At 58.5% G+C, this 114,235-nt stretch carries 97 protein-coding genes, 2 tRNA genes, 1 other RNA gene, 2 pseudogenes and 1 riboswitch (1 of these 103 running past the window's edge); of the genes and pseudogenes, 52 read left to right on the plus strand and 50 right to left on the minus strand.

The features are described from left to right. Together JN12_RS06570 and ssrA are read left to right on the plus strand one after the other, a co-directional pair. Window positions 1–252, plus strand: partial view of a CoA-binding protein gene (locus tag JN12_RS06570; RefSeq protein WP_145020001.1) — the 3' portion only. 153 nt of this gene lie to the left of the window's left edge; 252 of the gene's 405 nt are visible here — the last part of the coding sequence; its start codon lies beyond the left edge, outside the window; its stop codon occupies window positions 250–252. A 103-nt stretch (window positions 253–355) separates the two neighbouring features. Further along, window positions 356–711: a transfer-messenger RNA gene (ssrA, locus tag JN12_RS06575) on the plus strand. Window positions 712–919: 208 nt separating this feature from the next. Here the strand turns inward: ssrA and JN12_RS06580 are convergent. Then, window positions 920–2,803 carry a hybrid sensor histidine kinase/response regulator gene (locus tag JN12_RS06580; RefSeq protein ID WP_170241864.1) on the minus strand — a complete coding sequence of 628 codons (1,884 nt, stop codon included), beginning with the start codon at window positions 2,801–2,803 and terminating at the stop codon, window positions 920–922. Window positions 2,804–3,020: 217 nt separating this feature from the next. Between JN12_RS06580 and glpK the strand changes: the two genes are divergently transcribed. The 14 genes from glpK to JN12_RS06650 all read left to right on the plus strand — a co-directional run bounded on the left by glpK (window position 3,021) and on the right by JN12_RS06650 (window position 16,056). Further along, complete coding sequence (gene glpK, locus JN12_RS06585) at window positions 3,021–4,511, plus strand: glycerol kinase GlpK (protein ID WP_145020007.1); 1,491 nt, start codon at window positions 3,021–3,023, stop codon at window positions 4,509–4,511. After that, window positions 4,508–6,169, plus strand: coding sequence for a glycerol-3-phosphate dehydrogenase/oxidase (locus tag JN12_RS06590; protein WP_145020010.1), 1,662 nt, complete (start codon window positions 4,508–4,510; stop codon window positions 6,167–6,169). The genes glpK and JN12_RS06590 overlap by 4 nt, the downstream gene beginning before the upstream one ends. Before the next feature lie 25 nt (window positions 6,170–6,194). Further along, window positions 6,195–6,269 (plus strand) — tRNA-Val (locus JN12_RS06595). 435 nt (window positions 6,270–6,704) lie between these two features. Continuing rightward, window positions 6,705–7,184 carry a MucR family transcriptional regulator gene (locus JN12_RS06600; RefSeq protein ID WP_145020014.1) on the plus strand — a complete coding sequence of 160 codons (480 nt, stop codon included), beginning with the start codon at window positions 6,705–6,707 and terminating at the stop codon, window positions 7,182–7,184. Between the two features lie 326 nt (window positions 7,185–7,510). Further along, on the plus strand, window positions 7,511–7,924 hold the full coding sequence (locus tag JN12_RS06605; RefSeq protein WP_145020017.1) for a hypothetical protein: 414 nt from the start codon (window positions 7,511–7,513) through the stop codon (window positions 7,922–7,924). Further along, window positions 7,921–8,151, plus strand: a complete 231-nt coding sequence (locus JN12_RS06610; RefSeq protein ID WP_145020020.1) for a TRAM domain-containing protein — start codon at window positions 7,921–7,923, stop codon at window positions 8,149–8,151. The genes JN12_RS06605 and JN12_RS06610 overlap by 4 nt, the downstream gene beginning before the upstream one ends. After that, window positions 8,129–9,226: a 23S rRNA (uracil(1939)-C(5))-methyltransferase RlmD gene (gene rlmD, locus JN12_RS06615; RefSeq protein ID WP_145020023.1), complete on the plus strand. Its 1,098-nt coding sequence runs from the start codon at window positions 8,129–8,131 to the stop codon at window positions 9,224–9,226. Before JN12_RS06610 ends, rlmD begins: the two co-directional genes overlap by 23 nt. A 27-nt stretch (window positions 9,227–9,253) precedes the next feature. Then, on the plus strand, window positions 9,254–10,276 hold the full coding sequence (locus tag JN12_RS06620) for a tetratricopeptide repeat protein (RefSeq protein ID WP_145020026.1): 1,023 nt from the start codon (window positions 9,254–9,256) through the stop codon (window positions 10,274–10,276). A gap of 45 nt (window positions 10,277–10,321) precedes the next feature. Next, window positions 10,322–10,597: an HU family DNA-binding protein gene (locus tag JN12_RS06625; protein ID WP_145020029.1), complete on the plus strand. Its 276-nt coding sequence runs from the start codon at window positions 10,322–10,324 to the stop codon at window positions 10,595–10,597. A 49-nt stretch (window positions 10,598–10,646) separates the two neighbouring features. Beyond that, on the plus strand, window positions 10,647–12,218 hold the full coding sequence (locus JN12_RS06630; protein WP_145020032.1) for an OmpA family protein: 1,572 nt from the start codon (window positions 10,647–10,649) through the stop codon (window positions 12,216–12,218). Next, on the plus strand, window positions 12,215–12,931 hold the full coding sequence (locus JN12_RS06635; protein ID WP_145020035.1) for a hypothetical protein: 717 nt from the start codon (window positions 12,215–12,217) through the stop codon (window positions 12,929–12,931). Before JN12_RS06630 ends, JN12_RS06635 begins: the two co-directional genes overlap by 4 nt. A 40-nt stretch (window positions 12,932–12,971) precedes the next feature. After that, window positions 12,972–13,613, plus strand: coding sequence for a hypothetical protein (locus tag JN12_RS06640; protein ID WP_145020038.1), 642 nt, complete (start codon window positions 12,972–12,974; stop codon window positions 13,611–13,613). A gap of 18 nt (window positions 13,614–13,631) precedes the next feature. Then, on the plus strand, window positions 13,632–15,311 hold the full coding sequence (locus tag JN12_RS06645) for a Na/Pi cotransporter family protein (protein ID WP_145020041.1): 1,680 nt from the start codon (window positions 13,632–13,634) through the stop codon (window positions 15,309–15,311). A 25-nt stretch (window positions 15,312–15,336) separates the two neighbouring features. Further along, window positions 15,337–16,056, plus strand: coding sequence for a creatininase family protein (locus JN12_RS06650; protein ID WP_145020044.1), 720 nt, complete (start codon window positions 15,337–15,339; stop codon window positions 16,054–16,056). Window positions 16,057–16,160: 104 nt separating this feature from the next. Here JN12_RS06650 and JN12_RS06655 read toward each other — a convergent pair whose 3' ends face one another. From JN12_RS06655 to JN12_RS06705, 11 genes are all read right to left on the minus strand, one after another. Further along, window positions 16,161–16,907 carry a GltB/FmdC/FwdC-like GXGXG domain-containing protein gene (locus JN12_RS06655; protein WP_145020047.1) on the minus strand — a complete coding sequence of 249 codons (747 nt, stop codon included), beginning with the start codon at window positions 16,905–16,907 and terminating at the stop codon, window positions 16,161–16,163. Window positions 16,908–16,978: 71 nt separating this feature from the next. Next, window positions 16,979–18,100 carry a class II glutamine amidotransferase gene (locus JN12_RS06660; RefSeq protein WP_145020050.1) on the minus strand — a complete coding sequence of 374 codons (1,122 nt, stop codon included), beginning with the start codon at window positions 18,098–18,100 and terminating at the stop codon, window positions 16,979–16,981. Between the two features lie 45 nt (window positions 18,101–18,145). Then, window positions 18,146–19,456, minus strand: a complete 1,311-nt coding sequence (locus JN12_RS06665) for an NAD(P)/FAD-dependent oxidoreductase (protein WP_145020053.1) — start codon at window positions 19,454–19,456, stop codon at window positions 18,146–18,148. Beyond that, window positions 19,453–19,902, minus strand: a complete 450-nt coding sequence (locus tag JN12_RS06670) for a 4Fe-4S dicluster domain-containing protein (protein WP_145020056.1) — start codon at window positions 19,900–19,902, stop codon at window positions 19,453–19,455. The genes JN12_RS06665 and JN12_RS06670 overlap by 4 nt, the downstream gene beginning before the upstream one ends. Window positions 19,903–19,906: 4 nt before the next feature. Next, window positions 19,907–21,436, minus strand: a complete 1,530-nt coding sequence (locus JN12_RS06675; protein ID WP_145020059.1) for a glutamate synthase-related protein — start codon at window positions 21,434–21,436, stop codon at window positions 19,907–19,909. A gap of 205 nt (window positions 21,437–21,641) precedes the next feature. Further along, window positions 21,642–22,658: a PilZ-like domain-containing protein gene (locus tag JN12_RS06680; RefSeq protein ID WP_145020062.1), complete on the minus strand. Its 1,017-nt coding sequence runs from the start codon at window positions 22,656–22,658 to the stop codon at window positions 21,642–21,644. Window positions 22,659–22,701: 43 nt separating this feature from the next. Beyond that, the gene (locus tag JN12_RS06685; protein ID WP_145020065.1) at window positions 22,702–22,896 is read right to left on the minus strand and encodes a DUF1858 domain-containing protein; all 195 of its coding nucleotides are present in this window, start codon (window positions 22,894–22,896) and stop codon (window positions 22,702–22,704) included. Window positions 22,897–22,957: 61 nt separating this feature from the next. Beyond that, on the minus strand, window positions 22,958–24,262 hold the full coding sequence (locus JN12_RS06690) for an aminotransferase class I/II-fold pyridoxal phosphate-dependent enzyme (RefSeq protein WP_145020068.1): 1,305 nt from the start codon (window positions 24,260–24,262) through the stop codon (window positions 22,958–22,960). Between the two features lie 23 nt (window positions 24,263–24,285). Further along, a complete protein-coding gene (gene coaD, locus JN12_RS06695) occupies window positions 24,286–24,771 on the minus strand; it encodes a pantetheine-phosphate adenylyltransferase (RefSeq protein WP_145020071.1) in 486 nt (161 codons plus the stop codon). A 2-nt stretch (window positions 24,772–24,773) separates the two neighbouring features. Then, window positions 24,774–25,346 (minus strand): 16S rRNA (guanine(966)-N(2))-methyltransferase RsmD, encoded by a 573-nt coding sequence (gene rsmD / locus JN12_RS06700; RefSeq protein ID WP_145020074.1) that lies wholly within the window; start codon window positions 25,344–25,346, stop codon window positions 24,774–24,776. Then, window positions 25,337–26,431, minus strand: coding sequence for a class II fructose-bisphosphate aldolase (locus tag JN12_RS06705; RefSeq protein ID WP_145020077.1), 1,095 nt, complete (start codon window positions 26,429–26,431; stop codon window positions 25,337–25,339). The genes rsmD and JN12_RS06705 overlap by 10 nt, the downstream gene beginning before the upstream one ends. A gap of 139 nt (window positions 26,432–26,570) precedes the next feature. Between JN12_RS06705 and JN12_RS06710 the strand changes: the two genes are divergently transcribed. Together JN12_RS06710 and JN12_RS06715 are read left to right on the plus strand one after the other, a co-directional pair. Then, window positions 26,571–27,719 carry a deoxyguanosinetriphosphate triphosphohydrolase gene (locus JN12_RS06710; RefSeq protein WP_145020080.1) on the plus strand — a complete coding sequence of 383 codons (1,149 nt, stop codon included), beginning with the start codon at window positions 26,571–26,573 and terminating at the stop codon, window positions 27,717–27,719. Window positions 27,720–27,807: 88 nt separating this feature from the next. Beyond that, window positions 27,808–27,883, plus strand: a riboswitch (cyclic di-GMP riboswitch). A gap of 63 nt (window positions 27,884–27,946) precedes the next feature. Next, on the plus strand, window positions 27,947–28,507 hold the full coding sequence (locus JN12_RS06715; RefSeq protein ID WP_145020083.1) for a hypothetical protein: 561 nt from the start codon (window positions 27,947–27,949) through the stop codon (window positions 28,505–28,507). 78 nt (window positions 28,508–28,585) lie between these two features. On the opposite strand, the gene JN12_RS06720 is transcribed toward JN12_RS06715, so the two are convergent. Further along, the gene (locus tag JN12_RS06720; RefSeq protein ID WP_145020086.1) at window positions 28,586–30,952 is read right to left on the minus strand and encodes an Ig-like domain-containing protein; all 2,367 of its coding nucleotides are present in this window, start codon (window positions 30,950–30,952) and stop codon (window positions 28,586–28,588) included. Between the two features lie 30 nt (window positions 30,953–30,982). Next, window positions 30,983–32,329, minus strand: coding sequence for an OmpP1/FadL family transporter (locus JN12_RS06725; RefSeq protein ID WP_145020089.1), 1,347 nt, complete (start codon window positions 32,327–32,329; stop codon window positions 30,983–30,985). Between the two features lie 420 nt (window positions 32,330–32,749). Here JN12_RS06725 and JN12_RS06730 point away from each other — a divergent pair, with 420 nt between their 5' ends. The 14 genes from JN12_RS06730 (at window position 32,750) to JN12_RS06795 (ending at window position 54,086) form a co-directional block, all read left to right on the plus strand. Next, window positions 32,750–34,564, plus strand: coding sequence for an AMP-dependent synthetase/ligase (locus JN12_RS06730; protein WP_145020092.1), 1,815 nt, complete (start codon window positions 32,750–32,752; stop codon window positions 34,562–34,564). 56 nt (window positions 34,565–34,620) lie between these two features. Continuing rightward, window positions 34,621–37,008, plus strand: a complete 2,388-nt coding sequence (locus tag JN12_RS06735; protein WP_145020095.1) for a 3-hydroxyacyl-CoA dehydrogenase/enoyl-CoA hydratase family protein — start codon at window positions 34,621–34,623, stop codon at window positions 37,006–37,008. Window positions 37,009–37,113: 105 nt separating this feature from the next. Then, complete coding sequence (locus JN12_RS06740; protein WP_145020098.1) at window positions 37,114–38,286, plus strand: thiolase family protein; 1,173 nt, start codon at window positions 37,114–37,116, stop codon at window positions 38,284–38,286. A gap of 93 nt (window positions 38,287–38,379) precedes the next feature. Next, window positions 38,380–40,158, plus strand: a complete 1,779-nt coding sequence (locus JN12_RS06745; protein WP_145020101.1) for an acyl-CoA dehydrogenase family protein — start codon at window positions 38,380–38,382, stop codon at window positions 40,156–40,158. Window positions 40,159–40,160: 2 nt separating this feature from the next. After that, complete coding sequence (locus JN12_RS06750; RefSeq protein WP_145020311.1) at window positions 40,161–41,099, plus strand: MBL fold metallo-hydrolase; 939 nt, start codon at window positions 40,161–40,163, stop codon at window positions 41,097–41,099. 53 nt (window positions 41,100–41,152) lie between these two features. After that, entirely contained in the window at window positions 41,153–43,156 is a 2,004-nt protein-coding gene (locus tag JN12_RS06755; protein ID WP_145020105.1) for an oxidoreductase, read from the plus strand. A gap of 24 nt (window positions 43,157–43,180) precedes the next feature. Continuing rightward, window positions 43,181–43,732, plus strand: a complete 552-nt coding sequence (locus tag JN12_RS06760; RefSeq protein ID WP_145020108.1) for a chalcone isomerase family protein — start codon at window positions 43,181–43,183, stop codon at window positions 43,730–43,732. A 2-nt stretch (window positions 43,733–43,734) separates the two neighbouring features. After that, window positions 43,735–44,124, plus strand: coding sequence for an acyl-CoA thioesterase (locus JN12_RS06765; RefSeq protein WP_145020111.1), 390 nt, complete (start codon window positions 43,735–43,737; stop codon window positions 44,122–44,124). 15 nt (window positions 44,125–44,139) lie between these two features. After that, window positions 44,140–44,913 (plus strand): enoyl-CoA hydratase, encoded by a 774-nt coding sequence (locus tag JN12_RS06770; RefSeq protein WP_145020114.1) that lies wholly within the window; start codon window positions 44,140–44,142, stop codon window positions 44,911–44,913. A gap of 527 nt (window positions 44,914–45,440) precedes the next feature. Further along, window positions 45,441–47,216 carry a sigma-54 interaction domain-containing protein gene (locus tag JN12_RS06775; RefSeq protein WP_145020117.1) on the plus strand — a complete coding sequence of 592 codons (1,776 nt, stop codon included), beginning with the start codon at window positions 45,441–45,443 and terminating at the stop codon, window positions 47,214–47,216. Between the two features lie 372 nt (window positions 47,217–47,588). Beyond that, entirely contained in the window at window positions 47,589–49,634 is a 2,046-nt protein-coding gene (locus tag JN12_RS06780; protein WP_145020120.1) for a hydantoinase/oxoprolinase family protein, read from the plus strand. A gap of 13 nt (window positions 49,635–49,647) precedes the next feature. Beyond that, window positions 49,648–51,657 carry a hydantoinase B/oxoprolinase family protein gene (locus tag JN12_RS06785; protein ID WP_145020123.1) on the plus strand — a complete coding sequence of 670 codons (2,010 nt, stop codon included), beginning with the start codon at window positions 49,648–49,650 and terminating at the stop codon, window positions 51,655–51,657. A gap of 197 nt (window positions 51,658–51,854) precedes the next feature. Next, window positions 51,855–53,198, plus strand: a complete 1,344-nt coding sequence (locus JN12_RS06790) for a purine-cytosine permease family protein (protein ID WP_145020126.1) — start codon at window positions 51,855–51,857, stop codon at window positions 53,196–53,198. Window positions 53,199–53,300: 102 nt separating this feature from the next. Then, window positions 53,301–54,086 carry a hypothetical protein gene (locus JN12_RS06795; protein ID WP_145020129.1) on the plus strand — a complete coding sequence of 262 codons (786 nt, stop codon included), beginning with the start codon at window positions 53,301–53,303 and terminating at the stop codon, window positions 54,084–54,086. A 159-nt stretch (window positions 54,087–54,245) separates the two neighbouring features. Here JN12_RS06795 and JN12_RS06800 read toward each other — a convergent pair whose 3' ends face one another. After that, on the minus strand, window positions 54,246–54,644 hold the full coding sequence (locus tag JN12_RS06800) for a MerR family transcriptional regulator (protein ID WP_145020131.1): 399 nt from the start codon (window positions 54,642–54,644) through the stop codon (window positions 54,246–54,248). Window positions 54,645–54,932: 288 nt separating this feature from the next. Here JN12_RS06800 and JN12_RS06805 point away from each other — a divergent pair, with 288 nt between their 5' ends. The 4 genes from JN12_RS06805 (at window position 54,933) to JN12_RS06820 (ending at window position 57,909) form a co-directional block, all read left to right on the plus strand. Further along, complete coding sequence (locus tag JN12_RS06805) at window positions 54,933–55,709, plus strand: electron transfer flavoprotein subunit beta/FixA family protein (RefSeq protein ID WP_145020134.1); 777 nt, start codon at window positions 54,933–54,935, stop codon at window positions 55,707–55,709. A gap of 10 nt (window positions 55,710–55,719) precedes the next feature. After that, on the plus strand, window positions 55,720–56,631 hold the full coding sequence (locus tag JN12_RS06810) for an electron transfer flavoprotein subunit alpha/FixB family protein (RefSeq protein ID WP_145020137.1): 912 nt from the start codon (window positions 55,720–55,722) through the stop codon (window positions 56,629–56,631). Between the two features lie 385 nt (window positions 56,632–57,016). Further along, the gene (locus JN12_RS06815) at window positions 57,017–57,490 is read left to right on the plus strand and encodes a hypothetical protein (protein ID WP_145020140.1); all 474 of its coding nucleotides are present in this window, start codon (window positions 57,017–57,019) and stop codon (window positions 57,488–57,490) included. 101 nt (window positions 57,491–57,591) lie between these two features. Beyond that, on the plus strand, window positions 57,592–57,909 hold the full coding sequence (locus JN12_RS06820; protein ID WP_145020143.1) for a hypothetical protein: 318 nt from the start codon (window positions 57,592–57,594) through the stop codon (window positions 57,907–57,909). Window positions 57,910–57,983: 74 nt separating this feature from the next. On the opposite strand, the gene gptM is transcribed toward JN12_RS06820, so the two are convergent. Together gptM and gptA are read right to left on the minus strand one after the other, a co-directional pair. After that, window positions 57,984–59,279, minus strand: a complete 1,296-nt coding sequence (gptM, locus tag JN12_RS06825; RefSeq protein WP_145020146.1) for a geopeptide radical SAM maturase — start codon at window positions 59,277–59,279, stop codon at window positions 57,984–57,986. A 58-nt stretch (window positions 59,280–59,337) separates the two neighbouring features. Continuing rightward, window positions 59,338–59,436, minus strand: a complete 99-nt coding sequence (gene gptA, locus JN12_RS06830) for a geopeptide (RefSeq protein ID WP_145020149.1) — start codon at window positions 59,434–59,436, stop codon at window positions 59,338–59,340. 233 nt (window positions 59,437–59,669) lie between these two features. Between gptA and JN12_RS06835 the strand changes: the two genes are divergently transcribed. From JN12_RS06835 to JN12_RS06850, 4 genes are all read left to right on the plus strand, one after another. Next, on the plus strand, window positions 59,670–61,139 hold the full coding sequence (locus JN12_RS06835) for an MOP flippase family protein (RefSeq protein WP_145020152.1): 1,470 nt from the start codon (window positions 59,670–59,672) through the stop codon (window positions 61,137–61,139). A 336-nt stretch (window positions 61,140–61,475) separates the two neighbouring features. Beyond that, complete coding sequence (locus JN12_RS06840) at window positions 61,476–63,305, plus strand: TonB-dependent receptor plug domain-containing protein (RefSeq protein ID WP_246125779.1); 1,830 nt, start codon at window positions 61,476–61,478, stop codon at window positions 63,303–63,305. Then, window positions 63,305–64,183 carry an ABC transporter substrate-binding protein gene (locus tag JN12_RS06845; RefSeq protein WP_145020155.1) on the plus strand — a complete coding sequence of 293 codons (879 nt, stop codon included), beginning with the start codon at window positions 63,305–63,307 and terminating at the stop codon, window positions 64,181–64,183. Before JN12_RS06840 ends, JN12_RS06845 begins: the two co-directional genes overlap by 1 nt. 3 nt (window positions 64,184–64,186) lie before the next feature. After that, window positions 64,187–65,779 carry a sensor histidine kinase gene (locus JN12_RS06850; protein WP_145020157.1) on the plus strand — a complete coding sequence of 531 codons (1,593 nt, stop codon included), beginning with the start codon at window positions 64,187–64,189 and terminating at the stop codon, window positions 65,777–65,779. Here the strand turns inward: JN12_RS06850 and JN12_RS06855 are convergent. The 13 genes from JN12_RS06855 to JN12_RS06915 form a co-directional block, all read right to left on the minus strand. Then, window positions 65,766–67,187, minus strand: a complete 1,422-nt coding sequence (locus tag JN12_RS06855; protein WP_145020160.1) for a sigma-54-dependent transcriptional regulator — start codon at window positions 67,185–67,187, stop codon at window positions 65,766–65,768. The two genes, JN12_RS06850 and JN12_RS06855, sit on opposite strands and share 14 nt — an antisense overlap. Window positions 67,188–67,345: 158 nt before the next feature. Then, a complete protein-coding gene (locus JN12_RS06860; RefSeq protein ID WP_145020164.1) occupies window positions 67,346–68,647 on the minus strand; it encodes a phenylacetate--CoA ligase family protein in 1,302 nt (433 codons plus the stop codon). Window positions 68,648–68,656: 9 nt separating this feature from the next. Further along, window positions 68,657–69,400, minus strand: a complete 744-nt coding sequence (locus tag JN12_RS06865) for an ABC transporter ATP-binding protein (RefSeq protein WP_145020167.1) — start codon at window positions 69,398–69,400, stop codon at window positions 68,657–68,659. 33 nt (window positions 69,401–69,433) lie between these two features. Continuing rightward, window positions 69,434–70,186 (minus strand): ABC transporter ATP-binding protein, encoded by a 753-nt coding sequence (locus JN12_RS06870; protein WP_145020170.1) that lies wholly within the window; start codon window positions 70,184–70,186, stop codon window positions 69,434–69,436. A gap of 8 nt (window positions 70,187–70,194) precedes the next feature. Next, window positions 70,195–71,148, minus strand: a complete 954-nt coding sequence (locus tag JN12_RS06875; protein ID WP_211360511.1) for a branched-chain amino acid ABC transporter permease — start codon at window positions 71,146–71,148, stop codon at window positions 70,195–70,197. 3 nt (window positions 71,149–71,151) lie between these two features. Next, a complete protein-coding gene (locus JN12_RS06880) occupies window positions 71,152–72,036 on the minus strand; it encodes a branched-chain amino acid ABC transporter permease (RefSeq protein WP_145020173.1) in 885 nt (294 codons plus the stop codon). 258 nt (window positions 72,037–72,294) lie between these two features. Next, window positions 72,295–73,419: an ABC transporter substrate-binding protein gene (locus JN12_RS06885; RefSeq protein WP_246125782.1), complete on the minus strand. Its 1,125-nt coding sequence runs from the start codon at window positions 73,417–73,419 to the stop codon at window positions 72,295–72,297. 47 nt (window positions 73,420–73,466) lie between these two features. Next, window positions 73,467–74,606 (minus strand): ABC transporter substrate-binding protein, encoded by a 1,140-nt coding sequence (locus tag JN12_RS06890; protein ID WP_145020178.1) that lies wholly within the window; start codon window positions 74,604–74,606, stop codon window positions 73,467–73,469. Between the two features lie 39 nt (window positions 74,607–74,645). Further along, on the minus strand, window positions 74,646–75,077 hold the full coding sequence (locus JN12_RS06895) for an ACT domain-containing protein (protein WP_145020181.1): 432 nt from the start codon (window positions 75,075–75,077) through the stop codon (window positions 74,646–74,648). Between the two features lie 45 nt (window positions 75,078–75,122). Next, window positions 75,123–76,424, minus strand: coding sequence for a phenylacetate--CoA ligase family protein (locus tag JN12_RS06900; RefSeq protein WP_145020184.1), 1,302 nt, complete (start codon window positions 76,422–76,424; stop codon window positions 75,123–75,125). A gap of 10 nt (window positions 76,425–76,434) precedes the next feature. Continuing rightward, window positions 76,435–77,013, minus strand: coding sequence for an indolepyruvate oxidoreductase subunit beta (locus tag JN12_RS06905; protein ID WP_145020187.1), 579 nt, complete (start codon window positions 77,011–77,013; stop codon window positions 76,435–76,437). 6 nt (window positions 77,014–77,019) lie between these two features. Beyond that, on the minus strand, window positions 77,020–78,798 hold the full coding sequence (iorA, locus tag JN12_RS06910) for an indolepyruvate ferredoxin oxidoreductase subunit alpha (protein ID WP_145020190.1): 1,779 nt from the start codon (window positions 78,796–78,798) through the stop codon (window positions 77,020–77,022). Window positions 78,799–78,927: 129 nt separating this feature from the next. Beyond that, window positions 78,928–79,863: a Ppx/GppA phosphatase family protein gene (locus tag JN12_RS06915; protein ID WP_145020193.1), complete on the minus strand. Its 936-nt coding sequence runs from the start codon at window positions 79,861–79,863 to the stop codon at window positions 78,928–78,930. Between the two features lie 468 nt (window positions 79,864–80,331). Here JN12_RS06915 and JN12_RS21095 point away from each other — a divergent pair. Then, a pseudogene (locus JN12_RS21095) lies at window positions 80,332–80,751 on the plus strand (selenoprotein B); the annotation flags it as partial. A 61-nt stretch (window positions 80,752–80,812) separates the two neighbouring features. Here JN12_RS21095 and hisS read toward each other — a convergent pair. The 12 genes from hisS to JN12_RS06980 all read right to left on the minus strand — a co-directional run bounded on the left by hisS (window position 80,813) and on the right by JN12_RS06980 (window position 96,748). Then, window positions 80,813–82,054 (minus strand): histidine--tRNA ligase, encoded by a 1,242-nt coding sequence (hisS, locus tag JN12_RS06925; protein WP_145020320.1) that lies wholly within the window; start codon window positions 82,052–82,054, stop codon window positions 80,813–80,815. Then, window positions 82,054–83,469, minus strand: coding sequence for a GGDEF domain-containing response regulator (locus JN12_RS06930; RefSeq protein WP_145020199.1), 1,416 nt, complete (start codon window positions 83,467–83,469; stop codon window positions 82,054–82,056). Before JN12_RS06930 ends, hisS begins: the two co-directional genes overlap by 1 nt. A gap of 79 nt (window positions 83,470–83,548) precedes the next feature. After that, the gene (locus JN12_RS06935; protein ID WP_170241865.1) at window positions 83,549–85,948 is read right to left on the minus strand and encodes a DNA internalization-related competence protein ComEC/Rec2; all 2,400 of its coding nucleotides are present in this window, start codon (window positions 85,946–85,948) and stop codon (window positions 83,549–83,551) included. 19 nt (window positions 85,949–85,967) lie between these two features. Next, complete coding sequence (locus JN12_RS06940; RefSeq protein ID WP_145020206.1) at window positions 85,968–87,131, minus strand: hypothetical protein; 1,164 nt, start codon at window positions 87,129–87,131, stop codon at window positions 85,968–85,970. A 129-nt stretch (window positions 87,132–87,260) separates the two neighbouring features. Beyond that, entirely contained in the window at window positions 87,261–88,289 is a 1,029-nt protein-coding gene (gene cydB / locus JN12_RS06945; RefSeq protein WP_145020209.1) for a cytochrome d ubiquinol oxidase subunit II, read from the minus strand. 1 nt (window position 88,290) lies between these two features. Next, window positions 88,291–89,640: a cytochrome ubiquinol oxidase subunit I gene (locus tag JN12_RS06950; protein WP_145020212.1), complete on the minus strand. Its 1,350-nt coding sequence runs from the start codon at window positions 89,638–89,640 to the stop codon at window positions 88,291–88,293. A 90-nt stretch (window positions 89,641–89,730) separates the two neighbouring features. Next, a complete protein-coding gene (locus JN12_RS06955; RefSeq protein ID WP_145020215.1) occupies window positions 89,731–90,135 on the minus strand; it encodes an RrF2 family transcriptional regulator in 405 nt (134 codons plus the stop codon). 91 nt (window positions 90,136–90,226) lie between these two features. Further along, window positions 90,227–91,159 carry a D-2-hydroxyacid dehydrogenase gene (locus JN12_RS06960; protein WP_145020217.1) on the minus strand — a complete coding sequence of 311 codons (933 nt, stop codon included), beginning with the start codon at window positions 91,157–91,159 and terminating at the stop codon, window positions 90,227–90,229. A 43-nt stretch (window positions 91,160–91,202) separates the two neighbouring features. Beyond that, on the minus strand, window positions 91,203–91,922 hold the full coding sequence (locus JN12_RS06965; RefSeq protein ID WP_145020221.1) for a FadR/GntR family transcriptional regulator: 720 nt from the start codon (window positions 91,920–91,922) through the stop codon (window positions 91,203–91,205). 67 nt (window positions 91,923–91,989) lie between these two features. After that, on the minus strand, window positions 91,990–93,237 hold the full coding sequence (locus JN12_RS06970) for a (Fe-S)-binding protein (protein ID WP_145020224.1): 1,248 nt from the start codon (window positions 93,235–93,237) through the stop codon (window positions 91,990–91,992). A gap of 81 nt (window positions 93,238–93,318) precedes the next feature. After that, window positions 93,319–94,692, minus strand: a complete 1,374-nt coding sequence (locus JN12_RS06975) for an FAD-linked oxidase C-terminal domain-containing protein (RefSeq protein ID WP_145020227.1) — start codon at window positions 94,690–94,692, stop codon at window positions 93,319–93,321. Between the two features lie 49 nt (window positions 94,693–94,741). After that, the gene (locus JN12_RS06980; protein WP_145020230.1) at window positions 94,742–96,748 is read right to left on the minus strand and encodes an L-lactate permease; all 2,007 of its coding nucleotides are present in this window, start codon (window positions 96,746–96,748) and stop codon (window positions 94,742–94,744) included. A gap of 431 nt (window positions 96,749–97,179) precedes the next feature. Here JN12_RS06980 and JN12_RS06985 point away from each other — a divergent pair, with 431 nt between their 5' ends. Beyond that, entirely contained in the window at window positions 97,180–97,734 is a 555-nt protein-coding gene (locus JN12_RS06985) for a LutC/YkgG family protein (protein WP_145020233.1), read from the plus strand. Continuing rightward, window positions 97,731–99,866, plus strand: coding sequence for an L-lactate dehydrogenase (quinone) large subunit LdhH (gene ldhH / locus JN12_RS06990; protein ID WP_145020236.1), 2,136 nt, complete (start codon window positions 97,731–97,733; stop codon window positions 99,864–99,866). The genes JN12_RS06985 and ldhH overlap by 4 nt, the downstream gene beginning before the upstream one ends. A gap of 17 nt (window positions 99,867–99,883) precedes the next feature. Here the strand turns inward: ldhH and JN12_RS06995 are convergent, their stop codons facing one another. The 6 genes from JN12_RS06995 to rimI form a co-directional block, all read right to left on the minus strand. Further along, window positions 99,884–100,288: a type II toxin-antitoxin system VapC family toxin gene (locus JN12_RS06995; RefSeq protein ID WP_145020239.1), complete on the minus strand. Its 405-nt coding sequence runs from the start codon at window positions 100,286–100,288 to the stop codon at window positions 99,884–99,886. Next, window positions 100,285–100,515 carry an AbrB/MazE/SpoVT family DNA-binding domain-containing protein gene (locus JN12_RS07000; protein ID WP_145020242.1) on the minus strand — a complete coding sequence of 77 codons (231 nt, stop codon included), beginning with the start codon at window positions 100,513–100,515 and terminating at the stop codon, window positions 100,285–100,287. The genes JN12_RS06995 and JN12_RS07000 overlap by 4 nt, the downstream gene beginning before the upstream one ends. A gap of 166 nt (window positions 100,516–100,681) precedes the next feature. After that, entirely contained in the window at window positions 100,682–100,975 is a 294-nt protein-coding gene (locus JN12_RS07005; RefSeq protein ID WP_145020245.1) for a hypothetical protein, read from the minus strand. Window positions 100,976–101,057: 82 nt separating this feature from the next. Next, window positions 101,058–101,978, minus strand: coding sequence for a dihydroorotate dehydrogenase (locus JN12_RS07010; protein WP_145020248.1), 921 nt, complete (start codon window positions 101,976–101,978; stop codon window positions 101,058–101,060). Further along, window positions 101,978–102,799 carry a dihydroorotate dehydrogenase electron transfer subunit gene (locus tag JN12_RS07015; RefSeq protein ID WP_145020251.1) on the minus strand — a complete coding sequence of 274 codons (822 nt, stop codon included), beginning with the start codon at window positions 102,797–102,799 and terminating at the stop codon, window positions 101,978–101,980. Before JN12_RS07015 ends, JN12_RS07010 begins: the two co-directional genes overlap by 1 nt. Continuing rightward, window positions 102,789–103,271, minus strand: coding sequence for a ribosomal protein S18-alanine N-acetyltransferase (rimI, locus tag JN12_RS07020; protein ID WP_145020254.1), 483 nt, complete (start codon window positions 103,269–103,271; stop codon window positions 102,789–102,791). Before rimI ends, JN12_RS07015 begins: the two co-directional genes overlap by 11 nt. A 135-nt stretch (window positions 103,272–103,406) precedes the next feature. Between rimI and purM the strand changes: the two genes are divergently transcribed. The 4 genes from purM (at window position 103,407) to JN12_RS07040 (ending at window position 107,722) form a co-directional block, all read left to right on the plus strand. Continuing rightward, on the plus strand, window positions 103,407–104,453 hold the full coding sequence (gene purM, locus JN12_RS07025) for a phosphoribosylformylglycinamidine cyclo-ligase (RefSeq protein ID WP_170241866.1): 1,047 nt from the start codon (window positions 103,407–103,409) through the stop codon (window positions 104,451–104,453). Between the two features lie 110 nt (window positions 104,454–104,563). Continuing rightward, window positions 104,564–105,247, plus strand: coding sequence for a phosphoribosylglycinamide formyltransferase (gene purN / locus JN12_RS07030; protein ID WP_145020258.1), 684 nt, complete (start codon window positions 104,564–104,566; stop codon window positions 105,245–105,247). A 25-nt stretch (window positions 105,248–105,272) separates the two neighbouring features. Beyond that, window positions 105,273–106,658 (plus strand): threonine synthase, encoded by a 1,386-nt coding sequence (gene thrC / locus JN12_RS07035; protein WP_145020261.1) that lies wholly within the window; start codon window positions 105,273–105,275, stop codon window positions 106,656–106,658. 203 nt (window positions 106,659–106,861) lie between these two features. Next, window positions 106,862–107,722, plus strand: coding sequence for a cytochrome C (locus JN12_RS07040; protein ID WP_145020263.1), 861 nt, complete (start codon window positions 106,862–106,864; stop codon window positions 107,720–107,722). Between the two features lie 359 nt (window positions 107,723–108,081). On the opposite strand, the gene JN12_RS07045 is transcribed toward JN12_RS07040, so the two are convergent. Further along, the gene (locus JN12_RS07045) at window positions 108,082–109,704 is read right to left on the minus strand and encodes a peptide-binding protein (protein ID WP_145020266.1); all 1,623 of its coding nucleotides are present in this window, start codon (window positions 109,702–109,704) and stop codon (window positions 108,082–108,084) included. Continuing rightward, window positions 109,701–111,419 carry a tetratricopeptide repeat protein gene (locus tag JN12_RS07050; protein WP_145020270.1) on the minus strand — a complete coding sequence of 573 codons (1,719 nt, stop codon included), beginning with the start codon at window positions 111,417–111,419 and terminating at the stop codon, window positions 109,701–109,703. Before JN12_RS07050 ends, JN12_RS07045 begins: the two co-directional genes overlap by 4 nt. 213 nt (window positions 111,420–111,632) lie before the next feature. Between JN12_RS07050 and JN12_RS07055 the strand changes: the two genes are divergently transcribed. The 5 genes and pseudogenes from JN12_RS07055 to JN12_RS07075 all read left to right on the plus strand — a co-directional run. Further along, window positions 111,633–111,719 (plus strand) — tRNA-Leu (locus tag JN12_RS07055). A gap of 80 nt (window positions 111,720–111,799) precedes the next feature. Then, complete coding sequence (locus tag JN12_RS07060) at window positions 111,800–112,756, plus strand: phage integrase (RefSeq protein ID WP_145020273.1); 957 nt, start codon at window positions 111,800–111,802, stop codon at window positions 112,754–112,756. Window positions 112,757–112,966: 210 nt separating this feature from the next. Then, window positions 112,967–113,305 carry a type II toxin-antitoxin system RelE/ParE family toxin gene (locus JN12_RS07065; RefSeq protein ID WP_211360512.1) on the plus strand — a complete coding sequence of 113 codons (339 nt, stop codon included), beginning with the start codon at window positions 112,967–112,969 and terminating at the stop codon, window positions 113,303–113,305. A gap of 2 nt (window positions 113,306–113,307) precedes the next feature. After that, on the plus strand, window positions 113,308–113,583 hold the full coding sequence (locus JN12_RS07070; RefSeq protein ID WP_145020276.1) for a helix-turn-helix domain-containing protein: 276 nt from the start codon (window positions 113,308–113,310) through the stop codon (window positions 113,581–113,583). Between the two features lie 412 nt (window positions 113,584–113,995). Beyond that, window positions 113,996–114,235 (plus strand): annotated as a pseudogene (locus JN12_RS07075) (IS110 family transposase); the annotation flags it as partial.

The raw sequence follows: 114,235 nt of genomic DNA on the forward strand, positions 1-114,235 counted from the left end.
GAGATCGAAGGGATTCCCTGCGTGGCGACCGTGGCCGGCCTGCCCGACGACGTGACGAGCATCTCGGTCATCACCCCGCCGGCGGTGACCGAGCAGGTGGTGGAGGCGGCGATTCAGAAGGGGATCAAGCACATCTGGATGCAGCCGGGGGCCGAGAGCCAGAAGGCGGTGGACCGTTGCCTGGAGGCGGGGATCAACGTCATTGCCGACGGCAGTTGCATTCTGGTGGTCCTCGGCTACCACGATCATTGACCGGGGATCGGCCTTGCCGGTGCGGTTTCAGTTGTGAGATAGCTTTTGCATAAATCGGTCGAAGATGTTAACTTGAATGCAGGGAAGCGATAACGACAAGTATGGGGGTGTAAAGGTTTCGACGGGGGTAGGAAGCAAAGGTTGCATGCCGGGGTGTGGGCAGGCCCCGTAAAACAGCCCACACGGCTATAAATGCCGACAATTACAGCTACGCCGTAGCAGCTTAATACCCTGCTACCGTCTCTCCTAGTTCTTCTCATGGGCCGGGAAGAGGCGTCATTTTCGTGAGATAGTTTTCCCGAAGGCCCACGGCGGGGAAGCGAAACCTAGTGGGATCGCGGTCTGAAGATTCTGTTCGGTGAAGACGATGACTGCTAAACCTTAAACACCGAAACAAGCATGTAGACGCCTTCTGTGTATGACTTTCGGACGCGGGTTCGATTCCCGCCACCTCCACCATTTGAGAATCCAACGAAGTGCAACGTAGTACAGAAAGCCCTGATAAATCGGGGCTTTTTCTTTGTCTATGGTCAACTTGGTGTCCATTTATGTCTAACAAGTGCATTGTGGGTAGCCGTCAATAGTGGAGCAATTGACTCATGCGGCCTCTTGTTGTTGATAGAATTGGCGTCCGAAGGCGGTCGGTGCCCACTATTGACGACCGATCTCACTGCCTTGTTTCATCGACCATCTCCACACAAAAGCTACTGCCGCCGCCAGGGGGCACTTCCACCCAGGCCCGCCCACCGTAAAGGTGGGCGATCTTTTGCACCGTGGCGAGACCTACTCCTGTCCCCTCCACCTCCTTTCCTGTAGAGCCCCGGTAGAAGAGATCGAAGATACGGCTCCGTTCTTCTTCGGGAACACCGGGGCCATGATCGCGAACAGAGAACCTCACCCGCGTCCCCAGGCGTTCTCCCTCCACCTCAATGGACCCTCCCGGCCCGGCATAACGGATGGCGTTGCCGATCAGGTTGTCGAAAACCTGGAGCAGAACTGTTCTCGGTACCCTGATGCAGGGCAACAAACCTGTCTCGACCGTCATACAGGCATCGGCAAGCCGGCTCGCCAGACCCACAAGCGTTTCCTGCACCACCTGGTTGCTGTCCACCGGTTCGGCAGGGGGGGGGAGGTACCCCGTCCTGGCAAGGGAAAGCAGGTCCTCCAGGAGACCGAGCATCCTTTGCCCCTGCCTGCCAATCTCTGCAAGGTACTCCTTGGCTTGCTCGTCTAGTCTGTCTCGGTATATCACCTGCAAAAGTTCTGCATAGCCGATGATGGGGGTGAGAGGGGTACGGAGGTCGTGGGAAACCATCTGGACGAAGTCATCCAGTTCCCGGTTCGCCTTGCGGATCTCCTCTTCCATCTGGACCCGCTCGGTGATGTCCTGCACCAATCCGATGCAGTAGAGGGGCTCCGTGTCTGCATCTAATACGCATGCCACCGAGGCGTGCCCCCAGACTGACTGACCGTCCTTGCGCAGATACCTTTTTTCGTAATGAAGCACCTCGCGTTGTCCGGCAAATATTTCGTCGTAATGAAGTGACGTCTTGTCCCGGTCTGCCGGGTGTGTGACCTCCTCGACAGTCAAGTTGGCCAATTCGTCCTCGGGATAGCCGAGGAAACGGCACATTGCCGGATTTGCCTGCATTATACTTCCGTCATGCGATATGATAACCAACCCCGCAGCCGCGGTGGTGAATACGGAACGCCACCGCGCCTCGCTCTTCCTCAGGGCCTCCTCGGCCTGCTTGCGCTCGGTGACATCCTGCATCTGCCCCACAAAATAAACGAGTTTCTGCTGTGCATCATAGACACCTGCAACGGTGACATAGCCCCAGATAACGGCGCCGTCCTTGCGTAGATAGCGCTTCTCGTATTCCATGGAGCGCCTGCGGCCTGACCGCAGTTCTTCGTAGACCTCTCGGCCCTTGGGACGGTCCTCGGGATGCGTGATGTCGCGCACGTTCAGACGCAACATCTCTTTTTCGGTGTAGCCGAGCAGCAGGGAATTTGCCGGATTGCTCTGGAGAAACCTCCCGTCCGGCGAAATGATCACCATCCCGATGGCTGAATAGTGGAAGAACGAGCGAAACCTCTCCTCGCTCTCCCGAAGGGTTTCTTCCGCCCGTCGGCGCTCGGCGATATGCCGCCACTCCCGCAGCGCCCTTTCCACGATGTGCGCCATGTCGGCCAGTGATGCCTCTGATTTCACAAGGTAATCAATGGCGCCGGCTTTCATCGCGTCCACCGCCTCCTTTTCGTCACCCTGGCCGGTGAGCATTACGATAGGGAACGTCGTCTTTTCCCTGACCGGCGGCAATAACTCAATACCTCTGCCATCGGGGAGAAGGATATCAACAATTGCCAAGTTGGGTCGAAACTCTTGCAACCTGGCCCGGCCTTCGGCAAGGGTGCGCGCCACGGTCAGCGTGATCCGCGGGTCTTGAACCGTCAGGACAGTGCGGATATGTTCGATATGGAGGGGAGAATCTTCGACAAGCAGGATACTGATAGCCCCTTCGTGGGACATCGTTACGGAGCAGGACATGGCGAACCTTTTCATATATACTGTGCAGGATGCCCAACGGGTGCAGCACGCTGGCCCCTATGACCGATAGGTTTAACTACCGGAGCATAACATAGATTGTACCAGCAAATAAATCAAGTTTGCGGGGCAGGCACTACGGAAATATTTACGTCGATCCTTGCGTAACCGGGATCTTCAGGGGAAATAGCCAAAGAATGCGGTTGATTCCGGAGACCCCATGAGTCATATCCTTGCCCTCGATCAGGGGACTACCAGTTCCCGTGCCATTGTCTTTGACGGTTCCGCAACGATCTGCGCCATTGCCCAGCGGGAATTCCGTCAGATCTTCCCCCAGCCCGGCTGGGTCGAACACGACGGCCTGGAGATCTGGGCTACCCAGGTCGGTGTGGCGGCCGAAGCCCTTACCCGGGCCGGCATCTCCCCCCGTGAGGTAATGGCTATCGGCATCACCAATCAACGGGAAACGACACTGCTCTGGGACCGGCACAGTGGCGAGCCGCTTTACAACGCCATTGTCTGGCAGGACCGTCGGACTGCGGCACTCTGCGACCGACTCAAGACGGAAGGGCTGGAGCCGCTGTTCCGGCAGAAGACCGGCCTGGTACTGGACGCCTACTTTTCCGGCACCAAGCTGGCCTGGCTGCTGGACAACATACCCGGTGCCCGTGATCGGGCCGAGGCCGGAGAACTGGCCTTCGGCACGGTCGATACCTGGCTGGCGTGGAATCTCTCGGGCGGCCGGCTGCATATCAGTGACGCCAGCAACGCTTCCCGGACCCTGCTGTTCAACATCACCACCCTTGACTGGGACGACGAACTGCTGGCGATTCTCGGCATCCCGCGGGTGGTCCTGCCACAACTGGTCGATTCCAGCGCTGTCTATGGCGAGACCGCCGGCGACCTCTTCGCCGCGGCTATTCCCATCGCCGGCATGGCCGGGGACCAGCAGGCGGCGCTGTTCGGCCAGGCCTGCGGTACGGCCGGGATGGCCAAGAACACTTACGGCACCGGCTGTTTCCTGTTGATGCACTGCGGGGAGCGGCCAGTGCCGTCGCAGCACAACCTGCTCACCACCGTTGCCTGGCAACTGGCCGGCAGGGCCGACTACGCCCTTGAAGGGAGCGTTTTTGTTGCCGGCGCTGCGGTGCAGTGGCTGCGCGACGGGCTTGGCATCATCCGTTCCTCCAATGAGGTGGAGGCGCTGGCTGCCAGCGTCCCGGACAGCGGCGAAGTCTGTCTGGTCCCGGCCTTCACCGGCCTCGGCGCCCCGCACTGGGACCCTTACGCCCGCGGCACCATCGTCGGCATCACCCGCGGCACCACTGCTGCCCATATCGCCCGGGCCACCCTGGAGAGCATTGCCTTCCAGTCTGCTGATCTCCTCACTGCCATGGAGGCCGATGCCGGCATCACCCTGTCCGAACTGCGGGTCGATGGCGGTGCCACGGCGAATGCGCTTCTGATGCAGTTCCAGGCCGATCTTTTGGGGGTGCCGGTGGTGCGGCCGCGGGTCAGCGAGACAACGGCCCTGGGGGCCGCCTACCTGGCGGGGCTGGCGGTTGGACTGTGGCGCGACCGCCAGGAGATCGCCGGTCACTGGCAGGCAGACCGGGTCTTTAGCCCGACCATGGGCCGGGCGCAGGCAGCGGAGTTGCGGGGCAGGTGGGAACGGGCGGTGGAACGGTCACGGGCGTGGGTTGCGCCATGACCCGGTCGGAACTGTTGCAGCGGCTCGACGGAGAAAGGAACTGGGACCTGCTGGTCATCGGCGGCGGCGCCACCGGCCTCGGCGTGGCGGTGGATGCTGCCAGCCGAGGCTACCGGACCCTACTCCTGGAGCGTGATGACTTCGGCAGCGGCACGTCCGGCCGGAGCACCAAGCTGATTCACGGCGGGGTCCGTTACCTGCAGCAGGGAAACATCTCCCTGGTGCTGGAGGCGCTCCACGAACGGGGGGTGCTGATTCGCAATGCCCCGCACCTGGTGCACAACCTCTCGTTCGTGGTGCCGCTCTACGATTGGTGGGAAGGTCCGTTCTACGGTGTCGGACTGAAGCTCTACGACATGCTGGCGGGCAAGCTGGGGCTGGGGCCGTCGCAGCTCCTCTCCCGGGAGGAGACCCTGCGACACATCCCCACCGTCGAGCCGGCAGGACTGCGCGGCGGGGTGATCTACCACGACGGCCAGTTCGACGACGCAAGGCTGGCCGTGGCCTTGGCCCGCACCTGCGCCGACCTGGGCGGTGTGCCGCTGAACCGTGTGGAGGTGTCCGGGCTGCTCAAAAGCGGCGGGCTGGTCCGTGGGGTGGCGGCCCGCGACCGGGAGAGCGGACGCGAGTACGAGATCGAGGCGAGGGTGGTGGTAAATGCCACCGGCCCCTTCTGCGATGCCGTCCGTCTGCTGGACGAGCCCGGTGCGCAACCGCTCATCGCGCCGAGCCAGGGGGTGCATCTGGTGCTGCCCCGGGAGTTCCTGCCCGGCGACAGCGCCATCATGGTGCCCCACACCGACGATGGCCGGGTACTCTTTGCCGTTCCCTGGCACGACCGGGTGATCGTCGGCACCACCGACACGCCAATGGTTCGGGTCACTGCCGAGCCCCGTCCACTGGCGATGGAAATCGAGTTCCTCCTGGAACATGCGGCCCGCTACCTTGCCCGCGACCCCGGCATGTCCGATATCCTCAGTGTCTTCGCCGGCATTCGTCCCCTGGTGCTGGGTGGTGATGTGACTCATACTGCGACGCTTTCCCGCGACCACACGCTGCTGGTCTCGGCTGCGGGGCTGGTCACCATTACCGGCGGAAAATGGACCACCTACCGCAGGATGGCCGAGGATACGGTGACCTGTGCGGCCAGGCTGGCGGGTCTCGATGAGCGACCATCCCGCACAAACAACCTTCCCATTCACGGCTGGGTTGGGGAGTCGCCCATGAATGGGGAATGGCAGCTCTACGGAGCCGATGCCGCCGCTCTGGACGAGCTGTGCGCCGGGCAGCCGGATCTGCGTCAGTTGCTGCACCCCCGACTTCCGTACCGGCGGGCAGAGGTGGTTTGGGGGGTACGACACGAGTGGGCGCGGAGCGTGGAAGACGTGTTGAGCCGCCGTACCCGGGCACTCATTCTCGATGCACGTGCCGCCATGGAGGCGGCCCCTGCGGTTGCCAGCCTGATAGCCGCCGAACTGGGGCGAGACGCAGCGTGGCAAGCAGCAGAGGTAACGGCCTTCTGTGCCTTGGCCAAGGGGTATCTCCCTCCTGGGATCGTTGCTGAACAGCCTGTCAGGAACAGACCCGCTGGAAGGAATTCTTCACTTGACACCATGTGGCAAATCTGCGATAAAACGTCGCCAAGTGGTTATGATTAAAGTAACCAGAGCTTGTCACATGAAAGGGCGCTTAGCTCAGCGGGAGAGCACTGCCTTCACACGGCAGGGGTCACTGGTTCAATCCCAGTAGCGCCCACCAACAAACACGAATGGCCAGGTCAAGAAACCTGGCCATTTTTATTTTTGACTTCAAATAGTTACAGATCGCCCCACCTGCTCATTCTAAAGTCTATTCCTCCACTATGTCAGTCAAGTCTGTGCCCATTTCGTGCCCATTCTGTGCCCGAATTTTACAGTAACTGTGGTTTTCTTATGGCGACTACTGCTGTCAGGGAGTGTACTCGCTTAACAGGGTGTCTGTCGATGGTGGGCAAGATCACTCAGATCGTTGCAGAGCCGTATGTACGGCATCGACATCCTTTCTAGAGATATTTAATCTCAATTTGGAAGTTGCTGTTGGTGTTTGAGATAAACTTTGGGAAAAAGTTGTCTGGTAATAAATTTTACTCAAGTCTTTGTTGTAATGTGACGACTGATTGTGGCAAAGTGTAAAAAAAATTATTGGGGGTCTATTATGGCAACACTGTTGGAACTGGTCGGAGAAATAGTCAGCGCTCACGCATCCACGACACCATTGACAGGGGAAGAACTTCTCAAAGAAATTCAACAGGTGTATGCACAACTAAAGACCCTTGAAAGTGGAGAAGCGATTGGTGTGGCGGCGGCAGAAGAAACTGCCAAACCGACACTGTCCGTGAAACAAGCTTTTAAAAAGGACGAAGTAATCTGCTTGATCTGTGGTAAGGGTAAAATGAAGACTCTTACCCGTCACCTCAATTCCGAACACAATATGAAACCGGGTGAGTATCGTAAACAGTTTGGAATTTCCCGTACCCAGTCACTGACTGCCAAGAGTTTTTCGGATGCACGTCGTAAGACTGCCGAAGAGCGGGGGCTTGCTGCAAACCTTGCCAAGGCCCGCGCTGTCCGTGCTGAAAATTTGGCAACTAAATCTGTTAAACCAAAACCAAAAACAACAAAGAAAACAAAATAATTTTTTCAGTCGAATATAAAAGGCAAGCCCAATCATCAGGCTTGCCTTTTATATTCCTTTTGTACATGCAGTTTCCCGGCGTCATTGGTAGTGGATATTTAACCTGAATCCGTAACGTGAATTGCTCAATCAGCTGATTTTATCGCTACTCGCTCAAGGGAAATTGGTTGATTTTTCGCTACATTTGTCGTATTTACATTGCGTGTAGTAAGCCATGGCTAGCCCCAGGCTTCCCGTGAGCTGTCACAACAATCAGGAGAGGGTTAGCCGCAAGCTAGCCCTTTTTTAGTGCGCTCATGTGTCGCCATAGATCAATAGAGACATCTTTGTCTGGCAGAAAGTATCCATCTCATATGCAAACATTTCATCTGTTCAAGCTGGGAAATGGGTTAGAGGTACGTCTCTATGATCGGACTCGCAACTACTATGGCGACTTCCATCATGTCCTCCTGGACGTTCGGTGCGAGATTGAGATCGGCCATTTGACGGCTAACGAGGGACTTTCTGCGGATGAGCTCTCTGCTCTTGGTGGTGAAAAACTTTTCTACCGCCGAACCCTCGATAAGATGGGAGTCCCCTCCGGTGAAGTTGATGCAGTTCGTAGCCATCTTGTTGATAATTTTGTTCGTCACTCGCTGCCATATTTTTCCACCCCCTTTTTTGCTGAGCGGTTTGCACGTGCTGAACTGCATAAGCACCACAAACGATCTGCATCTGGCATGATCGCCATGCACGCATGAGCAGAACGCTTCAGATCGAAAAGCTGGCTTTTGGTGGTGAGGGATTCGGTCACCTGGATGGCAAGGCTTGTTTCGTACCGTTCACGGCACCAGGTGATCTGGCCGGTATCAGAGTTGTGCAGGAGAAGTCGTCCTACTGTCGCGGTGAGCTTGAGTCCCTCATTACGCCGTCTGCCGAGCGCGTAATGCCACCCTGCCCGGTGTTTGGCATGTGCGGGGGGTGTTGATTGGCAGTTTCTTCCCTCTGATCGTCAGCTCTGGTGGAAGGGCGAGATCTTTGCCGAACTCCTCTGGCGGAATGCCCGCATTGGGCGTGACGTCATCTTGCCGATTGTCCCTGCTCCCACGGAGTATGGCTATCGGGCACGGATCCAACTTAAGATCAGGTATGTGAAGGGTGCCATTCAGATGGGGTTCTATCGTTCTGGTTCCCATTACGTTGTGAACATCCCTGACCACTGCCCTCTGGCCCACTCGGCCATCAACAAGGCATTGCCGGAGATTCGGCACATGTTGCAGACGTTGCCTGAGCCGGACAAAATACCTCAGGTGGATCTGGTAACCGGGGAGGACGGGCAGACAGTGGCAACCGTCCATTACATCGGGTCCAGGCACGACGAACTGCGACGCGTCTTACGGGATCTATTCCCCTCACTTGTCAACATTCATGGCATTCTTGTCCAAAGTAGGCGTAAGAACACCATGGAGTCCATCTGCGGGAGCCACTCACTGACCTATGGCGTGAGCGCCGAAGGAGAAGAGCTGACTCTGACGTTCTCTGCCGGCGGATTTTCCCAGGTGAATTACGAGGCAAACCGTCTTCTGGTAGCCTTGGCCCTTGAGGAAGCAGCCACTGCAACCAGGCAGAATATCCTCGATCTGTATTGCGGCAACGGTAATTTCTCCATTCCGTTGGCACGGAAATGCGGCTCAGTTCTCGGGGTAGAGGATAACCGCGTGTCAGTGCGGGACGCCTGTCGAAACGCCTCTCAGCACCGCTTGTACGCCACTGACTTTCGTCAGGGTGATGCAGTTGAGGCTGTTCAACAGTTAATAGTGCAGGGCAGGCGCTTTGATCTGGTTATCCTGGACCCACCGCGAGTGGGGGGGGCAGGCTTGGCGAAATTACTTCCGGAGTTGCGCCCGGCTACGATTGTGTATATTTCCTGCGATCCGGCAACCTTGGCACGGGATCTGGCACTACTGCAGAAAAGCGGCTATCTTGTGACCAAAACCCGGCCGGTGGACATGTTCCCCCAGACATATCATATGGAGAGCATCACGGTTCTAAAGCCGGCGTGACATTATAGCGGGTCAGGAGATACTGGTATGTTTTTTAGGAAACTTTTGGGCAAGGATTGTCGTCAGTTAAAGGAGAGGGGCGACAGTTATCTGGCCGATGGCCGCTTTGCTGATGCACGACATGCCTATGGTGAAGCCTTGGAACGGCTCCCCGGTGGTGATGAGGGCGAAGCTCTGCGAGCTATGCTGAATGCGGGCATGACAGTGGCCGGAAACGGACTGGCAGAAATGAACATGGAAGAGGCTAAGCTGTACCTGAATCAGAACAATACAGCAAAGGCACGGGAATATCTCGAGTTGGCCATCCAGTTGGCAGAAGGCGGAGCGGTCAGGGAAAAGGCTGAAAACTTAATGAGGGGGATGGATTCTCCGCCGGTTATCTCCCCGGTCAAAATGGAGCACGGTCATCATGGTTGCAGTAGCTGTCAATCTGTGCAACACCAGGATGTGACTGATAATGCAGAAGAATCGCTGTCTCTGGAAGATCGTTTCCATCTATTGACCCAGGCCTTGCCAGGGGGCCTTGCTGACCGATATGCTAACTTGGGCGAGAAATTTGCATATGGCTACATCGAATTGCACGAAGGGAACCTGGATGCTGCATTTCAAGCGTTTACCGAGCTGACCGCAATCGAACGGGAAAACGACATTCTGCTGTACGAACTGGGTGCCTTGACGTTTCGTAAAGGTGACGTTGCAGAAGCAGAGCGGTTGTTCAGGGCATCTATGGAGATCAACCCGTTTAATCCCTTGACTCGCCTCGGCCTGGCGCAACTGCTCATGTTCACCAAACGCCTGGACGAGGCACTGACCGAGCTGGGACTAATGGTGAAAAACGGACTGCTGGCCAATGAAGCCCAGGTCATGATTGGTGATGTATGGTCTCTCAAAGGTGAGGACGGGACGGCAATAGACCACTTCGCCAAACTTCTTGAGGATACATCTCTCCAGAAAGTTTGCGCCGAGCGGCTCGTTCCGCTGCTGACGAACCAGGGACGGGAGATCGAAGCCCAGTTCCTTGCAAAACAATACCTTAAAGGGTGCTGTTGACCCCACATAAATCAACAAGCCGTTCTTCCGAGGAGGGTACACAACATGAACAAGTCGGAATTAATTGAGGCACTTGCTGCCCAAAAGGGTCTTTCCTACAAAAAGGCCGAAGAGATCATCAACACTATTTTTGATTCGATGACAGAGGCAATGCTTGCCGGTGAACGGATTGAGATCCGCGGATTCGGCAGCTTTGTTGTTAACGAATACAAAGCTTACACCGGCAGGAACCCTAAAACCGGCGAGGCAATCCCGGTTAAGCCCAAAAAACTCCCCTTCTTCAAGGTCGGAAAAGAGTTGAAGGAGCGCGTAGCCGGGTAAATATGGCGTTGCATTAACAACTGTTTTTGGGATACATTGTTAAAACCCCATGAACAAGCCCTTCCTTACGTTAGCTCTGATTATTCTTTTTGCGGGAACTGCCTCGGCGAATCCGACACAATTCGGTGCCACGGGTCTTATGTCTGTCCCGTCTGCCGAAACAATTGACGCTGGCAATGTCTGCATTGGCTTATGGGGGAGTGCCTGTAATGGTCCCAACGGCTCATCTGTTATCATTCCTGCCACCCTGACGCTGGGGTTAGGTCCGTTTTGGGAAGCCTACGGCACCTATCCCAACCTTTTTCTCAACAACCAGGAATCACGCTCCGGCAGAGGCACTGCCGACATCGGTTCGAAGTTGCGTTTTTACGGCAAGCGCAAAGACAACTTCAAGCTCAGTGGTGATGTCTTTCTTCGCAGGGCCATTTCCGAAGATCCGAAGATAAACGGGACAACGGATGTCGGGGGGCGCATTATCGCCTCTTATCGCGTAGATCAGATCGGTGCTCATGCGTACGGTGGCTATCTGGCGCTGGGCGACAATCCGGAGCGAACAAAATCCTACGAGATCCCTTTTGGGTTTGGTTTTGAGTATAATCCCGGTCAACGCTCCAAAGTGACCCTTGAACTTACCGGCAGAGATGCAAAAGAGTATGCCGACTCTCCCGTTGAAGCTTCTGCAGGTTTTCGCTTCTACTTCTCTCCCCATTTAACGTTAAATCTTGCTGCCGGCGCCGGCGTTAACCAGGCTGCTCCTGATTGGCGTATTCTCTTCGGCTTCAGCACCTGTCAGGGCCTCGGAAATTACATCAAGCCCATTCCCCGCATCCAAACCCAGGATGAAGGACCTGATAGGAAAAAGGATGTAATCAAGCGGGTAAAGATTATTCCCATAACTCCGCTTCTCGTCAAGGCTCCCATTGCCCCGGCTCCGGTCAGTAAATTCGAGGTTCCGGTCGATCCCGACAGGGAAGATATCGTCATTAAGCCCTACGGCCAGATACTGGTACAATCGCAACCAGCCCCCACTTCGGCGACCCCTGTTGCCCTTCCTCCCAATATCCTGCTTGAACAGGTCGACGATTCCCCTGACAATCTGGAAGAGGCTGTCAGGCCCTCTGAGAGAAAGCTGGACCGGGAGAGCAGGGCATTGGAATATACCATAAACCGTATTACCGGCACGACTCCCACGTATGGCGTCGGTGTGCAGCACGAGGCTGAACCTGTCAAGTGGACAAAATCCAGCGATACGGTATCCGTGTACAAGAAGTTTCGCCTTCCTGACACCATATTCGAGTTCGGCCAGAGCGAGCTTTCACCAGAGGTGAAAAAGGCCCTGGCAGAGATTGGTGAAATCATCAGAAAAGATTCCCGGTGGTCCTATTTGCGGGTGGACGGACATACTGATAGTATTGGTTCAGTACGGTACAATCTGGATCTCTCTTTGAAGCGGGCTATTGCCGTGGCCAATTACCTCATCACCCGCGAAGGGGTGAACCCGGCACGGATATTCGTCAAGGGGATGGGTAAATCGGTCCCTATTTCCGACAACCGGACCGATGACGGTCGGCGACAAAACAGACGATTCGAGATTCTCTTTCTCGTGGACAAGGCAAAATGAAAAGCCTTTTGGGTTGGCTAGTTACAGTGCTTATCCTGTCAGCCTTTACTGCTCAGGTTCCGGCGGCTCAGACGGTAACAATCGGCGAACACAAGGGACAGGTACAGCTGGTGAACGATTCTGTGAGTCTGGACAGCAAAGCAAAGAAGCAGATTCTTGCTATAGTTGAGGCAATACTCAAACAACGTAGCGATGCACTGCTGATGATTGAAGGAGACATGGCAACGGAAAAGGACCCGGACGTCTATATCAGCAAATCGCTCACGCTGGCCAAGGAAGTGGAACTTTTTCTGCGTGATTCCATCACGGCACCGCTTGACATAATCATTGCCTGCAGAAAATTGAAACCAAGTAACAACAGGGAAAGCAGTGTCAAATTCTCGGTAATGCCATCATCGTTCAAGGCCGACAAGCTGACTGAAAAGCGGCGCGTGGAGTGGGTGCTGGTAGAAAAGGGCGAAAGCTTCGAAATTACCGAATATGCCGACGCCCCCACCAGCCCAGCCGGGCTGACCGCCGAACCGCTCTACATTGATCCACAATTGGAAAGAAAACTGGCCCAGCAGAGGCAGACAGTGCAGCGTGCCGTGGCTGAACAAGCGCGCAAGGCCGACGACCTGGTTGCCAGGTCAAAGGCCAAGGCAGCAGAAAAGGCAAGAAGGCTGGAGCGAGCAAGCAAATATCCGGCGCCGCTGCCAACCGAATTCCGATGATTGTTTATGCGTATAATTCCATAATCTGGAGGCGATACCAATGCTGAGGCAGATTGTAGTTGGCTTCGTGCTGTCAGCCATTTTTCTTGCAGGTTGTGCCATAAAGGTCGTCCCCGAACCGGTTGGGAACGGTATCGTCGATCCTTCAAGCAATTCGTTAACTATTAGTAAAGAGTCGATCCGGATTTCCGCAGCCAATTCCTCCCCGGAAATGGCTGACTACAAACTGGAAGGTGGGGTGGCTTCCTTTGCCCTGGAGATAGAAAATAAGGGTAATGCCGAGATAGCCTTTGATAAGGATTCCTTTATTCTTCTCGATAACGAGGGGCGTCAATACTCTGCCCTGACCCCGGAAAAACTGAAGGAGATCCTGTCCAAGGACCTTTACTACCTTATTCCGTACCCCTATGTCGGCTTCTACTATCTTGAAGATTATGAAAAGGCTGCTTTCCGGAATCAGCAAAGCTCAAACATCCCCTATTATTATGAAGTATACCCGCAGGATATCTATACCAAGGCGCTGCATGCCGGCACGATCATCCCCGGTGCCAAGGTTAACGGGCTGGTTTATTTCCGCATCGACCTTGCAGATGTCAAAGGTGTGAAGTTGTATATTTATAACAAAGGGACATCCAAGTCAGCCCAACCCGACTTTGTCTTTCCATTTCGGATTGTAAAATAACCAAGGAGTAAACGCTCCATGCCGCTCTCTTCGCTGAGTGAGGCGCTGGGGGGACTCGGTCTCTTCATCCTCGGGATGAAGACCATGTCCGAAGGGCTCCAGAGAATTTCAGGGGAGCGGTTTCGTTTCGCTCTCGAAAGGATTACCGGTAACCGTTTTGCCGCTGCGCTTATCGGCAGCGGCCTTGCCGTTCTGCTCCAGTCGAGCACAACCGCGTCGGTTATTGTCATCGGCTTTGTCAACGCCGGCCTCATCTCGCTCTATCAGGCCCTGGGCGTCCTGCTCGGGACCGGACTCGGTGCAACTCTCGCCGTCCAATTCATCGCTTTTCAAAGTACAATCTTTGCCTTTCCGGCCATCCTGGCAGGGGTACTGTTACGATCCTTCAGCAAGAAACGTCGCAACCTTTACATTGGTGACCTTCTCCTTGGGGCAGGCTTGGTATTTTTCGGCATGCGCCTTCTGGAGAATGGACTGATTCCGATCGGTCAGAGCGCCGTGATTCAGGGAGTCAGTACGCATGTTTTCTCCTGGCGCGGCTCGTCTGTGCTCATTGGTGCCATACTCACCCTGCTGATCCAGTCCAACAGCGTGGCCACGGGCGTCATCATTGCCATGACCGGTAGCGGTCTGGTGAACTTCGGCGACGGTATTGCCATGATTGTCGGTGAGTCTCTCGGCATTGCCGCGTTCACACTGTTTGCCACCATCAACGGTACCCCGGCCGCCAAACGGACTGCATACCTCTATGTGACGATCTCGCTCCTCGCTGTTGTTCTTACGCTGCTGGCGTTTCCGCTCTTTGTCAAAGCGGTTGTGCTGGTTTCCCCTGATCGGGATACGATTACTGCCGACCTTGTAAACACCCTCTCATCTGCCCGCCTGATGGCCCCGAACTCGCTTGTGGCCAGGCATCTCGCCAATGCCCACACGCTGTTCAACATTTTCAGCATCGTACTCTTTCTGCCTTTAATCGGTTTTTTTACCCGTTCTTCCCTGTTCACCTTGCCGGGGGCGCGCAAGGGAGATATCGAACCGCGGCCGCAGTTTCTCGACTGGCGCGTCATCAACACGCCGATGCTGGCTCTCATGCAGGCCCGCAACGAGACTCGGCGCATGGGAGAGACGGCACTGGCAATGTTCCATGAAACCATGCAACTCTTCAATCGCTTTGACACCACGAAAGTGTCGTTAGTACGTCAGCAGGAGGAACAACTCGATGTCCTGCACAGGGACATCTCTCAATTTCTGGTCCAGGTATCCCGTCAGCCGCTCGATGCCGAACGATCAATGGAAATACCCTTGCTGATTCAGACGGTTAACAACCTGGAACATATGGGCGACGGCATCATGGCTGTACTCACCTACCTTACCAATAAGAAGGAGAGCCATATCCTCTTTTCCAACGAGGCCATGGATGAGCTAAAGCGTCTCTCTGATGCCACGGTTGCCATAGTTACGCTGGCAATAGCGGAAGATGGAGGGGGAGATGACGGTGATCTGCTGCCAACTGCACGTCAACTTAAGGATGAGGTGTCTCTGTTGGAGGAGCTGATGCACCGCAATCACGTGATGAGAATGCGCGGTGGCTTCTGTTCAGTGGATGCTGGGCTGCTCTATGGCGACATCATTGTTGCCTTTACAAAAATTACCGACCACGCCTATGCCATTATCAAGTCTCGCCGAGAACTGCTCTGACAAGTCGCTGGAAAGGATTTGCTCCATGTTGATAGAAGAGTTGACCATGACGGAATTCAGCGTCGGATTAATGAAGACCCGGACAGTGCTGATTCCGGTCGGCTCGGTGGAAGAACATGGTGACCATCTGCCCCTTGCCACCGACACCATGCAGGCGGTAGAAGTGGCTAAAAAGGCTTCGCAACTTGTGCCACTCTTTGTCGCGCCGCCGATCAATTACGGCAACTGCCGTTCCACCTCCTGTCATCCCGGAACGATATCCATCAGGACCGCGACACTCAAGGCCCTGGTGTACGATATCGTAAACAGCCTTTACGTTCACGGGCTGCGAAATTTTATCATCTTGTCCGGCCACGCAGGTGGAGCCCACTGTCTTGCACTTCAGGAGGTGGGAGAAGAACTTCTGGCAGCGCTTGCCGAGAGCAGGGTCGCGGTCGTCACCGAATACGTACTGGCCAAAGAAGAAGGGCGGACGTTGGTTGAAACCCCCGGTGATTCACATGCCGGCGAGATCGAAACATCAAGAATACTCCATAGCCATCCCCATCTTGTAAAAGGTACCGGACAAGAGGAGTATCCGAACTTTCCGACAGGTATTCTGGTGCGCAATAAACGAAAGTTCTGGCCCGGAGGCATCTGGGGAGACCCTGCAAAGGCTTCTTCAGCGAAGGGAGAGCAGATTGAGGCGCTGGTCGTGGCAAAAGTTGTCGAACTGGTAAGGCAGATTGAGGCCTTTACGGAGTAAGGGTACTGTGCACCGGTCAAGTTACCGCGATGAACAAAAAGCGGCTGCTATACAGGCAGCCGCTTTTTGTTCATCAGTAACAGGTATTGGTAGATTGACGTGAGTCAGCGTGGCATGGGACAGTACATGTTTCCGTACGGCCGTTTGCTCTTCGGTAGGATCTTCACGAACGGCTCGCTCATTACTTCCTTATAGTCAAGCTTGAAGTCTTTGCAGTAATCCCTTAGATATATTTCGAGATCTTTCCGGTCGTCCGCTGTCAGTTCAAAGACCCCGACCTCGCGCGACAGGCGGCTTTCGTCCACACCACCACGGATATAAATCACACCGCCGTGCATGCCGGTGCCAAGAGAGAAGCCGTGCTTTGCCTTGTCCTCTGTATCGCTGAACATGCCGAGCAGCACCAATACCCCGCCAGCCATGTACTCACCGAAGAAGTCGCCTGCCTTGCCGCCGGCAATCAGCACCGGCCGATTTTCCTGATACGACTTCATGTGGATGCCGACCCGGTACCCCACGTCCTTCAGAATGTGGAGCCTGCCGCCACGCATGCCATAGCCGAGAACGTCGCCGGCGTGACCGTGAACTACCACCTTGCCGGCATTCATGGTGTTGCCGATGTTGTCCTGGCCGTTGTCCCTGACAATGATGGTGGCGCCGTTCATGAAGGCAGCCAGGTCATTGCCCGGTACACCGTTGATGGTAATGGTCACCGGACGGTTGATGCCGTCTCCGATGAAGTATTGGCCGTTCACGTTCAACAGCTCGATCTTGTCGGCACCGGCAGCCACCGCCGCCTTGACCTTGTTGTTGAGCTCCCGGTAGTAAAGCCCCTGCGCATCTATTTTCATAATAACCACCTCAAAACGTTGATGTTCGACGTTCAATGTTCATAACCTCGAACATTGAACCTTGAACCGATTTACGCCACACCCGGCTTCAGCATTGCGATTACCGGCTCGCCGCCGCGGGGTGCCCAGACCCGGTCCGGCTTCGGGCAGATTTCGCGGATGGCGGACTCTTCCGAGGCCATGTAGACGAAATCGTCCTTTTCGGCGCAGACCAGGGGGCGCAGTTTGACCCGGTCGTTCAGGCCGATCAGCCCCTCGTTGCTGGCAAAGAGGATGGCGAACGGGCCATTCAGAAGGCCGCTGCCGTAAACCTGGCGGATGGCGGTGAGCAGTTCCCGCTCGTCGTCGGGAAGCTGGTCGATCTTGTCCCAGAAGGGGGACGCAAGGGCCAGGGCGGCCAGTTCCGGTGTCAGGCCGTGTTTCCTGATGAGGATGTCCAGGAGGTAGGCCACGACTTCGGTGTCGGTCAGCATGGTGCAGAGGTAGCCGTACATCTCCAGATAACGCTTGTTAATGCCGTAGGAGGATATCTCGCCGTTGTGGACGATGGACCAGTCCAGCAGGGTGAACGGGTGGGCACCGCCCCACCAGCCCGGGGTGTTGGTGGGAAAACGGTTGTGGGCGGTCCAGATGTGGCCGCTGTACTCTTCAAGGCGGAAGAATTCGGCGATCTCCTCGGGGTAGCCGACCCCCTTGAACGCCCCCATGTTCTTGCCGGAAGAGACGACAAAGGCGCCTTCGATCTCGTGATTGATCCGCATGACATGGCTGACGATCACGTCCTCCACGGTCATCTTCTGGTACTCGATCGCCTCCTGGTACTCCTTGGTCTTCAGCGGCTGGACAAAATAGCGGCGAAAGACCGGCGGGTTGGTGATGGCGGCAATGCGGCGGGTCGGGATGTCTTCGTGCTGTTCGATGGCGAAGTGCTCGCCCAGGTACTCCTCGGTCAACTGGAGGGCCATGGCGTTTTCGTACATCAGGTGAAAGGCAAAGAAATCCTTGTACTCCGGGTAGATGCCGTAGGCGGCAAAGCCGCCGCCAAGACCGTTGCCCCGGTCGTGCATCAGGGAGATGGACTTGATGATGACACTCCCCTCAACCTTCTTCCCGGTGGTGGAGATGAAGCCGGTAAGGCCGCAGTTGGAGATGTCCTTCTGGAAATTATGCGTCGGTTTGCGGATGCTTTTCATGTCTGAAAACCTCTGTCTGGTCATGGAAAGGCGTATGGTCCGGGCCTAGTGGCCGACGGCCCTGGCTACCTGCCCGTGCTCGGTCACTTTTCCCGCCGGAGCGAAGAGAGCACTCCGTACCTCCTTCGGAAGGTTGATGAAGCCAAAGCCGGGGCGGAGGAGATCCTCCTTGTAGGAGGTTATGTCGGCCCGGTCGCGTATGAGACCGGCGAAGATGCCTGCCCGGTCAACTTCGCCGACCAGGACCGCGCCGACGAGGATGTTATCCTTGATGACGATCTTGCGGTAGGTATACGCCTCCTGGTCCAGGTAGGTGATGATCTCGAACTCATCCCCTGCAGGCGGGTTGGTGATCCCCATGGAGATGGTCGACACCTTGAAGAACTCGATGGAGTTCATGGCGAGGCCACCAGGGTAGTCCTTGTTGCCGCCGGTCATGGCACTGCCGGCGATATCCCCCTGGATGTAGGCGTCGGGCCAGATCGGCATCGGGTTCTTGGCCCCGGAGAAGAAGTCTTGTGCCTCGGCCACGTCGCCGGCGGCATAAACTCCCTTCACATTGGTCTGCATCCGTTCGTCAACGACTATGCCGCGATTGACCTCGATGCCGCTCCCCTTGAGGAAGCTTGCTGCCGGCCGGACACCGATGGCAACCACCACCGTGTCGCAGGGGATGAAGTCGCCGGACTTGAGCGTCACGCCGGTGATGAGCGACCCTTCGCCCTCAATGCTGACCACGGTATCCTCGTTGATGACCTCGATGCCGTTGGCCTTCATCTTCTTGGCAACAATGCGACCGGCAGGGCGGTCAAAGGCCGCGGACAGTATCCGGTCAGCCAGTTCGACAATGGTGACCTTCTTCCCGAGAAGGTGAAGCCCCTCGGCCGCCTTCAGCCCGATGAGGCCGCCGCCGATCACCACGGCCCGCTCAATGTCCTCGGCAATCCCCTTCAGTTTCGCGGCATCGTCCCAGGTGGTGAAGGTGAAGATGTTGTCCCGGTCTTCGAGCCCCATGATGGGGGGGACGAACGGGTCGCCGCCGGTGGCGATGAGCAGGCGATCATAGGCGATGGCGTCGCCGTCGGCCAGCTTCACCTTCCCGGCCTTGGTGTCGACCCCCACAACCTCGTTCCCCAGGAGAAGATTGATCCGGTTCTTTTCGTAGAAATCGTCGGGAAGGTACGGCATCCGCTTTTCGGTAATCAGCCCGCCCAGCAGGTAGGAGATGAGCGGTCGTCCATAGGCGGTGTGCTTTTCCCGGGAGACGACAATGATGTTTCCGGTCGGGTCGCTGGCGCGGATGGCCCGCATGGCCCCCACGGCGGCGACCGAGTTGCCGATGATCACATAGTTCATTTCTGTGAGCCCTCCTTGTACACCAGAGCCCTGTTGGGGCAGGCTTCCACGCAGGCCGGGGTCAGCCGGTCCGGGCACAGGTCGCACTTGTTGGCTTTCTTTTTGGCGAGGTTGCGCTGGATGGCACCATACGGGCAGGCCATGACGCAGGACCAGCAGCCGACGCACTGTTCGGTGTCGATCCGGACCACGCCGCTATCGTTTTTCTGAATGGCGCCGGAGATGCAGGCCCGCAGGCAGTCCGGCTCGTCGCAGTGACGGCAGGTGGTTGAAAGGGAGACCACGCCGCCGTCCCACTCCTCGACGGTGCAGCGGGAGATGGGGCGTTCGGGTTCGTGCAGGAATGCCTTCACCGGATCTTTGGAACGGGAGTGCTCGGTTATGCAGGCGACCTCGCAGAGGTGGCAGCCGATGCAGACGTCTTCCAGTGTGTAGATTCGCTTCATTGTGCTATTCTCCGGCGGGCATTACGCCCAGGATGTTCATCTCGTTCTCGGAAAGACCTATGGCACGCAGCTTGTAACGGTTGCCGCGCAGCGATTCCAGGGCGTTGAGGCCCATGCCGCCGAGGATTTCCTTCATCTCGTGACCCCAGGCGTGGACCAGGTTCACCAGGCGTTCCGCACCCAACTCCGGGTTGAGTCGCTTGGCCAGGTACGGATTGTTGGTGGTGATCCCCCACGGGCACTTGCCGGTGTAGCAGCGCTGGCAGAGGGTGCACCCCAGGGCCAGGAGGGTGGAGGTACCCAGGTTGATGGCATCGGCCCCCAAAGCGATGGCCTTGATGGCGTCGCCGGAATTGCGCACCCCGCCGCCGACCACGATGGAAACCTGGTTCCTGATCCCCTCGTCCCGCAGGCGGGCATCGACCGCGGCCAGGGCGAGTTCCATGGGGAGTCCCACGTTGTCCCTGATCACCTGCGGGGCCGCACCGGTCCCCCCCCGGAAGCCGTCAATGGTGATGATGTCGGCGCCGGCCCGGGCAATACCCGAAGCAATGGCTGCCACGTGGTGGACTGCGGCGATTTTTACCGAAACCGGCTTCTCGTAATTGGTCGCTTCCTTGAGGGCGAAGATCAGCTGGCGCAGGTCCTCGATGGAGTAGATGTCGTGGTGTGGTGCCGGCGATATGGCGTCCGAGCCCATGGGGATCATCCGGGTCTCGGAGATCTGATCATTGACCTTTTCACCGGGGAGGTGTCCGCCGATGCCCGGCTTGGCTCCCTGGCCCACCTTGATCTCGATCCCCACGCCGGCGTTCAGGTACTGCTCGCTGACACCGAACCGGCCCGACGCCACCTGGACGATGACGTTCTTGCCGTACTGGTACAGATCCTTGTGCAGTCCCCCTTCGCCGGTGTTGTAGAGGGTCCCCAACTCCTGGGCCGCAGCGGCCATCGCCTTGTGGGCGTTCAGGTTCAGGGCACCGTAGCTCATGGCGGAGAAGATGAACGGGTACTCCAGTTTCAACTGTGGTGCAAGTTTGGTGGCCAGTTTCGGCTTTCCGCTCTTCTCATCGCGGACCACTTCGATGGAATGGGGTTTCTTTCCCAGATAGGTCCTGAGCTCCATCGGCTCCCGGAGCGGGTCGATGGATGGGTTGGTAACCTGGGAGGCGTCAAGGAGCAGGTGGTCCCAGAAGATCGGGTACTTGGCCGGATTCCCCATGGCTGCCAGCAGAATGCCGCCGGTATCGGCCTGGGCATAGAGGTTGCGGATGTGGGCGCCCGACCAGGATTCGTTCTTCTTGAAGTTTTCCTCGTTGACCCGGATGGTAATGGCGCCGGTTGGACAGTACGCGGAACAGCGACGACAGCCTATGCACGAGGTACTGTCCTCGGCCAGGTAGTTGTCCTCTTCCACGAACGAATGGACGTCATACGCGCATTGGCGAACGCAGACCTTGCAGCGGATGCACTTGCGTTCGTTGCGATCGACGATGAACTCGTTGAATGACTCGGTAACAGACTTGTAAAGCACCGTGTGGCCTCCTGGGTGGCATGGGATGCTGGAGTAGATCGATTGTTGCTATAGCCAATAGTGTGCCAACTTGCTGTTTGGCTTTACATTACTAGCGAAAACAGTAAGTTACGGGTAGGTGAGTGTGTCGGATGGTTAAAGCGCTCTCGGGTTGAGTGCGCTGTGAGTTTGTATATTACATTAATTAGTGGTGAAAATGTACACTTTATGGCGCAGGGTGTTGGCGAAGCTGTTCGAGATATTTTTTTATGCCACCTTCAAAGATGGTGGCGATTTCGCTTTTCTCGTGTCCCTGGTTGTAATGGTAGAAGTAGCGCGTCAGAACAACGAGCAGGATGATGATGATAAGGCCTGCTGCACAACGTTTGGCAACGGTCCTGAAGGTGGAGCGTTTCGGAGTGGCCGGTGGTACCGTCGGTTCGGTGCGTTGCATGGCACGCAGGCGACGGATCTGTTCAGTGGTGATGTAATTGATTATGGCGTCGCGATCGCGTTCGTCAACGAAGACAAACGTGATGGCAGTCTGGTAGATGGGCGCGGCATCGTCAGGCATGAGCAGTTTTTCCGACTGGATCACCTTGCCGACTGTCTCCACAACGTGCGGTGGCACTAAGGGAAGAAACAGCTCAATAAAAAGGTAGGTGTCTTTTGGCAGGGGATCGGGGATGTTTACTTTGATGCCGCCACCGCTGATGTTCGCGGCAATGGGGTGGGGCTGAGCCCAGGGTTGTATGGTGCCGCCGGAGTCTCTTGATGGGAAGGTGTCGCTGAAAAATATTGCCGACTGGTCCTTGCTGGCGGCAATGCGGTCGCGGCGGTTGATCCATTGCTCTTGGAGAGCTTCCGTGTCAGTTGTGTCCGGAATGACATACCGAACCGGAAGGTAGGCGTCGATTCTGAAATATTCGCGCAGATCGCTGATGATGACATCGCCGACCAGTCGGACGCTGAGCAGTTCCCGATCAAGTTCACCGACCACGAGCACCCGGCAGGCATATACCGTTCCGTCACGAACGATTTTGAGTTCGACCGTGACACCCAGCCCTAGCGAAATACCGGTCGGCAGTCTGTCCCGGGACAGCCGCAGTTCCAGCAGATCGTCCAGCAGGGTAAACACCACCGCCCATTCGATGAATGGTGTGCCTTCCGGGGTGGGGAGCAGCAGCTGGACCCGCTGTCCTTTCGGAAAGAATCGTGCGTAGGGAGGAATCGAGTCGGTCATTGTGCGTTGTGTTGTTGAGAGTGGCGCGCAAACCACTCCCAGGTCACTTCACGGCAGTTTCGTTGAGGTCTTTGAGGAGCTGGTCGATGTCGACCTTATGGACACCGGCGCCATGGGCCAGTTCCTCAAAGTCGGCAATCTGGCATTCGTTGCATTCCAGGCCGTAACGGGCAAAGATGGCAGTTGTGTGCGGATAGAGCCGGATGATTTCGCCGATGGTCATTTCCTTGGTAATCATTCGTCCTCCTGTAAACAAGGCGAGGGACCCACCCCTCGCCCTGTTCCGTATGGCAGGATGATCAGGCCAGATCCTGTACCCCTTGGTAGATGAGATCGAACAGCTCGGGGACATCCTTCTCCTCGATGCAGGAAAAGGCGATCCTAAGATCGGTCTTGCCGATGGAGATACCGCCGACGCCGTACTTGTCGAGGAGGTGGACCCGCAGCTTCTCGGCATCGACGGTCTTCAGCTTGAGGCACATGAAGTAGCCGGAGTTGAACGGGTAGTAGGTCCAGGCGGAATCGTACTTACCGCTGTCGAGGACTTCCTTGACCTTAAGGGCGCGGCCTTTCAGTACCTGGAACTTCTCTTCCTTCTGTTCGAGGAATTTCGGGGAGCGAAGCGCCTCGATGGCGAAGGTCTGGGAGGGGTGGGGGCAGTTGGAGATCCGTGCGCGTATGATCCCCATGGCCTTCTTCTCCAGAGCGGTCATGACCCGGGCGTTCTCGAAGCTGTTGCCGTCGGCGAAGGTGATGAAGCCGGTCCTAAAGCCCCAGACGAACTCCTCCTTGGTGGCGCCGTCGAGCCTGACCGTCAGGATGCGCGGGTGGAGGTTGGCGAGCTTGCCGAAGAGCGACTCCTTCATGCTGTCCTCGTAGAAGAGGCCGAAGTAGGCGTCATCGGTGACGGCGACGATGTTGCAGCCGCTCTCGGCGACTTCCTTGATGGCGGCAACGATAGCGTCACCTTCGGCGACGGACGGGGTGTAGCCGCTCGGGTTGTTGGGGAAGTTCAGGATGACAATGGCTTTACCCTTTTCCTCGGCGCTGTTTTTCAACTCGGCCTTGAAGGCGTCGACGTCATAGCCGCCGGCCACGGTGAAGGTCGGGAATTTCCGCATGACGGCACCGGAGCAGGTGCCGAAGGTGAGGTTGTAGTTCCCCCAGAGCATGTCCGGCAGGATCACGTGGTCGCCCGCGTCGACGAACATGTCGGCAACGATTGAGAGGCCGTGGGTGAGGGCGTTGGTGACGATCGGGTTGCTGAAGTGTTTCCCCTGTTGGCTCGGGTTCTCCCGCAGCTGCTTCTCACGCCAGAGGGCGCGCAGTTCCGGCTTGCCGGCCGGCGGCGCATAGGGGTAGATGTCCTTCGGGTCAAAGGCGGTGAGCTTGTCCTGGATGCACTGGAGGTACATCGGGCCGCCTTTTTCGGTGGCGATGCCTATGGTGGCGTTGAATTTGTGGGCCTTTTCCTTGGCTTCGGCCGACTGGGTCAGAATTCCCTTGGGGAAGAAAAGGTTCTTGCCCAGGTCGGACAGCATCTCCAGAACATAAGGATTGCTCTGGCTGAGCATCTCGTTGAGTTCTACGGCTAGCGGATTCATACGGGTCTCCTTGTTATGGGTGGTTATGAAGAAAACTTGTTGACCAGCGCTTGTTTGACCTGCGGCGGCACCAGGCTGTCGATCGGCCCTTTGAGCGAGCTGACTTCCTTGACGATGGATGAGGAGAGGTAGCTGTAGGGAACCGAGGTCATCATGAAAAGGGTTTCCACCTCGCAGGTAATGCTCCGGTTCATCTGGGCAATCTGGAATTCATATTCAAAATCCGAAATGGCGCGCAGGCCGCGGATGATGACCGTGGCCTGCTGAGAGCGGACGTAGTCTACCAGAAGCCCTTCAAAGGTGTCAACTCTTGCTCGGGGATTGTCAGCCAAAACATCTTTGATCAGATCGACCCGTTCGTCGATGGAAAACAGGGCGTTTTTCGTGGAGTTGCGGGCAACGGCTACGATAACGCTGTCAAAGACCCGCAGCCCTCTCTTGATGATGTCGATGTGGCCGTAGGTGATCGGGTCGAATGAGCCGGGATAAACGGCTATTTTCCGTGGCATGACTACTCTCCGGTCGATAGGGTGAAAAACGTTATGGCGGTGTCGCCGTAAATGCGGCTGTCGTCCCTGTGCAGAAGGCCGACGGTTTCCGGTACCTGGTCGCGGGCAGCTCCCTCCATGATTACGATGGCATCAGCCGCCAGCAGTTCACTGCTCCCCAGGCTCGCAAGCACCTGATCCCTGAGTTCGAGATCCCGATAGGGGGGGTCGCAGAACACCAGATCGAACCGTGCCCCCTGGCGGGCCAGGAGTGCCAGGGCCTGGCGGGCGTCCATGGCCACTGTCCGACTGTTGGCTGCCAACCCGGTCAAAGCCAGGTTCTTCTCCACCAGCTGGAGGGACGAATGACGACTGTCAACGAAGACAGCATCCGCTGCCCCGCGGCTCAACGCCTCGATGCCCAGCGCTCCGGTTCCGGCGAAGAGATCCAGGACCCGGCATCCTGCGAGGTTCTCCCGGCGGCTGGTCAGGATGCTGAACAGTGCCTCCCGGACACGGTCCGCCGTTGGTCGTACCGTATTGTCCTTTGGAGTGACCAGGTGGCGGCCCCTGGCAGTGCCGGCTATCACCCGCACCGGCTCGACCCGAGCAGCCCCGCCAGGCGGCTGGCACTCCCCTTGCCGTGAAAGGCGGATATGAATTCCCGGGCCTCCCGGTACGCCATTTCTGCGATCAGTTTCACGTTTTCTTCGGGGATGTCATCAATGTCATGCTTGAAGACACCGGTGGCATATTTGATGTCCCGGCCCGTATCCCTGGACCAGCGACGAATGGTGTCCATAAGGTCGAGTGGCAGGCCGGCGTGGGCAACATTCTGCCAAAGGGTGCCGATGTTTCCCTTTCTGATGCCATACTCGGCAAGTCTCCCGACCAGGTGGAGCGGAGTCCCGGTGATGCCGTGCTGCACCAGGCCGGAAACACCGCGGGCCGAAGCCATGGCATAAATCGCCGCGGTCCGTTCCAGATCGATCTGGACCATCTGGCCATCCAGGTAGTTACCCGTATGGCTGCCATTGTTGATGGCCAGAAGATGCGGGATGACACCGTTCTTTGCCAGCCCGTCCAGAAAGGCCTCTGCCTCTTCAACCGTGGTGAGGCACGTCTCGCTTCCGACTGTCGGCACTTCTCCGAGTTCCACCTCCAGGCCGTAACCGGCGTCAACCATCTGACGGGCAAGGGTGGAGACTATGCGGATATTCTCCGTTAGCGGGTTGAATGACGCATCAAGGGCAAAGGAGGTGAAGCCTGCGGCCCGCTGGGCCTCGATGAGCCGGAGCGCATCGGTCAAGAGCGCCTCGGAACTGTCCTTGACGGTTATATGATCTGCGTGAATGACGAATGGCTTGGTAAAGGAGTGCCGCTGTGCCTGCTCCAGGAGGGTATGCACAAAGATCTCGGGGGTCTGGCCGGTATACCCCCCGTCGAGTCCGCCTTCGGTTGCGGTCAGTTCGAATATGACCAGTGCGTCCAACTCCTCGGCGGCCCGCATGATTCCCGGGACAACGTGGGAAATCCGTGGGTTGCACGCCATGACGATGCTCTTCTCTTTGCCCAGGGTGGCAAATATCTCCCGACCGCTCAGGACGCAGACCTTGGAGTCCGATCCGAGTCTGGCGCTGATGTTCGGGTGGATGTATTGGCGTAGGATTGCGTGTGGCATCTGCTTATCAACTCCGTGCGACTTGTATACATAAAAAAGGTTTAAAAATCTATCATCCATGAAAACCGTCGTCAAGTTAAGTTTGCGGTTGACAGCCCTCTGGTCGGGGGGCATAAATACCGGCAAAAGGAGGCTTGAGATGGATTGGGAAGCGTCGATGGAACGACCCGACCTGGCCGGATTTGCGGCTAAAAGTGTCGAGTCCCGTGGCAGGAAGCACCATGAGGGCCTGCGTGACAACCGCCCCGCCTTTGAACGGGACCGGGACCGGATCATCCACTGTGCGGCATTCCGGAGACTTGAGTACAAGACACAGGTGTTCGTCAATCACGAGGGCGACTATTACCGTACCCGCCTTACCCATTCATTGGAGGTTGCCCAGATCGGTAAGGCGATTGCCCGACGTCTCAAGCTGAACGAAGAGTTGACCGAGGCCCTGGCGCTCGCCCATGATCTGGGTCATACGCCGTTCGGCCACACCGGCGAGGAGGTCCTGAACCGGCTCATGGAGGATTACGGAGGGTTCGAGCACAACCGCCAGTCGCTACGGGTGGTGGATGAGCTTGAGGAGCGTTACCCGGATTTCAATGGTCTCAATCTCTCCTGGGAGGTGAGGGAAGGACTCATCAAACATTCATCCCCCTACGACCGGCCTGCTGAAATCATGGCCGAGTTTCTGCCCGGCGTGGTCCCGACGGTGGAGGCCCAACTGATCAACTATGCCGATGAAATCGCTTACAACAATCACGACATCGACGACGGCCTCAAGTCGGGGTACATCTCCCTGGAACAACTGGAAGAGGTTGAGCTCTGGCGTAGGGTCTGCGGCCGTGTTCGGAAGAAGTATCCCTGTATTGATGATGTGCGGCTCAAATACCAGACCACCAGTTCCCTTATTGGCCTCTTTATCACCGACCTGACCGATATCACCCGGGCATCCCTGACCGAATGGCACATCGAGAGCATCGACGATCTGCGCAGGGTAAACCGTCAGGTCGTCGGGTTCAGCCCGGAACTTTCCAGGCTTAATGCGGAACTGAAGCGCTTCCTTCACGAAAACCTTTACCGGCACTACAAGGTGGAACGGATGCGGGTCAAGGCGGAACGCTACATTGTCCATCTGTTCGATACCTATGTGAAACATCCGACCCTTCTGCCGCGCAAATACCTGAAAAAAATGGAGCAGGTCGGCAGAGAGCGGGTGATCTGCGACTACATCGCCGGCATGACCGACCGCTTTGCCCTGGATGAGTTCAAGCGTCTCTATGAGCCTTACGAACGAGTCTAGAACTTCGCTGCCGGCAAAGCTCCTTGACATGCCCGGCCCATTGCGGTATCAGATTTATAGTTAACTGACATACCGTAGCACACATGATAGACGACAATACTAAACCATTCGCGAGAATGGGGCGGAAAGCCCACGGGTCTCCCAGAGACAGCCGGGTTGCCGAAATATCGTAACCGATATGTGGCACCCGGCTTTTTTATTGGCCGGTAATTTTGAAGGAGGATGTGATGAAACGAATCGGAATAGCAGTTGTTGTTGCCGCCCTGGTGGCGGTGCCCCTGGTTCAGGCGGTCCAGGCTGAGGTCAGCGTTAATGTCAATGTAGGGGTGCCGATGGTCCCCGTGATTCCAGCTCCACCGATAGCGGTAGCCGCACCCCAGATCGTCCTTTCCGCCCCGCCGGAGTTCATCCTGCCGCCGTCCCTCGGCTTCTATGTTGCCGTCGGTATTCCCTACGATATGTTTTACATTGGGAATACCTACTACCTGTACCGGGACAACAACTGGTACCGCGGTCCTAACTATGGCGGTCCCTGGCGGGGGGTCGACCGCGGTCACCTGCCGCCGGGGCTGCGCAAGCACAAGTACGAGCGGATCAGGTATCTGCGGGATGAGGAATACCGGTCATACCGTGAGGACCATGATCACTACCGGGGCGAGCATTTCCGACCCGACAAGGAGTGGAAGGAGCACCGCAAGGAGGAAAAGGAGCGGTGGAAGGAAGAGCGGAAATGGGACAAAGAGGAACGTGGTCACGGCCGTGGACGCGGCCATGACCACGATGATTGATTTCGGTTACCGTGAAAGCTGTCAGTTAGGAGTGCTAAAGAAAGGGCGAGGCCAGCAGGCTTCGCCCTTTCTTTATGATCAATACCCGAAAATTTTCAGTACGCTCGGGAGACGGATATCATTGGCCACGGCCGGGACCGGGCTTCCCTCTGCCATCTTGGCAACGCCCGTCGGGGTGGGGTCAACCACGACGCTGCGCAGCAGGTAGTTGACCATCTGGGACTGGGCATAGCCGGTATTGGTGGCCGATACCCTCGGATCGATAAGGAAGCCGTGGTTGACACCGGTCTGGTCGAACTGGAAGTACCCTTCTGCCGGTGTGGTTGCGGTCAGGTTGCTCTGTGCCGCCGCAAAGTCCACCTTGGGCGCGGGTGCTCCGGCATTAATGGTGAACATGAACGACGAAGGGATACGCGGTGTGGCGCCGCCCCGATAGCCGAGCTGCCTGAAGCCCGGCGCAACCGCCGAACCGGCAGGTCCGAGGATCTCGCGGCCGCCGAGGGCATTGCCGAGGAAGCGGGTGTTGGCATTGGGTATGACCTGGTCGCCAACCGCCTCCTGGATGACGATCCGGCCGGACAGACGGGATGGCAGACCGCTGGCCAGCGGCGTGGTCACGGACGCCGGGTCAGCCGGGTCCACCACCGATTGGGTGACCTGGAAAAACTGGTTATAGGTCGGGGTCCCGCTGATGATCCCCTTGGCGGCGAGGCCGGCGTTCACGCTGGGGCTGAAAGCCGGGCTGTCCTTGAGCAGGTAGGCGAGACGGCCGCCCGGGACACTCAGGAACCCTTTCATGTCGGTGCCCAGGGTCGTCTGTGTGTAGGGAAGGCCGGATGTCGCCAGGGTGGTGTTGCCGGCCAGGTAGTAGGCGCCGACGATGGAGCCGAGGCTGAGGCCGACAAACCTGATCTCGGTCGGCGGGGCCGACGTCACACCGGCGGCAACGAGACCACCGGTTTTCAGGGTGAGTTCGAGGCGGTTCAGGTTGAATGCGGCTTGCTGGATATTGGACCGGGTAGCCAGCGGGGCGCCGACCGCCATGAAATCCTGCCCCCATACGTCGCTGGTGGTATGTCCGGTGACGGCCAACTGGCCGTGCAGCGGCAGGTCGATGGCGGCCACCGCGTATCCGGCAGCGGTGAGGGCGCCGGCAACGGCCACGACCTGTTCCTTCTGGCCGGTGATGCCGTGCTGGAAAATCACCACTTTGCCGTTAGGGGATGTGGGGGTGATGTAGACGAACGGCACCGAGCGGGGCGCATGGTAGTAGCCGGTAAGGACGCCGCTGCTCCGGAACGGCTGGACAACCCCGCTCGCCGGATTGTAGGCGCCGGCGACCCCGGTGAGGTCCATGGTTGCCCTGTTGGCGGCGACAACGACCGGATCGACGGAGAGTTCGGCACTGTTGATGGTGCCGGTCACCACGGAGGCGACCGTCGACGGTGCGGTCCCGGCCCCGGGGATGGCGCCCCAGTAGGTCGCAGGGGGGAGGGTGGTGGTGCCGGCGATGGTGTTGGACCAGCTCTTTCCGGTCAGACCGCCCAGGGGGGCGCCGGCGGCGAAGGCGCGCAGGGCGCTCTCCACCGGCATCAGGGATGCGGCGCTGGCGAGATCCTTCAGAATGAAACCGGCCCCGGTCGTGATGAAACGGCCAAGCAGGGCGATATCGTCGCGGCTCGTAACGGTCGTTGTGGCAGAGCTCGTTATCAGGTCGTTCATGACCTTGGCATAGCCGGAGAGCTTGATGCTGGTCCTGGTCGTATCGGTGTAGACATTGTCGCGAATTGCCTCCAGTTGGGCAAACGGGCCAACAAGCGGAATTACGGATTTCAGCGGATCGAAAACGCTCGAACTGCCCACCGGCCTGCCGGTGGCAGCGTCCTTCACCCGATTGGTCACTACGTACAGGTACCTCGTTCCCGGAAGAAGGGGAACGTTTGGAAACAGAAACAGGTCGGTGCTGTTGGTTGCGTACTGAAAGGTGAACATCCCGGTAACATCAGTGAAGCCGAGGGGGTTGTTCTCCGGTGCCGACGAACTGGCGCTGTCGGCTGTGAGTTGAAAGACCTTTATGTTCGCCGCCGTCACAGTGGCAGTATCCACGGGGCTGGTGAACCTGATGTAGATCGGCGCATTCAGTCCCGACACGGCGTTGGTGTTTCCCATTTCCCGCAGGTTCACGTAGGCAAGGGCCTCGGGCGGGGTCATGGGGGTGTTGGCGGGACGGAGACCGACGACACCGGTGACCGGGTCAGTGTACTGGCTTATCGGGTCCTTGGCAGTGGCCGTTGCCAGGATGTTCGGCAAGGGGACATTGCCGGTGGTCGGGTCGAAGATGACGGCGTTGCTGGCGGCCAGATCGGTGGTGGTCGAACTGGAACTGCACCCCACGGCCAGCATGAAGGAGATACCCAGCAGCAGTCTTACGATGAGCGAATACATAGATCACCTCTCGGAGTCGATTGTTGTTCGTTAAAACTTGATGGTGATGTTGGCGCCGAAAAGGTGGGCATCGCTATTAAAGGTACCGTTTTCACCCTTGAGCGTCTGCATGTTCTGGTTATTCACCGTCCGTTCCATGAATTTCACCCACATGTAGGCAAGATCCAGTGAGGCGTAACTGTTGTGAAGACCGAGACCTAAAGCGACATTGTGCCGGTCGGAGTCGGGCAGCTCCGGACCCAGGGTCGAATCGGGAATCGGCGATTCGTCGTACGCATAGCCGGCGCGCAGATCGATATTCTTCGAGTATGCATACTGCCCGCCCACCTTGTAAGCCCAGACGTCATTCCAGTTCTTTGCATCCGGCTTGTTATTGAAGCCGGCGAACTGTGCGCTGTTGAAATTGAACTGGAGCTTGTCGAAAGAGCTCCAGCCGGTCCGTTCGGCATCGAACTCCAGGGTCAGCTTCTCGGTCGGCTGCCAGGCAACGCCGATACTCAGGCTGTCCGGGAGGGTGAGGGTAGTCGAGGCTGAGGAGGTGATGCGGGTTCGGGAGTAGGGGGACGTGGCCGCCGTTGTCATCCCGATCAGGTTGAAGCCGGAACCAGTCGTGGGAATAAAATTGGCGTCGCCGTCGATATGGAGGGTGATTTCGCTTCGGTAGGCGAGACCGAACGAGAGATTATGGCACGGTTTCCACTTCAGTGCGAAGTTGTAGCCGACATCGGTGGCGGTGCCGTCCAGCCCCAGTGCTCCGAGTTCATAGGCACTGTTCGGGACGGTGGGGTCCGGACTGTAGGGCATTTTTTGCAGCGAGACAATGGCATGGGTGACATCGATGCCGGCGGCCACGGCCAGGTTCAGGTCGTTGAAGAGATAGGCGACTGTGGGCTGGAAATTGATCGGCTTGATGGCGATATTCTGAATCTGGTTGCGGAAGGTGCTGCTGTCGTCCCAACTCTTGGCCAGGGGGTAGATTGAGTTGATTCCGAGACCAAAGGTAAGCGGCAGGTTCTCCAGGGAATAGGTGGCGTACAGGCTGGGGGCGATGAAGAGGTCGCGCTTGGCCTTTTCGAAGACCGGGGTCGAGCCGACACCGGTCGGCGGATTGCCGCTCAGAGGGGTTGTGCCGGTAAACTCGGTTTGGGGGACAGCGATAACCAGAGAACCGAGATTGACCTGTGCCCCTTTGAGATAGGCGATTCCGGCCGGGTTGTAATAGAGCGCGGACGGGTCGTCTGCTTGGGCTGTGAAGGCATTGGCCATCCCCATTGCCTTGGCCCCCTGCTCGTTGATCTTGAATCCTGCTCCCTGGGCCAGGGTAGCGGCCCCGACAATTGCGACCAACACATATGCGGATACCAGTTTCTTGCCCATGATATTCCTCCCTTTCTGTTTGCCCACCACCCGAAACAGCTCTATTGCCCTACCATTAAACCGTCTTTGGCCATAAAGCTAAATGACCTTGACGTCGATGTCAAGTTTAAATATAACATCGTTACCGTAAATTTTAACAGCAATACTAAATAGTACCACTAAAATAATATGTCATGCCCTGGTCACGCCTGATATGCAACTTATTACCATAATAACGCCTGGTTATTCGATATGAAGGTTCTCGTGCGAAAAACGGAAGGGCGGAATTCAACGACAGGATACGACTATTTTGTCACCTGCCCCGGATGACGAACATAAGGTACGGTGATATAATTCATAAAAAGTTATTCTATCACTACTTGACATGAGCGTTAAGGTTATGTATGCTACGGTTAAATCCTCACGGGACGGTGACGAGTCATGAGCGAAATCCCCTACAAATCAATTCCTGATATGCTGAGGAAAAATGCCGCTGCGTTAAAGGGCAAGCTTGCCCTGAAATACCGCAAGCAGAGGGAACATGTAACCCTCAGTTATGCTCAGTATTACCTGCGTGCACTGATGGCTGCACGGGGGCTGCGTAAGCTCAACATGCAGCCCGGAGACCGGATTGCCATACTTTCGGAGAACCGTGCCGGCTGGGTTATCGCCGACATGGGTATCCTCGCCGCACGGGGGGTCACCGTGCCGGTGTACGCCACCAACACCCCCGAGCAGATCGAATACGTGCTGAACCATTCCGGGGCGTGGATCGTCTTTGTCTCTACGAAGTTCCAGTATTCCAAGCTGCTCAAGATCCGCGAGGCGATCCCGCAGGTGAAGCAGGTGATCTCGTTCGAACGCTTTCTCGGCGACCCCAAATTGCCGGTCTGTACCTTTTACCAACTGTCCGAGATCGACCTGCCGATCACGGAAGATGAGCAGCGCGAACTGGAGGCCGAGATCGACCTGATCACCCCCGATGACCTGCTGACCGTCATCTACACCTCCGGTACGACCGGCGTGCCGAAAGGGGTAATGCTCACCCACGGCAACATCCTTTTCGATGCCTGGTACGGCGCCAAAAAGGCAGCAATAGTGAGCGAGCGGGATACGTTTCTCAGCTTTCTCCCCTTGAGCCACGTATTCGAGAGGACAGTCGGCTACTACCTGGCCATCATGCGCGGCGCCCTGATGGCCTTTGCCGACAGCATCGAAAAGGTGCCGGAGAATATGCAGGAGGTGAAGCCGACGATCATGATCTGCGTCCCCAGGCTGTTCGAGAAGATCTATTCCCGCATCTTCGAAACCGTGCACAAGATGCCGCTGGTGAAGCGGTGGTTGTTTCACTGGGCGCTCAGGATTGGCAAGGAGTATGTGGATACCAAGTATGTGGAACAGAGGGAACCTGCTTTCGCGACCAGGGCCGAATACGCCCTGGCCGACCTGCTGATCTTCAGGAAGCTCAGGGAGATCTTCGGCGGCAACATGCGCGCCTTCTGCTCAGGCGGCGCGCCGCTGGACAAGACGATCAACGAGTTCTTCTGGATCATCGGCCTTCCCATCCTCGAAGGGTACGGCTTGACCGAGACCAGCCCTATCGTTACGATCAATACCAGGGAGGCGGTCCGCTTCGGTTCGATCGGCACGGTTCTGGAGTATACCGAGGTCAAATGCGACAAGGATGGAGAGTTGCTGGTCAAGGGACCGCAGGTGATGGCCGGTTATTACAACGACCCGGAAGCGACGCGGCAGACGATCGAAGATGGCTGGTTCAGGACCGGCGATATCGGTCATATCGACGATGGCTTTGTCTACATCACGGATCGGAAAAAAGAGTTGATCATCACTGCCGGCGGCAAGAATATCGCCCCCCAGCCGGTGGAAAACGAGTTGAAACTCGACAAGTACATCTCCCAGTCCTATGTGTACGGCGACCGTAAACCGTATCTGGTTGCGCTCCTGGTACCGAATTTCGAACGGATCGTCGAATATGCCCGGGAACACCATATCAATTACTACGACATGGACGACCTGGTCATGAATGAAGAGATCGAATCCCTGCTCACGCAGCGGGTGGCAGAGATCAACAGCCGCCTGGCCCAGTACGAAAGCATCAAGAAATTCGTTCTGCTGCCGCGCGACTTCTCCATCGATGGCGGCGAATTGACCCCGACGCTGAAGCTCAGGCGGAAGGTTATTCACGACAAATACAAGGACCGGATCGAGCGGATGTATGCGGAGAACGGCAATTGAGAAATGCTCCGCCCCTACGGATACCATGTCATTAAGCAACCATACGGAGGAACACGATGAAACGTATCAACAAGGTAGCAGTTCTCGGGGCAGGGGTCATGGGGGCAACCATTGCGGCCCACCTGGCCAATGCCGGCATTCGGACGCTCCTGCTGGATATCGTCCCCGGGGAGTTGAACAACGCGGAAAAGGGGGCCGGGCTTACCCTGAACGACGGGGTGGTCAGGAACCGCTTTGCCGCATCGGGCCTGGAAGGGGTGAAGAAGATGAAGCCGGCCCCCTTTTTCCTCCCTGCCTACGCAGCCTCCATCGAGGTGGGTAACTTCGATGACGACATGGCCAGGCTGAAGGAGTGCGACTGGGTGATCGAGGTGGTCGTGGAGAACATGGTCATCAAGAAGCAGTTGTTCACGGAAAAGGTGGTACCCAACCTCAAGGAAGGGGCCATCCTGTCCACCAACACCAGCGGGCTCTCGGTCAACGAAATGGCCTCGTGCCTCCCGGTGGACATCAGGAAGAGATTCCTGGTGACCCACTTCTTCAACCCCCCACGCTACATGAGACTTCTGGAGATCGTCCCCTGCAGCGAGACCGACCCGACGGTGACCGCAGCCATGACCGACTTCTGTGCCAAACGGCTCGGCAAAGGGATTGTCCATGCCAAGGACACCCCGAATTTCATCGCTAACCGGATCGGCGTCTACGCCATTGCCAACAGCATCCGCACCATGCTGGCCATGGGGCTGACCGTGGAGGAGGTGGATGCCGTTGCCGGTCCGGCCACGGCCCGCCCCAAGAGCGCCGCCTTCCGCACTGCCGACCTGGTGGGTATCGACACCCTGCGGCATGTGGCGAACAACTCCTACGCACTCCTGGTGGATGACGAGGAGCGGGAGATCTTCCGCCTGCCCCCCTTCATCGAGGCCATGGTCGAAAAGGGGCTCCTGGGTAACAAGAGCCGGCAGGGATTCTTCAAAAAGGTCAAGGACGACAACGGGACCTCTTTCTTCTATTACGATTACGTCACCGGCGACTACCAGCCGTCAAAACGTCCTAAATTCGCTTCGGTGGAGGGGGTAAAGCAGATCGACGACCCGGCGAAGCGGCTCCAGACGGTGGTCACCGGCACGGACACTGCTGCCGAGTTTGCCTGGCGAAACCTGCGGGACACCCTCATCTACACCTTCAAACGAATCCCGGAGATCGCCGACGACATCGTCAATATCGACAATGCCATGCGCTGGGGGTTCAACTGGGAGCTCGGGCCGTTCGAGATGTTCGACGCCATTGGCGTGGCGTATTTCGTTGCGCGGGCGGAAAAGGACGGGGTGACGGTTCCGGCCGGCCTGAAGGATATCGAGCGGTTCTACCGCTTCGAGGCCGGGAAGAAGCAGTATTACTGCGTCGACGGCAAGGCCTACCGCGACCTGCCGGTCCGGTCCGACCGGATATCCCTTTCCATCCTCAAAGAAAGCGGTGCGGTCGTGGAACAGAACAGCGGCGCTTCGGTGGTGGACCTGGGGGACGGCGTCTTCTGCCTGGAGTTCCACACCAAGATGAACGCCATCGGCAACGAGGTCCTTGCCATGGTTCACAAGGCGCTCAAACGGACCGAGGAGGAAGGGGTCGGCCTGGTGATCGCCAACGAGGGGGCCATGTTCTCGGCCGGCGCCAACCTGATGCTGCTGGTGATGGCCATTGCCGAAGGGGCCTATGACGAGATCAATATGTCGGTCAAAGGGTTCCAGAAGGCGATGATGGCGATCAAGTACGCCACGATCCCGGTGGTGGCCGCTCCCCACAACCTGGTCATGGGAGGCGGGTGCGAAACCTGCCTCCATTGCGATGCCATCATCCCCCATGCCGAGACCTATATGGGACTGGTGGAGCTGGGTGTGGGGCTGCTCCCGGCCGGCGGCGGCACCAAGGAGATGGCCATCCGCGCCATCAAACTGGCCGAACAGTATGAAACAGACGTGCAGCCGTTCCTGATCAAGAACTATATGAACATCGCCATGGCCAGGGTCAGCATGTCGGCGGCCGAGCTGTACGACATGGGGTTCATGCGGCCGGGCGACGGCATCTCCATGGACCTGGATCGCCGCATCTACGACGCCAAGCAGCGGGTCATCGCCCTCTCTGCCAACTATCGTCCGTCCACGCCGCTCGTCGACCTGAAAGCTCCCGGCAGGAGCGTGGCCGCCACCATCAAGTCCCAGCTCTGGAACATGCGGATGGGGGGCTTCATCTCCGAGTACGACCAGTTCCTGGCCGGCACCGTTGCCGAGGTCATCACCGGCGGCGATGTCCCGGCCGGCACCCCGATCACCGAGGAGTACCTGCTGGAGCTGGAACGGGAGGCATTCGTCCGGCTCTGCGGCCAGAAGAAGACCCTGGAGCGGATCCAGCATATGCTGAAGAAGGGGAAGCCGCTGCGGAATTAACGGCAACTTGGTAGGGGCGATCCTTGTGATCGCCCATTGTGAGGCGGATACCAATTCAAGGCGAATACAAGATTCGCCCCTACAGACAATCAACGGAGGAAACCGATGAAAACCGCATACATCCTGGCAGCCTGCCGCACCGCCGGGTGCAGGGCCAAAAAGGGAAAATTCAGGGATATGAGGCCGGACGACCTGGCTGCTGCCGCCATCAGGGGGGTACTGGACCGGTCCGGCATCGACCCGCGGGACGTGGAGGACGTCATCATGGGGTGCGCCTTCCCCGAAGGGGAGCAGGGGATGAACATGGCACGGGTGGCGGCCATGCGGGCCGGCCTGCCGGTGGAGGTCCCGGCCCAGACCGTGAACCGTTTCTGCTCGTCCGGGCTGCAGACCATTGCCACCGCAGCGGAGCGGATCATGGCCGGCTTTAGCGACTGCATCATCGCCGGCGGCGCCGAGAGCATGACCATGATCCCGATGGGAGGGGTGAAATACAGCGCCAACCCGTCACTGGTGGCTTCCTGGCCCGAATCCTTCGCCTCCATGGGGATCACTGCCGAACTGGTGGCGGACCGGTATGCCATCACCCGCGAGGACCAGGACGCCTTTGCCGCGGCCAGCCACCAAAAGGCTGCCGCAGCCATTAGCCAGGGAAAGTTCAAGGACGAAATCGTGGCGGTGGAAGTGGAAAACTGTTCACTGGCGAACGGCAGAATGAAGAAGACGAAAGCGCTGGTTGATGGCGACGACGGCGTCCGGAGCGACACCAGTGCAGCGGGACTGGCCAAGCTCAAGCCGGCGTTCAAGGCAAACGGTTCGGTCACTGCCGGCAACTCATCCCAGATGACCGACGGCGCAGCCGCCGTGCTGGTGGTTTCCGGCGAGTATCTGGAGCGGATCGGGAAAAAGGCCTTGGCCCGGTTCGTTGCCTTTAGCGTGAAGGGGGTGGCGCCGGAGGTCATGGGGATCGGTCCGGTGGCGGCCATCCCGGCGGCATTGAAGCTGGCCGGGCTTACCCTGGCGGATATCGGGCTGATCGAGCTGAACGAGGCGTTCGCGGCTCAGTCCCTCGCCTGCGTCAGGGAGCTCGGGATCGATCCGGCCAGGGTAAACGTGAACGGCGGCGCCATTGCCCTCGGTCACCCGCTCGGCTGCACCGGCGCCAAGCTGACCGCGACGCTTCTGCACGAGATGCAGCGAAGCTCTACCCGCTACGGCATGGTTTCCATGTGCATCGGCGGCGGCATGGGTGCGGCCGGGATTTTCGAAAACATGTAGGGACGATCCTTGTGATCACCCTCTACCGGGACGGATACACAATCAGGGCGAATACAAGATTCGCCCCTACCAAAATCATTTCGAGGTGACCACATGGCTGCGAAACTTTTCAAAGGTGCCGAATACCTGATTACCGGGGTAACCAAGGACGATATCTTCACCCCGGAGGATTTTACCGACGAACAGCGTCAGATTGGCGAGACCACCGAACAGTTTGTCATCAACGACGTCCTGCCGCACCAGGAGGAGATCGAGAACCACGACTTCGACCGGGTGGTCAGCCTGATGCGCCGGTGCGGGGAGCTGGGGCTCCTGATGATGGATGCCCCGGAGGAGTACGGCGGGCTGGATCTGGACAAGGCGACCAGCATGCTGGCAGCGGAGAAGATCTCCCTGGCCGGCTCCTTTTCGGTGGCCTATGCGGCCCACACCGGCATCGGCACCCTGCCGCTGGTCTACTACGGCACCGAGGCTCAGAAGCAAAAGTACCTGGGAAAGATCATCAGCGGCGAATGGACCTCTGCCTACTGCCTGACTGAGCCCGACTCGGGAAGCGATGCCCTGGGGGCCAAGACGAACGCCGTCCTGTCCGAGGATGGCAAATATTATATCCTGAACGGCACCAAGCAGTTCATCACCAACGGCAGCTTCGCCAACCTCTACACGGTCTTTGCCAAGATCGACAAGGTGCATTTCACCGCCTTCCTGGTGGAGCGAACCTTCGACGGGGTGACGCAGGGAGCGGAAGAAAAGAAGATGGGGATCAAGGGCTCCTCCACCACCCAGATCATTTTGGAGAATGCCAGGGTGCCGGTGGAAAACGTGCTGGGTGAGATCGGCAAGGGACACAAGATCGCCTTCAACGTCCTGAACGTGGGGCGGTTCAAGCTCGGCGCGGCGGTCACCGGGGCGGCCAAGAATGCCTTTAGTGTGGGGGTGAAATACGCCAACATGCGCAAACAGTTCGGCACCGAGATCAGCTCCTTCGGCGCCATCAAGGAGAAGATTGCCGACATGGCGGCCTCCCTGTTCGCCGCCGAGTCGCTGGTCTACCGCCTGGCAGGGCTGATCGACGACCGGCTGGCCACCATCCCCAAAGATACCCCTAACTACTACGACGCTTACCAGCAGGGGATCGAGGAGTACTCCATCGAATGCGCCATTGCCAAGGTCTTTTGCAGCGAGGTGCTGGCCCGGGTGGTTGACGAGGTGGTGCAGATCCACGGCGGCTACGGCTTCATCCAGGATTACCCAGCCGAGCGCTTCTATCGCGACGAACGGATCAACCGGATCTTCGAGGGAACCAACGAGATCAACCGCCTGCTGATCCCCGGCACCATCCTGCGCCGCGCCATGAAGGGGGAGATTCCGCTCCAGCAGTCGGCGATGAAGGCGTTCGAATCGCTGATGACCCCTTCGCTCGACGAGCTCGATGACACCGTTCCCTTTGCCGCGGAAAAGGTGCTGATCGCCAACCTGAAAAAGGCGTTTCTGGTGGTGGCGGGGAGTGGAGCCCAGAAGTTCATGGCAACCATCAAGGACGAGCAGGAGATCCTCTTGGCAGCGGCCGACGTGGCCATCAACATCTTTGCCATCGAGAGCGCCGTGCTCAGGGCCGAAAAGATCCTGCCTTCCTTAAGCGACAACCGGAAGGCAGCGGTCACGGCGGCGGTCAGGAGTTTCACCTTCGAGGCAGCGGAGCGGACCACCACCGCTGCCCGCAAGGCGGCCTTCTACATCGAGGAGGGTGACAATCTGACCATGCTCCTGGCCGGCATCAGGCGCTTCACCAAATACGACGCCACCGGGCTGCTCAAGGCCAAGCGGCTCCTGGCCGACGCCTGCATCGAGGCTGAGAAATACATCTTTTGACCATGCGCCAGCACACGGTTCAAACGCCGTACGTCGTCGGCGAGGCCCACTTTTACTCCATGGAGACCGGGGAGGGGCTCGTTCTGTTCGATACCGGCCCGCCAACGCCGGAAGGGGAGTCATGCCTGACAGCGGCGGTCGATCTGAAGCGCCTGCACAGCCTGTTCGTCACCCATGGCCATATCGACCATTACGGCCTGGCCGATTTTGTCATGAAGAACAGTGCGGTCCGGGTCTACATCGGCCGCAGGGACAGCGTCAAGTTCAGCCGCTATCGGGAACGAAGGGCCCACGGTGCTGAGATCATCAAACAGCTCGGCTTTGGTGACGGGTTTGTGCAGCAATTGCGCGATACGTTCAGGCAGGCCGAGCCCAGTCCGGCATTGCTGGCACAGTGCCGGATCGTCGAGGAGTCCCCGGAACTGGCCGGGATGGGGATCGACTGGCTGGCCTGTCCCGGACACTCCCAGAGCGATATGGTCTACCTGGTGGGTGACTACGCCGTGACCGGCGACCTGCTGCTGAACAACATCTTCCAGGCGCCGCTCCTGGATGTGGACCTGGAGACATTCACGGGCCGCTTCCGAAACTACGACGCCTACTGCCGCTCCCTGCTCAACCTGGTCAAGCTGCGGGGGCGGCGAATCATGCCGGGTCACCGGCAGACGGTGCCAGGGGTTGACGAGGCGATCCTCTTCTATGTCGCGACACTGCTGGAGCGTGCCGGCCAGCTACGATCGCTGCGGCATCTGCCGATCGAAAGCATACTCGACCGGCTTTTTCAGGGCAGGCTTACGGACGCGTTCTCAATCTACCTGAAAGCGTCCGAGATCGTCTTCATGCTGGATTTCCTGGAGAACCCCGCACTGCTCAAGGAGTCTCTGGAGCAGTGCGGACTGTTCGAGCGGGTGGAAGAGGCATACACGGCAGTTGCTGGGTAGCTGCAACCGGGCGATCACGAGGATCGCCCCTACATGAGCAGAATGGAGAACCCATGAACGACCCGCTGTTTCAACCGATTACCATCAACGGTATGGAGGTGAAAAACCGGATTTTCATGCCGGCCATGCACCTGAACATGGCGGCCAATTATGTTGTCACCGACCGCCTGGTGGATTTCTACGCGGAACGGGCCCGTGGCGGGGCGGGGATGATCACCGTCGGCTACGCCACGGTGGACGAGCGCTCCGGCAATCCCACCAATATCGGCGCCCACGAGGACAGTCTGATCCCCGGTCTGGCCCGGCTGGCCGTTGCCATCCGCGAAAACGGCGCCAGGGCTTCGGTCCAGTTGAATCATGCCGGCCGGTACAACCACTCCATGCTCATGGGGGGGAGACGGCCGGTGGCACCGTCGCCGATCCCCTCGCGCCTGACCCGGGAGATCCCGGATGAACTGGACGCCGACGGGATCGGTGAGGTTGTCGGCAGTTTCGCCAAGGCCGCCCGACGGGTGCAGGAGGCCGGCTTCGATAGCGTCGAGGTGCTGGCCGGTACCGGCTACCTGATCAGCGAATTTCTCTCCCCCCTGACCAACCAGCGCAGCGACGGGTATGGCGGCAGTTTCGAGAACCGGTGCCGCTTCGGCCTGGAGGTGATTCAGGCGGTCAGGAGGGCGGTCGGCGACAGTTTCCCGCTGCTGGTCAGGATGAACGGCAATGATTTCATGAAAGGCGGCTCCGGCCGCGAGGAACTCCGGGAGTTTGCCGTGCGGCTGGTTGCCGCGGGGGTGGATGCCCTCTGCGTCAATGTGGGGTGGCACGAGGCCCAGGTTCCCCAGATCGTCACCGAGGTGCCGCGCGGAGTCTTTGCCTACCTGGCCCGGGGTATCCGTGACCGGGTCGATGTCCCGGTCATTGCCAGCCACCGGATCAATGACCCGGCAGTGGCACGGGAGCTGATCAGTGACGGGACCTGCGACATGGTGGCCATCGGTAGGGCACTGATCGCCGATCCCTGGTTCCCGGAAAAGGCCCGTCACGGCCGCGAGCAAGAGATCGTCCACTGCGTGGCCTGTGCCCAGGGGTGTTTCGACAATCTTTTCAAGATGAAGCCGGTGGAATGCCTCTGCAACCCGCTGGCCGGGTACGAACGGGCACGGGAGCTCGGCCCGACCGCAAAACCGCTCAACCTGATGGTGGTCGGCGGTGGGCCGGCCGGGATGAGCGCGGCCATTGCGGCCGCTGCGCGGGGACATCGGGTGACGCTCGTCGAACGGTGCGGCCGGCTGGGTGGTCAGCTCCTGCTTGCCGGGGCGCCACCGGGGCGGGACGAGTTCCGCGAGCTTGCCCATGACCTGGAGCAACAGGTGGCGCGTGCCGGCGTAACCGTGCGGCTCGACGTCGACGTGGATAGGGCGTTCCTGACAACAGCCGCTCCCGATGCGGTCATCCTGGCCACCGGCGGAATACCGGTCACCCCGGCGATTCCGGGGGTGGAACTCCCCCACGTGTGCCAGGCCTGGGACATCCTGACCGGAAAGACTACTGTCGGGCAGAGGGTGGCGGTGATCGGTGGCGGTGCGGTCGGCATCGAGACCGCCCTCCTGCTGGCGGAAAAGGGGACCCTTTCCGGCGAGGCACTGAAGTTTCTCCTCGTTCACGAGGCCGAGCCGCCGGAAACGCTCTATACCCTGGCAACCCGCGGCAGCAAAGAGGTCACCGTGATCGAGATGCTGGACGAACTGGGCAGCAACTTCGGCAAGAGCACCCGCTGGGGGATGATGCAGGACGTGGCGCGCTATGGAGTCGGGACGCGCACTGCTTCACGGGTGGTGGCGATCGACTCCCGCTTTGTCAGGATCGAGAGTAACGACCGGATCGAGGAGATCCCGGCAGACAGCGTGGTGCTGGCGGTCGGGACCCGGTCCCTGAACCCGTTGCAGGAGCATGTCACGGCCCAGGGGCTCCCTTTCCGGGTGGTGGGTGACGCGGAAAGTCCGGCCATGGTCTTCGACGCCATGCACCAGGGGTTCCTGGCCGGGCGGGAGATCGACTGACATATAAACGAAAGGACGATACGGATGAGAATGTTTGTCGCTCTTCTTTTGCTGCTACTGTCGACCCTCCCTGCCTCTGCCCTTGAGGTTGCCGGCGTGACGCTGGAACCGGCAGTGGCGGTCAACGGCCACACCCTGAAGCTAAACGGCCACGGCATCAGGAAGAAATTCTTCGTCAAGGTCTACATCGGCTCGCTCTACAGCGCGAAGCGGCTCGCCACACCGGCAGATGCCCTGCGCTACGCCGATGACCGCTTGATCAGGATGAACTTTCTTCACTCAAAAGTGGAAAAGGGAAAGATCATCGAGGCCTTCAGCGAAGGGTTCAGCAACAACTCCCCCGACCTGGCCGGTTCAGCTGAGGTGAAACAATTCCTCTCCCTGTTCACGGCCGATTTCAGCCGCGGAGACGTGGTTGACCTGGTTCTCGACAGCGACGGGACCGTGGTTGTCAGGCACAACAACAGAGTCCTGGGAAGCATAGCGTCGGGCCGGCTGGCGAGCGGCATCATGGCCATCTACTTCGGGGAGCGGCCGGCGGACGAGGCGCTGAAAAATGGAATGTTAGGGAGGTAGAGATGGCGAAGCGATACGATATACCGATCGAGATGCGATTTTCCGACCTGGATCTCTACGGGCATGTCAACGGCGTGGTCTATTTCGATTACCTGGAAGCGGCGCGCGTGCGGCTCCTTTCCGAGCAGTTCCGCGAGCTGACCGACAGCGGTATCCAACTGCTGGTGGCACGGGCCGAGTGCGATTACAAGGTCCCGATCCTGTACGGCGACACGGTGGTGGTCTCGGTAACGATAGCCAGGATCGGCGGGTCGAGTTTCGATCTGGAGTATTGCATCCACGACCGGGCAGGGAAGACCTTTGCCACGGCAAAAACGGTCATGGTCTGCTACGACAGCGTGAGCAAGACCACTACTACCGTCCCCGATACGATAAAGGCCATGGCCGAATAAAGAGAGGGAATAACGATGACGAAAGATCTGATCCGTACCGAACCGGAAGAAGGGGTGCTCAGTGTGGCCATGAACCGGCCGGACAAGAAGAACGCCCTGAACATGGCCATGTACGGCGCTCTGGAATCGGCACTGACCCTGGCGGACAGCGACGATAGGGTGCGGGTACTGCTGCTCTCGGGAAGCGGGGGTACCTTTACCAGCGGCAACGACCTTGCCGATTTTCTCGACTCATCGTTCATTGTCCGGGATAGTCCGGTCGTGCGGTTCATGAACGCACTGTTTCAGGCGCGCAAGCCGATTGTGGCGGCTGTCGAGGGGATGGCCATCGGCGTCGGTGTGACCATGCTGCTGCACTGCGACCTGGTCTATGCGGGTGAGGGTGCGCTTTTTCAGACGCCGTTCGTGAACCTCGGGCTCTGTCCCGAGGCGGGCTCGACCCTCTTGATGCCGCGCATGATGGGGCACCAGCGGGCAGCGGAACTGCTCCTTCTGGGCGAGCCTTTTCCCGCGAGCCGGGCCAGGGAGGTGGGGATAGTCAACGAGCTCTTCCCTGACGGGTCGGTGCTGGAATCGGCACGGGTAAAGGCCCGGCAACTGGCAGCCCAGCCAGCGGCAGCGGTTCGCATGACCAAGGCGCTGCTGAAACGGGAGAGCGGGGCCGCACTCCTTGAGACGGCACGGCACGAGATCGACTGCTTCACGGAACGGCTCCAGTCGCCCGAGGCTTTGGAGGCCTTTCAGGCCTTCATGCAGCACCGAAAACCCGATTTCTCGCGTTTTTCATGATGAGGGAAGGGGGTGCGCGAACAGCCGCATTCCCTTCCGCGCAGCAGCCATTATCCTACAAAGAGCATTTACCGCAGAGCAACGCGGACCACAGTCTTCCCAGCGAACCTGTGCGTCCTTCCTGGTTGAATTCCCTCCGATAGTCCAGAAAATCCCAATTACACCCGCATAGGCGTTGATAGCGCCTGTTACTCGCCATTGCCTCAACCATCATGTTTTTCCCCGTGGCCGGACCATGCGGCCAGTATTTTGCTGGGGAGAGGCAGCCTGGCTCCTGATCCTGACGACCCCGTGAGTGAGAATATGCCGATTGCCATCGAGAACGTCGATGGCAATCGGACAGCAGGGAGAATCCGCAGAAGAGGATGCATCCGGTGTAATCCATATATGAATCAATGATTCACATTTGGATAAAATGAGTATAACGTGATTATAGTTCTCCGACATATCTCGGCTATATATTCATTTCTTGCCTTAACCACGCTTGTTAGCGGGTAAAATCAAATTTCTCGACAGAGGTAGTCTTCATGCGACCGAAATCCGACCCTACAAAAATAGCCAGTACCCCTTTGAACGGCAAGAGCCTCATTTCGGAGGACCTGTACCTGGCCATGATGAACTCCATGGACGTGGCGATCCTGACGGTCAACAACTCCGGCATGACCGTTTTCGGCAACAGGACCGCCCGCAGGAGTCTGAGCGCCTATCCGGGCATTCACCTGAATGACGTCATCCCCGACCTCTGGTCCAAGATCACCAACCGGCTGAAAGGGGGCACGTTCACCATCGAGGTCTCCGTGCGGGGCGGGGAGGCGAACTACGTGGGGAGGATCAGCCCCATCGTCCTCGACAACCGGGAGGACGGGGCCGTCTGCTTCTTTGTGGAGAATTCCGGGCTGGAAGCGATGGCCATGCAGATGCGGATCTTTCAGGAGTTGACCCGGGAACTGGACGCCATCATCAACTCCTCCTCTGTGGCGCTCTGGATCTGTGACGGCGAAGCCAATGTGCTCCGCATGAATCCGGCATCCGAGCGGCTGAACCAGATCGAGGCCGTCGATTATATCGGTCGCAACATGCGGCAACTGGTTGAGGAGGGATTCATCGACAAGTCGGTCACCCTGGAGGTCATCAAGACCGGAAAGGTGATGAACCTGCTGCAGCAGCGGTTGGGACGCACGCTGCTCGTTACCGGGACCCCGGTTTTCGATGATATGGGCAGATTGATCCGGGTGGTGGTGAGTGAACGCGATGTCAATGAAATAGACCAGTTGCAGCGGGAGATCGAGGAGCGCGAGGCGCTCCAGGACAAGTTCCGCAATCATATGCTGGAGATGCAGCAGCTCAAGCTGGAGTCGCGGCGCATCATCGCCAAGAGCCCGTGCATGGTAAAGGCACTGCAGCAGGCGCTCAAGGTGAGCGTCTCCGACTCATCGGTCCTGATCCTCGGCGAGTCGGGTGTCGGCAAGGGGCTCTTCGCCGACCTGATCCACAAGCACTCGCGCCGCGCCGACAAGCCTCTAATCAAGCTCAACTGCGGGGCCATCCCGGAATCCCTCATCGAATCGGAACTGTTCGGCTACGATAAGGGGGCATTTACCGGCGCCCAGGCTGGGGGCAAGCCGGGCTACTTCGAGATTGCCGACGGCGGCATACTGTTCCTGGACGAGATCGCGGAACTGCCGCTCTCCTCGCAGGTGAAGCTGCTCCGCTTCCTGGAGGACGGCCGCATCACCCGCCTTGGCGGCACCAAGAGCTGCACCGTCGATGTCCGCATCCTTGCGGCAACACACCGCAACCCGGAAGAGATGGTGGCGCTGGGCAAATTCCGGCTCGACCTCTATTACCGGCTGAAAGTGATCCCCATCTATGTGCCGTCGGTGCGGGAGCGCAAGGAGTGCATACTTCCCCTTATCCATCACTACACCGGCCATTTCAGTGAAAAGTACGGTATCAAGAAACGTCTGACGCGTGCCGCAATGGATGGTCTGCTGGCCTATTCATACCCCGGCAACGTCCGGGAACTGATGAACGTCTGCGAACGGTTGGTAGTCATGACGGAGACGGAGGTGATCGATATCCAGGACCTGCCCAGTGACATCCTCTGCCAGGCGCGCGAGGCGGGAGTGACGCAGAGCGATTGGCCGGAAGGGATGACCATGCAGCAGATCCTGGACGACGTGGAGAAGCAGGTGCTCGCGCGCGCCATGGAGCGATTCGGCAGCCAGTACAAGGCAGCTGATTTCCTTGGCCTGAGCCAGCCCACCATTAACAGAAGGCTCAAGAAGTTCAATATCCAGTAGTCGGACGCTGCCGGGCAGGTTGTCGTGATTCATAATTGAATCAGTTTAGGCCCGACAGGCTCATGAACTCGCAAACAGTGTCTCTTGCAAGCAGCGAAATTGTGTGGGCCTGCCTTTATTGGTCTGTAATCGCGTAAGACCAGTGATATTCACTCCTCCACGTCATCTCCCATCCACTGCAACCATACAGACTCTGATCACCGTGTAAGAATTATATTATCAGCTAGTTGCATGGCTACCGGCTGAGCGGGCAGCCGGATTTCACGTCAAGCGGCGTTTCCGGGAATCTGCATATTGGCACGGCTGATGCTTATCATTAATATCAAAATGATGTTTTGGTACAAACAAAACAAATCTGCAAAGGAGATCATCATGAAGTATCGCGTCGCCATTGATACGGGAGGAACCAACACCGATGCCTTCATCTTCAACGAAGAAAACGGCACCTCATTCATAGCCAAGGTCCCCTCGACACCGAAGAACCCGGCAGTTGCCATAACCGATGCCATCAAGGCCGCAGGCCTCAAGGCAGCGGAGATCAAGCTGATTACCCACGGAACGACCGTGGCGACCAATGCGCTGATCGAACGCAACTTTCCGAAGACGGCCATGATCACCACATCAGGCTTTCGGGACGTGGTGGAGATCTGCGACGGCACCAAACAGGAGCTGTGGGACGCCTACCAGGACAAACCGGCCTCCTACATCCGCCGACGCGACCGTTTCGAGGTGACTGAGCGGGTCGATTACAACGGCAATGTGGTAACCCCGCTGGATCGGGAACAGGCGCGCAGCGTCGCCGAGAGGATCTCCAAGCTGGGGTATCAGGCTGTCTGCATCTGCTTCATCAATTCATATGTGAATTCCGACCATGAACAGGCGATGAAGAGCATCCTCGAAGATTTCCTGCCCGGCGGAACCTATGTCTGTACGTCGAGCGAAACCATTCCGGAGATGTTAGAACATCCCCGCTTCAGCACCGCTATGATCAATGCCGTGCTCGGCCCGTGCATCGTGAACTATGTCCGGGACCTGGAAGGGCGTCTCAAGGAGATGGGGTACAGGGGCGACCTCCTGATCCTCCATTCCGGCGGCGGGGTACTTACCGCAAAAGGTACCGCCAGGTTCCCGTCCCGCCTGGCCAGTTCCGGCATCGTGGCCGGCGCCATTGCCGGCGCGCACATCGCCAAGCAGGCCGGATTCCTGAACGCCATCAGCTTCGACATGGGCGGGACCAGCACCGACGTTGCCCTCACCTACAAGGGAGAACTGAAAACGGCCAACAGCTGGCAGGTGGAGTACGGCTATCCGATCATGTTTCCCAGCGTCGAGGTGCTCACCATCGGCGCCGGTGGTGGCAGCATCGCCTGGATAGACGCGGGGGGGTCCCTGCGCAACGGTCCGCAGAGCGCCGGTGCGGACCCGGGTCCGGCCTGCTACGGCAAGGGGGGCGAGGAAGCGACCAACACGGACGCCAACCTGGTGCTGGGCAGGTTGAGCAGCTCCCTGCTCGGGGGGCGGCTGCAGCTCGATCTGAAGGCCTCGAAACAGGTCATCGCTAACAAGATGGTCGGCCCGCTGAACATGGAGCTCGCCACTGCCGCCAGTGCCATGCTGAAGGTGGCGGAGGCCAATATGGCCAACGCGATCCGGTTGATTTCGGTCGGCCGCGGCTATGACCCGCGCGACTTCGCCCTGGTTGCCTTCGGGGGGGCCGGGCCGCTGCACGGGGCGTATCTCGCCCAGGAACTGGAGATCCCGACGGTCATCTTCCCGCGCTATCCCGGCATCGCGTCCGCAATGGGGTGCCTCCTGGTGGATATCCGCCACGATTCAAGCCAGATGTACCTCGGCAGGGTGCAGGACGCAAACCTCATCCAACTTGCCCACAGCTTCGAGTCGATGGAGGAAGAGGCGAGGGACCACCTGCATGAAGAAGGGGTCGCGCCGGAGAACATGCGTTTCGTGCGGCAGCTGGATATGCGGTATATGGGCCAGTGGCGGACCCTTACGGTGCCTGTGGACCTGTCCGATACGGAGAACGGGCTTCAGGAGGCCCTGAAGAAGTTCCACTCCGAGCACGAGCGGGCTTATTCGTACAGCGACCCCAGCCGTGATGTGGAAATATTCGCGCTCAAGCTGGTGACCCAGGGGATCATTCCCAAGCCGACCATGCCCAAGGTACGGGTAACCGGCGACGCGGAGCGTGCCCTGACCGGCAGCCGTCAGGTCTACTTCGACGAGGCCGGAGGGTATGTGGAAACCCCGGTCTACAACCGGGAGGAGCTGCTGCCGGGAGCCCGGATCATGGGACCGGCCGTCGTGGAACAGCTGGATTCGACCGTGGTCCTTCCTCCCGAGACATCGAGCGTCGTTGATCCCTATCTGAATATCATTACCAACTTTATCCGGGGCTGAGAGGAGAAACATCATGCGAACCAGTGAACTGCACAAGAGTTCTTACGAACCTGAACACGAAGAAAAGGCGCCGGTCAAACTCGATCTGATCACCTTCGAGGTGCTCAAAAACGCCTTCATCAACCTGGTGGACCAGATGTCCGAGCAGTTGCTGCGCACCTGCTACTCGTTCGTCATCTACAGCCGCGATTTCAGTAACTGCATCTGCGACCGCCATGGCAATACCGTGGCCCAGGGTACCCAGGATATCGCCGTACACGTCGGCACGCTGCATTTCAGCGTCAAATCGGTCATCGAGCAGTTCGGCTCCGACATCCGGCCGGGAGATGTCTTCATCACCAATGACCCGTATAACGGTGGCACCCACTTCAACGATGTCAGGATCATCCGCCCCATTTTCTGTGACGAGGAACTGGTGGCATTCACCCAGTCGAACGGACACTGGGCCGATATCGGCGGCAGTGTGCCCGGATCCTTCGACATCACCGCCAAGGAGCATTTCGGCGAGGGGCTGCGCATCACCCCGATGAAGATCTGGAAGGAGGGGGTGTTCCAGGAAGATGTGGCCAAGATGCTCGTGTCCAACATGCGGGCGCCCAACGATTCCCTCGGCGACCTGCGTGCCCAGTCCGAAGCCACGCTGTGCGGCGCGCGGCGCCTGCTGGCCCTGATGGACAAGTACGGCAAGGAGACGATCCTGCTGGCGTTCGAGGAGGTGCAGAACTATGTGGAGCGGTATGCCCGCGGCCAGCTGAAAAAGCTCCCCAAGGGGACCTGGAGCGCCACGGACTTCATCGACCAGGACCCGTCCGGGGAGGAAGGGCTGATACCGATCAAGGTCACCATGACCATCGAGGAAGACCGGGTGTTCTACGACTTTACCGGCACCCACGCCTCCATCGGCTGCTTCCTGAACTCGACCTACAGCGCCTCGTTCTCGGGGGTGGTCGCCGGCACCAAGACCTTCTTCCCCGAACTCCCCCTCAATTCCGGTTTCTACCGGATCATCGACGTCCATTTCCCGGAAGGGAGCGTTGTCAACGCCCCCTGGCCGGTGGCGGTGGCCGGTTACTGTTCGGGCAGCTATGAGAAGATCATGAACGCGATCTTCGCCCTCTGGTCGAACATCATCCCGGAACGGGCGCTGGCCTGCTCCTTCAACCTGGAGTACCTGCTTGTCGGCGGCTGGGACGGGCGGGACAAGTCCAACCGGCGCTATTTCATGAACTACGACTGGATGGCCGGCGGCTGGGGGGGGCGTAACGGCAGAGACGGCTCCAATGCAACCTCGCCCGTCTTCGGGGTCGGCCTTGCCATCCAGTCGGTCGAGGCCCAGGAGCGGTTGAGCCCGGTGCTCACCAGCGAGCACCAGATCGAAACCGACTCCGGCGGTCCCGGCAAATATCGCGGCGGATGCGGTGTCCGCCGGGGCGGGAAGCTGACCAAGGTCGAGAAAGCGGTGATGTCGTACTGCTGCGACCGTTCTCGCTCCGTCACCTGGGGGATCTGGGGCGGTCTGCCGTCACGACCCCATGGTGTCTCGCTGCTCCGTCAGGGCGCCGAGCAGGTGGAGTATCTCGGCGCCGTGTTCTCCAACGTCCCGGTAAAGGAAGGGGATCTGTTCAGCCGGCCTTCGTCGGGCGGCGGCGGGTTGGGCGATCCGCTGGAACGGGCGCCCCAGGCCGTGCTCGACGATGTCATCGACGGGTACGTGAGTGTGGCCCGGGCCCGTACCGATTACGGCGTGGTGATAACCGCTGTCACCCCCGAGCTCAATGACTACCGCGTCGATCTCGATGCCACGGCCAGGGCACGTGCCGACATCCGGGCGACCCGCGACGCACTGCTGACGATGGATCCGCTCACCGTTGCCGAAAAATTCCGGGCAGGGGAGATCGATACCCTCGATGTGATCCGCCAGTACGGGGTCATCTGCAACTGGAACGACCGGACGCTCCTGCCGAAAACCACCAGCCAGTTTCGCGAGGCTCTCGCCGCAAGACGAAAGCCGCCAAAGCTGTAACCATTCCATAGCACAGTCCCGTTTGCGGTAATCAGGCGTAATGGGCATTCAAATCAATCAGTTATGACAACGGATTGATTTGAATGCCCAGGCGGACACTCTAGCTTTGTGCCCGGTTCCGGCAGTTGGCATACAGAACAGTCTCTGTGGGAGGGAACAAAGGAAGTCAAATCGTTGGTTAATTCAGGGAGGATCCAATGGCACAAAAAATCGTAGCAGCCAGTGAAGCGGAATTAGATTATTCATGCAACCCGGTGCCGGAAAACGGGCGAATGTCGCCGTTTTCGCTCACCATGGCGTGGTGGAGCTGTTGCAGCGCCATGTTTTACGTGGTCGTTGCCGCTACCCTTGCGGCGGGGTTCGGCACCGTCAATACGCTCATCGGTATCGGCCTGTCGGTTGTCACCTATGCGGCGGTCAATGCGGTGATCAGCCGGTATGCCATCCGTACCGGATCGTCGGTGTCGCTGTTCTCGCGCATTCTGTTCGGGAGATCGGGCTCCGCCCTGGCCACGCTGATCTTTGCGGCAACAGCGGTCTACTATGCCGTGTTTGAAGGGTCGGTGATGGCACTGGCCGCGACCTTTCTCTTCTCAGGCCTGAGCTACAAGGTTGCCGCTCTGCTCGTGGTCCTGTACAGCGTGCCGCTCATCTTCGGGAGCGTCCAGCACTGGCTGGACAAGTTCAACGGCATCCTGCTTCCGGTGTACCTGCTCGGGCTTGCCGCTTCGGTAGGGCTGGCAATCAGCAAGTATGGGTACAGCAACGCCTGGTTGATGGCGGTGCCCAAAGGCGGCGCCCCGGCAATGGGGTGGTGGGATGTCTATGTGGCGTACATGGGGGTGTGGATTCTCATGATGTACTGCTTTGATTACGCCCGATTCGGCAAGAAATCCGATGAGGGGTATCACTCCCGCTTCAACTTCGGTGCTCCGTTCTACCTCATGTCGTTCCTGGTTGGCGGGCTCGCTGGCATCTTCCTGGTGCAGACCATCCCGATTGAAGGCGCCCTTTCCGAGGTGTCGGCCGTCAAAGCCATCATCATGATGATGGGGGGCTTCGGACTGCTGTTCGTATGGTCTACCCAAACACGTATCAACACGGCGAACTTCTATCTGGCCGCGGTCAACTTCGAAGCGCTGGGGAAGATGATCTTCGGTCGGCACATTTCAAAATATTTCTGGGCAGTCATGGTCGGCGCGATCGTCTATACGCTGATGCTTCTGGACGTATTCAGCTACCTGCTCAAGGCGCTGGCCTATCAGGGGATCTTTGTGGTGGCCTGGGTGGCCATTGCTTTGGCCTACATGCTGAACGATGCGAAAACAGAGCATCCGGAAGAAGGCTCCAAGGGTGACAGTGAGTATCCGGCATACAACTCGCGCGGGCTGGCCGCCTGGTTCGGCTCGGTGATCGTCGGTATTGTGATGATGAACATTCCGGCTGTAGCGTCCTTCTCGTCGCCATGCAGCGCCATCGCCGGCTTTGGCCTCTACCTGGCGCTCAGACCGAGGGGAAACGCGGTTCCCGCAAGCGCATAGACAAGCACCCCTCACCCCGGTCGGCTCCCTCAGGGAGCGGGAATGTTTTGACGCTATAGCTGAAGATCAGCGCTAATCGAATATCACGATAAGGAGAAAGAGATGAACGATAGCATGATGAGAATTGGGGTCCGGATTGTTGCGGTCTGTATTGTGAGTTGCGCACTGTCGCTGTTGGCTGGTCCAAGCCAGGCGGAAGAGTTTTCATGTACCGACCTGCAAGTCCTTTACACGCCATTCCTGGACAAGGGTGATCCCGACCTGGGCAACGGCATATTCACAAGCAGCAACAGGCTCACCGCGGCCAGGCTCGAGCACTACGGGACTTGGAAATACGGGGACAACTTCTTTAGCGTTGACCTTACCGAGGGTAGCAAGGTCGGGGGGAGCGGCTCGGGTTCCTTTGGCAGCGATACGGCGGCGCACCTGTTCCTCGTCTACGTGCCGCGGTTCAGCCTGACAAAAATAGCCAACAAACCCCTTAGCGGTTTCGTCAAGGACGTGTACCTGGCGGGACGACTGGAGCGCGCCAGTTACGGCAGCTACACGGCGGAAAACATAGGCGTCTCGTTCGACCTGAAGATCCCCGGCACGGTCTTTTTCGAACAGGATTTCTACGCCCGCAAAACGAATTATGACAAAGGGGTGGAATTCCTTTCCCGGACCGTCTGGCTGGCACCGTTTGCGGTTGGTCCGGTGGGGCTGCATTTCGATGGTCTTGCCCTGGTAAAGACGACTGATAACGGCGTCAATGCCTTCACGCAACTGGATTTTCTGGCTGATCTGTTGAAAAACGGCCGACTTCAGGCAGGTATCCGCCTAGAGTCGGCGTACTACAAGCATTACGACAGAAACACTCCCTACCTGATGGTGAAGTGGGTGTTCTGATCCTGCCCATCAGCAGTTACGTTGTTCGATGGGCCGTGTGGCAGCGGGCCGTATTGCCGTCCCGGCCACACGGCCCGCTGCCCGGATTCAGTGGTGATTTACGGATGTAGCGTGAGATAACGCAGTGGAGACACTGTTCGGGAGAGGGGAGGGGGGGAGCTATTTCACCAGTTGGTACTGATCTACGATTCTCGTGCGATACTCGGAAATATCCTTTTCCAGCCGCTGCAGGGTCGCTATTTTATCCTTGATGCTGTTCAGGTGAGTATCCAGCAGTTCCGTCAGCCGCGGCATGATCTTGTCCGGGATTCGATCCTCCCGGTTGTACAGCTCCGCCAGCTCCTTCATTTCGTCCAGGGTCAGCCCCAGGGTCTTCAGCCGCAGCACGAACTTGAACCGCTTCAGGTCTTTCTTCTCGTAGTAGCGCACCCCTCCCTCGGTCCTCTTGGGCGGCTCGACCAGACCGATCTTTTCGTACAGGCGGATGGTCCTTGACGTTATCCCCAGAGATTCGGAAAGATCGCTTATCTGCATGTGCTCTTCATTGCTCAGTCTCATACTTAACCTCAATGTCAATTAGTATCCTGCAAACCATTTCATTGTCAAGGTCAAATCTCGTTAGGACCTAACGTATAGCGAATTATGCGGGGATAACACGGCATTTTAACTCATGGGGCAAAGGACCTGAAGAAATATTTATAATGACGTTATTTAACTCCTTGACACCAGTGTCAAGTGTCGGTTATAAAATAGGTACTCGAATACTGATTTATGATTTGATGAATTTATAATTGGTAGCACATTAAAAGTCTGTCTGGATAGAAGGCCATATCAAGGGAGGAATGTATGAAGATTCTAGTCTGCATCAAGCAGGTACCGGACATGGAGTCCCGGTTCAAGCCCAACAGCCAGGGTGTCTGGTATGACGAAGCCGATCTGGCCTGGCGCATGAACGAATACGACGAATACGCCGTCGAGCAGGCAGTGCAGCTGAAAGAACAGCTGGGTGACGCCCCCGAGATCACGGTCCTGTCCATCGGCCCGGACCGGGTGGGCGAGGCGATCAAGAAGGCGTTGGCCATGGGGTGCGACCGGGCCGCCCATATCCAGGACCCGGCTGCAGCCACCAAGGACCCGTGGCAGATTGCCTCCATCATTGCAGCCTATGCCAAGGATCAGGGATTCGACCTGATCTTCACCGGCCTGCAGTCCCAGGACCGGGGCTCGTCCCAGGTAGGGGTAACGGTGGCCGAGATTCTCGGTCTCTCCTGCACCACCACCATTGTCGGCTTTGCCTACGATAACGGCACCATCACCGCCAAGCGGGAGCTGGAAGGCGGCATCAAGGGCGTGGTGAAGCTGAAGACCCCGGCCGTGGTCACCTGCCAGCTGGGTCTGAACGTTCCCCGCTACCCGACGTTGCCCAACATCATGAAGGCCAAGAAAAAGGAGATCCAGGCGGTTCCGGTCGGCGATCTCCTCAAGGACGAGGCGCTGGCCGCCACGGCGAGCTTCCATGCCCCGGCCAAGAAGGGTGGCGGCATCGTTCTCGAAGGCGATGTGGGTGCCCTGGTCGACCAGTTGGTGAACATTCTTAAAGACAAGACTGCGGTCTTAAGGTAGGGGGGACGACATGAAAGCATTACTCGTTGGCGAATACCGGGAAGGACAGCTCCTGGAATCAACCTATGAACTACTCGGCTTTGCCGGCCAGCTCGGCGCCGATACCGCCATGCTGCTGGTTGGTTCCAGCAGCCAGCTCCCGGCCTATGGCGGCACCCTGTACCTGGCCGATGTGGCGGCGTGCGGCGAATACAACCCGGACCTGCACAAGAAGCTGATCCTCGACACCGTGGCCAAGGAAAACCCTGACTACGTCGTCTTCCTGCACTCGTCCTACGGCTGGGACCTGGCTCCCCGCGTTGCCGCACAGCTCAAAGTGGCCCAGGTCTCCGAGATCACCGGCCTCGTCGACGGCGGCTTCGAAGTCGGCGCCTGCAACGCCAAGATGCGCCGTACCGTCAAGCCGGCCACGGCCAAGGCGGTCCTGACCATCCAGGCCGGCGCCTTCCCGGTTGCCCAGCCCGGCGGAACTCCGCAGGTCCAGCAGTTGAGCGCGGCAGGGGGAAACGGGGTCGAATTTGTCGGCTATGAGCCGGCCGAAGCCAAAGACGTCGACCTGACCCGGGCCGAGATCATCGTCAGCGCCGGACGCGGCATCGGCAAGAAAGACAATGTGCCGGTCATCGCCGCCCTGGCCAAGGCGTTCGGCGGGGAACTGGGCGCAAGCCGTCCGGTGGTGGACGCCGGCTGGGTGGAGCACAGCCATCAGGTAGGGACCACCGGCCAGACGGTCAGCCCGAAACTGTACGTTGCCTGCGGCATCTCCGGTGCCATCCAGCACCTGGCCGGGATGAAGAAGTCCGACTTCGTGGTGGCGATCAACAAGGACAAGGATGCCCCGATCGGCGAGATCGCCGACGTGCTCGTGGTTGCCGACGTCCTGCAGTTCGTGCCGGCATTGACCGCCAAGCTGGCAAAGTAGTCCGATCCAATTCCTGAGCAGTCGGTTCAGGGCAGCACCATGTACCTTCTCGACCTCCGGGGGTTCCACCTCGGAGGTCTTTTTTTGCCGATTGTAATTTTTTTTTTCGGACAAACCGCCCCGCACCCACCTCATCACTCATTTCCTCCCCCAAAACCCACAACTGCAACATTTTGTTACAGTTATCCGTAAACCCCCATCAATAGGCGCATCACAAGGCCAAGTGTAACATATTGTTACATCACATTTTGTTACACCTCATGTCGTAACCCCATATAACCAGCTGATATTGCGCACAAATTAAAATGGCACGGAAATTGGTATAGAGAGGATTGATCGCTGACCGTTGCAGATCGTTTCAATACCTATCAAGAGGAAACCCAATATGCTCCAGAGTACGAACTCCACCCTGCCGCGCACTACCGTTGCCCATGAAGATGGCAAATCCTACCTCTATTTGATTTTCGACACCTTTGATCCCGTGAGGCTGCATGCCTCGACCCTCAAACCGGACATGGTGGAACGGGTGATCCTGATCCAGGATCTGAATGACCGGAACCGATTGTATGCCCTCCTGGCGACATTCAAGCGCAGCCTGGCTGTTCTGGTTCCTGCCGGCGCCCTTCATCTCGATCCTGACCATCCGCACCGGCACAACCTTGATGCCTTCCGCGACTGGCTGGACATGCATGTGATCGACAAACGGGAGCTCCGTTTTGCGGAGCCGGAGAGTTATGAACGGATTGTTACCCAGGGGGTGGTCCGTCGCACTGATTTTTCCAGCCGGGAAGACAGCGAAATAAGGCGACAGTTCAACGGCTGGAGGTTGGGGGGCAGACTCTCGTGCATAAGCGTGTGAAGGGGGAGCAGAAGGCATTACATGCTGAATGACATTACCGTATCTTTTGGATGGAGCAAACGCCATCCCTACCTATATAGATTGACAACTTGGAGGCAACAATGAACAAGCAGTACGAAATGGTCACCAGCCTGCAACACATGTTTCATCCCAACACCATCGGCGATGTCCGGAGACTGAAGCTGGAGTTCCTGATCTACCGGCTCAAGCGGTTGCTGTTGGCGCGGGAACGGTACGGTTACGAGGAGATGGAAATGATCTGCCCCATGCACGAACTGGAAGAGATGAAGACGCTGTTTGCCCGGATGGATGCACTTCCCGACGCGTTGGAACAGTTGGAAAACGGCTTCAGGAAGATCATTGCGCGCATGGATTCGCTGGACCTGCCGGCTGACTGTAATTCCGGGGTCAACTGCTGATCACCATGCGCCGGTTCCCGTCCGAACAACGATCCATTCCACCCGTGCCAGCCGGCAACGGTCCGGCCGTTGGATCACCCGCTTTGCTGATAGCGCAGATCCTGCATGACAATCTGCTCCAAGGCGTTGTCGTAGAACGGTTTGCGGCAATCAACACCGTTTACGGCGCCGCTGTGCATCAGGGTGATGAGCCGGCAGCCGCCGAAGCACAAGGGGAGGTAGGCGCAGTCGAGGCAGGCGTCGTTGCGCCAGCAGTCCAGATTGTGGGACTGGCGGTAGTCGGTGACTCCGCTAGCCAGGGTGCCGACGGAGAGTTCCGGCCACCCCATGAAGGCCGGGCACTTGTAGAGGGAGCCGTCCCAGTTGACCACCAGATCGTTGTCGAACTCCACCATGCAGGCCCCCATGGTCGGTTTCATGGCCGCAAAGCCGCGCCTCAGGGTCTCCTCACGCAGGAAGAGGGCCGCCTCGGCCAGCCACGGCTCGCCGGAGGTGACGCAAGCACTCCCGGCATCATGGACGGACGGTCGGCCGGACTTGGGGAGGATCGGTGCGAACATGACCGGGCCGAGTGTTTGCGGGTCGATCCCCGCGGCCAGGAGCAGATCGAGCATGGCAGGGAAGGCGCGGTAATTCTCTCTGGTGAAGTTGCCGCCCGGGTTGAGGGTGACCAGGTCGCAGACCGCCTTCGTGTTGGCGACGATTGGCGCGAAGCTCCCCTCACCGGAGACAAAGGGGCGCTGAAGGTCGTGGATCTCGGGCGGGCCATCCAGGGTGATCTGGGCGCTCTTGAGCCCGAACGGGAGGAGCTCTTCCACCACAGGGCGGGTGAGCAGGGTACCGTTGGTGACCATGCTGCACGAAAACCGGGTGCCGCACGCCTGAGCGGCGTCCCTGAGCGGCCCGGCGATCGCTTTGAGCATCGGCACGGAGAGGAGCGGTTCGCCGCCGTAGAAGCGCAGTTCCACCTCCCGTCCCCGTTCGATCTGCTCATGCAGGACATGGTCCACCAGGAGCTGGGCCGTAGCCTCTCCCATGGCGTCGCCGCGCCGAAAATCCTCCTCGTAGCAGTAGCTGCAGGCCAGGTTGCAGGCGAGATTCAGGACCACCGTGGCCTTGAAGCGGCTGCTCCGGGCGTTGGTCTTCTCCACCAGGGAGGCCATGGCGGCCCGCTCTGCGGCCGGGTCGTCGACGACCATCTCCAGGCGGGCAAGGGCGGCCCGGTCGCTGTCGCCCAGTGTGTCGCTGCGGGCAGCGGCCAGGAGCGCAGCGGAGACCCGGACGGTCGACCCTTTTTTCGTGGAATACAGGATATGGGAACCCGGCCGGTCAGGGCAGGGAAAGATCTTCAGGTAGCGGGAGAGGGGCATGGGCAGGCTCCAAAAAGAAGGGGGGCAACGCCCCCCGACTCCGGTAGAGATGGACGGTTCAGGTTCGAGCAGTGTTATTAGCGCAGCAGCTGTTCACCTCTTCGGTGCTCTCCCGCCCCTCGTCCAGCACTTCCAGTTCCTTGGTTTCCGTTTCCATTGCCGTTACCTCCGTTGGTTTGAATTACATCCCGGTCGGGATGGTTAGACACATGTTCATTAATGGAATCTTCTGTAACAGTTTTTTATATGTAATGCAAGTTTTTTATACTCATTCGGTTTTTTGCGGATTTTTGTTATTGTATAATAACTAGCCGATGATTGCGCAAAACTGCACCATCCGGTAATTTATACTTATTCACATCGTACCCGCTATGGAGATTGTCAGATATAATGATTGAAAGTGTGACTTGGAAATCTCTGAAACACTCGGCTATCTCAGCCGGGAAGTGGTCATTGGCAGCTACTTTGTTTGGGACGTGTTTGGACTTGATAAAAGTTATAATACTTACGCGCCTTCTCAAACCGACCGATTTCGGTCTGATGGCAATTGCGACTCTCGTTGTTACACATTTTTCAACATATTCCGGTTTAGGTACTGGTCCTGCAATAATCCAACGTCAAAATGTCTCAAGACAGCAACTCTCCAGCATATTTTGGCTCAATATTTTCATTGCATTGATTATCTTTGCTGTAATTTGCGCGATAACTCCTCTAGTAACGGCATTTTTTCGTGAACCGCTCCTCTCATCAATTATACCGGTTATGGCCTGCAGCTTTCTTATAATGTCACCAGGGAATTTAGTTTCTTGGTTATTGGAAAAGGAGCTTCACTTTGCCCTCCTGTCAAAGCAAGATATAGTGATCAAAGTCATTGAAATTTTGGTAACAATTATTGGAGCTTTCTGCATGCAAAGTGTGTGGGCTCTTGTTTGGGGATTTTTAGCCCGATCTACAGCAGGTTCTATCTTGTATGTATGGGCTGGCTATTCGCGTTGGCCGCTTATGTTTCATTTCAAATGGGAAGATATACGTGGTTTTATGAGATTTGGTTTCTTTCAGATGGGAGAATGTAGCATTATGGATATAGGTTCCAGACTTGACCAACTCCTAATTGGAAAACTGTTGGGAACAGCAGAACTTGGTTTCTATAATTTTGCAATAAACCAACTTATTGGCCCATTGAGTACGTTTAATCAAATCCTGTCGCGAGTTTCATTCCCTATTTTTGCCTGTATGCAATACGACATCACAGGGCTCAGACACAGTTTTCTAAAGATGATCAACCTATTGAGTGCCATCAACGCATCGCTTCTATTCGGTTTGGCAGGTATTGCGCCACTATTGATACCCCTTGTTTTCGGTGCACAATGGACACCTTCAGTATTACTAGTGCAGCTTTTAGTTATGTATAGCTTTATTAAGTGTATCAACGAACAGATTCGAAGTCTTGTATTGGCCAAAGGTCAGGCTGACATCAGTTTCCGATGGAACCTTGGTCTTATGTTTGCCAGCGCGCTCTTCATTGTATCTGGAGCTAAACAAGGAGGAATCTTGGGCGTTGCTGTTGCTCTTATCGTGCTAATGGCAAGTGCTTTGTTGGCAAGTTATATCTATATGTTAAAGCCGATAATTGGTTCCAGTGGGAAAGAATACTTTACGGCCATAGTTAAGCCTGCTGTATCGGCGCTCCTGATGGGAGGGTGCGTCTGGTTTGTCTCGTCGGTCAGTAACCATTCGTATAGTTGGCTTACTGTTGAGATATGCGGTGGAGTTTTGATCTACTTGACACTGCTTTGGTTCACAGATCGTTCATTAGTATTAGGTCTTGTTGCGGGTGCGGGGTATGGGAGAGAAAAGTAATTAGGGGAGCCGAGGCTCCCCGTTTTGCTGATGGTTAGTTTTGACGCGCCATATTGCTAGATGAACAGCAGGTGGTCAATTGGTCCGTGTCTTCCCGACCTTCGTCAAGCACTTCCAGTTCCTTGTTTACCGTTTCCATGACGTTACCTCCAACTATAGATTTCCATCCCGCCAGGGATGGTGCAGCAGCTTGAACTCTGGACAGCAACGGGATTTTCTGCTAAGGTGCCACCTCCCGTTAAGGGGCAAATCATGATGCACTCATTAAGTGCGTATCGTCTAACGTGTTTCATTCTTAAGGAATTAATCCTGCGTCGAAATTTTCCTCAAATATTGGTGATTGTCCTCCTGGTATTACTGGGTCGCGTCACCACATCCTGGGGCATATCGCTTGACGAAGCCGATTCCATCGCCCTCCTGACCGGAGAACCGGAGCAGACCGTCAGCACGGGCCGCTACCCCCGTCCTGCATCCAAGATAGCCGAAAACATCACCGTCATTACCGCAGATGACATTGCCCGGATCAACGCCCACACCCTGGCCGATGTGCTGCAGACCGTGCCTGGGATACAGCTAGACCAGCTACAGACACCTGGCAGTTGGACCTTTTTCTCCATTCAAGGCGCATTGAGCCGCCATATTCAAGTACTGATCGATGGGGTACCGCAGAACTTCCTGAGCGTCGAGAATACCGGTGACACCGGATTGATTCCCGTCCAGCAGATCGAGCGGATCGAGATCGTCAAAGGGGCCGCCTCCACTGCCTGGGGGCAGGCGTTGGGTGGGGTGGTGAATGTCATCACCAAGTCCCCTGACCCGGACCGGGCCGTTGGCGGCACCGCCTCCGCCTCCTACGGCGAACGGTTCACCACCGACCTGCGGGGTGAGCTGACCGGTACCGTCAACCGTTTCGGCTACTACCTGAACGGCGGCAACCTCCACTCTGATGGGCTCGTGCCCGGCAACCGCATCAATTTCAATCACGCCTCCGGAAAAGTGGTTTACGAACTGCCGAACGCGGGAAACATCACCTTCGATCTCGACTTCCGGGATTCCTTCCGCGGCCTGGAAGACTCGGTGGTCATCGACGGTCACGACTCCAATGAGCAGCGGCAGTCCCATTCATTCCTGAATTTCAACTACCCCGTGACCGACCGTCTAATGCTGGAAATGATGGGATGGCTGAGCCGCAAGGAGTCGGAGACCAAGTGGGGGTTCCTCAGTTCGCCAGCCCTGCTGACAGATAACAAGGCTAGGCAAAGTGCCCGGGGAGCCAATCTCCGGCTTACCTGGGGCGACCAGTTGACCAACCTGGCGGCCGGCCTGGAGTACGAGCACGACAGCCTCACAAACAGCGAACCGATCAATCAATTTCCTACTGAAAATTTCAAGCGTTCCCTGGATCGTCTGGGGATCTACCTGAATGGTGGCATTTCCTTCGGTCCCCTCACGCTACTTCCTGGCGTCCGTTTCGACCACACAGGCCTCGACGACGACGCCCTAAGTTATTCTTTGGGAGTTACCTATCGCCTGACCGAAAAGACCTTGGCAAGGGCCTATGCCGGTCGTGGCTACAGCTTTCCTGTCACCACCACCTTGCGCAACCGGCTGCAACAGGTCTGGACCGTGCAGACCGGCGTGGAGACGAGCGAGATTCCGTACCTCTGGCTGAAGGGGACGCTTTTCTACAACGATACCTGGAAGATCGAAGATCCTGACTTTTCCACAGACCAGCCGACCATAAACCTGAGGGAGCAGATCAAGCAGGGATTCGAGCTTGAAGCGCGGACCTTCCCGCTGTATGGCTTTGTCCTGACCGGCGGTTATACCCTTACCGACGCCCGCGACCGCGAGACCAAAAACCGGCTTGAGAAGGTCCCGGTTCAGGGTGCCAAACTGGCGCTCAATTACGACAACGACAAGATGGGTCTGCGCGGGGCGCTGACCGGCAACTATGTCTGGTGGAACGCCCCTGCATTTGCCAACGGCAAATACTCGGCGATCATCTGGGACCTGCATCTAACCCATAAACTCTGCCCGAAAACCGACCTGTCGCCCGAACTGTTCATTTCGGTCCACAACCTCTTCAGCGGTTCCCAATATGGGAATTCGCTCTACCCGAATCCCCCCCGCTGGTTCGAGGGTGGCGTGAGGTTCCGGTTCTGATGCGAGCGCTTTTCCTTTGCATAGCGCTCTTCATCCTGAGCGCGCTGCCTGCCCTGGCCACGGACGTGCTGATCCTCCAGTCCAGCCAGAGCCCGGCGTATATGGAAGCGCTGCGCGGCTTCAGAAGCGCATTCACGGGATCGAGCAACACCATCGTCATCGCCGACTACGCCGAGGTGGACGCGGTCCGCCTGGTGAAGGAAGAGCGCCCCAGACTGGTGCTGGCCGTGGGCGACACGGCCCTCGCCGCCTGCCGCAAGGTCCGCCAGGTGCCGGTGGTCTCCCTCATGTCCCTCTCCCTGACCCTGGCGAAAGTGACCAACCCCAACATCGGCGGGGTCGGAGTAGTGGCAGCGCCGGAGCGGTACCTGAGCCTGTTCAAGGCCATCGGCGCCGGACGGGTGGGGGTCCTGTACGACCCGAGACGCAGCGGCGCCTACCTGAAACGGGCACAGCAGGCGGCACGGCGGCTGGGGATTGACCTGGTGACCCGCGAGGTCAGGAACCCCAAGGAGACCGTCGGCCGGCTGGAGCAGCTCAAGGGGAGCGTGGACGCCCTCTGGATGCTCCCCGACACCACGGCGGTCACGCTGGAAAACCTGGACGCCTATTTCCGCTTCTCCCTGGAACAGCAGGTGCCGCTGATCACCTTTGCCAGCCAGTACCTGGGCAAGGGTGCGTTTGCCGCCCTTGAGGCGGACCGTCTCGACCAGGGAAGCGTTGTGGTCGAGCAGATCCGGCGGGTCCTGGGCCGGGACGGGGAGCCGTGGGTGGCCGATCCCCGCAAGCTCCGCCTGTCGACCAACGCCAGCGTTGCCAGCAAACTCGGCATCCCCATTTCTGGTCTGGAAAGGATTGTGCGGGATACGGAGGAATGACCGATGTCTTTCATGCAGCGGCTGTCAACCTTTCGCCACAGTTTCCGCTTTCGCCTCCTCCTGCAGCTCGCCCTCCTGACCGCGGCCACTACTGCCGCCTTCACCCTGTTTTACGTCAGTCACGAAATCAGTGTCTACCGCTCCCAGCTGCAGCGGGAAGCGCAACTCCTCGCCGACCAGCTCGCCTTTAACGCCAAACTCCCCCTGTTCGCAGAAGACCGTCACGCTCTGACCCATCTCATTGAAGACGCGCAACAACGCTTTCCGGTGCGCATGCTCTCGATCGCCAACAACAATGGCGTCATCCTCGCCACAGTCGGCTACCGGCAAGTAGCGACAGGCGACAGCAACGATATTGCCCGGAGTGTCATTGTCACGGCCGGCGACCGGGGGTACGCCCCGGAAGCGCTCCTCCTGGGCAAGCGCGCCAGCGATGAGGGCCAGGCCATCGGCAGGGTTTCCGTGGTGCTGGAAACCAGCGGGCTGCGGACACGTATCCGGGACCTGGTCGCCGTATCGGTGGTAATCGGCCTCTGCTTCTGGCTCGTGGTCTCGACCCTTGGCTATCTGCTGCTGGAGCGGGTGACGAAGTCGTTCAACCTGCTGATGCAGGGGGTCAAGGGGATCGAGCGGGGAGACCTGACCACCCGGATTCCGGTGAAGAGCAACGACGAGCCGGGGAGGGCCGCCAAGGCGATCAACGGCCTGGCCGCAGGCTTGCAGAGGCGTGAGGAGGAAAACCTGCGGCTGCAGCAGGAGAGGGACAGCGCCCTGCGCCTGGAGGTGCAGGAGGAAAAGAAGCAGATCATGGCGCGGCTGATCCAGACCAACAAGATGACCTCGCTCGGGCTCCTGGCCAGCTGCATGTCCCACGAGATCAACAACCCGAATGCCACCATCGGCCTGTCGGCCCACTACCTCTCCCTGGCCTGGCGGGACGCCCTGCCGCTCCTGAAAAGGAGTGCCGAGGAAGAGGGCGACTTCAGCCTGGGGGGGATTCCGTTCAGCGAATCGGAACATGAGATCGTCGGGTGTGTCGAAAAGATCCACGCCAATTCCAAGCGGATCGCCCAGGTGGTGCAGGATCTGCGCAACTACAGCCTCGGCATGGACAGCGAGTTCAGATCCGGTATCGACGTGAACGTCCTGGTTGCCTCGTCACTCACGATCCTGCGTTGTTACAACCGGCTGAGCGAATCCAACCTGTCCGTGGACACGCCTCCCGAACTCCCCCGTATCACCGGCAACCAGCAGCAGTTGGAACAGGTGGTGATCAATCTGCTGATGAACGCCCAGCAGGCGCTGCCAAAGGGGAAGGGGAACATCAGGTTGACCACGGCCTACGACGAATCGGCGAACCAGGTGACCATTGCGGTCACGGACGACGGCGAAGGGATTGCGGAAGAGGTCCGGTCGCGGCTCCTGGAGCCGTTCGTTTCAACCAGGATCAGCGACGGCGGCAGCGGCCTCGGGCTCTATATCTCCAACTTCATCATCAGCGAGCACAAGGGGTGCCTGGAGTTCCAGTCGGAAGTGGGGAAGGGGACAACCGTGACGATCCGGCTGCCGGCGGCATCCCCCCCTACTTCCCACTAATCTTCCTGATCAACGTCATGCGGGAGATGCCCAGCATCTCGGCCGCACTGGACCGGTTGCCGCCGTTCTGCCGGAGGGCCTCGTCGATGGTGTAGCGCTCGACCGCTTCCAGGGTCGGAAAGCTGTTGCAGGTCATCTGGAACACTGGTGGGGTCTCATCTCCCAAAGGGCGGGAGGGTATCGGCCCGGCAGCGGTTTTCTTCGCGGAAATGCCGGGAAAGTCCTTCATGGTGAGTGTTCCCGAGGTATTCATCGTCACCGCGTTGATGCTCTTGTTTTCCAGTTCCCGGATATTGCCGGGAAACTGGTAGCGGGAAAGGATATCCCATACCTGTGGTGAAATCTCCGGCACCGGCTTGTGCAGCGATGCTGCGGCTTGTGCCACAAAGTGCCGCAACAACGGCAGGATGTCTTCCGTTCGCTCCCGGAGGGGGGGAATGGCGAATTCATGGTTGCTCAGCCGGTGATAGAGGTCGTGCCTGAACCGGCCATCGGCGATGAGCGCCTTGAAATTCCTGTTGGTGGCGGCGATGATCCGGGCATTGGTTTTGATCAGGGCGTCGGAGCCGAGACGGTAATATTCCTTTTCCTGCACAAGCCGCAGCAGCTTGAGCTGCATATCCATACTCAGGTCGCCGATTTCGTCCAGAAATATCGTGCCGTTTTCCGCTTTTTTGAGCAGCCCGTCCCGTCGCTCGTTGGCACCCGTAAACGCGCCCTTTTTGTGACCGAACAGGGTGTCGGAGAACATCAGGTCGTCAAGCCCGGCCACGTTCAGGGCGACGAATTCCCCTCTCAGGCCGCTGGCCAGGTGGATGGCCCGGGCGATGACCTCTTTTCCCACCCCTGATTCGCCGGTAATGAGCACCGGATTGCGCGACGAGGCCAATGATTCTATGTACCGGAAGATCGCCGCCATCTTCCGGCTGCAGCCGACCACATCCTGAAAATGCTCGGGGCGGGCCGGCGTATCGTCGAGCAGGGAAGCCTTGAGCATCCTGTTCTGACAGTGCAGATCGTTGATCTGGAACGCCTTGTGGATGCTGGAAACGAGGCGGTTGGGCTCGACCGGCTTGGTGATGAAATCAAACGCCCCCTGGCGCATGCATTCGACCGCGGTCTGAATGTCGTTGAGCGCCGTGAGGATGATCACCGGCAGGTCGGGATGGGCAAGCAGCAGTTGCTGGAGCAGTTCGGTGCCGGAAAGACCTGGCATGATCCAGTCGAGGACCAGCACCGATGCCGGCGTGCCGGACAGGGTCTGAAGCAGGTCGTTGCCGGAGGAAACCTTGACGATATTCTTGATGCCTCTTGTCTGGAGCATCAAACGGACGTTGTCGAGGAGGTCCAGATCGTCATCGACAATCACGACAGTATGCGGGGAGACGTTAGACTCTGTTGCCGGCATGGGTGACCCTTTTGTGATTATCTTTGTGATTGATATGGTTCAGACGAGTATACCAGATCCATTCCCGGCCACTCTCACCAGCACCAGCCATGTAACTTGACATAATATATCTTATGGGACGTTACGTGTATGGCAAGAGAATGGAGAGATGGCTCCCCTCAAAGCTTCCGCCGGTCTATCACCCGTGACGCCTTTCCTTCGTACCGTGGAATGCTGTTGGCCTCCACCAGCTTGACGACCGCACCGACGCCGATAACCGAAATAATCCGCTTCTCGACCGTCTCCAGGAAGGCCTTCTGGCGCTTCATCTCGTCAAAGAAGATGTTCTCGGTCACCTCGATATGCACTTCCAGGACATCCAGCGCACCTTTCCGGTCCACCACCAGCTGATAATGCGGCTGACACCCCTCAATGGCCATCAGGACGCCCTCGATCTGCGACGGGAAGACGTTTACCCCCCTGATGATCAGCATCTCGTCGCTTCGTCCGGTTGTCCTCTGCATCCGGACCATGGTCCTGCCGCAGGCACACGGCTCGTAATCGAGTCGGGTAATATCCCTGGTCCGGTAGCGGATCATCGGAAATGCCTCTTTGGTCAGCGTGGTCAGCACCAGTTCCCCGGTGCTCCCCGGCGGCAGCGGTTCGCAGGTTTCCGGATCGATGATCTCCGGGATGAACGAGTCCTCAAAGATGTGCATGCCGCATTTGTGTTCGCATTCGCCGGCAACCCCCGGACCGATGATCTCGGACAGGCCGTAGTTGTCGGTGGCACTGATGCACAGCCGGGTCTCGATCTCCCTGCGCATCGCCTCTGACCAGGGTTCGCCGCCGAACAGCCCGACCTTCAGCGACAGCGACTTGGGTTCGATGCCGAGCTGCTCCAGCCTTTCGGCTATGGTGATGGCGTAGCTCGGCGTGCAGACCAGGACCGACGAGCGGTAGTCCTGCATGATCATGATCTGCTTCTCGGTGTTCCCACCGCCCATCGGGATGACCGAGGCGCCGATGGTCTCGGCACCGTAATGAAGACCGAAGGCACCGGTGAACATACCGTAACCGAAGGCAATCTGCACCACATCGTCGTGGTTGACGCCGGCAGCGGTCATGAAGCGCGCCACCAGGCCGGACCAGATCTTGAGGTCGTTGCGGGTATAGCCGACTACGGTCGGCTTGCCGGTCGTGCCCGAGGACGAGTGGATCCTGACTACCTCCCTAAGCGGCACGGCGAACATGCCATAGGGATAATTGAGGCGCAGGTCTTCCTTGGTGGTAAACGGCAACCGCCGCAGATCGTCCAGTGACTGGATATCTTCCGGTGAGACGCCGGCTTCGTTGAACTTGTTGCGAAAACAGGTGACGTTTTTATAGGCCCGGTTGAGCGTTGCCTGCAACCGCTCTAGCTGAAGCTGCGCCAGTTCAGGCCGCGGCATGCATTCGTGCTGGGGGTCCCAGATTCCCATACGGTGATCCTACCTTTCCCAGATTTCCTTCTTTTCCCGCCCGAGGTATGCGCGCTGAACCTCTTTGTTTTCCAGTAGCTCTGATGCGCTTCCCTCAAGTATCACTTTACCCGTCTCCAGGACATAACCGCGGTCGGCCATCTTCAGAGCCGCCTTGGCATTCTGCTCCACCAGGAGGATCGTGGTCCCCTTTTCGCTCCGCAGATGCTGGATGACGGCAAAGATCTCCTGTACCACCAGCGGTGCGAGCCCCATGGACGGTTCATCCAGGAGGAGCAGTTTCGGCCTGACCATCAGGGCGCGGCCGATGGCCAGCATCTGCTGCTCGCCGCCGGAAAGGGTGCCGGCCATCTGCTTGCGACGCTCCTTCAGGCGGGGAAAGATGGCGTAGATCTCGTCCAGATCCCTGTGGATCGCCACCTTTCCTTCACCGGCCCGATAGCGGAGATAGGCCCCGAGCTCCAGGTTGTCCTCCACGGAGAGCGGCTTGAACACCTGCCTCCCTTCCGGGACCTGGGAGATGCCGAGACCGACGATCCGCTCCGGCGTCAGTTCGTGGATGGGCGCACCGGCAAGGTCGATCTCGCCCCCCCTGACCGGGGTAATGGCCGAGATGGAGTTAAGGATGGTGGTCTTGCCCGCCCCATTGGCGCCGATCAGGGTGACGATCTCACCTGCGGACAGGTGCAGGGAGATGCTTTTCAGGGCGTGCACTTGGCCGTAATAGGTATGTATATTGAGTAGTTTGAGCATAGTAGTTGATGTAGTAAATTAAGTACTATTTATTTACCCCTCGCCCAGATAGGCCGCAACCACAGCCGGGTTCTCCTGGATCTCCCGCGGCGTTCCTTCGGCCAGCTTCTGTCCCAGGTTGAGCACCAGTATCCGGTCGCAGACATCCATGACCAGTTCCATGTCGTGCTCCACTAGGACCACGCTGATGCCCGATGCGCGTATCTTTTGGATCAGAAGGGCCAGGTCGAGGGTCTCACGGCTGTTCAGCCCGGCTGCCGGCTCGTCCATGAAAATGATCGTCGGCTCCAGGGCCAGGGCCCGGGCGATCTCCAGGAGTCTTCCCTTGCCGAACGGGAGGCTGCCGGCCGACTGGTCGGCAAGGTCGGAGATGCCGCAGAACTCCAGCCACTGCCTGGCACTGGCGGCGATGCGCCGCTCCTCGACCAGGTGCCAGGGCATCTTGAAGGAGCAGGAGAGGATGCCGCTACGGCTCTTGGTGTGCAGACCGACCTTGACGTTGTCCAGAACGGTCATCCGGCCGAACAGTTCGATGTTCTGAAAGGTGCGGACCATGCCGAACCGCGCCAGCCGCTCCGGCGGCAGGCCGGAAACGTCCCTGCCGTCCAGCACGATCCTGCCGGACGTCTGCCGGTAGATGCCGCTGATGATATTGAACAGGGTGGTCTTGCCGGCGCCGTTGGGGCCGATGACCCCGGTGATGTCCCCCTTGCCGATGGTAAAGGAGACATCGTCAAGCGCCGTCAGGCCGCCGAAACGCTGCGTAATGCCATGGATCTCCAGCATGTACGCCCCTACCCCTCTTGCCTGCGCGTCGGCAACAGCCGGGCAAAAAGAGCGGGAATGCCACGCACCAGACCGCCCGGCATGAACATGGTCATGAGGATCAGGACCAGACCGTAGATCACGATATCGTAATCCTGAAAAGCCCGGAGCAGTTCCGGCAGCAGGGTGAGGATCGCGGCGCCGACCAGGGAACCGTAAACGCTTCCCAATCCGCCAACAACGACCATGGTCACCAGTTCCACGGAAAAATTAAACCCGAAGGAGGTGGGGGAGACGAACCCCATGGTGTGGGCATAGAGGCTGCCGGCGATAGAGGAGATGAATGCCGACAGGGCAAAGATCTGCACCTTGAGCAGCCGGACATTGACCCCCATGACCCGGGCCGCCACCTCCGAATCGTGGATGGCGCACAGCGCCCGCCCGATCCTGGAATTGGCCAGGTTGAGGGAGATGAGAACCGTCCCCAGGGTGAAGGCCCAGATCAGCCCGTAGTTCTTGATGTCGCTGTCAAAGGCAACTCTGCCGATCTTCAAGGGCGGGATGCCGGAGAACCCCGACGGCCCGCCGGTGAACTCGACCGCCTCGTTGAAGACGATGTAGAAGATGATCCCGAGCCCCAGGGTGGCCATGGCCAGGTAGTGCCCCTTCAGTTTCAGGACCGGGAATCCGACGATGAACGCCAGCAGTGCCACGGACAGGGCGGTGATACCCATGGCGAGCCAGGGGTTCACGCCATAGGTGTTGCTCAATATGCCCGAGGCATAGGCCCCCAACCCGAAGAAGCCGGCATGGCCGAGGGAGATCTGGCCGGCAAAGCCGAGCAGGAGGTTCAGGGCGATCGCGAGCATGGCATGGATGCCGACGAACACCAGCACGTTCATCAGGTAGCTGCCGGAAAGTGACAGGGGCGCCACGATGGCGATGACGACCAGAACAACAAATTTGATCAGATCCCGGTTCACCGTCTACACCCTTTCGGTTTCGGCACGTTTGAACAGTCCCTGGGGCCGGATGAAGAGGAGCAGGAGCAGGATGACAAAGGCGATGGCATCCTTGTACCCGGAGGAGATGAGGCCGGCGCCCAGCGATTCGAGCACGCCGAGGATCAGGCCGCCGAGCACGGTGGAGATGCCGCTGCTCATGCCGCCGATAATGGCGGCACAGAACCCCTTGAGACCGAGCATGATTCCCACGTCGTAGGAGGTCATGGTGAGCGGGGCGATGATGATGCCGGCCATGGAGCCCATGGCCGAGCTGATGACGAACGACAGGAGCACCATCCGGCGGACACCGATGCCGATCAGGCTGGCGGCCCTGCTGTTGTACGAACAGGCGCGCATCGCCTTGCCACTGATGGTGCAGCTGAAAAAGAGCTTGCTGACAACGATCACGATCACGGTGATGGCAACGATCCAGAGATGCTGGGGCAGGAGAGATGCACCGGCAAGCTCGATCGGGTCGCTGCCGCTGAAACTCGGCAGGGCGTGGGTATCCTTGCCCCAGACCAGCATGGCGAGCCCGCGGATCAGGATGCTGCCGCCGATGGTGATGATGACCAGGTTGAGCGGCGATGCCGATTTGAGCGGCCGGATGGCCAACCGCTCGAACAGGAGCCCCAGCAGCGTGGTGAGGAGAATGGCGCCGATGATCGCCAGCGCCAGGGGGAGTTTGGCACTCTGCAGGAGGAAAAAGGAGAACATCCCCCCGAGCATGACGAACTCACCCTGGGCGAAGTTGATGATGCCGGTTGCGTTGTAGATGATGGCAAACCCAAGTCCGATGAGTGCGTAGATGGCCCCGGATGCCAGTCCGGAGAAGAGGTACTGGGTAAGCTGATCGAGAATGTTCATGGGGTACGCATTATCCTGGGCCGGTGCAGCCGGATCAATCCTTAAGCTGTACTGCTTTAAGCCCTGTAGGGGCGCTCGCTTGTAGCCGGGGGATTCATCCCCCGGATGAGAGTTGCCAACAAATTTCTAGTCACGTATGTGACAAAAGTGGCATGTTGCCAACATGACCGGGGAATAAATTCCCCGGCTACAGGCATTCTGTCCCGATGGGACGTAATAAGCAACAACCTAACCGGACATCGATGACAAAACTCCCGTTTACTTGACCAGCGCCCAATCCTTGTTCCTGACCTCGACGAGTACGAAGGCGTCCTTGGTGAGCCCGGAGTGATCGCCGGCGGAGAACGTGAAGATCCCGCCGATCCCGGCAAAATGGCTGGTTTTTTCGAGCTGGTCGCGGATGGCCGCCGGGCTGTCCCCTCCCCGCTCGATGGCCCCTTTCAGCAGCATGACCGCATCCCAGGCATGGCCGCCGAAATGGTCACCCTCGGCCTTGAAATGCTTCTGGTAATCCTTGACATAGGCCAGGAGCGAGCCCTTCTGCTTGTCGGACGTGGGCAGGACATCGGCAACAATGACCCGGCCCGACGGCAGGATGATCCCTTCGGCAGCGTCACCGGCCAGATTGATGAACTTCTTGGACGAAACGCCGTGGCTCATGAACAGCGGCAGCTTGATCCCGAGCTGCTTGACGTTGCGGGCAACCACCGCCGGCCCCGGATTGGTTCCCCAGCAGATGATGGCCTGGGCCTGGCTCCCCTTGATCTTGGTCAGTTGGGGGGTCATGTCCGTGTCCTTGGGGCCGTAGGTGTCGTCAAGGACGATCTGGATGCCGAACTTGGCGGCATTGGCCTTCAACTGCTCCCGGCCCGACGAACCGAAGCCGTCGGACACGGTCAGCAGGGCGACCCTGGTCATCTTCTTGTGCTTCAGATGTTCATAGATCTTGGCCACTGCCAGGGCATCATTCTGGGCGGTCTTGAAGACCCATTTCTTGACCGGATCGGTGATCTTGCTCCCGGCAGCACAGGAGATGAGCGGCACCCCGGCCTTTTCCACCACGTCGATGATGGCCATGGAGTCGCCGGTGGTGCTCGGACCGACGATCCCTACCACGTGGTCATTCTTGATCAGTTTGTTGGCCAACTGGACCGCTTTGGTGGTATCCCCCTGGGTATCGTAGGCGATCAGCTGCAGCTTGCGCCCCTTGACGCCGCCGGCGGCATTGATCTCGTCCACCACCATCTGGGCCGTGTTCCGCTCGGGTTCGCCGAGAAAGGAAGCAGGGCCGGTGACGGCAAAGAGGCCGCCGATCCTGATCGGCTCGGCCGCAATGGCGAGTGAACAGCAGAGCAGGATGCAGCTGACGAGTGTGGCGAACATAACGGATGCTGTTTTCATGCGCGTGATTCCTCCTTGAATCGATCAGTCTATTTAACCAGCTCCCAGTCCCCCTTGACGATCCGAACCATCTCGAACGCCGACAGGTCGAGGCCGTTGTGGTCGGTGGGCGACATGGTAAAGATACCGGAAACGCTGACCAGCTTCCTGGTCTGTTCGATGGCGGCACGGATCTGTTCCGGTGTGGTAGCGCCCTTCTTGATCGCATCAGCAATCATCAGGAAGGCATCATAGGCATAGCCGCCAAAGGTGGACGCCTCCATACCGTACGCCTTCTTGTAGTCATGGTTGTAATCCTTGAGTACCTTGTGCTGCGGATCGGACGGTTTAAGTTTGTCGTAGACCGCCAGTTTTCCTGCCGGTAGGATCACCCCTTCGGCATTGTCCACACCGGCCAGTTCGATGTATTTCTTGGAGGCAACCCCATGGCTCTGGTAGAGGGGGATCTTGATGCCGAGCTGTTTAACGTTCCGGGTGACCACGGCCGGTCCCGGGTTGGTTCCCCAGCAGATGATGGCGTCCGGCTTGGCACCCTTGATCTTGGTCAGCTGGGGGGTCATGTCGGTGTCCTTGGGGCCGAACACTTCATCGGCCACCACCGTGAACCCTTTTTGTTTGGCCATGGTCTTCAGCTGCTCGCGACCCGACGAACCAAAGGCGTCGGATACGGTCAACAGGGCGATATTTTTCTGCTTTTTCGAGGTCAGGTAGTTGAAGATCTTTTCCGCGGCCACGTGGTCGTTGGCCGGGGTCTTGAACACCCACTTCTTGACCGGCTCGGTGATCTTGATGCCGGCTGCGCAGGAGATCAGGGGGATGCCGGCCTTTTCCACGTCATCAATGATGGCCATGGTGTCGCCGGTGGTGCTCGGTCCGACAATGACTGCCACCTTGTCATTCTTGATCAGCTTGTTCACCAGCTGTTTGGCCTTGGTGCTGTCTCCCTGGGTGTCGTACACCACCAGTTCGAGCTTGGTACCCTTGATGCCACCCTTGTTGTTGATCTCCTTGACCAGCATCTCCAGGGTGTTTTTCTCCGGTTCGCCCAGGAACGAGGCCGGGCCGGTAACGGAGAACAGCGCCCCGATACGGAGGGTGGCAGCCGATGCCGCGGCCGCCGCGAGGGTGAGGATGGACAGGGTGAGCAACAGTGTCACGAGCCTCTTCATGGTGAAACCTCCTATTGTGATAATCGGTTAGGGGGTGACCTACATACGGTACAGTCGTTCGCCATCGAGGATGGCGATGCCGTTTGTCTGCAGGGTCTTGATCGCCTTGTCGGTTTCGTCGAACCTAAAGATGATCACCGCGTTCTCGCCGCACCGCTCGACAAAGGCGTACATGTACTCCACGTTGATGGCGTCGCTGTCCAGGGTCTTGAGGATACGGGCCAACCCGCCGGGCCGGTCCGGCACCTCGACCGCCACCACTTCGGTCTTGTTGACCGTGAAGCCGCGCTCCTTGAGGATGGACTTGGCCTTTTCCCGATCGTTGACGATCAGGCGCAGGATGCCGAAATCGGAGGTGTCGGCCAGGGAGAGCGCCCGGATATTTATGCCTGCTTCATCCAGGATACTGGTGATCTCGGCCAGGCGACCGGACTTGTTCTCGATAAAGATGGAGATCTGTTCAACGTTCATTGGTAGCCTCCTGTACGTTGTATCTGACCTGTTGTAACCCCTACCCTACAGCTTCCGTTTGTCGATGACCCGCGTGGCCTTGCCTTCGCTCCGCTGGATGGTCTTGGCCTCGACCAGCTTGGCCGTGCAGGTGACGCCGAGCGTATCCTTGATCTCTTTCTCGATCCGCTTGCCCAGGGCCTGGAGGACCTTGATCTCGTCGGAGAAGAGCCGCTCGTTCACCTCCACCTGCACCTCAAGGGTATCCAGGGTTCCCTTCCGGTCGACCACCAGCAGGTAATGGGGCTCGACCCCCTCGATCCCCACCAGGATCGATTCGATCTGGGAGGGGAAGACGTTGACGCCGCGGATGATCAGCATGTCGTCGCTGCGCCCGCTCAGCCGGGCGATCCGGGCATGGGTCCGGCCACAGACGCATGGCTCCTGGATGAGGCGGGTAATGTCCCTGGTCCGGTAACGGATGAGCGGTATCCCCTGCTTGGTGATCGTGGTGATGACCAGTTCGCCCAGTTCGCCGTCGGCAACCCGCGCCCCGGTTTCCGGATTGATGATCTCGGGGATGAAGTGGTCTTCCCAGATATGGAGCCCCTGCTTGGCCTCGATGCATTCGATGGCCACACCCGGCCCCATGATCTCCGACAGGCCGTAGATGTCGATGGCGGCAATGTTCAGCTTCGCTTCGATCTCCTGGCGCATCGTCTCGGACCACGGCTCGGCGCCGAAGATGCCGACCTTCAGCTTCATGCTCTTGAAATCCACCCCCTCAGCGGCGGCCTCTTCGGCCATGAACAGGGAGTAGGACGGGGTGCAGGTGAGGACCGTGGAGCCGAAGTCCTGCATGATCATGATCTGGCGCTTGGTGTTCCCTCCTGAGATGGGTATGACCGAGGCCCCCAGCCGCTCGGCGCCATAGTGGGCACCGAGACCGCCGGTAAAGAGGCCGTAGCCGTATGCGTTGTGGATAATGTCCCCCTTGTGGACGCCGGCGGCGGCAAAGGAGCGGGCCATCAGGTCGGACCAGTTATCGATATCCTTCCGGGTGTAGCCGACCACCGTGGGCTTGCCGGTGGTGCCGCTGGAGGCGTGGATACGGACAATCTCTTCGAGCGGTGCGGCAAAGAGGCCATAGGGGTAGGAATCCCGCATGTCCTGCTTGGTGGTGAACGGGAGCCGCTGCAGGTCTGCCAGCCCCTTCACGTCGCCAGGCCTGATTCCTGCCTTGTCGAAGGAGTTCCGGTAGAACGGGACATTGGCGTACACCCGCTCCAGCACATTCTGCAGGCGCTTCAGCTGCAGCGACTCCAGCGCCGCTTTCGGCATGGTCTCGAACTCTTCGTTGAAGTACATGGGGAACTCCTTACAGCTTTCTTCCGAGCATGAACGCCCTGCGGTTCACTTCCAGGGCCTTGGCCGGCACCATCTTCGCCAACGCCTCCAGCCAGAACTCTTCGGCGATCTCCAACTGCCGGGAAACTGCGCCCAGCAGCACCGTATTGGCTGCTTTCGGATTACCTGCCTCGCCGGCCAGCTTCTGGCCGTCCACCAGGAGGAAGTCCGGGAACAGCTGCCTGATCCGCTCCGCTAGATCGTCCGGATAGATATCCTGCCCGGTCAGGACCGATGGCGGCGAGATCCGCAGGTTGTTGGCCACGACCTTGCCCCCCTTTTTCAGGAGGGGGAGGGAACGGTAGGTCTCCATCAGCTCGAAGCCGAAGAGGATATCCCCCTCCCCTTCCGGCACGGTCGGCGAAAAGACCTCGCGGCCATAGCGGACATGGGAGACGACGCTCCCGCCCCGCTGGGACATGCCGTGGATCTCGCTCTTCTTGACGTCGAACCCGGCCAGCTTGAAGGTCTCGGCAAGGATCTCCGAGGCCAGGAGAATCCCCTGCCCCCCGACGCCGACCAAGAGAATATTGGTAATGGTATCGCTCATGTCGTGCTATCCCTCGCGTTTCTTGATCGCTTCGAATGTGCAGAGCTGACGGCAGACGTCGCAGCCGGTGCAGAGGAGTGGGTCGATATGGGCCTTCCCCTTTCTGCCGTCGCTCGGCCGCCACTCGATGGCCGGACAGCCGAGCTTCAGGCAGGCGCGGCAGCCGGTGCAGAGCTCCACGTCCACGGCCAGTACTTCGCCCTTGACAAAGACCCCTTCCCGCTTCAATAGGACGCACGGCCGGTTGGTGATGATCACCGACGGTTCGGGGCGCGCCATCTCCTCACGGAGGGCCTGGCGGGTCTGCTCCAGGTCCAGGGGGTCCACGACCCGGACGTTCCTTATGCCGACGGCCCGGCAGAGCTGCACCAGGTCGACCGCATTGGCCGGGTCCTCCATGAGGGTCCAGCCGGAGGCGGGGTTGTCCTGGCGGCCGGTCATGGCAGTGATCCGGTTATCCAGGATGATCACCGTTGCCGGCGACTTGTTGTACGCCATCTCCATCAGGCTGTTCACGCCGGTGTGGAGGAACGTGGAGTCACCGATGACCGCCACGACCCGTTGCCGCTCCTCCTCAGGCAGTGCCCGGACGATCCCGCTGGCGGTGCTGATGCTGGACCCCATGCAGACGCAGGTATCCATGGCGTTGAGCGGCGGCATGAAGCCGAGGGTGTAGCAGCCGATATCGCCGGTGACGTAGGCATTCAATTGCTTCAGGGAATAAAAGACGCCGCGGTGGGGGCAGCCGGGGCACATGTTGGGCGGCCGGCCGGGCAGCTTGTCGACCTGCCGGGTAGCCCCGGTATCCGCCGTGGCGATGCCGATGGAGGCAAAGGCCGACCGGACCCTGCCGGGCGACAGCTCCCCGCAGACCGGGAGGATCTCCTTGCCGATGACGCTGATCCCCATGGCCTTGACCTGATCCTCGATGAACGGGTCCAGTTCCTCCACCACGAAGAGCCTCGTCACCTTGGCGGCAAACTGTCTGATCAGCCCTTCGGCAAGGGGCCAGACCATACCAAGCTTGAGCACAGAGGCCTCGGGCAGTACCTCGCGGACGTACTGGTAGGAGGTGCCGGAGGTGATGATGCCGATGTCGCTGTTTCTCAGCTCCATCCGGTTGATGGAATGGGTGTCGCCATACCGGGAGAGCTTTTTGCTTCGCTCCTCGACAAACGGATGCCTGACCTTGGCATTACCCGGCAGCATCACCAGCTTGGCAGCGTTTTTCACCAGCTTTGGTGCGGGTAGGCCGGTCACCGGCTCGGCCAGCGCGACCACCGATTTGCCGTGGGAAATCCGGGTGGTGGTCCTGACCATGACCGGGGTATCAAACTGCTCGGAGATCTCGAAAGCGAGACGGGTAAACTCCTTACACTCCCGGGAATCGGACGGCTCCAGCATCGGCACCTTGGCAAAGCGGGCATAGTGCCGGTTGTCCTGCTCGTTCTGGGATGAGTGCATCTCCGGGTCGTCGGCGGTAATCAGCACCAGACCGCCGTTCACGCCGGTGTAGGACAGGGTGAAGAGGGGATCGGCCGCCACGTTCACGCCGACGTGTTTCATGGCCGCCAGGGAGCGGCTGCCGCCAAAGGAGGCGCCGATGGCCACCTCCAGGGCAACCTTCTCGTTGGGTGCCCAGGAGGCGTTGATGTCAGGGTACTGCACGATGGTTTCGAGAATTTCGGTGGAAGGGGTGCCGGGATAGGCACTGGCGACCTTGACCCCGGCTTCGTATGCGCCGCGGGCAATCGCCTCGTTTCCGGACAGGATTTCCTTTTTCAAATGACGGGCCCTCAAAGCAAAATTAGGGGTTCCCCCCTTTCAGCGCCGCAACTATAGCCAATTCGCGCCCTGCATGTCAACTTTGACTTGAATTAAAACGAGATTTCAGCCGGCAATGACATGTTACGGCTACTTCTCGTCATGCTGTTCGGCAGCCCAGAGCAGCACCCCCTCCAACAGCCCGAAATCGCTCACCTTCATCCGCTCGAAACCGAAGAGTGCCATGGTCTGGAGGGTGACGAGCATGCCGGCGATGATCAGGTCTTCCCGCCCCGGCTCCATGCCCGGTACGGACAACCGCTCGGCAGGGGGAAGCGGCAGGAGCTTCCGATAGATGTCGATGATCTCCGACCTGGATACGACGTAGTTGTTCACCCGCCGGTAATCATAGTCAATCATCCCCATGCTGATGGCCGCCAGGGTCGTGGCGGTGCCGGCGGTTCCCACCAGGGTGGCTCCGGGAAGTCTCTCCAGGAGACCCTGCCCAGCCATGGCTTCCTTGAGCGGATTGAGTTCCCGGTTGATCTTGTCGGCCATGGCTGCCGGTTCACCCTTCCCTTCGGTCAGCCTGACCACCCCAAGTGGCAGGCTCCGGGTAAACAGGAGATCACCCTCATGGACCAGGGTATATTCCGTGCTGCCGCCTCCCACATCAAAGATGAAGACTGTGCCGTTGCGGTCGTCCAGGCCGGCATAGACGCCGGCTCGGGTCAAATCCCCTTCCCTCTCGCCATCGACGACCGTCAGCCGGATGCCGGTCCGTTGTTCCACTTCGCCGCAGAACCCGGAACCGTTGACCGCGTCCCGCACTGCGCTGGTGGCCACTGCCAGGACCGACACCGCTCCCAGCCGCCGGATCTCGGCGCTGAACTCCTGCAATGCGGCAATGGTTCTCTCGCGGGCCTCTGGCGAGATACCGCGCTCCCTCGTGAACCCGCCACCCAGACGGGTAATACGTCGCGCAACCAGATCCGGCGCAATCGTTCCATCCGTTCCGACCGTCCCGATCAGCAGCCGGGCGGTATTGGTACCAAGGTCAATGGCGGCAAGTCTTTGTTCCGACACGAGTCCCCCTTTTTCGTTGAAGGCCTATTACTACGGCGCATTGACGCGTAATCAGGTCTGCGAGCGCACTACCATGCAACATCATGTCGGTTCAGGCAAGAAAAAGATTGGTGCGGCAGGTGTGAAACGTAGGTGTTGAGTGCCACGACATCGTGGACGAAATCGTGCATCACCGGATCTTGGCGGTACAACGATTTCTCAACGGTGAGAAACCGGAATCAATCTGTGCCTCGCTCGGCAAATCGAAAGCTTGGCTCTACCGATGTCATGGCACTCAACACGTAGGGAATAGGTAACAAAGATTTTTCAGGAAAACAGTTGCTCCGAAAAAAGCAAAACCCCACGTCGCACTCATGGGGTCTTGCCTTTTGCAGTATCTTCAGGAGAGAAGATGTTCATAATGTAGCATACTTGGCGACTGCGTCAAACATGTTTTACGCAAATGCTTAACTAACCATTAATAATTAATTAGTGCAACGGGGGATCATTAAGAACTGTCATTCGCCTGCCTATGGACTCATGGGGCACATTGCCGGTCAACACCTGCAACCACTCCAAACCAGTACCGGTCCCGAAATCGCATCAAAACTGGCATCAGGAGGCGTCGACTACGCACTGCTGATACCTGCCTGAGGCAGCTGCAACCGGTCCGTGGGACTGGTTGCAAGGGCAATCGAGGCGGCCGGTATCCCGACCGTGGCACTCTCCATCGTCAGGGAAGTCACTGAAAAGAGTCCCCCGCCACGTGCCCTTTTCCTCAGGTTTCCCTTTGGCCGTGCACTCGGTGAACCAGGCACCATTCAGGATGGCGGGCTCCGCTGGCGGCGTGAAATCTACCAGACACCCGATTGGGAAGCATTCCGACAACTCGGTCCGTTGCGCAGATAAAAAGAGCCGGCAGATCAGTGTGAATCCGCGGCTCTTTTCTTTAAGAAAATGCACTACCTCGTCAGCTGATTGCGCCCAGTACCAGTTCCGTCTTGAGGGCAACATCCTGTTGAGTGCCGCGATCCATATCCTTGAGCACGGCCATACCGCGGACCAGTTCATCTTCGCCAATAATAAGGGAAAAACGGCTGTTGAACTTGTCGGACCGGCGCAACTGACTCTTCAGACTCTTCCCCTCGTAATCAATCTCAACCGTGACACCGGCCCGCTGCAGTGCACACATAAGGGCAAACGCCTTTTCCCGGGCCTCGTCAGCCAAGGCCACAATGAAGAGATCGGGACGGGTACGAAACTCTTTGGCATCCAGCAGCAGCGCCACCCGCTCCACTCCCATGGCAAAGCCGATTCCCGGGATGGCAGGTCCTCCCAGGTCACTGATCAGGCCATCGTACCTGCCACCGGCGGCCACGGCACTCTGGGCGCCAAGGAGGCCGGTAACCAGCTCGAAGGTGGTGCGGGTGTAGTAGTCAAGTCCGCGCACCATCCGGTTGTTGATGGTGTAGGCGGTATGTACCTGCTCCAGATGCCTGCGGGTCGCGGCAAAATGATCATCACAGGCCCCGCACAGATGGTCCAGCACCGACGGAGCACCGATGGTAGCCTCTTTGCAGCCGGCCCCCTTGCAATCAAGTGCCCTCAGGGGGTTGGTCTCGAACCGGCGTTGGCAGTCCTCGCACAGCGACGCCAGGCGCTCACGCAGAAACTCCTTCAATGCCGTCCGATAGGCAGGGCGACAGTCGGGGCAGCCGAGGGAATTGATCTCCAACCTGGGCTCAGTAAGGCCAAGTTCGGCAAAGAAGTGGCAGAGCATGGTCAGGACCTGGGCATCCACTTTCGGGTCCTTCACCCCGGTCACCTCGGCGCCGATCTGGTGGAACTGGCGGTAACGCCCCTTCTGCGGCCGCTCGTAGCGAAACATCGGCCCCATGTAGTATAGCTTGCTGACCGCATCAGCCGCATACAGCTTGTGCTCTATGAACGCACGCATCACCCCGGCAGTCCCTTCGGGGCGCATGGTGACGCGATTTTCCCCTTTGTCGACAAAGGAATACATCTCCTTCTCGACGATATCCGTGGCATCACCGATGGAACGGGCGAACAGTTCAGTTTTTTCCAGAATCGGTATCCGGATTTCGGCGAAACCGTAACAACCGAAGACCCGCCGAGCGGTCGCCTCGATGTGTTGCCACTTTTCGATTTCTCCTGGCAGGATATCGTTGAATCCCTTAATGGCATTCACTATCAACTTAAACTCTCCTTACTCTTGGCAATCTGCCGGAATGTTTCCGATGAAATATGGAAAACAGTATTCTTGCCACTGGCTTTTCCGTAATACATGGCCTGGTCGGCCATTTCCAGGAGTTCCACCTTGGACGATGAATCATCCGGGTAACTCGCATACCCCAGGCTGGCCGTGAGCCTCAACTTGACACTGTCATTGATGACAAACGTGTGCCCCTCAATGGCCTTGCGGATACGCTCCGATACAATTGCCGCACCGAAGGTGCCGGTTTCCACCAATAGGACGGTATATTCGTCCCCCCCGTAGCGGATGATGATGTCCACTTCACGAACCGATCGTTTGATGAGTGACCCGACCTCCTTGAGGATACTGCTGCCAACAAGATGACCGTGAACATCGTTGACCGACTTCAGGTGATCAATATCCAGGAAAATGACCGAGAGGTCCAAGCCGAAACGATCGGCGCGCTTGATCTCACGCTCCAGGGCTATTTCCAGGTAACGGTAATTGTAGAGTCCGGTCAACTCATCGATATTCAGCAGATTTTTTACCGTAGTGTACCGGATGGCGTTTTCAAGCGCCAGTGACGACTGGTCCAGAAGAAAGTTCACATTCCGGTAGTTGATCTCGGCCGGAAATGATTTTCGCGGGGGGTTGAAAATGGCCACCACCCCCTGCAACAGGCGCCTGGACCTGATAAAAAACAGCAGCGCATCCTTGATCCCGCCAAGGTCCGCATCATTGTTCTCCTTGGGAATGAAATTGCTCAGGACCACGAGACTCTCTGCCCCGTCCTTGTGCCAGTCACACCCGCTCTGCAGGTATTCGGCAAGCTGATTGCCCAGAGCCTCGCTTAGCCCCCGGCAGACTTTAAGGTCCAGCGTACCATCACCACCGAGAAAGAAGCCGAGTCCCTTTGAGCCGCCGACTTCCTTGGCAAGGGCATCGACCACCATGGAGTAGATCCGCTCCAGATCGAGACAATTGGCAATATTCTGACTTACCTGAAAGATCTTGATCTGCGATTTCAGCTCATGGTTCTCGTCCAATAGCCGCCGCTGCTCCATGCAAAGGGCGACAGCATGCTTGAACTCCTCGTGATTGATCGGCTTGATAAGGTAATCACGGGCACCGTTCTTCAAGGCATAGATGGCGGTCTCGATATTACCATGGCCGGTCACCATGATCACTTCGATGGCCGGGTCCAATTGTTTGACACGGGAGAGGATTTCAAGGCCGCTGATATCCGACATCATCAGGTCGGTCACCACCACCTGGTACTCTTCCTTGGCCAGTTTTTTCAGGGCCTCGTGTCCTGTAGCAGCAACGTCAACAAGGTAGCCTTCCTCTTCGAGAAGGCTGGAAAAGACCTCGCGGAAAAATTTGTCATCCTCGACAACCAGTACCTTTTCCATGAATGGAAACTCCTTTGTCAGCCCAGTCCCGTGGAAAACGCTGAACAGAAGTAAAAGCTAACAAACAGGGGATACCGTGTCAATTGAAATGGCCGTACGGCATGGAAATACGGAACCCTGCTTCCGGCCCGCGATGCTCGATCATGATGGTACCGTGCAGATCGGTCCGGTACACGACAGCGCCACTCCGCTGCAAATTGGCAACGGTTTCCGGAGCCGGAAAACGGAACCGGTTGTCGTAGCCAACGGAAACCACCGCAGCCCGGGGTGCCGCAGCAGTGAAAAAATCGGGATCATTGGTAAGCCTGCTGCCATGGTGGGGAACCTTGAGCACCGAGCACCGGACCTGCCCGGGTTTTGCCAACAGGCGCCGTTGCACCTCCTGTCCCGCATCGCCGGTCATGAGGAGCGAAAAGGAACCATCGGTAAACCGCAGGATCAGTGACGCATCATTCAGGTCACTCGTGCCGGCCGTCAACGCGGCAGAACTCAGCGCCGCCACCCGTACTCCGCCAACGGTCAGCGGCGGGTCGGTACTACGTTTGACACGACACCGCACTCCCCGCTCGCCCAAGAGATATTTCAATGCCAGATACCGCTCATCGGCCCCCACGCTTTCGCCCTCCCAAAACTCACCGATGTGAAAGTGCCGGGCAATGAAGAGCAAGCCGTTCAGATGATCCGGGTGGGGATGGCTAAGGACGAGATAGTCTATGTTCCGTACCCCGAGTTCCCAGAGAGCGGGCGCCACCAGCCGTTCACCCACGTCATAGGAGTCATTCCGAAAGCTGCCGCCACCGTCGATGAGCATCGTCTTGCCGTCGGGAAAGGTCAGCAGGGTCGACTCCCCTTGGCCCACACTCAGGAACATCATGGAAAACACGCCGGCCGGCCGTATTCCCGGCAACAGGGCAAAGGCGAACATGGCGGCCAACAGGACGCCGGTTGTGCCGATACGCCAACCGGGACGCTTGATAAAGGTAACCGCCACCATGGCCAGGAAAAAGAGGCCGAGTTGCCAACGGTCCGGTGCAAATCTGGGCAGCAACGGCAGACGGTCCAGATAGCCGATGAACCAGTTGGAGAGGTGGATCATGAATCCCGCCAGGTGCAGGAACGGAACCGCCAAGGGCGGATAGGCGACGAGCAGCGGCAGGGCAACAAAACCGGCCAGTACCGCGCCATAGCCCATGAGCGGGACAATGAAAAAGTTACTGAGCAAGCCGGTAGCCGATGCCTGATGGAAATAATAGGCCACCGGCAGGAGCGTCGCTAAAGTCGCCGCAGCAGAGGCCATCAGAAGCTGCAGCAGCCGATAGATTATCCCCTTAGCCAGACTGGACCAAGGCCGCATGAATAGCGGGGTCAGCACGATGATCCCCCACAGGGCAAGAAACGAGAATTGAAAGGAAAGATCGAACAGGGCTGCCGGCTCAAGGCCGAGGATCACCAGTGCGGCCAGCAACAATGCGTTGATCGGGTCGGTTTCCCGTTCCATAAGCAGCGCCAGACCGTACGCCGCGAGCATCACAACCGAGCGCACGGTCGCCGGGGCCGAACCGGACAGCAGCAGGTAGAACAGGATCACCGGCAGGACCGTTACCCCGAGTCCGCGCCGCACCCACCCATGGAGAAGCAGAAAAGGGACCAGACGGCAGGCAGCGAACAGGAGATGAAACAGCATGAGGGCAACGATGCCGACATGGAAGCCGGATATGGAGAGGATGTGGTTCACACCGGTGCGACTGTAAGCGTCCTTGATCCCCTGTGGCACCTTGCCCATATCGCCGATCAGCAGTGCCCGCAGAATGCCTGCTTCCGGCTGCGGCAGGGCACCATCGATCCCCGTCCCTATCCGGTCGGCCAGGAGATCGATCCTTCGCTCGAGTGAGGGTAGTGCCGCGGCTTCGAGGAGGACGATATCCTTCCCCTCTGCCGCAAACGCGGTCACCTCTATGCCTCTAAGCGCCAGGAAGCGCCGATAGTCGAACTCTCCCGGCAGACCATAGGGGCGCGGTTCCTTCAGCCGCGCCATGAACCTGACTCTGTCGCCTGTTGTGCAAGCCGGCATGCCGCTGCCGATGGTAACGAGAACTCTGCCGCCAACCGGTACGAGCCGCCCGCTGCGGAACACGCGGTCCAGTTGAACGGTCAGCCGTCCCCCCTGGTCCCTGTTTTCCGGACGGCGGGCAACGACCCCTTCCATGGTCAGCTCGCTACCGTCTGCCAGTCGGCTCAACTGCCAATCAGCACTCTTCGGATGCAGCAGCGGCTGGAGCGACCAGAAACCCCAGGCAAAAAGGAGCGCCATGACGGCGCTGGCAAACAGTATCGTGCTCTGTCGGAACAGCGACAGTGCCGCAACGGCAAAGAGCAGGCATACGAGGGAAACGGTTGGCGGATGGGAAAACGGAAGGAACCAGGCAGTGCAGAGGCCGAGAATGAGCGCACACAGGGGGAGGAGGAGCGGTCGTTCCACGTCCTGCCTCCCCCCGACGTTAGTGGCTCTCTTGGTAGCGGCCGGCAATGCCGGGCAGAATGGCGTCCAGATCGGCGTTCGTTACCACCGACGAAGGATTGCCGGTTATCTTGACCACAGCCAGGTAGTCGGCAGCAGCCGATGATTTTTTTGTCAGCTCCACCACATCCACCCCGGCAAACGGGGAGAGCTTCAGCCGCAGCTGATGGCTGCCGGCGGTGAGGCGGATCGGACCGAGGTCATACCATTCCAGATACGGTTTCCCCGTCCTGGTGATGGTCTGGTTGCCGATCGCGGCCGTCAGCTCGGCACCGGTGAAGCGGACCCTGAGACGATAGACAGCAGTGGCATCGATCTTGAGCGGAAGATCAATCGTTACCGGCGCGCCACCGGTCTTGACCCATTTGGGTGCCACCGGCCTTCCCAGGACGGTAGAGTCGGTCACCTCGACATTTGGCGGCATTTTCCCGTACACGGCAACGCTAAGGGGTCTGACCGGCGCATTTTTGTCATCCGGCAGACTGTTTTCCAGATCGAGCAGCGGGGTCACGATTTCTGCCAGGGTGGACAGCCTGAGCGGCTCGTCCGGTTGCCAACCGGCGAGGGGAGCTGCGGATGGGAGGGTCGGCGCCTCGAAGCGAACATAATCGATCGCCCCTTCGGGGGGAAGCATGACATTGAAGTCCAGATACCCGGCTGTCAGGCTGATGGTGCCGGCAGTCACCTCCTTGATGGCTTCGCCGGCATTCACCCTGAATGCCTTACCGGCTATCGACCAGGTCTGACCGTCACCTTTGCCGGCGACCGAGAAGGTGTACTTTCCCCCCAGGGGAAGCAGTACCCTGAAATGTACCGGGGTGGGGGTAGTGGTCCCACTAACCCAGCCTTTACCGGAAAATGGTCCGTACGCGTTCAAGCTGCGCACCGTTACCCGGTCACCAATCTTGTCGAAAAATTCTTCAGCTTCAAAGGTGTAGCTCCGGTTGCCGCCCAGAATCTCCAGGTAGTCCTTCAAGACCGGTTTTTCCGGCAGACCTGCACCAAGCCCGGTCGCAGTGACGAGCCGTACGGCGAATTCTCCCTGTTTCACGACAGCGTTCGGGTGCACCTTGTCAGCGGCAATGGCAGCAACCACCCCGTGCAGAAAAATCAAAATTGTAAGGAACAGGTACCTGAACCCCATGGCACATCACCTCCGGAAAAGTGTGCTTTGGTGCTCACTGTTTATAGCACACCCCCCTCCTTGATGCAAACAGGCCCGACCGGGATGCCGATCGGGCCTTTTGCATCTGTTCGTTTCGTGCCTTCCCGGTCAGTATGACTGCCGGTCGCTAAGCACCTCTTCCGCGGTTACCGGCGCCCTGAAGATCCGGTAGACCCAGATCTTGTAGGCAATGACGATCGGCACGAAGATAAAGGCCACCACCGTCATGATCTTCAGGGTGTACTGGCTTGAGGACGAATTGAAGATGGTCAGGCTGTACTGCGGGTTGATGCTGGATGGGATCAGGTTGGGGAAAAGTCCGACAACCCCCGTCCCCACAACCAGGAGGATGGTGAGACACGACGCGGCAAATGCCTTCAGCCCGTCGTTCCTGGCGAGGAACAGGCGGATTGCCAACAGCGACAGTACCGCCAGCAGGGGAACGGCCAGCAGGAACGGCAGACCGAGGTAATTGTCGAAGAGTTTGGTGGCCGGATAGGTGTAGGCCAGAAAGACCACGGCCACGACCAGGAGCGGTATCCAGAGCCTGGCGGCTGTTGCGGTGGCCCGCTCCCGCAGCTCGCCGGTAGTCTTGACACTAAGGTAGAGCGCTCCGTGGACCAGGAACAGGAGCACGAACAGAACGCCGGTCACCAGGCCATAAGGGTTGAGGAGTGACAGGAACGACCCGTGGTAACCGGCCGCATCCATGGGAAGTCCCTGGAAGATGTTGCCAAAGGCCACGCCGAACAAGAGGGCCGGCAGAAAGCTGCCGATGAATATGGCTTTGTCCCACAGTGCCCGCCACCCAATGCCATCGACCTTGCCCCGAAATTCAAACGACACACCGCGGATGATCAGGGAGAACAGGAGCAGCAGGAGCGCCGTGTAGAGATAGCTGAACATCAGGGCATAGGTAGTGGGAAAGGCGGCAAACGTGGCACCGCCGGCCGTGACGAGCCAGACCTCGTTGCCGTCCCAGACCGGTCCCAGCGTATTGATGATCACCCGCCGGTCCGTATTGGTCTTGCCCAGAATATTATGGAGCATTCCGCTGCCGAGGACGAACCCATCCAGCATGAAATAGACCGACCAGAGTACTCCCCACAGCACGAACCAGATAATCTGCAGCGTCATGTCAGACCTCCTCCCGCGTATTCTGTATCATTGTCGACAGATCGTCGTCCGGCCCTTTGCGGGCGTACTTAAAGAGCAGAAAGATATCCGCAGCGCCGAGCATACCGTAGAGCAGTACGAAACCCACCAGCGAGGCAATGACCTGCGGGGTGACGATGGCGCTGGAAACGCCCGCAGCCGTCTTCAGCACACCGTAGACGATCCAGGGCTGGCGTCCCACCTCGGCCACCAGCCAGCCAAACTGGCAGGCCAGGTACGGTATCGGCAGGGCCAGGAGCATGACCCGGAGGAACCACTTCCGCTGCTCCAGATGATCACGCCAGGAAAAGATGGTTGCAGCCAGGGAAGCCAGCATGATGAACGTCCCCATGCCGGCCATCAGCCTGAAACTGAAGAAGGTAAGGGCCACCGGCGGCCGCTCCTCCTTGGGAAACTCCTTGAGCCCCTTGATTTCGGCGTTGGGGAGATGAAAGGCAAGATAACTGACCATATTGGGAATGCAGAGCCGCTCGACCGCGTTGCACTCGCGCTGTTCGTCCGGCAGCAGGAACAGATTCATGCCGACGTTGCTCCTGGTTTCCCAGACCGACTCCATGGCAGCGAACTTGGTCGGCTGGGTCTTGGCAATCTCCACGGCATGGAAGTCGCCGGTCATGAAGACCAGCAACGAGGCGACCAGGCCGAACCTGGCCCCCATGGCAAAGGAGCGTTTGAAGAAGTCGGTGCGGTTGCCCCTCAGCAGGTGCCAGGCAGAGATCCCCATGACAAAGAACGCTGCCACCGCATACCCGGAGAGCACAGTGTGCCCGAACTTGATCAGGCCGTACGGATTGGTCAGAATGGCACCGAAGTCGACCATTTCTGCCCGGCCGTTTCTGAGCTCGAAGCCGACCGGATGCTGCATCCAGCCGTTGGCCACGAGAATCCAGAGGGCCGACAGGTTGGTGGCCAGGGCCACCAGCCAGATGGAAATGGCGTGCATCCTTTTCGAGATTTTGTTCCAGCCAAAGATCCAGACCCCGATGAATACCGATTCGAGAAAAAACGCCACCGTCGCCTCGATCGCCAGCGGCGCACCGAAGATGTCGCCCACATAGCGCGAGTACTCGGCCCAGTTCATGCCGAACTGGAACTCCATGGTGAGGCCGGTCACAACCCCGAGGGCGAAGTTAATCAGGAACAGCTTCCCCCAGAACTTGGTCATCTTCAGGTAGAGCTCGTCACCACTGGCGACATAGCGGCTCTCCATATACGCGACCATGATCGACAACCCCAGGGTCAGCGGCACAAAAATGAAATGAAACATGCTCGTAGCCGTAAACTGCAGCCTGCTCAAACTCAGGACATCCATTCCGAACCCTCCTTGCACTATTGGCGTTAAGCGTGGCTAACAGGACAAATAATATCCTGTTTTTGGGCAAAAAAAAGCCTTGGGCGATATTTATGTTTTTGCCAGATCTTCCAGGGTGACATCATCAAGAATTTTGCCAACTTCGCCCTGAACCTTGCGCCAGACCGGGTGCACCAGGCAGCGGGCAGACCGGTCACACATACCCTCGTCAATCAGGCAGCGATTGGGCATGATCGGCCCTTCCACCGCTTCCACCACCTGGCGGAGGGTGATCTGGGACGGGGAACGTCCCAGGAGAAAGCCACCGCCGGTCCCCCTAAAAGACTGAACCAGGCCGAGTTTGGCAAAGCTCTGGAAGATCTTGGCCAGAAAGGTTTGGGGCACATCCGTAGCCTCGGCGATCTCGCTGATAAGGGCGATCTTGCCCGGCGGCTGCTGCGCCAGGTACACGATGCCGCGGATTGCGTATTCTCCCTTGCGGGTCAGTTCCATCATAACGAGTCCTTAAAGACCTATTTTGTCCTTTATCACACAACACCTTTCCCACTGTCAAGATAAAATTTGCGCTGTGGCACTGTCCCTCACATCACCTCTGGCCCTTGAAGGTTTCAATCCATTCCTCGATATAGAGGTCGAGATACTCCCGGCTGATGGCGCTGGCATGCGGGGTGATGAGCACGTTGGGAAGCTTCCAGAGCGGTGAGGATGGAGGCAGTGGCTCCTCCCGGAATACATCGAGCCCTGCCCCGGCCAACGGGCCGTCCAGCAGGGCGTGCACCAGGTGCTCCTCCCGATAACAGTTGCCCCGTCCCAGGTTATACAGGTAGGAGCCGGGCTTCATACGGGCAAAGTGCCGCTCCGTGAACAGGTCGGTGGTTTCGACCCCGCCAGGGAGCATTAGAACCACGTGATCGGCAACGGGCAGCTCTTCTTCCAACCGGTCGAAAGTAACAACCCGTTCGGCATGCGGGTCGCAACCAGATCCCGCCGTGTTCCGCCTGACCCCGGTTATCCGCGCGCCAAAGGCCTTCAGGAGTTCCGCCATCTGCCGGCCAATGGCACCGTACCCCACGATCAGGACCCGCTGGCTGAACAGGGCGGAACACCCTTCGCTGCTGCCACGGTCCCAGACAGTACGCTCCTGGTTGGCCACGTTAAGAGCCAGGCGGCGGTTGAAGTAGAGCATCATTGCCAGCAGGCTTTCCCGCATGATCCGGCCGTGGAACTGGCCGTAAAAATTCCGCACCCGGCCGGTCGGATCGGGCGGAACCCAATCGTTGCCGGCGGCAGGGGTGAAGACCGCTTCCAGCCGAGGAGACTCTTGGTACCATGCAGGGCGAAAACTCCAGGTCAGGAGCCAGTCGGCGGCTGGAAGCCCGGATCGCAACTCGTCCTTTGTGGTCGTCTCGATAAGGGTGATGTCGGGAAAGGCCTCGCGTATCCGGTCCAGATGCCGCGGCTTGATGGAAAAAGCATCCACGTCATTGTGTAGATGAACCAGCAGATTCCGGCGGTGCATTGCGCCCCCTGTCGATGGGAATGAAGAACAGAGTTAGAAATGGTCAGGCGGTTTCCTGACGGAGATAGGCGCTGCTTCGTGCTTCGGCAAAGTCCAGATGGGTGAGCATCCGGTTGCGCGCCCCTTCCGGGTCGCGGTCACGGATCGCCTCATAGATGGTGCGGTGATGATCGAAAAGCGTGCGCTGGTCGTCGCCTGTCAGGTAGACCGCCCGCCAGACCCCCTGCTGGAACTCCTTCATGGCGTCGAAGATGCTCTGCATCAGGTGCAGCCAGACGATGTTGTGGGTCGCCTTGGCGATGATGATGTGAAAATTGGCGTCCAGATCCTCGGACGGCTGCATGCCGTCCAGGTTCCGTTCCATGCCATCGATGACGGCAGCCAGCTTGCGCAGGTCCTCGGGAAGTGCCCGTTGGGCCGCATAATAGGCGGTCCACCCCTCCATGCATTTGCGAACCTCGATCACATCCAGGGCCCGCTCCCGCTCGACCTTGATCAATTCCGACAAGGGAGACCCCGAACTGCTCTCCACAAGGGACTTCACAACCGTGCCGCCACCCTGGTAGGACTCCACCAGGCCGGCAGCGGAAAGTGAATTGAGTGCCTCGCGGACAGAGGGGCGGGAGACGCCGAACATTTCGGCAAGCTCCCTCTCGGGGGGGAGTTTTTCCCCGGGGGTGAACTCACCGGCCAGGATGGAGGTCCTGATCTGCTCGGCGATCTGGGTCGCTATCTTTTTCGGTCTGATCGGTTTGAAGTTCATGGCATCACGGACAAAACAACCGTTTTGCCGCTATGGATACACCATCACCGGCCCGATGGCAACAGGTTTATGGCGCTGTTCCCGCGCTGCTGGCAAGCAGCAGTTCGGTGAGATGCACGACCCTGATCTGCGGCGTCACGTCTGCCAGCGCCTTTCTGAGCTGCAGGAGACAGCCGGGATTTGACGTGACCAGCAGCTCGGCGTCAGTGGCCCTGATGTTCTCCACCTTGCGCCTGAGCACCCGGTCCGACATCTCCGGCTGCCCGATGTTGTAGGTACCGGCGCTGCCGCAGCAGGCATCGGCCTCGTTCAGCTCGGCATAGGAAAGATCGGGGATCAGTTTCAGCAGGTCGCGCGGCTCCCTGCGCAGACCCTGGCAATGGGCGATGTGGCAGGGGTCGTGATAGGTCACCCGCATCCCGAGCGGCTTGAGCTGCGGCTGCAGTTCATCGGCATGAAGGGCCAGGACCTGGGAGATGTCGCGCACCTTGCAGCTGAACTCCGCGGCGGCTGCGTTGTCCAGGTGGTGCCCGTACTTCTTCAGCTCGGCCCCGCAGCCGCCGCAGTCGGTGACGATGAAGTCGACCTCGAAGCCGTTGAACAGCTCCACGTTGGTGCGTGCCGCCTCCTTCACCCCCTCCGGGTCGCCTGCCAGCATATTGGGAGCGCCACAGCAGACTTGGGCGCGCGGGGTGATCACCCGGTACCCCAGCATTGAGAGCAGCTGGATGGTGGCCCGGCTTGCCTCGGAGAAGATCAGGCTCATCACGCAGCCGAGGAAGAAGCCGACCGTGCCGCGCTCCGTGCCGCATGCGGGGGTGACCTCCTGAATGGTCTGGCGCAGCGGTCTGGACGGCAGCTCGGGGAGAAGCCCCTCCATCCGTTCCAGCGGTTTGGGGAACATCTTGAGGACACCGAGCGTTCTGACCAGCTTCTGCAGGCCGCTTCGCTGATAGATCCGCATCGGGGCCATGGAGAGCTCCAGCCGGTCGGGATGGGGAACCAGTTTGCGCAGGATCAGGTCTTCCATGAAACCGAGGCCGGCTTTCGCCTTACGCTCGCAGGTAAACTCGGCCACCAGCTCGCCGGCATTGACCCCGCAGGGGCAGGCCGAGGCACAGGCCTGGCAGTCCAGGCAGAGAGAGAGGTATTCGAGGAGGAGCTCGGACTGGTCCAACTCGTCCTCCTGCACCTTGCGCACCAATGCCACCCTACCCCTCGGCGAGGCGGTCTCCAGAAAAGTCTCCTTATAGGTCGGGCAGACCGGCAGGCACATGCCACAGCGCATACAATTTATAAGTTTGACGTAATCCATGTTAGACCCCGTGACTGGTGACTCGTAACCCGTGACTGGCACCCCATGCTGGTGGCAGAAGGTTGTAACGAGTCACCGCTCTTAAAACATCTTGCACGGATTGAGTATCCCCTTCGGATCGAAGGCGATTTTTATCCCCCGCATGACGCGAATCCCCGACTCCCCCACCAATCTTGGCAGGTACTTTTTCTTGGCCAGTCCGACACCATGCTCGCCGGTAATGGTGCCACCCATGCCGATGGCGGCGTCGAAGATCTCGGAAAAAGCGGCGTGGGCGCGGGCGATCTCGTCCTTGTCGCGCTCGTCGGTCAGGCAGGTGGGATGCAGGTTGCCGTCGCCGGCATGGCCGAAGGTGCCGATGGTGACATTATATTTTCTGGCAGAGTCCTGGATTACCTGCAGCATTGGGGCGATACAACTGCGCGGCACGGTGGCGTCCTCCAGAATAGTGGTCGGCTTGAGCCGGGCCAGGGCCGACAGGGCCGTACGGCGCGCGGCCGTCAGTTTGAGCGCCTCGTCGGCGTTCTGCGCCGTCTGGAAAAAAGAGCAGCGGTGCCTGGTGCAGATCTCGGCAACAGCAGCGGCCTCTTCGGCCGTAACTGCCGGATGGCCGTCCACCTCGATCAGCAGCACGGCGTCCACATCAAGCGGCAGGCCGACGTGGGCGTACTCCTCGACGCATTTGATGGTCACCCGGTCCAGGATCTCCAGGGTGGCAGGAATAACACGGGCGGCAATAATGGCCGAGACCGCCAGCGCAGCATCCTGAAGGGCCGGGAAATGAGCCAGCATGGTTACCTTTACCTGCGGCCCGGGGATCAGCTTGACCGTGATGCCGGTAAAGAGGCCCAGCGTTCCTTCCGACGACACCAGGAGCGGGTTTATGGCATAGCCGGCCACGTCCTTGACCGCCTTGCCGCCGCTCTTCAAAATGTCACCGTCCGCCAGAACGGTCTCCAGCCCCATGACATAGTCGGCAGTGACGCCGTATTTCAGGCCGCGCAGCCCGCCGGAATTCTCGGCCACGTTCCCCCCCATGGTGGAGATGTTCATGCTGCCGGGATCGGGCGGATAGAAGAGGCCACGCGACTCCACCTCCCGGTGCAGGGCGCTGGTCACCACCCCCGGCTCCACCGTGGCGGTCAGGTTCTCCTCGTCGATCTCGATAATCCGGTTCATGCGGCTGGTCTGGACCACCACGCCGGCATTAACCGACAGCGAACCACCCGACAGATTGGTGCCCGAGCCGCGGGGGGTGACACTCACCCCGGCCCCGTGACAAAGACGCATGATGCGGACCACCTCTCCGGTACTCGCAGGCAGCAGCACCGCTCCGGGCCGACTTTCGATCTCCGGGGTGGAGTCATAGCCGTAGACCGCCAGCGACTCCCGGTCGGTGAGCGTATACTGTTCGCCGACGATTGCTTTTAACTCATTAATGAATGACTGTTCCACGGCAATTTCTCCCAAAGTAAAGTCCCCCTTTATCAAAGGGGGGGACGAATTACGGTATCATCCAGGTAAATACATATGCCTGTAAGTAGACAATTATACCGACAATCACGGTCAGGAACAGGGAGTGCTTCAAGGTGAAGCGGAACAGGGTCCCCTCCTCCCCCACCATGCCGGTGGCGGCAGTGGCGACCGCCAATGACTGGGGAGAGATCATCTTGCCCATGACCCCGCCGCTCGTGTTGGCCGCACCGGTCAGGATCGGGTTGATGCCGAGCTGCTCGGCGGTTGCCTTCTGCAGGCCGCCGAAGAGGACGTTGCTGGAGGTGTCGGAGCCGGTCAGGAAGACCCCCAGCCAGCCCAGGAACGGGGCGATGAACGGGAAGATGTGACCGGTCTTGGTGAAGACGAGCCCCAGACTGTTGGTCATGCCCGACGTATTCATGACATAGGCGAGGCCGAGCACCGAGGCAACGGTGATCGCCGGAAAGCGCATGTCAAAGAGGGTCTTGCCGAGGATACTGACGGTATCGCCCATGCCGACACCGCAGATGAGGGCGGAGAGGAAGGCGGCAATGAGGATGGCGGTGCCGGCCGCGGACATGAAGTTGAAGTTGTACTTTGCTGCCAGCTTGATCGGGAGCTGGTCCGCCAGCGCCTTGTCCAGCGGCTTCAGCTGGTCCTTGGCGAGCGCAGGCGCAGATGCGGAAGAGGCGACGGCCACGCCGGAAACGCCCTTGCCGGCCAGTGCACCGCCGTTCGCCAGCTCCTTGACCAGTTTCTGGATTTCGTCCCTCTTCTTGGCAACGGCATCGAACGCCTTGAGACGGTCGTCGGTCAGGACAGCACCCTGGCCGGCCAGCCGCTGCTCCACCGGAACGATCAGTTCTTCAACTCCTTTGAGTTCGGCCAGCCTTGCCGCGAGCCCGCTCAGCCGTGGGTCTGCCGGAGAGAGAAGCGCGAGTTGCCGGTCGACCTCGGCCTTGACCGCGGCTGCCTTCTTCAGGCCGTCTTCCGGCTTGGAAACCTTCTTCACGATACCGTTGTGGAGGCCGTCAACGGTAATGAGTACGGAGCTCTTGTCGAGGGACGCCTTGATCGAGGGGATTCCCCAGAGGAGCACCATGAGGGTGAGGGCGAGATAGGGGGCCCAGGCACGGAAGACCGCAGACGGTGCGTAGTGGTGCTGAGTCGCACCAGCGAATTCAGGCTCATGGTCGAAGGTCCAGATCGTCTTCGGATGCCAGACGCGGAGCAGAAGCACCAGGGCGACCATGGACGCAAGGGAGGAGATAATGTCGGGCAGGTAGGGGCCGAGATAGCTCGCCGTGGCCCACTGGGACACGGAAAAGGTGACGCCGCAGACGACGATGGCAGGGAGCACCTCCATAGTCTTCTTCCAGCCGACCATGATGAGGATAACGTAGAACGGGATGAACAGGGAGATGAACGGCAGTTGGCGGCCGACCATGGTGGAGAGCTTCATCATCCCCGGATCGCCATACCCCATGACCCCGGCCAGGGCCACGACCGGAATGCCTATGGCGCCGAAGGCGACCGGAGCGGTATTGGCAACCAGGCAGACCCCTGCGGCGTAGAGGGGACGGAAACCGAGGCCGGCCAGGGTGGCGCCGGCAATGGCGACCGGCGTGCCGAATCCGGCCGCACCTTCGATGAAAGAGCCGAAGCAGAAGGCGATGAGGAGCGCCTGGAGACGGCGGTCAGAGGTCACCCCGGCCAGGGAGGCGCGGATGATCTCGAACTGCCCCCCCTTGACGGTGATATTGTAGAGAAAGATGGTGGTGACGACGATATAGAAGACCGGGAAGAGTCCGAAACCCGCCCCCTGAAGGGATGCCAGCCCGGCCAGCTTGGCGGGCATTCCCCAGATGCCGATGGCGATGGCGATGGCCGATGCGGCCGCAAGGGGACCTGCCTTGTGGGCCTTCATCTTCAGAATGGCGAGACAGACGAAAATAACGGCCAGGGGGACCGCGGCCACAAGGGCCGACAGCCCGAGACTACCTGCTACGGGTGTATAGGTTTGAATCCAGGGCATGACTCTTTCTCCTTTCTCAATGGGGGCGTGAACGTCTGCGGAAATAGATTTCGTTGCGCGTCTGTGCCGCGGGGCGTCAAAAACAACGGCTGAATAAAATCGAGTTTTGCTAACTTGTAATACCAATTAACTTATTTCGTTTATAGCTGTCAACACATTTATTCAAATGCCGTAAATACCTGTTGACAAGGGGCAAATAAATACTTTAGCCTAAGTTGTAATGTGGTTTTACAAGTAAATTATCAGCGAAATGCGAGTCCGGTCAGCCCCGATAGGCCGTCAAGACAATCGACTAACAACCAAACGGCTTTCCGCTATTGGCAAAAACATGGGTACAATGGAGTTGAACCGGTCACAATGTTTGTTGTTTGCCGCTCGGCTGCAGAGCGGTGATCAACGGATCACGGCAAAGAACAAGGAGGCGGGAACATATGTATGAACAATTCAGGGCACGGGCCGAGACGGTTGGGGCTGAAGTCCATCGCTTCAAGACCAGGGATGAGGCGCTCGACTTTGTTCTCCTATTCATCCGGAACGAAGGCATCCAGGATGCGCCTCAGTCCTGTGCGGTGTGGGCCGACGGCCCGTTTCTGAACGGTATTGACCGGGAGCAACTCAGGGGGAAGCTTCCCGGCCTGCGGTTCGATGTCAGTCGTGAAACAGCGGCCGATGCACGGATCGGCATCAGCGAGGCGGGGTTTGCCGTGACGGATACCGGCTCATTGGTGTCGGACCAGACCGATGTCAGCCAGCGGCTGGTATCCACGCTGCCGGCTATCCATATCGCCCTGATCGGCACGGACAGAATCCTGCCGGACAAGGCCGCACTCTTTACCAGGATTAACCCCGCAACCAGCAGGTACATCGCCTTTATCACCGGCCCGAGCAGGACGGCCGACATCGAGCGGGTACTCACCATTGGCGTGCATGGCCCGAAAAGGCTCGTGATCGTCTTTGTCGATGGGATGGGAGGGGTAAACATATGAAGAGAGAGTTCAGGGAATCCATCGAGCGGGCCGTCAACGATGCAACGCTCACCGGGGCATTGGGGAAATTTTCCGAGGCCTACAAGGTCAACCGCGCCAAGGCCTACGAGGGGATCGACTTCGAAGCGCTCAGGGGCACCATTGCCGAGCGGAAGGCCTATGCCGCCTCACACCTGGATCTGATGGCGGCCACCTTCACCCGCAATGCCGAGGCGTTGGGCGCCAAGGTCTTTAGGAGCGACGATCCGGAGCAGGTCAAGGCGTACATCCTCAAGGTCGCCCGGGACAACGGTGTCAAGACCGTGGTCAAGTCCAAGTCCATGGCCACCGAGGAGATCCATCTCAACGACTACCTGGAACAGAATGGCATCACGGTCGGCGAGACCGATCTGGGCGAATGGATCATCCAGCTGGCCGGGCAGCGACCGTCCCACATGGTGATGCCCGCCATCCACATGACCAAGGAGGAGGTCGCCGACCTCTTCAGCAAGGAAGTCAACGAGCGCCTGACCACCGACATACCGCGACTGGTGGAGGTGGCCCGCAACGAGCTCCGTTCCAAATTCCTGGCAGCAGACATGGGCATTACCGGGGGCAATCTGGCCGTGGCCGAGACCGGCAGCATCGTGCTCGTCACCAACGAGGGAAACGCCCGGCTGGTCACCACCCTGCCGAAGATCCATATCGCCCTGGTCGGCATCGAAAAGTTCGTCGAGAAGTTCGAGGATGTGGCCCCGATCCTGACCGCCCTTCCCCGAAGCGCAACGGCCCAGCTGTTGACCAGCTACGTCTCGATCATCACCGGCCCGACCCTGAACAGTGACGGCACCATGAAGGAGCTGCACATCATCCTGATGGACAACCGCCGGACCGAAATGGCCAATGACCCCAAGTTCAAGCAGGCGTTGCAGTGCATCCGCTGCGGCTCGTGCCTGAATGTCTGCCCGATCTTCCGCCTGGTGGGCGGCCACGTCTTTGGCAGCGTCTATACCGGCGGCATCGGTACCATTCTCACGGCCTGGTTCGATGAATTGAAAAAGTCGGAGGATATCCAGGGGCTCTGTATCCAGTGCGGCAACTGCAAGGATGTCTGTCCCGGCAAACTGGATATCCCCGAAATGATCATGGAAATCAGGCGCCGCCTGGTTAAGGAGCAGGGAGTCCCGCTGATCCAGAAGGCCATCTACAGCGTGGTGAACAACCGCAGGCTCTTTCACTCGCTTTTGCGTGCCGCCTCGATCGCCGGCAAGCCCTTCGCATCGGGCAAGTTCCTGCGCCACCTGCCGCTGTTCCTGTCGGAGCTGACCGAGGGTCGCAGTCTGCCTGCCATTGCCGCAGAACCTTTCCGTGATCGTTTCAAGGGGATCAAGCAGCCGAAATGCACGGAAAAAGCCGCCTTTTATGCCGGCTGCCTGATCGACTTCGCCTATCCTGAGATGGGCGAGGCGCTGGTCAAGATCCTCAACAAGGCCGGCATTGAGGTACTGTTCCCGGAGGAGCAGACCTGCTGCGGCGCCCCGGCACGTTACATCGGGGCCTATGAGGTCGCTGAAACGAATGCCATCGACAACATCAAGTCCCTCCTGAACGTGGAAGTGAAGTATGTCATCTCGGCCTGCCCGACCTGCGCCGTGGCGTTGGCGCACGAATTCATCAGTACCTTCGAGAGCCTCGGTCAGACCGAATGGATGCCCAAGGCAAAGGAGCTGGCCGCCAAAACCGTCGATTTCTCCACCCTGGTCAAGCAGTTGGTGGACGCAGGGCGTCTGTCGCTGAAAGACGGACAGAAACTGGGCACCATAACCTATCACGATTCCTGCCACCTGAAGAGGACTCTGCACGTGGCCGAACAGCCGCGGGAGCTGCTGCAGAAGGCCGGGTACGAGCTGGCCGAGATGTTCGAATGCGATATGTGCTGCGGCATGGGCGGTTCGTACTCCCTCAAGCTGCCGGAGATATCGGCGCCGATTCTGCAGCGCAAGCTCCGGAACATAAAGAACAGCGGCGCACCGGTCGTGGCGATGGACTGCCCGGGGTGCGTCATGCAGATCAGAGGCGGTATGGATCAGGACGGTGCCTCAATCGATGTGCGGCATACTGTGGAGTTGCTGGCGGAGCGGTTGGAGGGGTAAGCGGGAAGGATGTTACATCAAGGCGCAATCAACCGCACCGTTGGAAAATAGGTGCGATAACGGGCGACATCACGGGTCAGCAACGTCAGGCCAGCGACGGCTGCGTGGGCGCCGATGAAAAAATCCGGCAGGGGCGAGTTCCGGATCCCCCCCTGGCGACGGTATCGGACAAAACACTTCCCCGCCAGAAAGGCCGCTTCCCACGGGATCTGCTGCCGTACGAACAAAACCATCGAGAGGATCTCCTCCAACTCCTCGATGCGGGCGAAACCAATGGAAACCTCGGCGTAAATCACCGGGTTGATGATGAGTGGCAGCCGTTCCGCCTCCTCAGCCAGGCGGGCGGCGGACCACTCTCCCCACGTCGGGTCGTCTTCCAGCACGTCCAGGAGGACATTACTGTCCACCAGAATACCGCTCATTCATCCCCTCGGGTCAGCGCCATGATTTCATCAGTGCTCATGCGGACCGTTGCCTTGCCCCGCAATGCCTCCACCAGTCGCTTGCCGCGCGATTCTTTACTGTCGGCCTTGCGCAGCACGACACTATTTCCCTCAATCACGAACTCGACTTCGGAATGCGGAAAGAGCCCCAGCTTGTGCCGTACATCCCTAGGAATCGTCACTTGTCCCTTGCTGGTCAGTTTCATAGGTACCCTCCAAATGTAATACTTGTACAAGTATTACATTTGGAGATAATTTGTCAAGCAGGGTAATAGATACCGCGGATACTTTGCCAGGACGGGGAAGAAGCCAATAAGGGGACAGGCTGCTTATTGTTCCCTTTGCGTCTCAATTGTTGCCTGCCCCCTTATTCTATTTGGAAATCCGGTCGTAAATACCTAATGCTCGTTTACGAGCGTATCCAGCGACCCCAAGCGGGACAAAGTACAGAATGGCAAATTTGAAAACATCTATCCACGTGATACGCGTAAATATTCCAGAAACACGGAGCATGGTTTGGCTCGTTCCAAGAAGTGAGGCTATGAATGCGCTTAACGGAACGACCAAGACTCCAAGGAAGGTGGCCGAAAAAATACCAGTAGAGATCGTCATGAGTTGGTCAGCATGTTTCTCTTGGGCTTTTGTCGATCTGTCTTTTAGTTCCATTAGTATATCCATATCTCCGGAGTAAATATGACTTTCTTGGAAACGGAGGCCCGTCTGTTTTCAGCAACCGGCAGATCGCGGATCAGACGCGCAAAGCACCGATCAGCTCCCGAACATCAGCTATGCCATTCTCCACCAGCCACGACTCCATCCCCTCGGCGATCTCCTGGGCTGCGGAGGGATTGAGGAAGTTGGCGGTGCCGACCTGGACGGCGCTGGCGCCGGCCAGCATAAACTCCAGGGCGTCGGTGGCGTTCATGATGCCGCCAATGCCGATGAGCGGCACATCCACTGCCCTTGACACCTGCCAGACCATCCGCAGGGCCACCGGCTTGATGGCCGGCCCGGAGAGCCCGCCAGTGACGTTGGCCAGGATCGGCCGCCGCTTGGCCAGGTCGATGGCCATGCCGGTCAGGGTGTTGATCAGGGAGAGGGCCTCGGCCCCGGCATCCACGCAGGCCCTCGCCATGGCGACGATGTCGGTGACGTTGGGGGAGAGCTTGACGATGAGCGGCTTGATGGTCGAATCCCGCACCAGCTTGACCACCTCATAAGCGGCGGCAGGATCGGTGCCGAAGACGATCCCCCCCTGCTTCACGTTGGGACAGGAGATGTTCACCTCGATGCCGGCCACCTCGGGAATGGCGTCGATCCGCTCGGCCAGTTCGCCGTACTCCTCCAGGGAGTTGCCGTAAAGGTTGACGATCACCGGGGTGTCCACACTCCTGAGGAACGGCAGTTTCTCCTCGATAAAGGCGTCGATCCCCACGTTCTGCAGCCCGATGGCGTTCAGCATGCCGCCCGGCGTCTCCACGATCCGCGGGGTCGGGTTGCCGGCCTTGGGCTTCAGGGAGAGCCCCTTGGTGATCATGGCGCCGATCCGCTCCAGGTCCAGGTAATCGGCGAACTCCCGGCCATAGCCGAAGGTACCGGACGCGGTCATGACCGGATTGCGCAACGTGATTCCCGCTATATCCACCGACATGTTCGGTTTCGTCGCCATTACCGGACCTCCCACTGCAGTTCTTGATAGTCGAACACCGGCCCGTCCTTGCAGACACAGCGGTAGTCCGGGGTTTCGGCGGAATGGCCCTTCCCCGGCACCACGCACCCGAGACAGGCCCCCATGCCGCAGGCCATGTAGGCCTCCAGCGACATCTGGCAGGGAATCTGCTGCGCCGCGGCGATCCGGGCAACGGCCTGGAGCATCGGCATCGGCCCGCAGGCGAAGAGCTGCTTCGCACCGCTGCCACCGGCAAGATACCGGGTCAGGACCTCGGTCACCAGTCCCCGGTCGCCCAGGGTTCCGTCATCGGTGGCCACGTAGGTCTCCACCCCCAGCCGCTCGAATTCGGTAATGCAGAGGACGTCCTCCTTGGTCCGGCCGCCGGCGAAGAGACGGACTTTTGCCGTCTTCACCAGTTCGCGGGCCAGGAAGTAGAGCGGCGCCAGACCGACCCCGCCCCCGACCAGCACCTTGTCCTCTCCGGCCGGCCCGAGATCGAACCCGTTGCCCAGCGGTGCCAGGATCTCCAGATGGTCCCCCTGGTGCAGGTCGGCCAGCATAGCGGTCCCCTTCCCCACCACCCGGTAGAGGATCTCCAGAAAGGTCTGCCTGCCACAGTCGGTATACGGGGTGGCAAAAGAGCCCAGATCGTAGATGCCAAACGGCCTCCTGAGAAGCGGATCAATCGCCCCGTTCACCCGTACCATGACGAACTGGCCCGGCCGGGCGTCCAGGACTGCCGGCGGGGCAGTCATCCGCATCCGGTAGTAACCGGGCGAAACCTCGACATTGCTTATCACCTGTGCCTTAAACTGCATGGTTATCTCCGTGCTGCGCAAAAATATATTCCATCAACAGGGCATCCTCGCCGTTTTCATAGTACCGGCGCCGGGTGCCGGTCCCGACAAAGCCGAGCCGCCGGTAGAGGCCGATGGCCGCCTCGTTGGAAACCCGTACCTCCAGCGAGACAAATGCTGCCCCGGCATCACGGCAATCGGCGATGACCCGCTCCACGAGCAGTTTTCCAACCCCGAGCCCCCTGAACGCGGGATGGACCGCCACGTTCATGATGTGGCCCTCGTCCAGGACCAGCACGGGACAGATGTACCCTGCGACCCGGCCATCGGCGAAGAAGGCGGTGAGCGGAAAGGCATGCGGTGAAATCAGTTCGGCCTGGAAATGCTCCCTCAACCAGGGTCTGGGATAGGAGGAGTTTTCGATGGCGAGAACCTCGTCCATATCCGATTCGACCATCGGGCAGATCGCTATTTCATCCAGGGAGGTTCCCATTGCCGCCGCATATTAGGGAAACGGAAAAACCTTGTAAACACCTTTTTTCATGCAGTTGGGCGCCACAGTATGGTTTGACATTTCCCAAAGGATGCCGTATATTTCTCCGTCCTTCAGGACAAAAGGAGAGGTAACGTGGGAAGTAAACGCATGACGTATAAGGATGCCGGAGTCGATATTGCTGCAGGCAATTCGTTCGTTTCCATGATCAAACCGCTGGTCAAGGCCACCTTCCGCCCGGAAGTGATGACCGAGATCGGTGGCTTTGGTGGACTCTTTTCGCTCAACACCAGCAAATACAAGCACCCGGTCCTGGTATCGGGAACCGACGGGGTGGGCACCAAGCTGAAGCTCGCCTTCCTGACCGACCGCCACGACACGGTGGGAATCGATCTGGTGGCCATGTGCGTGAACGACATCGTGGTCCAGGGAGCCGAACCGCTCTTCTTCCTCGATTATCTGGCCACCGGCCACCTTGAGCCGGCCAAGGCCGCCGACATCGTCAAGGGGATCTCGGCAGGCTGCATCCAGGCCGGCTGTGCCCTGATCGGCGGCGAAACCGCCGAGATGCCCGGCTTCTACGCCGCCGGCGAATACGACATTGCCGGTTTTGCCGTGGGGGTGGTGGAGCGTGACAACATCATCGACGGATCAAGCATCACCGTTGGCAACACCCTGATCGGTCTTGCCTCATCCGGCCTCCACTCCAATGGCTACTCGCTGGCCCGCAAGGTGCTCATGGAGCGGATGGCGCTCCCGATCGACGGGATCATCCCCGGCGTCGAGAAAAGCGTTGCCGACGAACTCCTCACCCCGACTCGCATCTATGCCAAGAGCGTCCTTAATCTGCTGCGCGATTTTTCCGTCAACGGCATTGCCCATATCACCGGAGGGGGGCTCTTGGAAAACATCCCGCGCATCCTTCCCAACGGTTGCAAGGCGCTGATCAACCGGACCAGCTGGGAGATGCCCGCCATCTTCCGCGCCCTTCAGGACGGGGGCAACATCGATGACGAGGAAATGTTCCGCACCTTCAACTGCGGCATCGGCATGGTACTGGCCGTGCCCAACCGTGATATCGATGAGATAATGATCCGCCTCTCCGGGCTGCACGAGCAGGCTTTCGTCATTGGCGAGATTGCCAAGTGCGAGCACGGAAAGGAGTGCGTCGAGCTGGTATAGGATTCGGGACACGGGACCGGTAAGGGACGTTTCCTGTCCCTGATCCAGGTTCCGTCCCTGTCTCTGTCTTTTTTGCGTTGCATCCTGCCAAGCAGACGTTCCTCAAAAACATGAACAGCGACCAACGAACAGTGAACATAGGCGTCCTAGTCTCCGGCAGCGGCACGAATCTGCAGGCGCTTATCGACGCCCATGAATCAGGCAAACTCCCGGCCCACATCGCCTGCGTCATCAGTAACCGGGCCGATGCCTTTGCCCTGGAGCGGGCGAAAAAGCATGGCATTCCTGCCATCCACCTCGATCACCGCTCATTCTCCGGCCGCAATGAATACGACGCTGCCCTGGTAAACATACTCCATGAGCATGGTGTTGACCTGGTGGTACTGGCCGGTTTCATGCGCATCGTCACACCGGTCCTCCTGAATGCCTTCCCCAATGCGGTCATGAACATCCACCCGGCCCTGCTCCCCGCCTTTCCCGGACTCCATGCCCAACAGCAGGCGCTGGAGTATGGGGTCAAGGTCGCCGGCTGTACTGTCCACTTCGTCGATGCCGGTACCGACACCGGACCGATCATCGTCCAGGCAACGGTGCCGGTTCTCGAAGGAGACAGCATGGAAAGCCTTTCCCACCGGATTCAGATCGAGGAGCACCGGATTTACCCCGAGGCCGTGCGCCTGTTTACCGAAGGACGGTTGCGGGTTGAGGGCCGCCGGGTGATTGTAGACAATCCGCAAACGGGGACCGATTGCAGCTCCGACGCATCCTCGTGTCCCTGGCACATGCGCTTCTAACGCGTTGAAACACAAAGAGGTTCATATGCACTACATCAGCACCAGAGGGAAGATCGCACCGATCGGTTTCAAGGACGCGGTCATGATGGGCCTTGCCACCGATGGGGGGCTGCTCCTGCCGGCCACCATTCCCACTGTTGACCGGGAAACCCTTGCCCAGTGGCGCACCCTCTCCTACCCGGACCTGGCTTTCCGGGTCATCTCCCTTTTTGCCACGGATATCCCTCCACAGGACCTGAAGCAGATCATCGTCCGGTCCTACGCCAGCTTTGACCATCCCGAGGTAACGCCGGTGGTCAAGGTCAATGGCGTACACCTTCTGGAACTCTTCCATGGGCCGACGCTGGCCTTCAAGGATGTTGCGCTGCAACTGCTCGGCAACCTGTTCGAATATCTGCTCAGGGAGCGGAACGAGAGGATGAACATCGTCGGCGCCACCTCGGGAGACACGGGAAGCGCCGCCATTTACGGCGTGCGGGGCAAGGAGAATATCAACATTTTCATCCTCCATCCGCACCTGAAGACCTCGCCGATACAGGCGTTGCAGATGACCACGGTCACCGATGCCAACGTCTTCAACATTGCGGCCGAGGGGACCTTCGACGACTGCCAGAACATCGTCAAGACGCTGTTCAACGATATCCCTTTCAAGGAGCGCCACGCCCTGGGAGCGGTAAACTCCATCAACTGGGCACGGGTGCTGGCCCAGGTGGTCTACTACTTCTACTCCTGGTTCAAGGTGGCCGGTGACAACGGCAGCGAGGTAATCTTCTCGGTCCCCACCGGAAACTTCGGCGACATTTTCGCCGGCTACCTGGCCAAGCGGATGGGACTACCGATCAAAAGACTGCTCCTGGCCACCAATGAAAACAACATCCTCACCCGGATGGTCAACAACGGCGACTATTCAATCGGCACGGTGGTGTCTACCGTCTCCCCGTCCATGGACATCCAGATCGCCTCCAACTTCGAACGATACCTCTTCTATCTGTTCAACGAAGATCCCGACCGCGTCCGGAGCGCCCTTGCCAGCTTCGCCGACACCGGCCGTCTGACCTTCAGTGACGAAGAGATGCGCCAGGTCCGCAGCGACTTTCTGTCCCGATCGGTCGACCAACAGGAGACCCTGGAGACCATTGCCGCGTTTTACCGTGAAACCGGTTATCTCCTCGACCCCCACACGGCAGTGGGCGTGCATGCGGCCTTGGCCAGCGAACTGGAAGGAGTCCCGGCCATCTGTCTGGCCACGGCCCATCCGGCCAAGTTCGGCGACGCCGTTGCCCGGGCCACCGGCCACGAACCTGCGCTCCCCCCGGCCCTTGCCGGGCTCGACAAGCTGCCGGCCCGGATCAGGGTCATGCCGGCAGACCTGACCCTGATCCGCGAGTACGTGGAAGCACATGCCCGCTGACGCTTTGGACGGCCTGGTACCAGATTTTCATGCTTTGACGGCAGCAACAACCCGCAGTGATTAACACATGATATATCTTTCATTGACGCACCATAAGCGGATGTGCTACAAGCAGTTCACTATTCTGTAAACGCCATAACTTTGTTCATCGGAAAGCCGCTGAGCGGCGCCGCATGCAAATTTCTTTTTGTAAGGGAGGAACAATGAACGCAGGAAACACTTTAAGAACCTTGATTCTCGCCTGTCTGGCCCTTCTCCTGCCAGCCCTGGCAATGGCCGCCGAGCCTGCCAGAAAGCTGGCCAACACCGACTGCGTGATGTGCCACGCCAAGCCGCCAGCAGACATTGAGGCCAAGGGTGGCAAGCACAAGACCGCCGTTGGCTGCCAGGACTGCCATGAGGGACACCCCCCCACGGTGAAGCATCCCATCCCCCAGTGCAGCAAGTGCCACGAGGGCAAGCCCCACTACAAGCTGGACAAGTGTCTCGGCTGCCACAAGAACCCGCACATGCCGAAGGTGATCAGCTTCGGCCGCGACATAACCGATCCGTGCCTCACCTGTCACTCCCAGCAGATCGCCCAGCTGAAGGAATTCAGGAGCAAGCACTCGGCCCTGACCTGTTCCTACTGCCACGACGTCCATGGCAAGATCCCGAACTGCACCCAGTGCCACAAGTCGCACTCCGCCGACATCGTTCAGGCTGACTGCAAGAAGTGCCACAAGGCCCACCAGCCGAAGAATGTGGTATACGGCAACGACACGAACTCCAAGTTCTGCGCCGCCTGCCACAAGAAGGCCTATGACCTGCTGGTCGCAAGCAAGGCCAAGCACCGCGCGCTCCTGTGCGTGACCTGCCACCAGACCAAGCACAAGACGGTGCCCAAGTGCCAGGACTGCCACGGAATACCGCACCCGGCCGGAATTCTGGCCAAGTTCCCGCGTTGCGGTGAGTGCCACGGCATCGCCCACGACCTGAACAACTGGACGGTGCCGGGTAAGCCTGCCGCCAAACCTGTTGCCGAGCCGAAGAAGGAAGAGAAGAAGCATCCGAAGAAGAAGTAACGTCTGAAAGGATGTGTTGAATCACAACGGGGAAGGCCTCACGGTCTTCCCCGTTTTTTTGCCGATAGATATACATGTCACTGGTAGCGGCACGGTTTGCCGTTCCCAATCCGGAGCGGTTATTAGACCGTCTCTAAACCTGAATTTGACCAAGGGGATGCACAAGCACCTTCTTTTTGGTTGTTGCTGACGCGGCGTAATGGAACAGTGATCTTTCTCGGAACAGTTCGGCAGGACAGACACCACTTCCTCACCCAAAGGGAAGGTCATGGGGAACGTAGAGACGCGAGTTGTTACCCGTGAAGAGGGAGGAATGGATTGCGGGCGGAAGGTTGACGGGCGGATGAGGGCCAGATAGGTCAGCGGTCGGTAAGTTGCTCCTCTTTTGGCACATACCAGCGGATGAAGTTGTAGGAGATGCCGGCCGGCGCCGGTTCGATCCCCCGGAAGCGGGCCTGGACGACCGGCAGCGCATCGGGGACGTAGAGGAAGGTGTAGGGCTGCTCGTCAGCCAGGATCTCCTGAATGCGGAAATAACAGCGCCGCCGCTGCTCCTGATCGAACGTGCCGCGTCCCTCCACGATCAGCCGGTCCACTTCCTGATTCTTGAACCCGACGAAGTTGAGCTCTTTGGGACCGGTCTTACTGGAATGCCAGACATCGAACAAATCCGGGTCGGGCGGTATGGTCCACCCCATGACGATCGCTTCGAAATCCCCCTTGTCGATGAAGTTTTTCAGGAACGAAGCCCACTCGACCACCCTGATCTTGACGTCGATGCCGATCTTCTTCAAGCGGTACTGGATGATCTGGGCGGTCTTAAGGCGCAGGTCGTTCCCCTGATTGGTCAGGATGGTGAACTGGAACGGCCTGCCATCCCTGGTCAGGATGCCGTCGCCCCCCCTGCGCCAGCCCGCCTCGCCCAGGAGCGCCAGTGCATGTGCAGGATCGTAGCCGATATCCTTGACACCCGGATTGTACGGCCAGGTGCCCGGCTTGAACGGACCATGGGCAACCTGCCCCATGCCGAGAAGGGCACCATGAATGATCTCGTCCTTGCTGATGGCTGCGGAGATCGCCTGCCGGACCCGTTTGTCCGCAAAGAGCGGGTTGCGCAGATTGTAGCCCAGGTAGACGTAGGACGAGGCCGGGTAGCGGTATTTGGAAAAACGGGACAGAAAGTCGCGCCCAGTGGTCTGACGCTGGTACTGGACCGGCGTGAGCCCCATCATATCCACGCCGCCGGCCTTAAGCTCCATATACATGGTGGCGGTGTCCGGGATGACCCGAAACACGTATCGGTCGATGTACGGCCGCCCCTCGAAGTAGCCGTCAAACGCCTCAAGCACGACCCGCTGCCCAGCCAACCACTCCTTGAAGCGATACGGCCCGGTACCGATCGGATGCCTGGCCAGCTCGCTCTTGGTGATGTCCTTGCCATCCAGCAGATGGGCCGGCAGGACCTCCATCCCCCAGGATGCAAGTGCCGGGGCAAACGGCTTGTCATACGTGACGCGAACCGTATAGGGATCAGGGGCAGTGATTGCCTTGACCTGCTTGAAATCCTCGGCATAGGCGGTCGGTGTCTTGGGATCGACCGTGACCCGATGGGTGTAGAGGACATCCCGGGCGGTGAACTCCTGGCCATCGTGCCATTTCACCCCGCGACGCAGATGAAAGGTGATGGTCAGTCCATCGGCTGAGACGTCCCACGACGCGGCCAGGTCACCGACCAGCTTCAGGTCCTTGTCGTACTTGACCAGGCCGTTGTATACCTGGGCCGCGACTGCACGGGAAGAGGAATCGGAGGCAAGGATGGGAATGAGGGTGGAAGGTTCGCCAATGGTCCCCTCGATAAACGAGTCACCATACGCCGGCTTCCCTGGCGGGCGTGCAGGTATGGTAATTTCTCCCTGGTCGGAAGAGCAGGCTGCAATAACGAAAAGTGTGAGAACCAGGGAGCAGCGGAGAAGCCCCCTCATTGTCCGCCGCTCTCCACTTTTATCCTGCGCAGTTTTTCCTGGATATCCTTCCGGCCAGGTTCGATCTTTAGCACTTCCCGATAGAGAGCGGCAGCCTTGCGGTATTCATGGCGGGCGAAATAGGCATCGGCCAGATGCCCCTTGATGGTCGGATCGCTGTCGGTCAGTTCCAAGGCCCGTTCAAGATGATTGACGGCATCGTCGTAACGCTTGAGCTTGAAATAGACCCATCCCAGGCTGTCGAGGATAAAACCGTCATCAGGACTGAGGCTCACGGCCTTTTTGAGGTAGGCAAGCGCCTCTTCCAGGTTTATGCCCAGTTCCGCATAGGTATAGCCGAGATAATTAAGTGCCTGGGGATCGTTCGGCGTAAGGGTGATAACCTGTTTCATCCGGTTGATGGAAGCCTCTTTGTCCCCCATCTTGTCCAGCAGTATCCCCATCCGGAAGAGCACCTTGGTGTCGTTGGCAAACTGTTTTTCCACGCCGGTCAGAACAGTCAGGGCATCGGGGTACCGCTCCATCGACTCATAAACTCCGGCCAGGTGAAGATGGAGTTCCAACTGGTTCGGATTTGCCTGTATCGCCTGCTTGAGGAGGTCGATTCCCCGCTCGGGAGTCCCTTTGTCCTTGTACAGATAGGCAAGATGACCCAGGGCATCGACATAATTAAAGGCAGTCGGCGGAATCTTGCTGAACTCCTCGATGGCCAGGTCCAGTTCCGGCTTTTCCTCGTACGCTGAGGCAAGATAAAAGCGGATCTGTTGCGCTGCCGGCTCCTGAGCAAGGATCTCCCTGAACTCCTTGATGGCATCGTCGTAACGCTCCAACTCCAGGTGGATCAGCCCGATCTTGCGCTTGGTCTCCAGGCCGCCGATCCCCCGTGCTGACAAATCCTGCAGGATCTTGAGGGCATCATCCAGCCGCCGCTGATGGATCATCAACTGTACCAGGTGGTTGCTTACCGCAAAATTGCCGGGATTGAGATCAAGGAGCGATTCGTACGTGGTTATGGCATCGTTAATGAGACCCTGGGTCTCTTGGGATATCCCCAGGTCGACGAGCACCTGTTCAAAATCCGGTTTCAGTTCCAGGGCCTTCCGGTAATAGGCGATCCCCTCTTTGGGCAGCTTCATCTGATCATAGGTCTTGCCCAGATAGTAATAGCCAACCGCAGAATCCGGGGCCACCTTGAGCAGCGACTTCAGGGTATTTACGGCTTCCTCGTATTCAAAGAGTTTTATGTAGGTAATGGCCAGGTGGAGATACACATCCTCCTTGGTATTGTCCACCTCGAGCGCGGCACGGTAATGGTCTACGGCCTCACGGTCCCGCTTGAGCCCCACCAGAATGTTCCCCAGGAGAATCTGGGCTTCAGCGAGTTTCGGGTCGAGCTGCACGGCGCGATCACACGCCTCGACGGCATCGGCGAAACGGTTCATCTTCAGCAACAGCTGTGCCATAGCCAGATGCAGATACGCGGCATTCGGGTCGGCTTCCAATGCGCCGCTCAGCAGCACCTGCGCACCGTCATAATCTCCGTCGTTGCTGTGTATGTGCGCCAGGGAGAAAAGGTACTTGGAGCGGGACTCCCCAATATTGAAGGGATGTTCAACCATCACCTCCCCTGCCATATTGGGAGTGATCACCTGTGTGGAAGCACATGAGGCAAGGAAAAGCGAGGAGGCGACGACAAACGTATGGTGGCGGTTCATGAATTGGTCTCGGGCACAGCTAAATGACTGGCGGTAAAGGGAAAAGCTAACACAAATAGCAGGGTGCGTCAAACGTTATCAGGAATATATTAACTATTCAAAATCGTTACAATCCTCACGGGGCAATTCCTTGTTGAAGAAACTTTTTGACCATTTCGACAAAATTTTTCTTGAAAGCGGAAAGGGATCATGATAAAAGTTTTTTTCACTCATGCCGAAGTGGTGGAATTGGTAGACACGCAAGATTCAGGTTCTTGTGCTCGCAAGGGTGTGCTGGTTCGAGTCCAGTCTTCGGCACCAAGTAGAAAAAATGCTGAAAAGTCAATGACTTAGTAAGTGAAGATATGGCGCTACACTAAATGCTACACAGCGAGCAGACAGTGAGCGCCATTTTTTTACCTACAAATATGCATATCAGGAATGATACATACCACTATCGGCGGCGTATTCCGGCTGACCTGTTTCACCTGTTTGGCAGGAAAGAAGTTACCAAGTCTCTCCATACCAAGCGCCCTCTGGACGCCGTCCGTCTAAAAAATCGTCTCGATACCCAGATTGAACAACTTTTCCATGCCTGCCGCATGGAGGCCATTTCTTCCGATACAGCACTCGCCAGACTACAGGCCATCATACATGGCCAGCCGCAACCCCAGACTCCCCCATCAGCAGATCAACAGCCTGCTCAGATTGTCATCATTCCTTCCAGACGTCGGGGCAAACGTTTGTCTGAGGCGATAGAGGCATATTGTAAGGAGCACCAGCACGGTTGGACCAGCAAGACAGCCAAAGAGTTCAGCGGCATCTACGACCGTATTATAAGCGGCCTTTCCGACCCCTATCTGCACGACATCGACCGCCCTGCCCTGGTTGCCTACCGAGACAAACTGTCCGCAGAGGGCAGACACGCCAAGACGGTCAACAAGTACCTGCAGATGCTGTCAACCGTCCTGAGATACGCCAGTAGGCTGAAGTGGTTGACCGGCAATCCCGCTGAAGGTTTGGGGCTGAAGGATTCCCGCAGAGAAGACGAGATTCGCCGTGCCTATACACCCGAAGAGATCACGCGGATCTTCCTTGCCCTTCAGAACGACAAGAAGGCATTCTACGAAAGCAATCACCACGAGCGTTACTGGCTGCCTCTTTTGGGAATGTATACCGGGGCACGGGTCAACGAGCTGGCTCAATTGGCTATTGCCGATGTGGTTGAGGAACAAGGCATACCAGCGATCATTATTACTGCTGCTGGCGGTGACGCTGGCAAGCGGATCAAGAGCGAGAGTGCCCGTCGTATATGCGAATGCTGTCGCAGAATCGATCAATCTTTTGCCTGTCGATGAAATTCAAATGGATGTCAGTAGTCCAAGCGATCGATTTCACGGCTGTCCTCATCAATTTGTGCTCCTGTATGTGTTATGCAATCGGATGCCTGACCTGTCAAGAAAATGATGAATTGTCGGTAATAGCTTACAAGCATGAGAGTTATTGGAAGGAACCTTTCTCTTGACCAATGTTAACCTAGATGTTAACATCAAAGCATGATACGGGACGTGAAATTCTACAAGACTGCTGACGGCTACTGCCCGGTGCAGGAGTTCATCGACAGTTTATCAGGCAAGGCTGCTCAAAAAGTGACTTGGACGCTGTCGTTACTTGAAGAGTTGGAAACCTTGCCATCCACGTATTTCAAGAAACTTGTCAACACCGATGGAATCTGGGAGGTTCGGGTTTCTCTGGGATCGAACATTTACCGTATTTTCTGTTTCTTTGCAGGCAATTCGGTCGCCGTACTTACTCACGGCCTGGTAAAGAAAACACAGAAAACGCCACCTGGCGAAATTGACCGTGCGGAAACGTACAAACAAGAGTATTTGTCGCGGAGGAAATGAGTATGAGCGATTTAAGAGTCTATATCGAAGGTAGAAAAAAACGCGATTCTGAGTTTGCTGAGAACTACGACAAAGGTTTTGAGGATTTCAAACTCGGAGTAATGCTTCGTCAGGCTCGTGAAGATGCTGGTCTTACCCAGGAAGAACTGGCTTCGAAAATCCATACGAAAAAGACTGCTATTTCAAGAATCGAGAACCATGCTGAGGACATGAAGCTTTCGACTCTTGAGAAGTTTGCCAATGCCCTTGGGAAGAAGCTGACGATCTCCGTTGCGTGAAATTGACATGGCGGCGGATAGATGTTTTCCACTCAGCCCGTTCGGGTCGATATCATGACTCACATTGACAAGGCTTCTGGGACCTGCTATAAATTGACACACAATTTGCTACACAGTAGCGCCATATCTTCTTTTAACTTACCGATATGATTAGAACTACCAAGTTTCCAGTCTTCGGCACCATTGATGAATAAAGGCTTCGCGGGTTTTTCCCGGAAGCCTTTTTCATTTTCACCCTCCCCCCAAAATCAGATTTAGTGCAGATTTAGTGCAGTCATACCCAAACGGACAACAAAACTTCCCCCTAGACATAATGTCTGTCAGTAGAAAGTAAGCGACCTGCCCCTTGCAAACGTGGGTTATGTTGGGAATGGGAATTCACCACACAGAGCCACAACCAAGGAGGCAGGTCATGAAGAAGAATACCATATTTGTCGGGCTTGATGTTCACAAAGACTCCATCGATGTCGCACTGGCTGATGTCGGCCGTGACGGTGATGTCCGGTTCTACGGCACGATCGGTGGCGACCTGGATTCGCTGCACAAGGTTGTTCGCAAGTTGCAAAGCACGGGCGCTGAACTTCGCTTTGCCTATGAATCAGGCCCCTGCGGGTACGACATTTACCGCTCTCTGACAAGTAAAGGATTCGAC

This window comes from Geobacter argillaceus (assembly GCF_007830735.1).
Taxonomy (GTDB): domain Bacteria; phylum Desulfobacterota; class Desulfuromonadia; order Geobacterales; family DSM-12255; genus Geomobilibacter; species Geomobilibacter argillaceus.

What these genes read in the sequence shown, in the direction of transcription:
- JN12_RS06580 (WP_170241864.1), bottom strand. Translation starts at nt 2,803, where the DNA reads ATGTCCTGCTCCGTAACGATGTCCCACGAAGGGGCTATCAGTATCCTG.
- glpK (WP_145020007.1), top strand. Translation starts at nt 3,021, where the DNA reads ATGAGTCATATCCTTGCCCTCGATCAGGGGACTACCAGTTCCCGTGCC.
- JN12_RS06590 (WP_145020010.1), top strand. Translation starts at nt 4,508, where the DNA reads ATGACCCGGTCGGAACTGTTGCAGCGGCTCGACGGAGAAAGGAACTGG.
- JN12_RS06600 (WP_145020014.1), top strand. Translation starts at nt 6,705, where the DNA reads ATGGCAACACTGTTGGAACTGGTCGGAGAAATAGTCAGCGCTCACGCA.
- JN12_RS06610 (WP_145020020.1), top strand. Translation starts at nt 7,921, where the DNA reads ATGAGCAGAACGCTTCAGATCGAAAAGCTGGCTTTTGGTGGTGAGGGA.
- JN12_RS06620 (WP_145020026.1), top strand. Translation starts at nt 9,254, where the DNA reads ATGTTTTTTAGGAAACTTTTGGGCAAGGATTGTCGTCAGTTAAAGGAG.
- JN12_RS06625 (WP_145020029.1), top strand. Translation starts at nt 10,322, where the DNA reads ATGAACAAGTCGGAATTAATTGAGGCACTTGCTGCCCAAAAGGGTCTT.
- JN12_RS06630 (WP_145020032.1), top strand. Translation starts at nt 10,647, where the DNA reads ATGAACAAGCCCTTCCTTACGTTAGCTCTGATTATTCTTTTTGCGGGA.
- JN12_RS06635 (WP_145020035.1), top strand. Translation starts at nt 12,215, where the DNA reads ATGAAAAGCCTTTTGGGTTGGCTAGTTACAGTGCTTATCCTGTCAGCC.
- JN12_RS06640 (WP_145020038.1), top strand. Translation starts at nt 12,972, where the DNA reads ATGCTGAGGCAGATTGTAGTTGGCTTCGTGCTGTCAGCCATTTTTCTT.
- JN12_RS06645 (WP_145020041.1), top strand. Translation starts at nt 13,632, where the DNA reads ATGCCGCTCTCTTCGCTGAGTGAGGCGCTGGGGGGACTCGGTCTCTTC.
- JN12_RS06650 (WP_145020044.1), top strand. Translation starts at nt 15,337, where the DNA reads ATGTTGATAGAAGAGTTGACCATGACGGAATTCAGCGTCGGATTAATG.
- JN12_RS06655 (WP_145020047.1), bottom strand. Translation starts at nt 16,907, where the DNA reads ATGAAAATAGATGCGCAGGGGCTTTACTACCGGGAGCTCAACAACAAG.
- JN12_RS06660 (WP_145020050.1), bottom strand. Translation starts at nt 18,100, where the DNA reads ATGAAAAGCATCCGCAAACCGACGCATAATTTCCAGAAGGACATCTCC.
- JN12_RS06665 (WP_145020053.1), bottom strand. Translation starts at nt 19,456, where the DNA reads ATGAACTATGTGATCATCGGCAACTCGGTCGCCGCCGTGGGGGCCATG.
- JN12_RS06670 (WP_145020056.1), bottom strand. Translation starts at nt 19,902, where the DNA reads ATGAAGCGAATCTACACACTGGAAGACGTCTGCATCGGCTGCCACCTC.
- JN12_RS06680 (WP_145020062.1), bottom strand. Translation starts at nt 22,658, where the DNA reads ATGACCGACTCGATTCCTCCCTACGCACGATTCTTTCCGAAAGGACAG.
- JN12_RS06685 (WP_145020065.1), bottom strand. Translation starts at nt 22,896, where the DNA reads ATGATTACCAAGGAAATGACCATCGGCGAAATCATCCGGCTCTATCCG.
- JN12_RS06690 (WP_145020068.1), bottom strand. Translation starts at nt 24,262, where the DNA reads ATGAATCCGCTAGCCGTAGAACTCAACGAGATGCTCAGCCAGAGCAAT.
- coaD (WP_145020071.1), bottom strand. Translation starts at nt 24,771, where the DNA reads ATGCCACGGAAAATAGCCGTTTATCCCGGCTCATTCGACCCGATCACC.
- JN12_RS06705 (WP_145020077.1), bottom strand. Translation starts at nt 26,431, where the DNA reads ATGCCACACGCAATCCTACGCCAATACATCCACCCGAACATCAGCGCC.
- JN12_RS06710 (WP_145020080.1), top strand. Translation starts at nt 26,571, where the DNA reads ATGGATTGGGAAGCGTCGATGGAACGACCCGACCTGGCCGGATTTGCG.
- JN12_RS06715 (WP_145020083.1), top strand. Translation starts at nt 27,947, where the DNA reads ATGAAACGAATCGGAATAGCAGTTGTTGTTGCCGCCCTGGTGGCGGTG.
- JN12_RS06720 (WP_145020086.1), bottom strand. Translation starts at nt 30,952, where the DNA reads ATGTATTCGCTCATCGTAAGACTGCTGCTGGGTATCTCCTTCATGCTG.
- JN12_RS06725 (WP_145020089.1), bottom strand. Translation starts at nt 32,329, where the DNA reads ATGGGCAAGAAACTGGTATCCGCATATGTGTTGGTCGCAATTGTCGGG.
- JN12_RS06730 (WP_145020092.1), top strand. Translation starts at nt 32,750, where the DNA reads ATGAGCGAAATCCCCTACAAATCAATTCCTGATATGCTGAGGAAAAAT.
- JN12_RS06735 (WP_145020095.1), top strand. Translation starts at nt 34,621, where the DNA reads ATGAAACGTATCAACAAGGTAGCAGTTCTCGGGGCAGGGGTCATGGGG.
- JN12_RS06740 (WP_145020098.1), top strand. Translation starts at nt 37,114, where the DNA reads ATGAAAACCGCATACATCCTGGCAGCCTGCCGCACCGCCGGGTGCAGG.
- JN12_RS06745 (WP_145020101.1), top strand. Translation starts at nt 38,380, where the DNA reads ATGGCTGCGAAACTTTTCAAAGGTGCCGAATACCTGATTACCGGGGTA.
- JN12_RS06750 (WP_145020311.1), top strand. Translation starts at nt 40,161, where the DNA reads ATGCGCCAGCACACGGTTCAAACGCCGTACGTCGTCGGCGAGGCCCAC.
- JN12_RS06755 (WP_145020105.1), top strand. Translation starts at nt 41,153, where the DNA reads ATGAACGACCCGCTGTTTCAACCGATTACCATCAACGGTATGGAGGTG.
- JN12_RS06760 (WP_145020108.1), top strand. Translation starts at nt 43,181, where the DNA reads ATGAGAATGTTTGTCGCTCTTCTTTTGCTGCTACTGTCGACCCTCCCT.
- JN12_RS06765 (WP_145020111.1), top strand. Translation starts at nt 43,735, where the DNA reads ATGGCGAAGCGATACGATATACCGATCGAGATGCGATTTTCCGACCTG.
- JN12_RS06770 (WP_145020114.1), top strand. Translation starts at nt 44,140, where the DNA reads ATGACGAAAGATCTGATCCGTACCGAACCGGAAGAAGGGGTGCTCAGT.
- JN12_RS06775 (WP_145020117.1), top strand. Translation starts at nt 45,441, where the DNA reads ATGCGACCGAAATCCGACCCTACAAAAATAGCCAGTACCCCTTTGAAC.
- JN12_RS06780 (WP_145020120.1), top strand. Translation starts at nt 47,589, where the DNA reads ATGAAGTATCGCGTCGCCATTGATACGGGAGGAACCAACACCGATGCC.
- JN12_RS06785 (WP_145020123.1), top strand. Translation starts at nt 49,648, where the DNA reads ATGCGAACCAGTGAACTGCACAAGAGTTCTTACGAACCTGAACACGAA.
- JN12_RS06790 (WP_145020126.1), top strand. Translation starts at nt 51,855, where the DNA reads ATGGCACAAAAAATCGTAGCAGCCAGTGAAGCGGAATTAGATTATTCA.
- JN12_RS06795 (WP_145020129.1), top strand. Translation starts at nt 53,301, where the DNA reads ATGAACGATAGCATGATGAGAATTGGGGTCCGGATTGTTGCGGTCTGT.
- JN12_RS06800 (WP_145020131.1), bottom strand. Translation starts at nt 54,644, where the DNA reads ATGAGACTGAGCAATGAAGAGCACATGCAGATAAGCGATCTTTCCGAA.
- JN12_RS06805 (WP_145020134.1), top strand. Translation starts at nt 54,933, where the DNA reads ATGAAGATTCTAGTCTGCATCAAGCAGGTACCGGACATGGAGTCCCGG.
- JN12_RS06810 (WP_145020137.1), top strand. Translation starts at nt 55,720, where the DNA reads ATGAAAGCATTACTCGTTGGCGAATACCGGGAAGGACAGCTCCTGGAA.
- JN12_RS06815 (WP_145020140.1), top strand. Translation starts at nt 57,017, where the DNA reads ATGCTCCAGAGTACGAACTCCACCCTGCCGCGCACTACCGTTGCCCAT.
- JN12_RS06820 (WP_145020143.1), top strand. Translation starts at nt 57,592, where the DNA reads ATGAACAAGCAGTACGAAATGGTCACCAGCCTGCAACACATGTTTCAT.
- gptM (WP_145020146.1), bottom strand. Translation starts at nt 59,279, where the DNA reads ATGCCCCTCTCCCGCTACCTGAAGATCTTTCCCTGCCCTGACCGGCCG.
- gptA (WP_145020149.1), bottom strand. Translation starts at nt 59,436, where the DNA reads ATGGAAACGGAAACCAAGGAACTGGAAGTGCTGGACGAGGGGCGGGAG.
- JN12_RS06835 (WP_145020152.1), top strand. Translation starts at nt 59,670, where the DNA reads ATGATTGAAAGTGTGACTTGGAAATCTCTGAAACACTCGGCTATCTCA.
- JN12_RS06845 (WP_145020155.1), top strand. Translation starts at nt 63,305, where the DNA reads ATGCGAGCGCTTTTCCTTTGCATAGCGCTCTTCATCCTGAGCGCGCTG.
- JN12_RS06850 (WP_145020157.1), top strand. Translation starts at nt 64,187, where the DNA reads ATGTCTTTCATGCAGCGGCTGTCAACCTTTCGCCACAGTTTCCGCTTT.
- JN12_RS06855 (WP_145020160.1), bottom strand. Translation starts at nt 67,187, where the DNA reads ATGCCGGCAACAGAGTCTAACGTCTCCCCGCATACTGTCGTGATTGTC.
- JN12_RS06860 (WP_145020164.1), bottom strand. Translation starts at nt 68,647, where the DNA reads ATGGGAATCTGGGACCCCCAGCACGAATGCATGCCGCGGCCTGAACTG.
- JN12_RS06865 (WP_145020167.1), bottom strand. Translation starts at nt 69,400, where the DNA reads ATGCTCAAACTACTCAATATACATACCTATTACGGCCAAGTGCACGCC.
- JN12_RS06870 (WP_145020170.1), bottom strand. Translation starts at nt 70,186, where the DNA reads ATGCTGGAGATCCATGGCATTACGCAGCGTTTCGGCGGCCTGACGGCG.
- JN12_RS06880 (WP_145020173.1), bottom strand. Translation starts at nt 72,036, where the DNA reads ATGAACATTCTCGATCAGCTTACCCAGTACCTCTTCTCCGGACTGGCA.
- JN12_RS06885 (WP_246125782.1), bottom strand. Translation starts at nt 73,419, where the DNA reads ATGTTCGCCACACTCGTCAGCTGCATCCTGCTCTGCTGTTCACTCGCC.
- JN12_RS06890 (WP_145020178.1), bottom strand. Translation starts at nt 74,606, where the DNA reads ATGAAGAGGCTCGTGACACTGTTGCTCACCCTGTCCATCCTCACCCTC.
- JN12_RS06895 (WP_145020181.1), bottom strand. Translation starts at nt 75,077, where the DNA reads ATGAACGTTGAACAGATCTCCATCTTTATCGAGAACAAGTCCGGTCGC.
- JN12_RS06900 (WP_145020184.1), bottom strand. Translation starts at nt 76,424, where the DNA reads ATGTACTTCAACGAAGAGTTCGAGACCATGCCGAAAGCGGCGCTGGAG.
- JN12_RS06905 (WP_145020187.1), bottom strand. Translation starts at nt 77,013, where the DNA reads ATGAGCGATACCATTACCAATATTCTCTTGGTCGGCGTCGGGGGGCAG.
- JN12_RS06930 (WP_145020199.1), bottom strand. Translation starts at nt 83,469, where the DNA reads ATGGAAAAGGTACTGGTTGTCGAGGATGACAAATTTTTCCGCGAGGTC.
- JN12_RS06940 (WP_145020206.1), bottom strand. Translation starts at nt 87,131, where the DNA reads ATGGGGTTCAGGTACCTGTTCCTTACAATTTTGATTTTTCTGCACGGG.
- cydB (WP_145020209.1), bottom strand. Translation starts at nt 88,289, where the DNA reads ATGACGCTGCAGATTATCTGGTTCGTGCTGTGGGGAGTACTCTGGTCG.
- JN12_RS06950 (WP_145020212.1), bottom strand. Translation starts at nt 89,640, where the DNA reads ATGGATGTCCTGAGTTTGAGCAGGCTGCAGTTTACGGCTACGAGCATG.
- JN12_RS06955 (WP_145020215.1), bottom strand. Translation starts at nt 90,135, where the DNA reads ATGATGGAACTGACCCGCAAGGGAGAATACGCAATCCGCGGCATCGTG.
- JN12_RS06960 (WP_145020217.1), bottom strand. Translation starts at nt 91,159, where the DNA reads ATGCACCGCCGGAATCTGCTGGTTCATCTACACAATGACGTGGATGCT.
- JN12_RS06965 (WP_145020221.1), bottom strand. Translation starts at nt 91,922, where the DNA reads ATGAACTTCAAACCGATCAGACCGAAAAAGATAGCGACCCAGATCGCC.
- JN12_RS06970 (WP_145020224.1), bottom strand. Translation starts at nt 93,237, where the DNA reads ATGGATTACGTCAAACTTATAAATTGTATGCGCTGTGGCATGTGCCTG.
- JN12_RS06980 (WP_145020230.1), bottom strand. Translation starts at nt 96,748, where the DNA reads ATGCCCTGGATTCAAACCTATACACCCGTAGCAGGTAGTCTCGGGCTG.
- JN12_RS06985 (WP_145020233.1), top strand. Translation starts at nt 97,180, where the DNA reads ATGTATGAACAATTCAGGGCACGGGCCGAGACGGTTGGGGCTGAAGTC.
- ldhH (WP_145020236.1), top strand. Translation starts at nt 97,731, where the DNA reads ATGAAGAGAGAGTTCAGGGAATCCATCGAGCGGGCCGTCAACGATGCA.
- JN12_RS06995 (WP_145020239.1), bottom strand. Translation starts at nt 100,288, where the DNA reads ATGAGCGGTATTCTGGTGGACAGTAATGTCCTCCTGGACGTGCTGGAA.
- JN12_RS07000 (WP_145020242.1), bottom strand. Translation starts at nt 100,515, where the DNA reads ATGAAACTGACCAGCAAGGGACAAGTGACGATTCCTAGGGATGTACGG.
- JN12_RS07005 (WP_145020245.1), bottom strand. Translation starts at nt 100,975, where the DNA reads ATGGAACTAAAAGACAGATCGACAAAAGCCCAAGAGAAACATGCTGAC.
- JN12_RS07010 (WP_145020248.1), bottom strand. Translation starts at nt 101,978, where the DNA reads ATGGCGACGAAACCGAACATGTCGGTGGATATAGCGGGAATCACGTTG.
- JN12_RS07015 (WP_145020251.1), bottom strand. Translation starts at nt 102,799, where the DNA reads ATGCAGTTTAAGGCACAGGTGATAAGCAATGTCGAGGTTTCGCCCGGT.
- rimI (WP_145020254.1), bottom strand. Translation starts at nt 103,271, where the DNA reads ATGGGAACCTCCCTGGATGAAATAGCGATCTGCCCGATGGTCGAATCG.
- purN (WP_145020258.1), top strand. Translation starts at nt 104,564, where the DNA reads ATGAACAGCGACCAACGAACAGTGAACATAGGCGTCCTAGTCTCCGGC.
- thrC (WP_145020261.1), top strand. Translation starts at nt 105,273, where the DNA reads ATGCACTACATCAGCACCAGAGGGAAGATCGCACCGATCGGTTTCAAG.
- JN12_RS07040 (WP_145020263.1), top strand. Translation starts at nt 106,862, where the DNA reads ATGAACGCAGGAAACACTTTAAGAACCTTGATTCTCGCCTGTCTGGCC.
- JN12_RS07045 (WP_145020266.1), bottom strand. Translation starts at nt 109,704, where the DNA reads ATGAGGGGGCTTCTCCGCTGCTCCCTGGTTCTCACACTTTTCGTTATT.
- JN12_RS07050 (WP_145020270.1), bottom strand. Translation starts at nt 111,419, where the DNA reads ATGAACCGCCACCATACGTTTGTCGTCGCCTCCTCGCTTTTCCTTGCC.
- JN12_RS07070 (WP_145020276.1), top strand. Translation starts at nt 113,308, where the DNA reads ATGAGCGATTTAAGAGTCTATATCGAAGGTAGAAAAAAACGCGATTCT.